The organism is Aeromonas sp. MR16 (genome assembly GCF_022549315.1).
In the GTDB taxonomy this organism is placed as follows: Bacteria; Pseudomonadota; Gammaproteobacteria; order Enterobacterales; family Aeromonadaceae; genus Aeromonas; species Aeromonas aquatica.
The window spans coordinates 1-113,361 of sequence record NZ_JAKZFK010000010.1; the positions used below are offsets into that span (position 1 = coordinate 1).

Here is a 113,361-nt window from a genome sequence, read left to right on the forward strand (position 1 = left end):
GCCGCTCGCCGGCAAAAGTAGCAAGCTACTTTCCCGCTGCCGCTCGACTTGCATGTGTTAGGCCTGCCGCCAGCGTTCAATCTGAGCCATGATCAAACTCTTCAATTTAAGTTTGGTTTGCGTTCATTCATTACCGGGGCAATGAACTTCAGCGGCTCAATGAATTGCTGAAATAAACTGTTCGACTTGTTATTGCTAACAAGTCGTTTTGGTCACTTCACCAGACATTGAAAATCAAAAATTAATTTTGATGGTCGATGCTGTGAGTGCCCACACAGATTGCTTGATTCAAATTGTTAAAGAGCGACGCAGCTTTTGGCTGCTGCGGGAGTGGCATTCTACTCAACCGCCTTCTCGAGTCAAGCCTTATTTTCAGAGGCTTTTCGAGGTCACCGACTGGCTTATCTGCGTTGCCGCTTGCCCTGTCGATGGAGGCGCATTATAGGGAGCTGAATCAGATTGGCAAGGGTGATTTCGCATTAAATTCGAATTCCTGGCTCAACCGTTCATTAATCACCCGAAATGATGATTAAGCCCACAACGGGAGACTCTAGTGAGAATAAGTAGTCTTGATTTACAAGATGGCGCTGTCGGCAGATCAAGGTTGCATCGAATTGGTTTCCCGATCGCTATTAGCATGGTGATCGAGATCCCGCCTTCGGGTAACATAGCGCCCCTTTGCGATTCTCACACTCTTGGGCTTTGGAGAGTTTAATGCCTTTTGCACTTGGCCAGCGTTGGATTAGTGATACAGAGACGGATCTGGGGTTGGGAACTGTCGTTGCTGTTGAAGGACGCATGGTTACCCTGTTGTTTCCGGCTACCGGTGAAAACCGCATGTATGCCAAAGAAGAGGCGCCGGTTACCCGGGTCAGCTTCAATGTGGGCGACCAGATAGCCAGTCATGAAGACTGGACCATGCTGGTTGAAGAAGTGCAGGAGAAGGATGGGCTGCTTATATATGTCGGTGTCCGCACCGATAACGAGGAGCCCGTCGTCCTCAAAGAGGTGTTCCTCAGTAACTTCATCAAGTTCAACAAGCCGCAGGATCGCCTGTTTGCCGGTCAGATCGATCGGATGTCCCGTTTCACCCTGCGCTATGAAGCCCTGATCAACCAGCATCAGCGTCGCCGCAATCCGACCCGCGGTCTGGCCGGCGGCAAGGTCAGCCTGATCCCTCATCAGCTCTATATTGCCCACGAAGTGGGTCATCGCTATGCCCCGCGCGTGCTGCTGGCCGACGAGGTGGGTCTGGGCAAGACCATAGAGGCGGGCATGATCATCCATCAGCAACTGCTCTCTGGCCGTGCCCAGCGCGTGCTCATCCTGCTGCCGGAGACCCTGCAACACCAGTGGTTGGTCGAGATGATGCGCCGCTTCAACCTGCACTTCTCCCTGTTTGACGAGGAGCGCTGCATCGAGGCCTTCGCCGACGCCGAAAATCCGTTCGAGACGGAGCAGCTGGTGATCTGCAGCCTCGACTTCCTGCGCAAGAAGCGCCGCCGCTTCGAGCAGGTGCTGGAAGCCGAGTGGGATCTGCTGGTCGTCGATGAGGCCCACCACCTGGAGTGGAGCGAAGAGGCGCCGAGTCGCGCCTACGAGATGGTGGAAGCCCTGGCCGAGCAGGTGCCGGGCGTCCTGCTGCTGACCGCCACCCCGGATCAACTCGGCCACCAGAGCCACTTTGCCCGTCTGCGCCTGCTCGATCCCGAACGTTTCTATGACTATGACGCCTTCCTCGCCGAGGAGCAGGCCTATGGCCAGGTCGCCAGCGCCGCGCAAGCCTTGTTGGCAGGCGAGCCTCTGAGCGATGAGGCCAGGCAGATCCTCGCCAGCCAGCTGGATGGACTGGACTTGAGCAATGCCGCCGCCCGTGAACAGGCGGTTCGCAAGCTGCTCGATCAGCACGGTACCGGCCGGGTGTTGTTCCGCAACAGCCGCGCCAACATCCAGGGCTTCCCGGAGCGTCACCTCAATGTCTACCCCATGCCGCTGCCGGAGCAGTACAAGACCGCCATCAAGGTGATGGGCATGATGGGCGGCAACGGTGGCGATCTGCAGACCCGCGCCCTGCGCTACCTCTATCCGGAGAAGATCTTCCAGCAGTTCGAGGGAGACAACGCCAGTTGGACCCAGTTCGATCCTCGGGTCGACTGGTTGCTTGAGCTGCTGCTCGGCGCCCGTCAGCAGAAGGTGCTGGTGATCTGCTCCGAGGCCGCGACGGCCCTCGCGCTGGAAGAGGCGCTGCGTACCCGCGAGGGTATCCGCGGCACCGTATTCCACGAAGGCATGTCGATCCTGGAGCGGGACAAGGCTTCTGCCTATTTTGCCCAACAAGAGAGCGGCGCCCAGGTGCTGATCTGCTCCGAGATCGGCTCAGAGGGTCGCAACTTCCAGTTTGCCAGCCACCTGGTGCTGTTCGATCTGCCACTCAACCCGGATCTACTGGAACAGCGTATCGGCCGTCTCGATCGTATCGGTCAGCAGAACACCGTCGAGATCCACGTCCCCTATCTGGAAGGCACCGCCCAGCGCGCGCTGCTGGACTGGTATCACGATGGCCTGGATGCCTTCGAGCAGACCTGCCCCACCGCCCGCCCGGTATTTGAAGCCGTGCGCGAGGAGCTGTTCGAGCTGCTGGCCGCCAACGAGGGTGAACAGGCGGTGCTGGACGCCTTGCTGGCCAAGACCCGTGAACTGCACGAGCCGCTCAAGTCTCGCCTGGAACAGGGCCGCGATCGCCTGCTGGAAATTCACTCCAGCGGGGGCAATGCCGCCCGCGCCCTGGTCGACAAACTGACCGCCGAGGATGACGACACCGGCATGATCTCCTTTGCCCTCAAGATGTTCGACGAGATCGGCGTCAATCAGGATGACAGAGGCGAGCATGCGTTGGTACTGACCCCAGGCGATCACATGCTGGTGCCGAGCTTCCCGGGCCTGCCCCAGGATGGCATGACGGTCACCTTCGATCGCCCCATCGCCCTGGCGCGGGACGACATGGCGCTGCTCTCCTGGGAGCACCCCATCATGCGCGGCGGCATCGATCTGATCCTGGGTTCCGAGATTGGCGCGACCTCGGTCGCCCTGCTGAAGAACAAGGCACTGCCGATCGGTTCCATCTTGCTGGAGCTGATCTTCGTCGCCGAATCTGCCGCCCATCCCCAGCTCTATCGCTTCATGCCGCCGACCCCGATCCGGCTGCTGATGGACAAGAATGGCCAGAACCTCGGCGAGAAGGTAGCGTTCGATGCCTTCAACCGCCAGCTGACCCCGGTCAATCGCCACCTTGGCAGCAAGCTGGTCACAGCGTCCCAACCGGTGATCCACGGCCTGATCGGCAAGGGCCAGGTCATCGCCGAAGAGCTGAAGGCCGGCATAGTGGACAAGGCCCGTGGCCAGATGGCGCAGGCCCTGCAGCAGGATCTCGATCGGCTGGAGGCCCTCAAGGCGGTCAATCCGAACGTGCGCGACAGCGAACTGGAATATCTGCGCAACTTGCAGGCAGAATTGCACCACCTGATCGACCAGACCCAGCTCAAACTGGATGCCATCCGCTTTATCGTGGTTACCCATAACTGACAAGGTAGAGAAGGTGCATAACCGGATCGACAGCGACCCGATCCGGCTCAGGCCGGATGCCATGCACTTTATTTACCGTGGTCATCATAACTAAGTCACTGATGGGGCCTGCCCCTTGGATTAAAGATGCAAGACGCTACATTTGAATACTCACCGCCGCAGGAACCCTGGCTCGATATCCTGTTCAAGGACAAGGACATCATGGTGGTCAACAAGCCCACCGGCCTGCTCAGCGTCCCCGGGCGCGGGCCCGAAAATGAAGACAGCGTCCTGTATCGCGTCAAGCAGCAGCACCCCAAGGCGGCGGCGGCTCACCGCCTCGACATGTCCACCACGGGCGTTATCGTCATCCCCCTCACCCCGAACTCTCATCGGGAACTGAGTCGGCAATTTCGTGAACGGGAAACCGAGAAGCACTATCTCGCCTGGGTGTGGGGCGAGCCAGAAGCCGATTCCGGTCAGGTCGATCTGCCGCTTTGCGTGGACTGGCCCAACCGGCCGAAACAGAAGGTGGATTTCGAGGAGGGCCGCCATGCCCTGACCCTGTGGGATAAGCTGAAGGTGGAGAACGGCAATAGCCTGATCAAGCTGACCCCCATCACAGGGCGCTCGCACCAGTTGCGGGTCCACATGCTGGAGCTGGGTCACCCCATCCTGGGGGATAACCTCTATGCCCATCCCGAAGCTCTGGCGGCGGCTCCGCATCTTTATCTGCATGCGGCCATGCTGACCATCACTCATCCCCGTAGTGGCGAGCGAATGAGCTTCGAGGCGCCGGCCCCCTTCCCGCTCTAAGCCAGATGGCTGGCTTAGGACTTTGTCTAGTCCTGAAATAGGTTTACACATTTTCGTCTAGCTTCACGTGACTCAGAACCCCCGATGTACCGCATCGGGGGTTCTGTATTTCAACGCATGATGCGGTCGCTCCAGGTTGTAAATATCCACCGCCTCACGCACCATCTCCCGCGCTTGCGCCAGGTCCTGCGGGCTTTGCAACAGCAACTCTCCTTTCAATATCCCGTTCACCCGCTCCGCCAACGCATTCTGGTAACAGTCATATCCGTCTGTCATCGAGCACCGGACCCCGTGCCGTTCATGCAATGACTGATACAACCCCGAGCAATACTGCACGCCGCGGTCCGAGTGATGGATAAGCTCCCCGCCGCCACATCGTTGCTTCAGTGCTTTCTTAAACGCCATCGCCACCGACTCGGCGTGCATCCCTTCGTGCACGTGATGACCCACTATCTTGCGTGAGTAGGCATCCGTCACCAGGCTCAGGTACAGCGGCCCGCTCCTGGCTGGCAGATAGGTGATGTCGGCGACCCAGACTTGCTCCGGGGCCACCGGCGTGACCTGCTCCGGCCCTGCCTTGAGCAAGTTGGGATGACGGTAGAAGCGGTGAAAACTGTGGGTGGTCTTGTGATACGCCCGTCTGGGCTGCACCAGCAAGCGGTGCTCGGCCAATATCTGAAACAGCCTGTCCCGCCCGACCTTGAGCCAGCCATCATCCTGACCCTGAAGCAGATAATGCAGCTTGCGGGTGCCGACCCGTGGCTGGCGTAACCGTATCTGACGCACGAAGCGCACCACCTGCAGCCCCTGTGCATGGCGCAGGTCTGCAACCCGATTGCGCTTGTAGTAAGCCTGACGGCTTATTCCCAGAAACAGGCAAGCCCTGACGATGGTCAGCCTCTCGACTTGCCGCTGCGAGAGGACTTGCCGGGTCGCTTTTTTACGATGGAGACGCCGTAGTCGTTCTTCAGCACATCGACGACGGCCTCAAAGAACTGGGCCTTCTGGCTCATCAGCGCCAGCTGCTGTTCGAGCTCCTTGATACGCTGTTCGGGCGTCTGGTTGTCGGGGTCAGGCATGGTGATGCTCCTGTCGGCGCGCACAGAAGCCCCCAGGCTCCAATCCTGCCGACCATGTTTACGCAACCATACCAGAACGGTCGAGTGGCCCTGAATGCCATATCGGGCCTGAGCCTGTTTGTAGGTGAGCTCGCCTTTTTCAATCTGCTCGACCAGCGCCAGTTTAAAAGTCAGCGAGTAATCGCGCTGTGTCCGTTTCACACCTTGTCCCATCGGGTTCTCCATTTATTGGGGGGAAAGGTGTAAACCATATTCAGGACGGGACACCTGAATAAAAAAAGCCCCCATCGATGGATGGGGGCTTTTTCGTTAGAGTCAAACGTGAATGTTGATGTTGCTTCCCAAGGCTCCAGTCGCCGATGTAACTGGCGCCTGAGCTGGTTGGGCGGCAGTCTGCAGCAACTTCAGCGCGGTTTCGCCGTCCTGAAGCTGCTGCTTTTTCGCCAGACTGGCCGTCATCAAGGCAGAACCATATGACATAGATGCAGAGCTAGAAATATCCATTGTGTACCTCCTGCCTAAGCTCTATCGGCCACGACACGCCAGACATGAGTGATATCGCTCAGAGCAAATAGGCCTTGTCCGGGACACGTTGCGTCAGCCAGCGTTCTTCCATCTCCAGCAGGGTCTGATAGACCTTAGCCGCCTGCTCGGGACGACTGAACAGATAGCCTTGTCCGTAGAGATGGATGTCGGTCAGCGAGCGCAGCACATCGAGCTGGCCCTGGGTCTCAATGCCCTCGCACACCAGCTTCTTGCCCAACATGGTTCCCATGCGACAGATGTTGGCAACCAACTCGGCCGCCTCAATGGAGATATCAATTCCCTGTATGAAGGATCTGTCGATCTTCACTTTGCTCACCGGCAGCTTCTGCAGATAGCTCAGAGAAGAGTAGCCAGTCCCGAAATCATCCAACGCCAGCTGGACCCCTTGTTGGTTAAGATCCTGCATCAGCTGCAGCGAGTTCTTCACCTCGCGCATGGAGGTATCCTCGGTCACCTCCAGCACCAGACTGGCGGCGGGAATGTGGTGATCCATCAGGGCTTTGGCCACCAGTTTCAGCAAGTTGCGCTGATACATGCCGGGGGAGATGTTGACGCACATCTGCAGATCAACCAGCCCCAAGTGTTGCCACTTATGGAGCTGCTCACAGGCGGTATTCAGGATCCAGCTGCCAAGCTTCTCCGCCAGCTGGAACTCCTCCGCGACCTGAATTACTTCGTTTGGCGGAATGAAGCCCAGTTCGGGATGACGCCAGCGCAGCAGTGCCTCGACCGCCTCGCAGCGACCCGTCTCCAGGTTGACGATGGGCTGGTAATACAGCTCGAGCGCGTTGTGCTCCAGTGCCATCACCATGTCGGAGGCGAGATGCTTGCGCCGGACCGTCTCGTTGAGCAGGGAGTTGTCATAGATGACATAAGGTACATGGGTCTTACGACTGTGGGACAGGGCCTGCTCCGCCCGGCTGAGCAGCTCCTGGGTCTGGTTGCTGTCCATGGGGAAGAAGGCGATGCCAATGCCCACCTCCAGCCGGAACGGGTAGTTATCGATGAGGATGTCCTGCTTGAGGGAGTGCAGCACTCTCGCCACCAACTCCCTGACATGGCGCAAATCGCTCCCTTCCCGCTGCAGCATGGCGAGCTGATCGCCGCCAAGGCGGGCGACCCACTCCCCATTTTCACACAGGGCGCGCAGCCGCCTCGCCAGCTCCCGCAGCAGGAGATCCCCGGTGTTATAGCCAAACTTGCTGTTGATATCCCGAAAGTCATTGATGTCGACCAGCACCAGTCCGAACGGCGTATCGCGGCTGACGTAGGACTCCATCTTCTCCAGCAGCGCCAGTCGGTTGGCAAGCCCGGTCAGGGGATCGACGCGGGCCGTCCTGAAGTGGCGCCTGGCCTCGCGGATCAGCAAGCCACTGAGCAGGATGACGGAGATCACCAGGCCAGACACCATAAACAGCAAGGCGTTACGCAACTGGCCAAAGCGCTTGTCATTGCCCGAATAGACGTTGATGTTGTTCTGCATGACGGAGGCGAGAGAGTAGGACAAGGGTTCCTGCAGGGGGGCGAGCGTCATCATGATCTGCTGGTAATCCGGGGTGCCGGGCTTGAGATCGGCCAGCTTGGGTTCCAGTTCCCGGATATTGCTCTCGGTCAGTTTCACCAGGCGCAGCGTCTTCTGATTGTCTGCCAGACTCTTGCGCAACTGGCCACTCAGCAGGATCGGCGTCCGGCTCCAGAGGATATCGTAGCGCAGCAGCAGCGCCTCATGGTCGATACCGCCGTAATGGTAAATTTCGACAGCATTGAGAAAACGGCCCAGCTCTAGTTGGAGCTGCATCAATGCCCAGGAGACGTCGTAGGTGTACTTCTCCATCACCCGGGTCGCATTTTGTATCTGCACCAGGCAATACAGAGTGCTGCCCGTGAACAACAGAATGGATAGATAAAGAACGCCGAGTAAGGGCCAAGCCCTGGTCTTCGTTTTCAACCCATGCCCCCGCAAGCCATCATCATTACTGCTGAATATCGATTGAACTCAGTTGCCAGATCATCATGTCGGTGAATTCAGAGCGCTTGAGTTCGGGATGCTTGTCCAGTGGCAGGATAAACCAAAGCGGTCCCTTGTCACGTACCCGCATGGTCATACCGTCGTCCTGCCAGGCCAGAATAGGATCATATTGTTTGACCTTATCCCAGTTGACCCGGATCTGGAAACTGTTCAAGGCCGTCAGGGTAATACTCTTGCCTTCGGCCCCGACCGCCGTCATCAGGTCCGCCAGTTTTGGTCCCACATACTTGTGCGGCTTGTCCACCCAGGGGTTGCTCGTCACTATCTCATGCTGCGGCAAGGCCTGGAGCATGGTCAGGTCGAAGGCGACCTCGCCGTCGGCCGGTTCAGCGGGATCCACATTACCTGTCACCTTGAGGATCACTGGACCTTGCGGGATCGCCAATGTCATGGTCGGCATGACAAGAGAAAACAGTAATGGAATCAGGCCTAAATTTCGCATGCTCACCTCAGATGATTTCACTATCAATAGACTCATTCTAGTAGCGCTAAAAAAAACGGCCCGCAAATGCGAGCCGTTTGATAACTACGACAGGATTACATCATACCCATGCCGCCCATGCCACCCATATCAGGCATGGCAGGAGTGTCTTTCTTCGGCAGTTCGGTGATCATGCACTCGGTGGTGATCATCAGACCGGCGATGGACGAGGCAAACTGCAGCGCGGAACGGGTTACCTTGGTCGGATCCAGGATCCCCATGGCCAGCATGTCGCCGTACTGTTCGGTGTAAGCGTTGTAGCCGAAGTTACCTTCGCCATTCTTCACCGCATTGGCGATGACGGAGGCTTCTTCACCGGCGTTGATCACGATCTGACGCAGCGGGGCTTCCATGGCGCGCAGAGCAACCTTGATACCCACGTTCTGGTCTTCGTTGTCGCCACGCAGGTCGGCCAGTTTGGCGGCAACGCGTACCAGCGCCACACCACCACCGGCAACCACGCCTTCTTCCACGGCGGCGCGAGTGGCGTGCAGGGCATCGTCAACGCGGGCCTTCTTCTCTTTCATCTCGACTTCGGTGGCAGCGCCAACCTTGATCACCGCAACGCCGCCAGCCAGCTTGGCCACGCGCTCTTGCAGCTTCTCACGGTCGTAATCGGAAGAGGTCTCTTCGATCTGCTGACGGATCTGGGCAACACGGCTTTCGATCAGGGCAGCATCACCCACGCCATCGATGATGGTGGTGTTCTCTTTGGTGATGACGATGCGCTTGGCACGGCCCAGATCTTCCAGGGTCGCTTTCTCCAGCTCCATGCCCACTTCTTCGGAGATCACGGTACCGCCAGTCAGCACGGCGATGTCTTGCAGCATGGCCTTGCGACGGTCACCGAAGCCCGGCGCCTTGACGGCGGCGACTTTCACGATGCCACGCATGGTGTTGACCACCAGGGTCGCCAGCGCTTCGCCTTCCACGTCTTCGGCGACGATCAGCAGCGGTTTGCCAGCCTTGGCCACGCCTTCCAGCACCGGCAGCATTTCGCGGATGTTGGAAACCTTCTTGTCCACCAGCAGGATGAAGGGATCATCCAGCTCGACGGCGCCGGTTTCCGGCTTGTTGACGAAGTAAGGGGAGAGGTAGCCACGATCGAACTGCATGCCTTCAACGACCGCCAGCTCATCTTCCAGACCCTGACCGTCTTCGACGGTGATGACGCCGTCACGACCGACCTTGTCCATGGCTTCGGCGATCAGTGCACCCACTTTCTCGTCGGAGTTGGCGGAGATGGTGCCTACCTGGGCGATGGCATTGTTGTCGGCACAAGGAGTGGACAGCGCCTGCAGCTCGGCGACGGCAGCCACGACGGCCTTGTCGATACCGCGCTTCAGGTCCATCGGGTTCATGCCGGCGGCAACGGCCTTCAGGCCTTCGTTGACGATGGCTTGCGCCAGTACGGTAGCGGTAGTGGTACCGTCACCGGCGGCGTCGTTGGCCTTGGAAGCGACTTCCTTGACCATCTGGGCGCCCATGTTCTGGAACTTGTCTTCCAGCTCGATTTCGCGCGCAACGGAGACGCCATCCTTGGTGATGGTCGGGGCACCGAAGGACTTGTCCAGTACCACGTTGCGGCCTTTCGGGCCCAGGGTTACCTTGACGGCGTCGGCCAGGATGTTGACGCCTTCCAGCATTTTGATGCGGGCTTCGTTGCCAAACTTAACTTCTTTAGCTGCCATGTTATTCGGTCCTTAAATCAATTCGGGGAAAAGGGAGTGATTACTCTTCGACAATCGCCAGGATGTCGGTCTCGGACAGGATCAGCACGTCCTGGCCATCCAGCTTCTCGGTCTTCACACCGTAGCCTTCGTTGAAGATCACCTTGTCACCTACCTTGACGGCGAGGGCTTTGACATCGCCATTGTCCAGAATTCGACCAGTCCCCACGGCAAGAACTTCACCACGAGTGGACTTCTGGGCCGCAGTGCCAGTCAAGACGATGCCGCCAGCGGATTTGGCTTCAGCTTCGATGCGCTTGATGATGACGCGGTCGTGCAGTGGACGAATTTTCATCGATAACTCTCCCAAAATGAGTATCTTGTGTTGCTTGAGGAATGGCCGCAGTCGGCCAAATTTGTTATGTCCCTGATCTGGGGCAATTTGGGTAGCCCTTCAAGGGCAAATACAAAAAAAATATTTTCACGTACTATGAGTATCTTCGATGGATCTCGCCCCAATCAGGAAGGGGGATGGACGCGGCCAGCATTTAGGCCCAGAGCACATAGAGACCCTGCCTTGAGCCGACCCAATCCCATGCTGACCGAGCCCATGACGCCAGTGCTGCTGCGCATGACAGGCCCCATGATCCTCGGCATCGTTGCCATCCTCGCCTTCAACCTGGTCGATACCTTCTTCATCGGCATGCTGGGCACCCAAGCGCTCGCCGCCATCAGCTTCACCTTTCCGGTCACCTTCGTGGTCACCTCCCTCACCATGGGGCTGGGAGCGGGACTGTGCGCCCTGCTCGGTCATGCCCTGGGCCAGGGCCGTCACGACGAGGCCGCCCGCATCACCACCGACTGCCTGTTCCTCGCCGTCATCCTGGTGACCCTGCTCTCCGTGCTGGGTGCCCTGACGATAGTCCCCCTCTTCACCCTGCTTGGAGCCAGTCGCGAGCTCATTTCCCTCATCCATGACTACATGCTGATCTGGTATCTGACCGTGCCCATGCTGGTCATCCCCATGGTCGGCAATGCCGCCATCCGGACCACAGGGGATACCAAGACCCCCAGCCTGGTGATGGGGGTGGCCGGTCTGGTCAACGGGGTGCTGGATCCCCTGCTCATCTTCGGGCCCGGCCCTTTCCCCGAATGGGGCATCCGCGGCGCCGCCATCGCTACCTCGATCTCCTGGCTGATGGCCATGCTGGTCAGCCTGCACATACTGCGCAAGCGGGAGAAACTGCTTTCATGGCGCCTCTCCCCTCGCCCGCGGCTGCTGGCCCACTGGCGCGCCCTGCTGCAGGTGGCGGTGCCCGCATCGTTTACCAACATGCTCAATCCGCTGGCCAACGCCGTGCTGATGGTCATCTTCGCCGGCCTGGGTACCGAGGTGGTGGCCGCCTATGGGGCCGCGTCACGAGTAGAAGCCTTGCTGCTGATCGTGATGATGGCGCTCTCCTCGGTGCTGGCCCCCTTCGTCTCGCAGAACTGCGGTGCGGGCAGCCCGGCGCGCGCCAAGGCGGCGCTGCTGCTGTGCATGCGCTTCGCCCTGCTGTTCCAGCTCGCCGTCTATGGTCTCGTCTGGCTGCTGGCCCCCCTCGTCGCCGGCCTGTTCAGCGATCAGCCCCAGGTAGTGCGGCTGATCGTGCTCTACCTGCACCTGGTCCCCATCGGCTATGGCTTCCAGGGCATGGTGATGCTGCTGGCGTCCGCACTCAATGGCGCGCGGGCATCGACGGTCTCATTCGTCTTCAACGGGATGCGGCTGTTTGTCTTCTTGCTGCCAGGGGCCTGGCTGGGGGCGAAACTGGGGGGAGAGCAGGGGATCTATCTGGGGATACTGCTGGCGAACCTGGCGGCGGGCCTGCTGGCTTGGACCTATGCCCACCGCAGGTTCGAGAGGCTGTGCCATCAGGGTACTCCCTGATCGGCACGGCCTCCCCACGGCAACCTACTCTTTACGCTCGAATTCACCCTCTATGGTGGTGCCGCCACGCTTATCCAGCCCTGGGCCATCGGTCGGACCTGAACCAAAGGGCGGTTGCTGTGGCGGGAAGCCCCCCATCTGCATCCTGTACTGACTGCTGCCCACCAGCTTGTCGGCCAGTCTGTTGCGCAACCAAGGTTGCAACAGCAGGATGCCGAAGAAATCGGTGACGAAGCCCGGAATGATCAGCAGCAGACCGGCCAATGCCAGCATCATGCCCCCCATCACCTCACGGCCCGGCATCTCCCCTTGATGCATTTTTTGCTGGGCACTGAACAGGGTCTTGATCCCCTCGCTGCGCACCAGAGAAGAGCCCAGCACCGCGGTCAGCACCAGCAAGCCCACCGTCGGCAGGGCGCCGATCACGGAGCCCACCTCGATCATCACGGTGAGCTCCAGCAATACCAGGCCGACCAACAACAGTAACAACTTGCCCATAACAACCTCAGTGCGGTGAATAAATGAACCTGCGATCGGTGTGTCCTGCGGAGAATCGAGCGCCGTGACCCACCATCGTATCGGTTTCTTACCCATAAAATGGGGTGTCATCCCCCTTTTTCAAGTCTGCCGGGTGATGTAGCCCCGGATCCGGAGAAATATTTCCCCGCCCAACTGGGATTGAAGTGGCTGTTCTGTCACAGTTAATCGCTCGATTGCAATATCTGTTTAATGACCACAAGATCTTTGGGGCTGTCTCAAATTTAGTGATCCAGGTCTAATATCAGGTACCTCAATTGAGGTAATATCCACATCAGTTTTAAACAGGGAGCAACAGGCTCCCAACTGCCCCACTCGATCTGTGGTGCTTCAGGATGAACCGTGCGTAGGGAAGTCGCGACCACTCGGTGAGGATTATTTCCATTTATCTGATTTCTGAGGCATTACAATGAGCGACATCAAGAACGTCCGCATTGAAGAAGACCTGCTGGGCACCAAAGAAGTTTCCAACGATCTCTATTACGGCGTCCACACCCTGCGCGCGGTCGAGAACTTCAAGCTGAGCACTCAGAAGATTTCTGACGTTCCCGAATTTGTCCGTGGCATGGTGCTGACCAAGAAGGCCGCCGCACTGGCCAACGGTGAGCTCGGCACCATCCGTCCCGAAATCGCCGACAAGATCATCGAAGCCTGTGATCTGATGCTGAACACCGGCAAATGCTTCGACCAGTTCCCGGTCGACGTCTACCAGGGCGGTGCCGGTACCTCCGTCAACATGAACACCAACGAGGTGCTGGCCAACATCGCCCTCGAGCTGATGGGTCTGGAGAAGGGTCGCTACGACGTCATCAACCCGAACGATCACGTCAACAAGTGCCAGTCCACCAACGATGCCTACCCGACCGGTTTCCGCGTGGCCGTGGTCAACAGCACCGACACCACCCTGTTTGCCCTCGAAGCGCTGATCGCCTCCTTCGATGCCAAGGCCAATGAATTCAAGAACATCCTCAAGATGGGCCGGACCCAGCTGCAGGATGCCGTTCCCATGACCCTGGGTCAGGAATTCCACGCCTTCGCCGTCACCCTGCGCGAAGAGATCAAGTCCATCAAGCGTTGCCAGGAGCTGTTGCTGGAAGTGAACCTGGGGGCCACCGCCATCGGTACCGGCCTGAATACCCCGCCCGAGTACTCCGCCCTGGCCATCAAGCGCCTGGCCGAGATCACCGGTCGCGCCTATGTGCCGGCGGAAGATCTGATCGAAGCAACTTCAGATTGCGGCGCCTACGTGATGCTGCACAGCGCCATCAAGCGTCTGGCCATGAAGCTGTCCAAGATCTGTAACGATCTGCGTCTGCTCTCCTCCGGCCCGCGTACCGCCCTCAAAGAGATCAACTTGCCGGAAATGCAGGCAGGCTCCTCCATCATGCCGGCCAAGGTCAACCCGGTCATCCCGGAAGTGGTCAACCAGGCCTGCTTCAAGGTGTTCGGCAACGACATCACCGTCACCTTCGCCTCCGAAGCGGGTCAGCTGCAGCTGAACGTGATGGAGCCGGTGATTGGTCAGGCCATGTTCGAATCCCTGAGCCTGATGGAAAAAGCCTGTATCTCCCTGCGCGAGAAGTGCGTGGACGGGATCACCGCCAACCCGGAAATCTGCATGAATCACGTGCTGAACTCCATCGGCATCGTGACCTACCTGAACCCCTTCATCGGCCACCACGAGGGTGACATCGTCGGCAAGATCTGCGCCCAGACCGGCAAGAACGTCCGCGAAGTCGTGCTGGATCGCGGCCTGCTGACCGCCGAGCAGCTGGACGAAATTCTCTCCATCGAGAACCTGATGAACCCGCAATACAAGGCCAAGCGTTACACTCGCGAAGCCACCGTATAAGCGTATCGATGGGCCGGGATCACTCCCGGCCCATAGAGCCAGTTCCCGATCGGCCTCCTCTCAGCCCTATCGGGAACTGGCTTTCTGCCACATAAAACCTAAAAAAACTGGAAAATGGAGTGTTCGCTATGATTGGAATCGAGTTACTTGTCGTGCTCGCCGCTATCTATCTGGGGGCCCGAATTGGTAGCATCGGCATCGGCTTTGCCGGTGGTCTGGGGGTACTGGTACTGACCTGGGGTCTGGGCATGCCCATCCCGAGTGATCAGTTGGTGACCTATCTGCCATGGGACGTGATCATGATCATCGCGTCCGTCATCTGTGCCATCGCCTGTATGCAACTGGCTGGCGGGATGGACTACCTGGTCTCCCTGGCCGAGAAGGCGCTGCGCAAGAATCCCAAGCACATCACCTTCGCCGCCCCGGTCGTCACCTACCTGATGACCATGCTGGCCGGTACCGGTCACACCGCCTTCTCCACCCTGCCGGTGATCGCCGAAGTGGCCAAGGAACAGGGCATTCGCCCCTCCCGCCCACTCTCCATCGCGGTCGTCGCCTCCCAGATCGCCATCACCGCCTCCCCCATCTCGGCGGCCGTGGTTGCCTTCTCCGGCATGCTTGAGCCACTCGGTGTAGACTACCTGACCCTGCTGGCCATCTGCATCCCGTCCAGCTTCCTCGCCTGTATTCTGGGTGCCTTCGTGGCCAACATGCTGGGCAAACCCCTGGACCAGGACGAAGTCTACCTGGAGCGCAAGGCCAAGGGCCTGATCAAGCTGCGCGGTACCAGCAAGGTTGAGCTCAAGCCTTATGCCAAGCTCTCCGTCGGCATCTTCATCGCCGCCATCGTTGCCGTCATGGCGTATGCCACCGCCATCTCCGGCAACGTGGGCCTGATTTCCAGCCCGCCGATCCCCCGTGACGGTGCCATCATGGGCATCATGCTCTCCGCCGCCACCCTGATGGTGCTGTTCTGCAAACTGGATGCCGCCCAGATCACCAACATGCCGACCTTCAAGTCCGGTATGTCCGCCTGTATCTGTGTACTGGGTGTGGCCTGGCTGGGCAACGTCTTCGTGAAGGGCAACATGGTCGAGATCCAGGCCTTCGCCGGCGATTTGCTGAGCCAATACAGCTGGCTGCTGGCCGTGGTGCTGTTCTTCTCCTCCATGCTGCTCTACTCCCAGGGCGCCACCACCAAGGCGCTGATGCCTGCCGCCCTGGCACTGGGTGTCAGCCCGCTGGCCGCCATCGCCTCCTTCGCCGCGGTGAGCGCCCTGTTCGTGCTGCCGACCTACCCGACCCTGCTGGCGGCGGTCGAGATGGACGACACCGGTTCCACCCGTATCGGCAAAGCGGTGTTCAACCACCCCTTCTTCATCCCGGGTGTCGCCACCATCGCCATGGCAGTGGCGCTGGGCTTCTTCTTCGGTGGCCTTATCCTCTGATAGCGAGCAGCTCCTTGCCAAACGGCCCTTCGGGGCCGTTTTTTTATGCCTGCTGACACAGGAGCCGACACTGACGCCAATAAAAAAGCCGCTCCGGGGAGCGGCTTTGATCATCCAAGGCAGGCTATCAACTGGTGGTCTGCCGGGTGCCGAAGTAGTCGGCGAGGAAGTCATCGAACGACAGGCTGTCACCGCGCTCCCGCTCCCGCTGCTTGGCCAGGGACTCGCGCGCCTCGCCAGCGAAGTAGGCCTGATCCCAATACTGCAGCTCGCCGCTCAGCATCTCCTCCCGGTAACGGCTCGCCAGCTCGTCACCGAAGCAGCCGTTGTCCTGGCCGCTCTCCAGCAACTGCTTGAGCAGGCGGGCGGAATAGGTCAGCTCCGGATTGAGCAGCTTCTCGCGGTGCATGGCCAGCGTCTCGCGGTAGCGGTTGCGGCCACAACAACGATCCAGCAGATCGGCGACCTGATCCAGCTCGTCGAACAGCTTGAGGCCGAACTCCTTGAGGCCGACGGAGTTACCCTGCTCGTCTTCCAACTCGAGGCTGGGACGACGCCCCTCCAGCACCACCTTGTTCTGGTTGCGACGGTTGCGCGCGATCTCTTCGGCGGTCAGCACGGGGGACGGGCGCAGCAGGCACCAGACCAGGAACAGGTCGAAGAAGCGGATCTGATCCACGTCTATGCCGAAGGGGGTGAAGGGATTCACATCCACGGTGCGCAGCTCGATGTATTCGATGCCGCGCTGCTCCAGCGCATCCGACGGCTTCTCGCCGCTGCGCGGGGTGCGCTTGGGACGGATCGGCGCATACAGCTCGTTCTCCAGCTGCAGCACGTTGTCGTTGAGCTGGCGGTATTCGCCGTTCACCTTGACCCCTATCTTGGCGAACTCGGGATCATGGGTGCTGATGGCGCGGCGCAGGCTGGCCACATAGGCAGGCAAGTTGTCGTGGCTGATATTGAGCCGGCTCTGGGAACTGCTGGTATAGCCGAGATCGGACAGGCGCAGCGCGGTGGCATAGGGCAGGTAGAGGGTACCCTTGCCGGTCTTCTGGAACGGCAACGCGCTCTTGCGCCCCTTCAGGAAGGAGTCGCAGATGGCCGGCGAGGCGCCGAACAGATAGGGCACCAGCCAGCCGAAGCGGTAGACGTTGCGAATAAGCCCCATGTACTTCTCTGAGATGAAGCGCTGGCTGCAGCAGCCCTCGCCCACCAGATCCTGCCACTCGCACCAGAAGCTGTCCGGCATGGAGAAGTTGAAGTGCACCCCGGCGATCACCTGCATCAAGCTGCCGTAGCGGTTCTTCAGCCCCTGCCGGTACAGGGTCTTCATCTTGCCGATATTGGAGCTGCCGTACTGGGCCAGCCGGATGCTCTCCTCGTCGCCGATGAAGCAGGGCATGGAGAGCGGCCAGATCCGCTCGTCACCGAGGTGATGAATGGTGTGGCGATGGATGTCGCCGAGCTGTTCTATCAGGCTCTCGATGGAGTCGGTGGCCGGGGTGATGAACTCCAGCAGGCTCTCCGAGTAGTCGGTGGTGATGTTGGCATGGGTCAGCGCCGACCCCAGACCCCTCGGGTGATCGGTCTGGGAGAGGGAGCCTTCGGGGGTAATGCGCAGACATTCACGCTCTATCCCGCGCCGGATCCCCTTGAGGGCGGTCACCCGTTCCGGGGTTCCCAGGGCGGTCAACAACTCGGTGAGCGACAAGCTAGTAGTAGTCATATTCACGGCTCATGATGGGCCGCCCCAGGAGGGCGGCGCTTATTTTTTGCAGTGTCACTCAGGGCAACTGCAGTGGATAGATGGGAAGATGAAGCTCCGCCAGCGGTTTTTCAAGCTTTTGCTTGTCACCTACCACCACAATCACCATCTCGGCCGGATCCAGCCAGCGGGCCGCGCTGGCCTTTAACGTCTCAGGCGACACCGTTTTGATCAGCTCGCCTTGCGCCTGCACATAGTCCGGCTTCAGGTCATACATGATCATCTGCAGCAGGAAGCCAGCCTTCTGGGCCAGGGTCTCGTAGGAGAGCGCATCCTGCTGGGAAACGGCGCTGCGCATGTAGGCCAGCTCCACCGGCGTCGGGCCGCTCGCCCGGTAACCGTCCATCTCTTTCAGGAACTGACGGATGGCGTCCACGGTCGCGTCGGTGCGCACGTTGGCACCGGTGGCGAAGACGCCGGCCTCGCGGTTGGCCTGGAAGCCGGAGCTGGCACCATAGGTGTAACCCTTGTCTTCCCGCAGGTTGAGATTGATCCGGCTGTTGAAGTTGCCCCCCAGATTGAAGTTCATCAGGTTCGCGGTGAAGTAATCCCCGGTGGTATCGAACGCCATGGCACGGCGGCCGATGCGGATCACCGACTGGGGCGCCCCCGGTTTGTCCACCAGATAGATGCCGGGTTTGGCTTGCTCCCCCTTGGGCTTGAGATCACCCAGGGGGGGGGTTGCCCCCTTCCACTCGGTCAGGAAACCGAGTTCGGACTCGACCTGTTGCTGGGTCACGTCACCGGTCACCACCACCTTGGCGTTGGTCGGGTTGTAATAGTCCTGATAGAAGCGCTTCACGTCCGCCAGGGTCAGCTTCTCCACGTCGGTCAGCACCCCATTGGTCGGTTGGCCAAGCCGGCTCTGCTTGCCGTAGACCAGCTCCCGGAACGCCTGACCCGCCAGCCACTCGGGCTGCTGCTCGCTCTGCTTCATGCCCTGCAGCATCTGCGCCTTGAGTCGCTCGAAGTCCGCCTCCCGCATCCCGGGTCGCATCAAGACCTCGCGCACCAGCGCCATCGTCTGGGGCAACTTGTCGGTCAGACTGCTGATGGTGATAAGGTTGTTGTACTGGGCGGTCGAGACGCTGATGCTGGCCCCGAGCTTTTGCAGCTCGTCGCTGAGTTCGGCCTCGCTCATGCGCACCGTGCCCTGCTCCAGCATGGCGGCGGTGAGGCTCGCCAGCCCCAGTTCGCCCTTGCCCTCGGCCCGGATGCCGCCCGGCAGGGCGATCATGATGGAGACAGCCGGGATCTCGTCGCTCTGGGTGCCGATGATCTCGATCCCCTTGTCCAGCTTGCCGTGCCAGATGGCCGGCACCTTGACGCTGACCGCCGCCCCCACCTTGGGCTGTACGCTCCGGTCTAAATTGTCTTTCACCGGCCGCAGGGCCAGCGGTTCCCCGTGCTGGCTGTAATCCGGCAGCACCCGCTTGGCCGGGGTGAAGTTGGGCTCACCGGCCTGCCACTGGGTCTTGCCCTTGGGCACCACGCTCAGCACCACGGCGGGCTTGCCCGCGATGAACTTGTCATAGGCGGCCTTGACGTCTGACGCCTTGACCTGGCTGATGGCATCCAGATTCTTGAACACATAGTTGGGATCCTGAGCCAGCACCTGGCCCATGGCGAGCTGGCTCACCTTGCCCTCGATGCTGTCCAGCCCCCAGATGGCGGCGGCGCGGTAGCTGCTGATGGCTTTTTCCAGATCCGCAGGCTTGATGCCCCGGTTGGCAAAGTCGCCAATCACCTTGTCCACCTCCTCCTTGAGGGTCTTGAGGCTGCCGTCCTGGGCCGGATTCGGGTAGGCGTAGACCGCCAGGGTGCAGGCCAGCTCCTCACAGGAGTGGGACGCGCCGACCTCGATGGCCTTGCCGGTCTTCACCAGGGACTGATAGAGCATGGAGCTGGCGGAGCCACCGAGCACGTCGGCGAAGATATCCAGTGCCGGCTCCTGCGGGTCACCGAGGGCCACCGTCGGGTAACTGATGTAGAGCAGCGGCAGGTGTACCTTGTCTTCCAGGGTGACGTAGCGGGTCTTGGGCAGGCTCACCGGCTCGGGGGTCGGCTCGGCCACGTCGGGCCCGCGAGGAATGGAGCCGAAGTATTGCTCAATCCAGGCCAGCGCCTGTTGGGTGTCAAAATCCCCACCCAGGGTCAGGGTCGCGTTGTTCGGCCCGTACCAGCGCAGGAAGAACTGTTTGAGATCATCCACTCCGACCCGGTCCAGATCCTCCACATAGCCGATGGGCTGCCAGGAGTAAGGGTGAGTGCGCGGGTAGAGCGCCTCCCCCGCCTTCTCGCCCACCAGGCCATAGGGCTGGTTGTCGATGCGCTGGGCCCGCTCGTTCTTGACAGTGGCGCGCTGGATCTCGAACTTCTTCTGGCTCACCGCATCGAGCAGGAAGCCCATGCGATCCGCCTCCAGCCAGAGCACTTTTTCCAGCTGGTTGGCCGGCACGGTTTCGTAATAGTTGGTCCTGTCCTTGTTGGTGGTGCCGTTCATCTCGCCGCCGGCCTCGTTGATGATCCGCATGTGCTCCTGATCGCCGACGTGCTTGGAGCCCTGGAACATCATGTGCTCGAAGAAGTGGGCGAAGCCGGACTTGCCCACGGTCTCGCGAGACGAGCCCACGTGATAGGTCACGTCGAGGTGCACCAGGGGATCGGACTTGTCGGGGGCCAGGATCACGGTCAGGCCGTTGTCCAGCTTGTACATCTGGTAGGGGATGCCGAGCTTGCCTTCCTGCTTGATCTGTTCCGATACCAGGGTCGGAGCCGCCAGCACCGGCAGGGCAACCCCAAGGAGAATGCTTAATGGAATGAATTTGTTCACGGTTACCTCGTGAGTAAAGAGATACAGCTAGAAGATCTGCCTGGCCAGCAGAAACACCAGGGCATAACGAAGCAATTTGCCAAGCCCGATCAGAATGAGAGAGCGCCAGAACGAGAGGCGCAGCCAGCCGGCCAGCAGACAGAGACCATCACCTATCACCGGTGCCCAGGCGAGTAGCAGGCACCAGTGACCATGCAGTTTGAGCCAACCGAGAGCCTTTTGTTCCCCACGGCCTTTAAAATCTTCCGGCTTTTTCTTGTAAGTGGCAAGCCAGCCGAGCCACCAGGTGGTCATGGAGCCGAGCGTATTGCCGAGGGTCGCCCACAGCAGCAGGCTGGCCATGTTCCACTGTCCCTGGTTTGCCATGACCCCCAGCAGCACTTCCGAGCTGCCGGGCAACAGGGTCGCCGAGGTGAAGGCGCTGAGAAACAGCCAGCCCAACCCGGTTTCCAGCGTCTCCATCATCCAGGATAACGCCCGGCTGCGGGCATTCGCAGCACCAGCTTGCCGCGGACGTGGCCGCTCTCGAGGGCCTGATGGGCCAGGGCCCCCTCCGCCAGCTCGTACTCACCGGCCAGGGTGATGTGGACATCGCCCTGGCGCAGCAGCATCAGCATCTGGGCCAGCTGTTTGCCGTCCGGGTGAACCAGCATACCGCTCACGGCGATCCCCGACGCGGCGCCGGCGTCCTTGATGCTCTGCGCCGTGATGGTCGGCACCGTTACCAGATGGCCAGCCGGCTTGACGCAGGCGAGCGCCGCCTTGCCGCTCTCGCCCCCCATCAGATCCAGCACCAGATCCACCTGGCCGACTTGGGCAACCCAATCGGCGTCGTGGTAGTCCACCATGGCGGTGGCCCCGATACCGTGTAAGAAACCGTGGTTCTCCTTGCTGGCCGTCACCACCACCTCGGCACCATAGGCGCTGGCAAACTGCACCGCCAGATGACCCACGCCGCCGGCAGCAGCCAGGATCAGCACCCGCTGCCCCGCCTTGAGGCCGCCGTGCTCGAACAATCCCTGCCAGGCGGTGAGCCCGGCCAGCGGCAGGGCGGCGCCCTGCTTGAGGCTGACCCCATCGAGTTTGGCCAGCTCACGCTCGCTCACCACTATGCTCTCGGCATAGCCGCCCCCCGCCAGCGGGAAGCCCAGCATGCCGCACACGGGATCCCCTTCCTTCAGGCTTGCGACGCCCGGGCCCACCTTGTCGACCACCCCCGCCACGTCATAACCCGGCGTCCAGGGCAGCTTGTCCTTGTTCTGGGCCGCCGCCCAGCCGAGTCCGGCCCGAGTCTTGGCATCGATGGGATTGACGCCGGCAAAACAGATGCGCACCCGCACCTCCCCCTCGGCGGGCACCTTGTCGAGGGAGGGGTTGAGCTTAAGTACCGAGGGGGCGCCGAATGCGGTAATCTGTAACTGCGTCATTGCACAATCCATCCTGTTGATTGATCAAGGATCCACAGAATAACAGCGAGGACCACATGGCTCGAATGTTTCTTATTCCTCTGTTGCTGACCCTGGGATGGTGGGCGTTTCTGCTCTACTTCCGCATCCCGCTCAAGCAGGGGGCCAGGGGGTTCTACTGGATCATTGGCTTGGGGGGGGGACTGGCTGCCTTCCTCAGCCTGATGATGATACTGACCCACTAGCCTCTGTCCCCATCAGTTGCAACAAGGCCACCCTGAGGTGGCCTTGTGGTCAGTTTGTCTGAAGATGGTAATGGCGGTTGCTGCCCTGCCCCAGCACCCCTTCTGCCAGCAGATGCTGGAACACCCTGTCCACCTCCTCCAACGGCAGGGCCAGCGCCTCGGCCACCTTGCGCTTGCTGCACTTGAGCTCACCGCTCTCCAGCACGGCACGCACCCGGGCCACCAGTGCGGGGGCGGGGGCCGGCTTGCTCACCACCAGCGGCTCGGCTGACACAGCCACCGCCTCGACATGCGCCTGCTGGCGTTGCCACTGGCGGCGGAAGCGGTTCTCTCCCCCGATCAGGCTGACGAAGTAGGCACCGAACGCATCGAGCAGGATGGAGAGGAAGCAGACAAGCAGAAACTGCACCTGGCTGATGCTCATGCCCACTCCGTCCGCCAGGCTGCTCATCAGCCCCAGCATGGAGGATTGCTCGTTGAGCGGCTTGGCATCCCGCTCCTGGCGCAGCTCGTCCTGCTTCAACCTGAGCTGGGTGTTGGCCTGCTGCAGACCGCTGACGCCGCTGGAGATGCGCGCCATCTCGATGTATTTGCGAGCCGCCTCCTCGTTGAGCTGGATCTGCCGCTCTATGCTGGCGATCTGCTCGTCGAAGCGCGCCAGCTCCCGCTCATGGCGGGCCTGCTGGCTCAAGATGGTGTTGGTGGCGCTGTTGATGCCGCCGATACTGCCGCCGATGGAGATGGCCGCCAGCACGCTGTAGAACAGCAGGGACCAGAAGGCACCGCCGAGATCGCGGCGCGCCTTGCACTCGCCGTATTCATACCAGACGTAGAACTTGCCCAGCTCGAAGATGATGGCGAGCCCACCAAACAACCACTTCATCAGTGGATTGTCGTCGATGGAGAGAAACAGCAGCAGGGAGAAGACGATGGAGGCCAGTATGGCCAACCCGGTAAAACTGTAAACCGTGGTCAGTGCGAACCACCCCTTGGGGTAGCGCAGTGCGGCGGTGTCCTGTGTAGTCATGATGAAGAGACGATGTGGTGCAGAGGAAATTTGGCTGCCGATTATAGTCATCGGACTCGTGGAGAGAAGGCTATTCGGGTGAATTCCTTCATATCCTGCTCTGGATGGGTAGAACGCGACCGAATTGGGCAAATAGCCGCCCAGCGAGAGGGTCACCGCAGGATGAGCAGGGAAGCATCCGCCCCCGGTGCCGCCGCGCTTGGGCGCAAGAGCATTACACTCACCAATATGCTCCCCTGGTATCGAGGCCATCATGCACCAAGTCACCCCTCTCCTGCTCTCCCTGCTCCTGGCCCATGGCGTGGCTGTTGCGGCCCCGCCCTCCAAACACGGCGACGACATCCGGCTCTCGACCGACAGAGACCAGATCAAGCTGGATTGGGACGACAAGGAATATGGCTGGTGGCAAGACAACTGCCTGAATGTCAGCACCCGCAGCAGCCGCATCAAACTCAACTGTGACAACATGGATGGCAAGTATCGCGATCACTACAACCGCAGCATCCACAGCGGCAACAACCCGGGCAAGGGCCACGACAAGAACGGCTGGGACGACGACAAGGTCAAATACAAGGAGAAAGGCAACGGCAACGGCAAAAACAAGGGGTGAACCGGGACCAAGCTGATACGTGCCTCGCCCTGTATAAAGGCTAATCGATTGAATTCCTTTATATCCTTGCCTGAAGCGAGCCAGAAGCCAGCCCAATCAAGCACGTTGACCTCCGTTTCATGACCAAACCGGGGGGTCTTGCGCAAGAATGGTTCCGTTTCCGTTAAGCTTGGCGACGATAGACTGCCCGTCCTCCTGCTGTTAAGAGGCCATCATGCGCAACACCGTTTCCCACCTGCTCTCCCGACTGCTCAACAGCGGTGCGGCATTCGAGGCACCCCATGCCCGCCGCGATACCGCCGCACCCCGCCAGGACGCACCTCCTCAGGGGAATCGAGGCACTCCGACATTGCAGCATAAAGAACCAAATTACATCAAATCAACAAAAGAAGTGAACGGTAATAATTAACATAGCAGCTTATTTGACTGCCTTCTCTACCAGTAATTCTCCGCACTGATATTGCCGGGAGCCCGCCGCAGGTTCTTGGCTAATCCCGTCTCCTGCAAGGTCTGTTGCGTCTCCTTCACCATGGCTGGATTGCCGCAGATCATCACCTGACTGTGCTCGGCCGCAAACTCGAGTCCGACCCGCGCCTGCAGCCGACCATCGGCAATCGCCGCCGGGATCCGGCCAGCCATGGCCCCCGGCCACTCTTCGCGGCTGACGAAGGGGACATACCGAAAGCGAGGCCCATGCTGCTCAACCAGGCTGGTGATGAGGGCCTGATAGGTGAGCTCTTCTCCCTTGCGCACCCCGTGTACCAGCACCAGATTCTCAAACCGCTCGAACGCCTCACCGTCCGCCAGCATGGCGAGGAAAGGGCCGATGGCGGTGCCAGTGGAGAGCAGCCAGAGATCCCGCCCGGCGGGGAGCTCGTCCAGGGTCAGAAAACCGGCAGCCAGGGACTGGACCTGCAGGCTGTCCCCCACTCGCAAGGCCGCGAGGGAGGGCGTCAGCTGACCATCCGGGATCTCCACCAGATAGAATTCGTGATAGGGGGCATTGGGAGGATTGACGAAGGAGTAGGCCCGTTGCACCCGTTGCTCACCCCGTTGCAGGGCCAGCTTGGTAAATTGCCCCGCCTTGTAGGGCGCAAGCTCCGCCGCCACACGCAGAGAAAACAGGGTGGGTGTCCATTCGATGCGCTCGATGACACGGCCTTCGACCCAGGCTGCCATAAGGATCTCCTCCAAAAGAACAGAACCTCACTCTACCCCTTGATCCCCTCTTGATTCAAAAAGAAAAAAACCCGCGCATGTGCGCGGGTTTTTCTGCAAAGCGAAACGCTATTACAGAGCAACAACCTGGATCTGTACGGTTGCTTTGACGTCAGCGTGCAGCTGAACAACAACGTCGTACTCGCCGGTGTTACGCAGAACGTTGCCCATGCGGACCTCGCTCTTGGCAACGGCGACGCCGGCAGCAGTGATGGCGTCAGCCACGTCACGGGTACCGATGGAACCGAACAGCTTGCCTTCGTCGCCAGATTTGGAGGCGATGACAACGGCAGCCAGTTCACCCAGCTTGGCAGCGCGCTCTTCAGCGGCAGCTTTACCGGCAGCCAGTTTGGCTTCCAGTTCAGCACGGCGAGCATCGAAAGTCTCGATGTTGGCCTTGGTAGCCATAACGGCTTTGCCTTGCGGGATCAGATAGTTACGGGCGTAGCCAGCTTTAACAGCGACTTGGTCACCCAGACCGCCCAGTTTGGCGATTTTGTCGAGCAGAATAACTTGCATTACCTTTCCTCTAAGAAAGTTGAGTTAGGCCTAAGTGCCGGACCGATTCTTACTTGTTGTGCAGATCGGTGTACGGCAGCAGAGCCAGGTAACGAGCACGCTTGATGGCGCGTGCCAGCTGACGCTGATACTTGGCGCGGGTACCGGTGATACGGCTCGGTACGATCTTGCCAGATTCAGTGACGTAGTTTTTCAGAGTAACGATATCTTTGTAGTCGATCTCGGTAACGTTCTCGGCGGTGAAGCGGCAGAACTTACGACGACGGAAATAACGTGCCATGGCCTTTATCCTCTATTCAGTGATCCAGAATTACTCTTCGGAAGAAGCTTCAACAGCATCTTCGCGGCGCTCGTCGTCACGACGTGGGAAGCGCTCTTCCTTGGCCTTGGCCATCGGAGAAACTTCAGTCACGGCGTGCTTGGTGCGCATGATCATGTTGCGGATAACGGCATCGTTGAAGCGGAAGTTGGTTTCCAGTTCATCGATAACGGCTTGCTCGGCTTCCACGTTCATCAGAACGTAGTGAGCCTTGTGCAGCTTGTCGATCGGGTAAGCCAGTTGACGACGGCCCCAATCTTCCAAGCGATGAATAGTACCACCAGCGGTGGTGATAGCGCCGGTGTAACGCTCGATCATGCCAGGTACTTGCTCGCTCTGGTCCGGGTGAACCATGAAGACGATTTCGTAATGACGCATTAATTAGCTCCTTACGGATTAATTCAGCCTCCGCCCAGGTGCAGCCAGACCTCGGAGGCAAGGAACATAGTGGTGTTTAGACACTGCTTTCTAGGGCGGCGTATTGTACGAAATCGCCTCTCTCACTGCAACCGGCATGGGCAGTTGTTTTTATCTATGGCCGCGATACAAAACTTCAATTGATAACAATTATCATTTATATCTATTCTGTCTTCATATCCTTATGGAGGATGACAGTATGCAACCTGCACTGAGCACGGCCATCCCGGCCCGCAAATTCAAGCTGACCCTGCTGGGGCCCGCCTTCATCGCCGCCATCGGCTATATCGATCCGGGCAACTTCGCCACCAATCTCCAGGCGGGTTCCACCTTCGGCTATCAGCTGCTGTGGGTGGTGGTGTGGGCCAACCTGATGGCCATGCTGGTGCAGACCCTCTCCGCCAAGCTCGGCATCGTCACCGGCAAGAACCTGGCGGAACACATTCGGGACAAATTGCCCAGACCCGCCGTCTGGGCCTACTGGGTGCAGGCGGAGATCATCGCCATGGCCACCGATCTCGCCGAGTTCATCGGCGCGGCCGTGGGTTTCAAGCTGCTGCTCGGTGTCACCCTGCTGGAAGGGGCCTGCATCACCGCCGTGGTCACCTGGGGCATTCTCATGCTGCAATCCCGCGGTCAGAAGCCGCTGGAGTTCGTGGTGGGCGGCCTGCTGCTGTTTGTAGCCGCGGCCTATATCGTCGAGCTGGTATTCTCCCGCCCTCACCTGCCGAGCCTGCTGGAGGGTGCCCTCTTCCCCGGCCTGCCCAACAGCGATGCGGTCTATCTCGCCGCCGGCGTGCTGGGGGCGACCGTCATGCCCCACGTCATCTACCTGCACTCGGCGCTGACCCAGCACACCCAGGATCAAGGCACGGTCACCCAGCGCCTGCACACCACCAAGGTGGATGTGGCCATCGCCATGACCATCGCCGGTTTCGTCAACCTGGCCATGATGGCCATGGCCGCAGCCGCCTTCCACGGCACGGGCAATCAACCGGTAGCCGAACTGGAAACCGCCTACCAGACGCTGACGCCCTTGCTCGGGCCGGCGGCGGCCACCCTGTTTGGTCTCTCCCTGGTGGCGTCCGGCATCTCCTCCACCGTGGTGGGCACCCTCGCCGGCCAGGTGGTGATGCAGGGCTTCGTACGCTTCACCATTCCACTCTGGCTGCGCCGGGCCATCACTATGGCGCCCGCCTTCGTGGTGATCGCCATGGGGCTCAACACCACCGAGATCCTGGTGCTGAGCCAGGTGATCCTGAGCTTCGGCATCGCCCTTGCGCTCATTCCATTGCTGATCCTGACCGGCGATCGCACCCTGATGGGCCAGCATCGCAACCATCCCGTCACCCAGGCGCTGGGGCGGCTCATCGTCACCCTGGTGATCGGCCTCAATGCTTATCTGCTGGTCTCCATGATCTAGCGCTCACAACCCGCTATGTGGGCCGACTCATTAACCCAGGTTAATGAGTCGGCCCGCACTTTGGCGTATGCTGCGGCTCTCTCTTCTTCTTCGATTTACGGGAGCCATCCATGGAACATACCCGAGCCAGCTTCATGCTGGGCCATCATCACGAACAGGCCAAGGTGGCCTATTGCCTGGTCGGTGAGCCGACCCTGCTGGTCACCGAAATCACGCCCTTCCATCCCCAGAGCCACCTCTGGCCCGATCAACCGGGAGATGTGGGCACAGTCTTATGGGATGGTGGTGAGGCCGTTGTGGGCCCCTGCCGCATGGGCGCCATCAGCCCGAATGGAGAGCTGTTCGTCGATCAGGCGATCCCGGTCAAGCGGGGTGCCGAAGGCTGGGCCTTCGTGGTGGTACACCCGCTGTCAGGCAGGCATGAGCTGGCGGTCGGCAACGTGGTCGAACTGCGGGTGGATGCCGAGGCTCGCCATGCCCTGAGCCTGGGCCACAGCGGCTGTCATTTGGTGGCATTGGCGCTCAACCGGGTGCTCATCCCTTACTGGCGCAAGGAGGTGAGCGAGCGCGATGCCCTCGGTCAACCGGATTTCGACCGTCTCGCCATCCAGACCTCCCGCGTCGAACCCATGGGCTCCCGGGAGCAGTACCGGATCGGCAAGAGCCTGCGCAAGAAGGGGGTCAACGGTGAGGCCCTGCTGGCTGAACTCGCGCAGATAGAGGAGCTCATCAACGAGCAGCTGGCGCAGTGGCTGGCAACCGGCGGCGAGATCCGCCGTACGCGAGCAGGTGAGGCCATCATCGACTCCCGCTACTGGCACTGCGTGCTGGAGGGACAGGAGCTGAGCATCCCCTGCGGCGGCACCCATGTCGGCAACCTGGCCGAGCTGGGCCGAGTCTCGGTGCAACTGAGCCCCGCCGAGGAGGGCTTCACCCTGATCACCCGCATCGCCCCTTAAGCAAAATGCCGGGTCGCCCATGTCTCGACTCGGCCCCCCCTCCTATCAGGCGAGCCTGATCAACAGTATGCCGCACAGGATCACCAGCGCGGCTCCCAGCCTGACCCGCCCCAACTTCTCCCCCAGCCAGAGCCAGGAGAGCAGCACGGCAAACAGCACGCTGCTCTCGCGCAGGGCCGCCACCAACCCGATGGGAGCCTGGGTCATGGCCCAGATGACGATGCCGTAGGCAAGCAGCGACAGCAGGCCACCAAGCGCCCCCGTGTGCCAATCCCCCCGGCTCAGGCTGCGCAAGGAGGAGCGGCTCTGCCAGCGCATCAGCAGCGGCATCAACAGCGCCGTCAGGAAGAACAACCAGAGGGTGTAGCGTATGGGTGCACCGGCCGAGCGAGCCCCCATGCCGTCGGACAGGGTGTAGGCGGCGGTAAAGAGCGCCGTGATCAGCACGGCCGTCAGGGCGGCGGGGGCCAGCCTGATGCCACCGCGCCAGGCCATCAGCAGGACGCCGCTTACCAGCACCAGGGCCCCCACGACCGCCAGCCATCCGGGCCATTCCCCCAGCAGCAGTGCCCCGAGCAACAAGGTCAGCAGCGGTGCACTGCCACGGGCCAGGGGATAGATCTGGCCAAACTCCCCCAGCCGATAGGCTCGACCGAGAAACAGGCAGTAGCCGCTGTGCAGCAGAATGGAGAGCGCCAACCAGGGGTATTCGGCGGGATCCGGCAGCCCCACCAGCGGCAGGAAGGGGAGAGAGAACAGACCGGAGCAGAGGGCGACCAGCAGCACGCTGACCCGGCCCGCGGCCTGGCGCTTGGCCAGTGCATTCCAGAGGGCATGTAGCAAGGCGGCCAACAAGATGGCCGCGAAGATGGTGGGGGTCACGACGGGGTTCCAGTCAACATGGGCGCATCATCATACCCGTTTGTATCGCAGTAATCTGGGCGCCACCTCATGGTCGCTCCATCATCTCGCGGCAACACCCCAGCTCAACCCTGTCGTTTGCGCATGCCCATGTGGGGAATGTCGTCTTCTATGTATCCTTCCCCCTCCGGCTCGAAGCCGTGCCAGCCATAGAAGCCTTGCAGATGGGCCTGGGCACCGAGCCAGATGCTGTGTGCCGGCCAGCGGGCCTCGCAGCCTCTGACGGCTTCGCTCAACAGCCGATGACCCAGGCCATCGCCACGAGAGCGGGGCGAGGTCACCACCCGACCGATGGTACTGCCCTGCTCGTCGCCGATGCCGGGCGCCATGATGCGGGCGTAGGCGGCCAAATAATCGCCGTCGTAGCCGAGCAGGTGCAGCACGCCATCACGGCGATCCAGCCCGTCCAGATCCTGGAAGGGGCAGGTCTGCTCCACCACGAACACCTCGGCGCGCAGGGCAAGCAGCTCATACAATTCGTCCGTGGAGAGTTCACTCCAGGCCTTGAGACTCCAGTTCACGGGTCACTCCTTATGTCATGTCGGCCCGCCAGCATAGGGGCTCAAGCCCCGCCCGGCATTAACCTTGGTTAAGACTCTTCAGTCGTTTGCGAATGCGGCTCAGGCTGATGGGGGTAATGCCCAGGTAGGCGGCAATCTGGTGATCCGGCACCCTGGCGTCCAGCGCCGGGAAATTGTCCAGGAAGTGCTGATAGCGGGCCTGAGGGCCCTCGGTCAGCAGCAACAGCTCCTTCTCTTCCTTGATCCGCAGTTGCACCGCCAGCAGGTGCTGATACCAGGCGGGCCAGCAGTTGAGCTGGCGCAGATCCGCCAGGGCGAACAGCTGCAGCCGGCAGGGCTCCAGCGCCTCCACGCTGTAGCGGGCGGGCTCGCCACTGAGCAGGTGGTGGAAGTCGATGAACTCATCCCCCTCCCAGTAAAACTCCTTGATGTACTCGCGCCCGTCCGCCAGCACCACCTTGGCCCGCAGCAGGCCTTGCTCCACCCTGATCAGCAGATCGGGGCTGTCACCGGCGTGCCAGAGGCAAGACTTGGGGGCGAGCGTCAAGGAGCGGGCAAAAAAGAGGAGGCGCTCGGCCTCCTGCTCATTCATGACCCTATCCAGACTGAACTGGGGTCTGTCCATCGCCGCAGGCTCAGGCGCGACGCTGGCGCACGGCTTCGAACAGACAGACGCCGGTCGCCACCGAGACGTTGAGGCTGGACACTGCCCCGGCCATGGGGATGCTCACCAGCTCGTCGCAGTGCTCGCGGGTGAGGCGGCGCATGCCCTTGCCCTCGGCGCCCATCACCAGCGCCATGGGGCCGGTCAGCTTGGCCTGGAAGACATCGTGATCCGCCTCGCCGGCGGTGCCGACGATCCAGACCCCGCGCTCCTGCAGCTCGCGCAGGCTGCGGGCCAGGTTGGTGACCTGGATAAGCGGTATCACCTCGGCGGCGCCACAGGCAACCTTGCGCACCACGGAGGTCAGGCCGCTGGCCTTGTCCCGCGGCACTATGACCGCATGGACCCCCGCCGCATCGGCGCTGCGCAGGCAGGCACCGAGGTTGTGCGGATCGGTTACCCCATCCAGCACCAGCAAGAAGGGCTCGGCCTTCTGCTCGGCCAGGCCATCCAACAGGCTGGCCAGATCGTGCTCGGCCAGCTTGGGCGCCTCTATCACCTTGGCCATGATGCCCTGGTGATTGTTGCCTTCCGCTTTGTCATCCAGCGTCTTGCGGTTCACGCTCTGCACCTTGAGGCCGAGGGATTCCAACTCGTCCAGCAAGGGTTGCAGCCGGTCGTCCTCGCGGCCCTTCAGGGCCCACACCTCGATGAAGCGTTCCGGGGTGCGCTCCAGCAATGCGGAGACGGCGTGAATGCCGTAGATCAGTTCAGTACTCATTTAGTGCTCTTGGCCTTGTCGCGAGCCTTCTTGCTCGGTCGTCTGTTGCTGGGTTTGGCACGGCCACCCTTGTCGGATTTGCCACCGTCCTTGCTCTCGGTGCGTCTCTCACCACGAGGAGCGCCCTTGGCAGGCTTGCGTCCCGTCCCTTTGGCATTCTTGCCATTGGCGGGAAGCGGCTCTTCCACCATCACGAAGTCGATCTTGCGATCGTCCAGGTTCACGCCCATCACCTTGACGCGCACCTTGTCACCCAGACGGTAGCGACGGCGGGAGTTCTCGCCGATCAGCTGCATGTGCAGGGGATCAAACTGGTAGTAGTCGTTGGTGAGGGTGCTGACGTGTACCAGGCCGTCGATGTGGATCTCGGCGAGGCGCACGAAGAAACCGAAGCCGGTGACGCTGGCGATGACGCCGTCGAACTCGTCACCCACGTGATCCAGCATGTACTCGCACTTGAGCCAGTCGGCCACGTCACGGGTGGCATCGTCGGCACGGCGTTCGGTCATGGAGCAGTGCTCGCCCATGGGATCCACTTCTTCCAGCTGGTAGTGATAACCACCGCTCGGAGTCCACTTGTGGCGCAGATTACCCTGCTGTTCCTTGGCCGTCTGGTATTTGATGGCGCGGTGCAGGATCAGATCCGGATAACGGCGGATCGGCGAGGTGAAGTGGGCGTAGGACTTCAGGGCCAGACCGAAGTGACCTATGTTGTCGGCCTGATAGACGGCCTGACGCATGGAGCGCAGCAACATGGTGGAGAGCAGCTCGGCATCCGGGCGCCCCTCGAACTGGGCGGCCAGTTCGGCGAAGTCCTTCGGCTCGGGTTCGAGTCCGCCCTTGAGCTCCAGGCCCAGTTCGGCCAGGAAGTCGCGGAAACCGGTCAGGCGCTCCTCACCCGGGCGATCGTGCACCCGGAACAGGGCAGAGGCCTCGTTCTTCTCGATGTAGCGGGCGGCCGCCACGTTCGCCTGGATCATGCACTCTTCGATGATCTTGTGGGCGTCGTTGCGCACCAGCGGCACGATGCGATCGATCTTGCGCTGGGCATTGAAGATGAAGCGGGTCTCTTCGCTCTCGAACTCCACGGCACCGCGTTGGTGACGGCTGTGCTTGAGCGCCTTGTAGAGGTTGTTGAGCTCCTCGATGTGGCCCACCAGCGGCTCGTACTGCTGGCGCAGCTTGGGATCGCCCTCCAGGATCGCCGCGACCTTGTTGTAGGTCATGCGGGCGTGGGAGTTCATCACCGCCTCGTAGAACTTGTAACCGGACATGCGGCCGGTGGCGGAGATGGTCATCTCGCACACCATGCACAGACGGTCAACCTGCGGGTTCAGGGAACACAAGCCGTTGGAGAGCACCTCCGGCAGCATGGGCACCACGAACTCGGGGAAGTAGACGGAGTTGCCGCGCTGATAGGCTTCCGCGTCCAGCGCGGTGCCGGGCTTCACGTAGGCGGACACATCCGCGATGGCGACCCACAGCCGCCAGCCGCCGCCGCGCTTGGCTTCACAGAAGACGGCGTCATCGAAGTCACGGGCGTCTTCCCCGTCGATGGTCACCAGCGGCAGGGCACGCAGGTCGATACGACCCTCTTTGGCCGTCGAAGGCACCTGTTCGCCCAGACCCGCGACCTCCTTGGTCACCTCTTCCGGCCAGGTATGCGGGATGCCATGGGTACGCAGGGCGATCTCGATCTCCATGCCCGGCGCCATGTTCTCACCCAGCACGTCCAGCACGGTACCGACCGAGCTGGTGCGACCGTTGGAGCGCTGGTTGATGCGCACCACCACCACCTGGCTCTGGCGGGCACCCTTGTTCTCCCCTTCCGGGATGATGATATCCTGGCCGATCCGGCTGTCATCCGGCACCACGAAGCCGACGCCGTTCTCGACGAAGTAACGACCGACTATGTCAGCCTCACGGGGTTTGAGCAGACGCACCAGCCGCGCTTCCTGGCGACCCTTGCGATCGACTTCGGTCGGCTGCACCAGCGCATAGTCGCCGTGCATCAGGCGTTGCATCTCGCGGTTGTTCAGGAACAGATCCGATCCACCGCTCTCGGGGCGCAGAAAACCGAAGCCATCCTTATGACCGAGCACATAGCCTTTGACCAGATTCAGGCGATCCGGCAGGGCATAACATTGGTTGCGAGTGAAGACCAACTGCCCATCACGCTCCATGGCGCGCAGGCGACGGCGCAAGGCTTCCAACGGCTCTTCGTCGGTCAGCTTGAGGACCGTGGCCAGCTCTTCACGGGACATGGGTTTCTCATGGCCTCGAATGAGCTCCAGCAGCATCTCGCGACTGGCGATGGGGTTTTCGTATTTTTCGGCCTCGCGTTGGAGGAAAGGATCTTTTTGAGACATAAGCAGGCCTTTGGGTAGGTAATAACGAAGACATTATATCGAAGGGGGGAGCTATTGGCATCCATCGACTGCCTTTTGGCCAATCTCTCTGTCATACTGGGCGCAGTTTGCAGGTATGTGAGACTCGGAACTCATGAGCAAGGACTCGTTCGCCCAATCTGCCGCCTATTTGAAACAGGCGGTTCCCCTGATGATCAAGTATCAAATTCCCACCACCCCGAACAATTACCACCTCTGGTACAGCTACGTCTCCGGCGACATGCCCGAGCTGAACGGCGCCATCGATCAGGCGGTCAAGTTGCAGGGTACCTGCTCTCTCACGACCTGTGAGCGGCTCTATCACCGGCACCTCGCCAGTCAGGATGAGCAGCAGATGGAGGCCATGAAGCTCAACCTGGCCGCCATGGCCAACGAGCTCGGTCACTCCATGCAGGATGCGCTGGTCGACACCGGCCAGTTCCAGGCGATGCTCGACAAGAGCTTCGACCGACTCAGCCTCATCGACGACGAGGGGCTGAGCCTGGATGACACCATGACCATACTGCGCGAGCTGGTGCGTGAGTCGCGGGACGTGCGCATGTCCACCATGCACTTTCGCAATCAGCTCAGCAGCGCCGAGAAGGAGATCAAGGAGCTGAAGGAGGCGCTGAGCGAAACCCGCAAGCTGGCCACCGAGGACGCTCTCACCGGCCTGCTGAACCGGCGCGCCTTCGATCTGGAGATGGACAGCCTGATCCGCAGCAAGCAGCCCTTCTCGCTGATCCTGGTGGACATCGACCGCTTCAAGAGCTTCAACGACGAATATGGCCACCTGCTGGGGGATCAAGTGCTGCGCATCTTCGGCAAGCGCCTGCGAGAAGCCAGCAAGGAGGGCATCACCGCCTATCGACTGGGGGGTGAAGAGTTTGCCCTGCTGGCGCCACGCCGCTCCCTGGCGTTGACCCGGCAGATGGCGGAGAGCCTGCGCCGGGCCATCGAGAAGATGTCGATCCTGGATCGCAAGTCAGGCCGCCGCATCGATCACATCACCGCCTCGTTCGGGGTCGGCGAATACAGTGGGCAGGAGGCGGCCGATACCCTGGTCGAGCGCACCGACAAGCTGCTCTACAAGGCCAAGGAGCTGGGCCGCAACCGGGTGATGCCGCTCCCGTCCTGACATCCATGCAGCAAAAAGGCCGGTCAATGACCGGCCTTTTTCATTCTGGCGATGCGTTTAGAGGCTCTTGAGCTTCTCTTCCGGCAAGGCCAGCTCGTCGTTGTGGTTGACCCCGATGCCGCGCTCCAGCACGTGACGTGCGATGGCGTGCGCCTCCTCCAGGGAGTGCATGCTGTAGGTGCCGCACTGATATTCGTTCAGCTCGGGGATCTTGGCCTGATCCTGCACGGTCAGCACATCGCTCATGGCAGCCTGCCAGGCGGCGCCGACACGGGCCTCGTCCGGCGCGCCGATCAGGCTCATGTAGAAGCCGGTACGGCAACCCATGGGGGAGATGTCGATGATCTCGACCCCGTTACCGTTCAAGTGATCCCGCATAAAGCCGGCGAACAGGTGCTCGAGGGTGTGAATGCCGCGCTCGGAGAGGATCTCCTGATTCGGCACGCAGAAACGCAGATCGAACACCGTGATGGTGTCCTTGTTCGGGGTCTGCATGGTCTTGGCCACGCGCACCGCAGGGGCTTCCATGCGGGTGTGGTCGACGGTAAAACTGTCCAATAACGGCATTTCTGACTCCTGATTGGTTACGAGAACCAGCCCCCGCTGGGGAGCCGATCCTTGCATTGTCGATACTGGGCGCCGTAGCGCTGGGCGCGGGCCTCCACCTTGTGGGAGACCTTCATCAGCCACCCCTTGGCGCGGTAGCTGCCACGCCGGTAACCGCCCCAGCCTTCGTGATAGTTGAGATACTGACCATAGGCATCCCACTTGGAGGTGCCGTTCAGCCGCTGGGCCTTGCTAGTGTACCAGCCCATAAAGTCGATGGCGTCGGCAAAGTCGTCGCGATCGCTCCAGCCGTTGCCGCTCTCCCGCTGGTAATCATCCCAGGTCTCATCCTTCACCTGGGCATAGCCATAGGCCGAGCTGGCGCGCCCGGTCGGGATGAAGAGGAAATAGTCCATCGGCGGCCGGGCATCGTGTACGAAGGAAGACTCCTGGTACATCATGGCCATCACCACGTGTACCGGCGTGCCCCAACGCTCGTTCATCCGCAACGCCGCCTTGTGCCACTCCGGCTTTTCCGTGAATATCTGGCACAGATTTTCCGGCTGGGCCGGCGGCCTGGTACTACAGGCGGTCAGACCCATCAGCAGGCCTGCCGCCACCATTAAACGTGTCCACATCAGCAAAATGCCATCTTCGTTCTCTTCTTCGTTACCAGGCTAATCCACCATATCAAATGGCGTCTTCGTTCTCTTCGCCGGTACGGATACGAATGACCCGCTCCACCTCGCAGACAAAAATCTTGCCATCACCGATCTTGCCGGTGCGGGCGGTGTTTTGGATCGCTTCTAGGCAGGCATCGAGATCCTCGTCCTGCACCACCAGCTCGACCTTTACCTTCGGCAGGAAATCCACCATGTATTCGGCGCCACGATAGAGCTCGGTATGCCCCTTCTGGCGGCCGAAGCCCTTGACTTCGGAGACTGTCATGCCGTTGATGCCAATCTCGGCCAGGGCCTCGCGCACATCGTCCAGCTTGAACGGTTTGATGATGGCTTCAATCTTCTTCATGGTGACTCCTTACCAGTTCTGTTTGCCAAACCCGGATGTGATGGGGTAACGGCGATCCTTACCAAAGTTGCGGGCCGTGATACGGGGCCCGACGGCGGCCTGACGGCGTTTGTATTCGTTGAGATCCACCAGCCGGATCACCTTGCGCACCACCATCTCCTCGAATCCTTCCGCCACCAGATCGGCGACCGAGGCATCCTCTTCCACATAGCGTTTGAGGATGGCATCCAGAATGTCATAGGGAGGGAGGCTGTCCTGATCCACCTGATCCGGCGCAAGTTCTGCCGAAGGGGGGCGGTCGATGACCCGCTGCGGGATCACATAATCGACGCTGTTGCGATATTCACACAGCTTGAAGACCAGGGTCTTGGGCACATCTTTGAGCACATCGAAGCCACCCGCCATGTCACCATACAGGGTGGCATAGCCCACGGCCATCTCGCTCTTGTTGCCGGTGGTCAGCACTATACGGCGGCGCTTGTTGGAGAGCGCCATCAAGAGCACACCACGACAGCGGGCCTGCAGGTTCTCTTCCGTGGTATCGCGGGCGGTGCCGGCAAACAGCGGCGCCAGCTGGGTCATGAAGCCTTCGAACATGGGTTCGATGGAGATGATGTCGAACTCGACACCCATCCGCTCGGCTTGCTCCTTGGCATCTTCCACGCTCATCTGAGCGGTATAGCGGAACGGCATCATCACCGCCTGCACCTTGTCCGCACCGATGGCATCGGCGGCGATGGCCAGGGTCAGGGCAGAGTCGATACCGCCGGAGAGACCCAGTACGGCACCCTGGAAGCCGTTCTTGGTGATGTAGTCGCGCACCGCCAGCACCAACGCCTGATAAATCTCGGCCAACGGCGCGAGGGAAGCGGCGGGCTCTTTCAGTTTCACCGGCTGAGCGTTTTCGAAGCGCACCAGCGCCAACTCTTCGGCGAAGGGGGCCAGCTTGTGGGTCAGCTCGCCCTGGCCGTTGAACACCTTGGAGCAGCCGTCGAAGATCAGCTCATCCTGACCACACACCTGATTGAGGTAGACCAGCGGTAAACCGGTCTGGGCGCAGCGCTCGGTCATCAGCTCATGACGGACCCAGGGCTTCTCCCGATCGTAGGGGGAGGCGTTGATGGTCAGCAGTAGCTCGGCGCCGGCCTCTTTAGTCGCCAATGCCGGACCCGGTTGCCACAGGTCTTCGCAGATAAGCAGCCCGAGCTGGTGACCACGGAAAGGCACGACGCAAGTCTCGGAACCCACGCTGAAGTAGCGCTTCTCGTCGAACACCCCGTAGTTGGGCAGATCCTGCTTGAAATAACGCGCGACCAGCTGGCCCCGCTCATAGAGGGATGCCGCGTTGTAGAGCGCCTCACCCTCACGCCAGGGATGCCCCACCAGGATGGCGCAATTGCCCTGCCAAGCCGTGATACGGGACAGCGCAGCCTCGACCCGGATCATCAGATCGGGGCGCAGCAGCAGGTCTTCCGGCGGATAACCGGTCAGCGCCAACTCGGAGCACACCAGCAGGTCGGCACCTTGCAGCTCTGCCTGGGCGGCCGCTGCCAGCACCTTGTCACAGTTATCTTCGATGGCGCCTACCGTCAGATTTAACTGGGCAAGCATCAGAGAGAGGGCTTTTGCCATGGCGATGCATCTTAAACTCGAAAATGATGGGGAATGATAAAGAAAAGGCGCTGGCTGTGCCAGCTCAACACTTGGGCTTTGCGCTGGAGTTCTGGCAGCCAAGAGATAAGATGTAACTAATCGAGGGAGACATTGCCATGGTCAAGGATGTGAAAGGATTCACCCTGCTTGAGCTGATGATTGCCGTCAGTCTGGGGGTCATCTTGCTCGGGATAGGGGCGCCGGCCATGTCGAGCCTGCTCAATGAGAACACGCTGCAGTTTGAATCCCGCACAGTCCTGAAGCACTTGCGCTTTGCTCGCAGTCAGGCTGTCGACAACCAGCAATCCGTTACCGCCTGCCTGGCCAATGCCAGCGATAACTGTGTTACGGCCAGTCCAACCCAGATCTTGATATTCGTCGATAACGATGGCAACAACGTCCTCAATAATGGGGAGCAGTTTCTGGCAAGAAGCCCGACATTCCCCAGATCACTGACCGCCTCCAACAACAGGATTTCCACTACCTTCAGCCCGGATGGCACCAGTTTGGTCACCAATGCCACCCTCAGCCTCTGCAGCCCAGGCAACGCCCAAATTAACTTGGTCATTGCCCCTTCGGGACGCACTACCCAGTCGACTCAAGCAAATATCTGCCCTTGAATGTCCCTGCTCACTACGCTCACTACCGTAGCTGGCTGGCATCTTGCTGCTGTCCCTCCTTTGACTGAAATTTGTTCTCTAGAGGTTGGCATTCCAGCAGCTTGAGTACCGGTTGCACAGCACCATTGATTTCGTATCCGCGCTGCTTGAACTTCTCCTGTACTGCCTTCTGGCTGCTATCTGTCACTGTGCCATGCAGTACGACTTTCTGCCCGTTAACCAGTTCCACATAGCACTTCATGTCATCCGCCAGCACAGGGCCTGATAATAAAAGACTGAGGCCCAACATCATCTTCAGCGATTTCATTGCACCTCTCCTTCATACAGGTAGATTTTCTTCGGCGACATATCCATCTCGGCTTCTTCCGCCCCCTGAGCACATTCACCACCACCGGTACAGCGCTCGGGTTCACCACTACCGTCGTCCTTGAGAATGACTTCTTCCCCTGCTCCGCCACCTATGATGCGTATTTTCGCATCATCACCCGCATGCACGACCAGGTCATCCGCCACCTTGTTTTGTACTTCGACATAGCGCTCTGGCGTTTCATTACCATCCAAATCGACCACGTAGCGGAAGGAACTGCCATAGTGCATATCCACCATGTATTGGCGCGCCGCCCCAATGGACTGAATGGTGCACTGCTGGAACGATTGCACCTGAGGCAGGAAGGAGGTGAAGTAGAGTTTGCCTTGTAGTACCACGCCAGCCCCCAGCGACTTCTCACCCTCTTCGTTCAACCAGTTGACCCAGCCTTTTGCACTGGTAATGCCAGCCTTGGTTGCCAGAATAGCGGCGCTGGTCGTCTGAGCAGCCAAGGGATCATTGGTCACATCGTAGAGCTCTGAAATCTGGATAGCCGATCTAGCGGGCGAAGTTGACGTACGGGGCATGACATCATAGTCACGCAACATGAAGTAACCGTTATGGACGGTTGACTCAGATGAAGGGCGATTTCGATCACCACTGCCTATCAGCACAGCATCAAAGGGACGATCCTGATAGGAATACGTTGTATTTCCCCCGACGACCGTTGCCGTCACTTGCTTGTTAATCGTGCGCACTACTATGGGTTGGGTAAAGAAACGACGGTCCTCTGCCTGGGTCGCATCCGATCCAAGACTGGCAAACTTGAATACCTTCCAGTCGGATTTAGTGGCAGAAGGAAGGTCCATCCGCCATATATTTCCTCCCGTATCCCCTACATAGATACGATCCGTCTTGTCATCACCATCACTATCCAAGGTTGCCACCGAACCTGGCATACTATCAACCATACCGGTTACCTGCAGGTTGGTACTCGAGGTAGCGGCAGGGGTTGCGCTGAACAGGAGTGCTCCCGTCGCAGCGTTCACGATGTATATCCCCCGACCCATGCTGTCATTCGCCCCCAGTCCCAGAGCGTTCTTGTTCGGATCATAACCACCGGTAAAAATCAGAACCGGATCTGTTACCCCTGGTACGAACGCGATCTCAGGCACTGACCATGTCAATCCCAACTCACTGAAGCCCGTCGTCTGCGAATTCAAACGCCATTTCAAGGTCGGGGTATTCGGACTCGATATATCGAAGGCATAGTAGGCCTTTCCCCCGCTTCTCAAGCCGGTAAATACCCAGACGAAGTCGCTTTCGGAAGCTTTCAATATACCGTTACGATTGGCGTCCTTGATGAGCGCCACGGGAGAGGAGTCAACACCATAAACATGCTCTGCTGACTCGGCGTTGGCACGCAGTGCCTCCTGATTGGCCAAAAACTCGTAGGGAATGGCAGCCCAGCTTTCATCGACGGTGTTACCCATGTCCTTGAACATATGCAGGAATCCGGCATTGGTGCCAAACACTATCCGCAAGTCGGGAGCATCTGTCATATTGCCGGACTGAGGACCATAGTTCAGCACCAGCGGGCGGGAGTGAAGAGGATCCCCCATAATATGAGAGCGGATCGTGGTCGAAGTATCGAAGTCTTCATCGTCGACATCCAACCCCTTGGTCCAGTCGATCAGTTTGTCGAGTTCGGCTGAATCGCTGGCTTTCATCCAGGTCATCAATGCCGCCTCTGTACCCGCCTGAGAAACCAAGTTCGCCTTGGTCAGGGTATCGAGCCGACTCTGACCATTGTTGATGACAAAAAGGTTGCGGTTACTCTTTGCCGCCAGCATATCCTGCGCACCGCCTTCCGCCACCTTGCTGCCATCTCTGGTCGATGACCAGAAAGTCTGGGCGCTGTCGAGTATGGTCCCATCAAATTTGATGGCTGGCAGATTGCGGCTATCAACAACATATCCCTTGGAGGAAAACATCAATTTCTTCAGATTGCCCCGCCACCTCGGACCGTCATCCGGTTCAAACATGGCATAGTAAATATTGTTGAGGCTCCGCGTGCGGTCGAAGTTATTACTGGCAATCGCCGGAGAAACCAGAGAGGTATTTATCCTGAGAATAGCGAGCAAAGAAGATTTTAATGCGTCTGTTAATGCTGACGCATTAGTGGCCGGATAATATACGCCGCCGCCACGACGGGCCGTTTCGGCCAGCAAGTTACCGGCGCCACTGATTGCCTCATCCCCAAAACCTACAGTAAAGGTGGTAACTGTTTGGGTTCCGGGGGAAACTGAATTAACATCCTTATGTTTCATATAGCCAGCCAGTGCGGCCAGATAGCTGGTTGGCTTGGTTCTGCCAGATCCATAGGCTACTGTCGTACCGTAAGCGGCCTTTTCATCAGTCGACAGTGTATTAATCAGTCCCTGTACAAAGGTATCTGACGCAGAGTCCTGAGTCGGCTCGCCATCGGTAATATAGATGACATAGCCATTATTTGAGCAATTATCATAGGGAGCCTGATAGGTACCACTCGGGCTCTCGGCTGTTGTATCTCTCGGGCTGCCTTGCAAACCATAAACAACGGCTTTGTTGCCGAAGAACTGGTATGCTTCCCGCAATGTCTCACAGAGTGGCGTATTAGTACTGGCCGTTAATCCTTCGACTCTGTCCAATAGATCTTGCTCCCCTGTTTTACCATTGCTCAATGTAATTTCACTGCCAAGGATATCCCTGATAATACGCCCGCCATTGTTATTCGTATCATCATTTCGGTTGAATATAGCCAAACCAAAATCTACTCCAGGGGTGGAGGAGATCAAGCCTTTTACTGCATCCTTGGCAATACGAAGCCGAGACTGTACTGAATAGCCGGTTGGACCATAATACCAACGAACATAATTAGCTGAATAAAGAGTCACAGCCGTATTACTTGCATTGACCGCATCTTTCGTAGCAGCGGTATAAAACCATGCTCCTTGGTTATTACTGGTTTTGTCCACTGGGTATCCTGTACCTACGGACCATGAACCTGTATAAGGGTTAGCAGAATTACTCGCTGTCACATCTTGTTTGCAATCAACAAGAGCTATGTTACTTTCTTGGTACCCACTTAGAGAATACCAAGCTCCACGTCCCCTTCCAGGAGGGGTACCATTATTAACTTCATAACTCCATACTTGAGACTGAAAATATCCAATATTTGACAATGGTGTTTTTGAGGTAGCGCAGGCGTTCAACTTATCGGGAAAACGTTTGGTACTGTTGATGGCAGGGATGCTACCGTCTGTGGAAAAATAAATATATTTTTTACTATTTCCAGAGTCAGGATCATTACTCAATGCAGGATAGACGGTGGCAGGATTATAGACCTCTTTAATCTGTTCCATTGTATCAGCCATACTGCCTGAATTATCAAAAATCAGCAAAACCTTGGGTCTAAAATCCCCAGCTTTGTTGAAGTCATAAATAAAAAGCTCGGTATCATCGGCTCTTGTTGCATTGGCGACCAGTATCAGGCTGGACCAGCACAAGACAATTCCAATTTGTCGTAACCACATATCCTTCGCTCCTATTTGGTGAGCAGTGGTTGTTCCACGCCTGCAACCCAGTTCAACTGACTCGCATATTTTCCATAATTCAAATTCGTCTGCAGCTCAACATATTTACATTTAGGAATAACATTGTTGCTGCTGGCTTCGACCTTACGTTTGCAAACGGTTTCAGTGCGGCTAATGAGGGTAACGCCAGTAGTACCGCTTGCCGCACTAGTACCGGTATCTGAACTAATATTCGCAATCCTTGTCGAAATATCGTTGCGTTGTAAAGCAGCTTCAATAATCCCTTCTAGTCGATGTTCTGCCTGCCGGAAGCTGGCGGCTGAACCCGCCATTTTCAGATCCTGTCCCGATGACTGCATCACCACCACCGCGATAAGAGTCAGAGGAACCAGAATAATCAGAGCCACGATCAGGGCCACACCCCGTTGGTTGTTCATGAGCCCCCTCCCATCACCGCCGGGTTGCGCAGTGATATGCTGGTTTCTAGTAATAACCGACGGAATCCATCACCATTAGCCGGTATCGATCTGTCACCGACCTGATAGACATTGTTATTCACATAGCTGTTCGATGGTTGCAGAGAACGCACAAGGATAAAAATCCGTACAGCCACTACTCTCCCTTCTCTCCACTCATTATCTGTTACATTTTGACTAGCCAAATAGCTATCAATAACACCATCTTGAACCAAGCTGTTATCCACTCCCAATAAAATCTGCAAGCTTTCTATTCCAGAAGCGATAGCTAGAGAGCAATCATTAGGGGCGCTACAATTAGATAATGAATCATCATTATTTGTAACTCCATCAGATACAGTAAGGTATCTTTTTCTCAAAGTAGGAATATTGCCACCTGACACATAGTAAATAAAATGCTGGTACTCCCAGAGGTGACTGGCTGTAATAGCACTTCCAATCGTATCTCCACTCTTAAACAACTCTGCGGAGTCAGTTGTTGTTGCTAAATAAAATCTATTTGAACCAGATATTTTACTAGTGGCATCGGCGGCCCTTGCCGTAGCGGTCCCCGTAGGCTTTGGACTAATATCAAAAGAAAGCCCTATAAGCCTTTTAATACTAATAATGTTTGTCCTAGCAACACGGCTAGCAATTGGAATACATGCAAATGCCCCCCCTGTTATTGCTTTAGTATCATTTACCCACCCAACCCAAAGCGGACGCACAGCCAAACTAGAGCTTGTTGGTAAACTACCTTGCCCTCGCTCATCCAAGCAGTCCTTTGAACTTGTCAATGAGGCTCCAGTATTAATTTTTACCCCGCCTGAAGCAGTGATTAGGGGAGACCCCGTATAATCCCCCCAGAAGCCGGCCCATTTCAGATCCTGAGTCAGGAGGCGCATGGCGATGCGGCCGTTCTCCTGCAACTCGCTCTGATCGAACGCATCCTCTGTGGTCGCACGGGATGCCACAAAGACACTAAGACCACCGCCGACCAGAAAGACACCGATCAACATGGCGATCAGCCACTCGATCAGGGTAAAGCCATGGGCTTTCATAATGTGGTCGTCAGTACAAACTGACGCCTCTGACGATCTGTTACCGTACTCAGTCCACAGCTGTTTTGCACTGCAGCTGCTGCGCTTGCCCCATCAAACAGGGACTGACGGCCACGCCAGAAAATCCCCACCGTCAGGCTGTTATTAACCCCCCGGATCACGCAGCCGGTGGGGGCTTGCAGGGAGGATACCGAGCCGGAGACAGCGGTCCCCAGCAGGGAGCGTTGCCAATAGTAGAGATCGAGCGCTTGTCGATCGCTGCGACTGCAACCCGACATGGTGCCATCGACGTTGGCGCAGTTCGGCATACTCAATATCGCGTTACCGGATACGACGGTCGTTCCTTGGGCAGACCAGCTGTCTTTGTTGATCCGGGCACGCTCCACCAGATCGTTGGCCAGCCAGCTGGCAATGGTGCGCTGGCGTGCCTCATAACCAGCAAACTTGGCCGTCGCCTGCATAGCCACCAGGCCAAGCAGACCAAAGGAGAGCACCACCGCCGCGATCATTACTTCCAGCAGGCTGAATCCAGTTTGATTAAAACGGCGATTCAGTTTCATTGGTTAATCCCAGCAGGCGTTGTTGGTGGTATTGCCAAGCCGGGTGGCACTGCGGGTTCCGTTCTGATCGATGGAGAAAATAATGCAATCGCTATCAGAACCTTGTGCTCCTGAGGCCGTTGCAAACATGGTAAATGTATTGCCGGCAGCCGAGATCACCAGATGATAAAAACCAGAATCTGAGTTATCGGAGATATTCAGCGCAGCACTAGATGCAGCATATTGGTTGAAGTCCATAAAAAAGGTTTCTTGTCTGTTGGCAGCATCCAACAGCATTTTTTTGGCTTCAACACGGTGGCTGGTCAGCAGATAGCGTTGATAGGAGGGATAGGCAATAGCACCAAGAATCGCCACAATTGCGACGACAATCATCAATTCAATAAGAGAAAAGCCTCGATAGAGCCCAATCATATCCCATCCTTGGTGACTGGTGGTCTTGACAGTCTAATGCCGGATAGGTCGCAACAACAAATCCGGCATCAGAAACATCGCACTTTATTCTTAGGCCATCCTGGCCACATTTAAATAATTCTAAGCTCGGGCGGTACCTCGAACACGACGTTTTCTTCACGCCCCGGGTGCTCTGTCACTATCTTGCCGCCCAGCTCACGCAGGCGGGCGATGACGTTCTGTACCAGGATGTCGGGGGCAGAAGCGCCTGCCGTCACGCCAATGCGCAGAACCCCTTCCAACCACTGCGGCTCTATCATGGAGGCGTCGTCGATAAGGTAAGCACGCGCTCCCACCTTCTCGGCCAGCTCCCGCAGGCGATTGGAGTTGGAGGAGTTGCGCGAACCGACCACCAGCATGGCATCCACCAGTCCCGCCATCTCCCGTACCGCATCCTGACGGTTCTGGGTGGCGTAGCAGATGTCGTCCTTGCGCGGCCCCTGGATCCTGGGGAAGTGCTTGCGCAGGGCATCGATGACGTCCGAGGTTTCATCCACGCTCAGGGTAGTCTGGGTGACGAAGCAGAGGTCGTCCGGGTTCTTCACACTGAGCTTGGCCACGTCCTCGGGCGTCTCCACCAGATACATCCCCCCCTCGCGGTTCTCGTACTGACCCATGGTGCCGATCACCTCGGGGTGGCCGGCGTGGCCGATGAGCACGGCCTCGGATCCCTTGCGGCTGGCACGGTGGACTTCCATATGCACCTTGGTCACCAGCGGGCAGGTGGCATCGAACACCTTGAGGGCGCGGGACTTGGCCATCTCACGCACCGACTTGGCGACGCCGTGAGCGGAGAAGATAACGATGCTGTCGTCCGGCACCTCGTCCAACTCCTCGACGAACACGGCGCCCGCTTCTTTGAGCTTGTTCACCACATAGCGGTTGTGCACTACTTCGTGGCGCACATAGATGGGGGCACCAAACTTCTCCAACGCGCTCTCGACGATGCTGATGGCACGATCGACACCAGCACAAAAGCCGCGTGGATTGGCGAGTAGAATATCCATCAGATCACCTCGCTCATATTAATGACACGATCGATGCCAACACGACAGAAGCCACGGGGGTAAGCCTGCAGGATATCCATCAGTGCACCTTCTCCTCGTCATCGACGGCCAAGATCTCCACCTCGAAGGTGACGGTATGACCGGCCAGCGGGTGATTGAAATCGACCGTCACCGACATCCCTTCCACCGCCCGGATGATGCCGGGCAGCTCGCTGCCATTGGGCTGATCGAAGACCATGATGGTGCCGACCTTGGGTTCCACATCGGCGCCGAACTTGGCGCGATCCAGATGGTAGATGTTGTCCGGATTGGAGAGGCCGAAGGCCTGCTCCGGGCTCAAGGTGAAACTCTTGGCTTCACCCTGCTGCAGGCCCAGCAAGCACTGTTCGAAGCTGTCGGTCAGGCTACCATCCCCCATCCGCAGGCGGGCCGGCTTGCCGTGCAGCGCCGTGCTGTCGGCAACCGAACCATCTTCCAGCTTGATGGAAAAGTGAAACAGCACGCTGCTGTCAGCGCCGATGATCTGGCTCATGCCGTCTCTTCCTTCTTTTTCTCACTGCGAAAGCCTTCCAGCACTATCATGGCGGCGCCGATGAAGATGAAGCTGTCGGCCAGGTTGAACGCCGGCCAATGGGCGCGCTGCCAGTAGAAGTCGAGGAAGTCGACCACGTGACCAAGCACCAGCCGATCGAACACGTTACCAAGGGCCCCGCCGATGATCAGGGAGTAGGCGATGCCACTCCAGCGCTGGGTGACAGACTGCTTGCGCAACCAGTGAATCAGCAGGCCACAGATGGCAAACGCCAGCACCGCGAAGAACCAGCGCTGCCAGCCCCCCTGATCGGCCAGGAAGCTGAATGCCGCCCCCTTGTTGTAGACGTGCACCAGGTTGAAGAAGGGGGTGATCTCCACCCCCGGGTAGCCAAACGGCAGCAGCTTGACCACGGCGAGCTTGCTCCCCTGATCCAGCACGAAGGTCAGCACCGCCAGCCACAGCCAACGCAGGCCCGTTTTGTTATGAATAGCGTTATGAGTCATGTTCATCAGGCAAATTGACGCGTTTCGCCGTCACCCTCGACGTTGGTGACGCAGCGGCCACAGATCTCTTCGTGACCCTTGATGGTGCCCACGTCTTCCACATGGTGCCAGCAACGATCGCACTTGGCGGCGGCAGACTGAGCCACGCTCAGCCACAGATCGTCGCGCTCGGTGGCGACGGCGCCTTCCGGCGCCGCATCAGCGACCACCACCTTGGCCTTGGAGGTGAGCAGCACGAAGCGCAGCTCATCGGCCAGGGCGTTCAGGCGGGTCGCCAGTGCCGGTTTGGCGAACAGGGTCAGCTCGGCCTGCAGGGAGCCGCCGATGCGCTTCTCACCACGGGCCGCTTCCAGCGCCTTGTTGACCTCACCCCGCACGGTCAGGATCTCGGCCCAGAAGGCATCGCCCATCTGCTCGCCGGCATCCAGCCCGAACAGGCCGTCATACCACTCCTCGGTGAACACGAACTCGCCGCGCTCGCCCGGCAGCAGTGCCCAGATCTCGTCGGCGGTGAAGCTCATGATGGGTGCCATCCAGCGCACCATGGCCTCGACGATGTGATAGAGCGCGGTCTGGCAGGAACGACGGGCCAGGCTGTCGGCCTTGGCGGTGTACTGACGGTCCTTGATCACGTCCAGGTAGAAGGAGCCCATCTCGATGGAGCAGAACTGCATCAGCTTCTGGGTCACACCGTGGAAGTTGTACTCGTCGAACGCGGTCACGATCTCGGCCTGTACCGCCTTGGCACGACCCACGGCCCAACGATCCACCACCACCATGTCGGCCGGAGCCACCATGTCGGTCGCCGGATTGAAGCCGTTCAGGTTCGCCAGCAGGAAGCGGGCGGTGTTGCGGATGCGACGATAGGCATCGGCGGAGCGCTTGAGGATCTCGTCGGAGACTGTCATCTCACCGGTGTAGTCGGTGCTGGCAACCCACAGCCGCAGGATGTCGGCGCCGAGCTTGTTCATCACGTCCTGCGGGCTGACCACGTTGCCGATGGACTTGGACATCTTGCGGCCCTGACCATCCACGGTGAAACCGTGGGTCAGCACCTGGTTGTAGGGGGCCTTGTTCTTCATGGCCACGCCGATCATCAGGGAGGACATGAACCAGCCACGGTGCTGGTCGGAGCCTTCCAGATACATGTCGGCCGACTTGCCGTTGAACTCGGGGCGGGCATCCACTACTGAGGAGTGGGTCGAACCTGAGTCGAACCAGACGTCCAGGGTATCGGGCACCTTGTCGTACAAGTCGGCGTCGCTGCCAAGCAGCTCGGCCTTGTCCAGATCCCACCAGGCCTGGATGCCAGACTGCTCGACCCGCTTGGCGACTTCGTGCATCAGGCGCACGGATTCCGGGTGCAACTGCTGGGTCTCCTTGTGAACGAACAGGGAGATGGGCACACCCCAGGTGCGCTGACGGGAGATGCACCAGTCAGGGCGGTTCTCGACCATGGCCTGGATACGGTTCTTGCCCCAGGCCGGCACCCAGCCGCTCTGGCCATGCTGGGCGATGCCATCGGTCTCGATGCGCTCGATCTCGGCAAGAGCCTGCTTGCGAAGCCCCTTCTGCTCCATGCTGATGAACCACTGCGGGGTGGCACGGAAGATGATCGGAGTCTTGTGACGCCAGCAATGCGGATAGGAGTGGTTGAACACCTTGTGGTGCAGCAGGGCGCCACGCTCGGTCAACACCTCGACGACGGAAGCATTGGCCTTGAACACGTGCTGACCGGCGAACAGTTCCGTATCCGGCAGGTAAACGCCGTTGCTGCCCACCGGGTTAGCCACTTCCAGGCCGTATTTCTGGCCGACAACGAAGTCTTCCTGGCCGTGGCCAGGGGCGGTGTGTACCGCGCCGGTACCGGCATCCAGGGTGACGTGCTCACCCAGGACGATGGGCACATCGAAGCTGTAGAAGGGGTGGTTGAAGCGCAGCAGATCGAGTGCCGCACCCTTGGCATAGCCCAGGTTGTGGAACTGATCGAAGCCGGCGCGGTCCATCACGTCCTTGACCAGATCGGCGGCCAGGATCAGGCGCTCGGGATGATCCCCGTCGACCTGCACCAGGGCGTAGTCCAGATCCGCGTGCAGGGCGACGGCACGGTTGGCCGGCAGGGTCCAGGGCGTGGTGGTCCAGATCACCACGGAGAGCGGGCCGCGGCCGGTGTGGCCCTCGGCGCAATCAAACTTGGCGGCAACCGCAGCCTCGTCGACGGCCTTGAAGCGCACGTCGATGGAGGGGGAGTTCTTGTCGTAGTACTCCACCTCGGCCTCGGCCAGGGCGGAGCCACAGTCAGTACACCAGTGCACCGGCTTGGAGCCCTTGTGCAGGTGGCCATTCTCGACGATCTTGGCCATGGAGCGAATGATGTTCGCCTCTGTGCCAAAGTCCATGGTCAGGTAAGGCTTGTCCCAGTCACCCAGCACCCCAAGACGGATGAAGTCGGTCTTCTGCGCTTCGATCTGGGTCTTGGCATATTTGCGGCACTCGGCGCGGAACTCGGCGGCAGAGACCTTCACACCAGGCTTGCCGACGAGCCCCTCGACCTTAAGCTCGATGGGCAGACCATGGCAATCCCAGCCCGGTACATAGGGGGAATCGAAACCGGAGAGGCCCTTGGACTTGATGATGATGTCTTTGAGGATCTTGTTGACCGAGTGACCGATGTGAATGCTGCCGTTCGCGTAGGGAGGGCCGTCATGCAGAATGAACGAAGGCTTGCCCGCTTTGGCGCGGCGAATAGCGCCGTAAAGATCCTGATCGTACCAACGCTTCAGCATGTTGGGTTCGCGCTTGGCCAGATCGCCACGCATCGGAAACTCGGTTTCCGGCAGATTCAGGGTGTGTTTATAGTCGCTCATCAGTCCTGGGTTCCCTTCTTTGCTAAAAGAGTGCTGGGTAAATTGAATGGTGGCAGCCCGAACCAGGCTCGGGCCGCCAGAGCATCTCGTTCGATCTGCTCTTTCAAGGCGGTGAAAGAGGCAAATTTCTGCTCTTCGCGCAGCTTGTGGCGAAGCAGCACCTTGACCTGCTGACCATATAGATCACCAGAAAAATCAAATAAATGTACTTCCAATCTGGCTTGTGTGCCGCTCAAGGTCGGCCGTACGCCCACGTTGGCAACGCCGGGGAAGGTCTTGCCGGAACATAACACTTCCACCGCGAACACGCCACCGACCGGGATCACCTGCCGCTTGAGGGCCAGATTGGCAGTGGGAAAACCTATGGTACGGCCCAGCTTGTCGCCGTGGGCGACCCGACCGCTGATGGCGTAGGGGCGGCCAAGCATCAGCTCCACCTCCGCCATCCGGCCCGCCTTCAGGGCCTCGCGCACCAAGGTGCTGCTGATCCGCTGACGTTCGATCTGGAAGCTTTGAGTGCTGATTACCTCGAAACCGTAGCGGCGTCCCGCCGCTTCCAGCAGGTGGAAGTCCCCTTCCCGGCCGCGGCCGAAGCGAAAATCATCCCCCACCACCAGATAGTGCACGCCGAGTTTTTCCACCAACAGCTGCTCGATGAAGGCGTTGGCCGTCTGCTCGGCGAAACGATGGGTGAAGTGCACGCACAGCATGCGATCGATCCGCATCCCCCTGAGCGCCTCGTACTTCTCACGCCAGCGGCTGAGGCGAGCAGGGGCATCAGCCCCGGCAAACAGCTCAAGGGGCTGGGGTTCGAACAGCATGACGCAGGCGGGCAGGCCCAGCTCGGTGGCTTTTTCCTGCAGCCGAGCCAGCACAGCGTGGTGTCCCTGATGAACCCCATCGAAGTTACCTATGGTCAATACACAGCCCCGATGACGGGGCTTGATATTGTGAATTCCGCGAATAAGCTCCATCAGTGCCTTGTGCGTTGCTGCCGGGAAATCGGCGGATTATATATCAGGCGGCAGGCAGGGTCAGCCCTCCCCACCCGATTTCAGGTATCTTGCTCAAATGCCGACGCCAGCGATCCCGCACGAAACAGCAGGATCAGTCCTGCTGCTGACCCGATTTCAGGTGACTCGGCCGAATGCCAAGCACCAGCAGGACTATCCCGTACAGGGCCCCGCCGAGGCAGAGCAGCAGAGTCAGCTCCAGGCTGGCCTTGCCCATGCTCCAAGCCCCCCATTGGGCGAGATCCGGCGAGAGGTACGCAAGCAGGCCCCCCATCAGCAGGGTCGCCGCCAGCAACTTGAGGCAAAACACCCCGGTCTCGCGGGACGGCCGGTAGACCTTCTGCTCATAGAGTCCCTTGAACAGCAGGGCCGCGTTCAGGGTGCCGGAGCAGGCGGTGGCGAGCGCCAGCCCCACATAGCCGAGCGGATAGATGAAGATGAGGTTGCACACCATGTTGGCCACCATGGCCATCACCCCGATCCGCACCGGGGTTCGGGTGTCCTGGCGGGCGTAGTAACCGGGGGCCAGCACCTTGATCAACATCAGGGAGAGCAGGCCCGTGGTGGAGGCCAGCAGGCTGGCGCTGGACATGCTGACCTCGTGCAGGCCGAACTCCCCGCGCATGAACAGCACCCGCAGGATGGGCTCGCGCAACACGGCGATCCCCACCATGGCGGGCAGGCCCAGCAGCATCACCATCCGCACCCCCCAGTCCATGGTGCGGGAGAAGTCGGCGGGATCCGCATCCACGTGCTTCTTCGCCAGTGCCGGCAGGATCACCGTGCTGATGGCGACCGCAAACAGGCCTAGCGGGAACTCCAGCAGCCGATCCGAGTAATAGAGGTAGCTGATAGCACCGGTCGCCAGGAAAGAGGCGAGCATGGTGTTGATCAGCAAGTTGATCTGGCTGACCGAAACGCCAAACAGCGCCGGGATCATCAGTGTGCGGATCTTGACGACCCCGGGGTGATGCCAACCCCACTTGGGCCACACCAGCATGTTCATCTGGCGCAGGAAAGGATACTGGAACAGGAACTGCACCAGCCCCCCGAGGAAGACCCCGATCGCCAGCGCGATTTCGGGATTGTCCATCAAGGGCGCTATCCACCAGGCGGCCGCAATCATGGTGAGGTTGAGGAACACCGGAGTAAAGGAAGAGACGGCGAAGCGGCCGTAGGTGTTGAGGATGGCCCCCGCCATGGCGGTAAAGGTAATGAACCAGAGATAGGGGAAGGTGATCTTGAGCATCAGGCTGGCCAGCTCGAACTTCTCGGCCGCCGGGCCGCCATGCAGCCAGTCCCAGAACCAGCCCCAGCCAAACAGGGCGGTCAATACCCCCGAGCCCAGTACCCCGAGCAGGGTGACGACGGTGACTATGCCACCCAGGGTCCCCGCCACCGCAGCCAGCAATTCACGCACCTCATCCTCATTACCCTTCTTCTTGTACTCCGTCATCACCGGCACAAAAGCCTGGTTGAAGGCCCCTTCGGCGAACAGGCGACGCAGGAAGTTGGGAATGCGGTTGGCGAAGAAGAAGACGTCTGCGGCCATCCCGGCGCCGAGCAAGTTGGCGATGACCACATCGCGAACCAAGCCCATCACACGGGACGCCAGCGTCATTGCGGACACTATCATGCCGGATTTGATCAATTTCTTACTCAAGACGAAGCCTCTGGAACTGTCAGAATGGAAAGAATGCTGGTAGAATCGGCCGACAGTTTAACCGCCTCCCAACTGACACACCACCGGGGGGCGGTGTTTATTTGCACAAATCATTTGACAATATGTGGTTGGGAGGGCATATTTCCGGGCCTTTTCAATACACTCGCTAAGACAGTTTTAGGAGTTTTACCTTGGCTAATATCAAATCTGCTAAGAAGCGCGCGATTCAGTCAGAGAAACGTCGTCAACACAACGCCAGCCGTCGTTCCATGACCCGTACCTATCTGAAGAAAGTAATTGCTGCCATCGCTTCTGGCGACAAGGCTGCTGCCACTGCCGCTTTCGCTGTTGCCCAGCCGATCATGGATCGTATGGCTACCAAAGGCCTGATCCACAAGAACAAAGCTGCTCGTCACAAGAGCCGCCTGTCTGCCCAGATCAAAGCTATGGCTTAAGCAGCTTCGGCTGTATAAAGCTCAAAAAACCGGCCCTAGGGCCGGTTTTTTATTTCTCTGCGCTGCAGTAAAGCCTGTGCAGCAGCCCTATCATTTCGCGCACCTCATGGCTGCGCAGCGAATAGTAGACCGTCTGGGCCTCCTTTCGCGTCGTCACCAGCTCATCGCGCCGCAGCACCGCCAAATGTTGTGACAGGGCCGATTGGCTCAACCTGAGCACCTCGTTAATTTCCCCCACCGAGAGCTCCCGCTCCAGCAACTGACACAGAATGAACAAGCGCCGTTCATTGGCCAGCGCCTTGAGCAGAGTCACCGCGCGCCCGGCATTCGCCTCCATCTCTTCCAGCTGCATCTCATTCCCTCTCCTGCAAGGCAGGCATAATACCCCCTTGCCCCTTCCATTTAAAACGACAGGGGCGCCGGCTGGATAGCGGTAAAATCCTCCTGCCCGGCAAACAAGAAGGAGAAATCGCTCTCGCACACCCGTTTCACCGCAGGATGTTGGATCATGCGCTCGGCAAAGATGACGTAATACTCTTCCATCAGATCCTGGGTTTCCCCCAGCAGCATGACTCCCTCTCCCTCCAGGATCTCCTCCCGATAGATGGTCGGCGCCATGAAGATGCCCTGATTGAAGAAGCCGAATGCCTTCATCAGCGCCGCATCGTCGAACTCCCCCAGGATGCTGGGAGAGATACCCTGCTGCTCGAACCAGTGGGTCAGCTGGCGGCCCATGGCGGTGCGGCGGCCGGGAATGAGCAGCTTGCGCTCCTCCAGACAGGCGGGGAACGGCAGCGAAGGCAGGGGCGCTTTGCAGAAGAAGCTGACACCGCAGCCACCGAGCCGCTTGGAGAGTAGGCCCGCATGCTGGCTGGAATCCACCGGGCAGTCGGAGAGGATCATGTCGAGCTTGTGCTCGCTCAGTTGCTCCAGCAGCAGCTCGTGGGTCGATTCGAAGCAGCGCAGGTGGATGGAACCGTCGTTGGGGATGACCGAGAGCAATACCCGGCTGGCGAGGCGTTTGGAGAGCGCATCGGCGATGCCGACGTCGAACAGGATCTGGCTCTCCTTGCGGTAGTTGACGATATCCAGCATCTCGTAGGAGAGGCTGAACATCTTGTCGGCATAGCGGAATACCAACTGGCCGAGCTCGGTGGCCTCGAGGGAACGCCCCTTGCGCATCAGCAACTTGCCACCGAGCCGCTGCTCCAGCAGCTTGATCTGGCCGGTGACCGTCTGCGGAGTCAAGAAGAGGGCTTCCGCCGCTTGCGTGACGGAGCCCTTCTTCTGCGTCATCCAAAAGTAATAGAGATGATTGTAATTAAGGTGTGACATCCGATGGGGTTCCCGCGCCAGGCGGGCTCCGGTAGCAGCTGAGTTCAACCGCCAGAATGTCATACATGTCGCTGATCGAGTCAACCTTGTTCGCATCGAACTGCGCCTGCAGGCTGAGCTTGAGTGCAGCCGGCTCCGGCATCCGCTCCCCGCAATAGCGCTTGTTGGACTTCTTGACCCGCTCCCCGGCCCGGCTGCTCAGGGCCCGCTCGGCAAAGGTCTCACCGAACCTGGCCTTGGCTTGCTGCTCCCCCAGCATCAGGGCGCCGTCGACCACCCCGTTGAGATAAGCCGAGCAGCCGGCCGAGGCCGCATCCTGCTGGCAATCCGTCAGGCTGCCCGCCCAGAGCGCCGGGCTCGCCAGCATGATCAACCATCCCAGTCCTCTCATAACCCCTCCGTGCTCTGATCCGCCTCCCGGTTGGGCAGCGACATCCGCAGGGCGAGATAACCGACCACGGCCGCCAGGCTGGATCCCACCAGGATCCCGAGGCGTGAGTAACTGCCGTAATCCAATCCGCCATGCTCGAACGCCAGCGATGCGATGAACATCGACATGGTAAAGCCGATGCCGCACAGGATGCTGACCGCAAATATCTGCTTGAAGTTGACCCCGCTCGGCAGTTGGGCGATACCCAGCTTCACCGCCAGCCAGCTGATGGTGAATACCCCGAGCGGCTTGCCGATGAAGAGCCCCAGCATGATGCCGAGCGGCACCGGGCTCAGCAGGGCCGACAGACCGATCCCGTCCAGCGACACCCCGGCGTTGGCAAAGGCAAACAGCGGCAGGATCAGGTAGGCGCACCAGGGATGCAGCACATGCTCCAGATGCTTGAGCGGCGACGCATAGCGCTTGCCGTTAAGCGGGATCATGAAGCCCAGCACCACGCCCGCAAGGGTCGCATGGACACCGGATTTGAGCACCGCCACCCAGAGCACCAGGCCGACCAGCATGTAGAGGCCGATCCTGTCCTCGCCACGGCGATTCATCCACAGCAGGGTCAGGATCGCCAGGATGCCGACCGCCAGTGCCGTCAGCGACAGCTGCTGGGTATAGAAGAGGGCGATGATGATGATGACCCCGAGGTCATCCATGATGGCCAGCGCCAGCAGGAACACCTTCAGGCTCACCGGTACCCGCTTGCCCAGCAGCGCCATCACCCCGAGGGCGAAGGCGATGTCGGTCGCGGCCGGAATGGCCCAACCAGCGCGGGCGACGTCGTCCGAGTAGTTGAAGAAGGCGTAGATCAGCGCCGGTGCCAGCATGCCGCCCACCGCGGCAATGGCCGGGAAGGTCGCCTGCACCCGGGACGAGAGCGCCCCCTCCAGCATCTCACGCTTGACCTCCAGCCCGACTAGCAGGAAGAAGATCGCCATGAAGCCATCGTTGATCCAGAGCAGCAACGGCTTGTCGATGTCGAGGGCGGCGATGCGCACCTGCACGGGCGTATCCAGGAAGGCCCGATAGTGATCAGCCAGGGCCGAGTTGGCCAAGCCAATGGCCAACAAGGCCGCCAGGATCAGAATAATTCCGGAGGCTGACTCCAGCTTGAGAAATCTCTTGATTACGTCGCTCATGATCTGACTACCCATAAAATTGCATTTTTTTCAGTCTAGAGCGGGAGTGAGTTAATGAAAAATCGTTTCTAACTGCCATTAACAACGAGAAAACCGAAAGCAAAAATAAAGCCATCTGCTATAAGCATGTTTTCACATGCCTTTTCCCAGCCATCTCTTCATTCATGAAAATGCATAAATATTTTATTTGGTGCGTAAAAAAGGCGCCCTGAGGCGCCTTTCGAACAGATGCATTCGAACCCTGTCTCGATGTCGGATGGCGCTCCCACTCAGGGAATAGCTCGCCACCGACGCGAAAGCCCGGATCAGATGGCGACGGGCGCCTTGATGCCGGGATGGGGATCGTAGCCCTGGATCTCGAAGTCCTCGAAGCGGTAGTCGAAGATGGAGTCAGGCTTGCGCTTGATCACCAACTGCGGCAAGGGGCGCGGCTCGCGGGAGAGCTGCAGCGCGGTCTGCTCCATGTGGTTCGAATAGAGATGCACGTCGCCGCCGGTCCAGACGAAGTCACCCACCGCCAGATCACACTGCTGGGCCACCATGTGGGTCAGCAGTGCGTAGCTCGCGATGTTGAACGGCAGGCCGAGGAATTTTATGCAACATAAAAACTGCACAAAACACCATCTACACTGAACCTGACACCACAAAACCAATTGTGCAAAAGAAAAATTGCACACTTCGGGAGCTATGATCTCCATTTCAGGGGGGCCATTGTGCAAAATCAGCTGGCACTGTTCCCAAGAGAATGAAGGATAGAAGTGACGCACCAATACAGCGACTTGAAAACTACATGACCTGCAAATGCTGGACATCTGGGGTCATGTAGTTGAAATCGACTTATATATAGAAGGGATGACATTAACGGACTGACGCGGAACTCCCCAACGCCCTCATCACCTCCTCCACGGCTGCCAACCGTCCTCGTAAGCACCGAAACTCCTGACTGGTGTGCCTGAGCACATTCTCAATGGTCGTCTCTAGCTCGGGGAAGTCTGCCCGTAGCTCACTGTATTCGGCGAACGTAGCTTGGTACTCCTGGATCTCAAATCGATAAGCACGTGCCTTGGCCTCTAGATCATCCAGTCCCTTTCGCACCTCATCCCTCACTTCCACTACTGGCATTTGCTCGACCTGAGTAACTGGAACCTCTGGGCCTAGTAGATCTTCCCGAAAGGTAACCTCATCAAACATCGGTGTTTTAACGTAATTTGGGCGCAACCATTTATTGCCAACATCTCGCCTATTCAGGAGACCCATACCGACCAACTTGTTCAAGTGGCGGTATATGAGGCCGTAGCGTTTCTGTTGTGATAGGCGTTCAATCTTGTCACCAAATACAGCGATTACGCACTCCTGTGCAGTGAAATCGTTCAGCTGCAATCGAATGAGTGCTGTGTAGAGTGCGGTTGGCAGCCACACAGTCTGGGAGCCCATAAGTAATCCTCAGTCTCGAACGACAATCATTAGTAGGGATCTAAATTCGATTGCGGATTATAGTCCGTGGTCGTAAGCCAGACAACCAGAGATAGTGCTCGCCTGAGAGAGGCGAAGCATGCAAGATCTAGCAAAAAAATTTGGCATTTTAGTTCGTGGAAAAAGGCTTCAAGCGGGTGTGTCCCAAGACTCGCTTGCGTTACTGGCAGATATTGATAGAAGTTACCTTGGTCGCATTGAGCGAGGAGAAGTGAATGTCACACTTGAGAAAGTCTATCGCCTTTCCGAGGTATTAGGTTGTGACATAGAAGATTTACTGCCCTAAATAAATATCACTGAAAACATACCGCAGTGCTGTTGATTTTCAGCTCGCGCACGACTACAACGGACAAGCAGTTAAGCCAACTTGTACTACGAGCCATAAGGCGAAATAGTGGTTTCAACCTCTTGGTTTCGGCCTCTTTCATCATCCCATATCAGCTTGATTGTTACTGCAAATGGAGCCCCCATTGCGGTAGCAACAATAAGATCAAAGTTGCCACCCGCCTGTATGACCTCAAGAGGAAGCGCATCATCCATGATAGAGAATTCTCTCACAACAGGACACTCTAATCTTACATTTTTAGCTGGTGATTTTCCTTTATTATAGATCTTTAAACGATGCCCCTTGCCGATCTTAACAACACGAGCATTAAGGTCTGCACTGATAGCATCAATAGCGTCCTCTTGTTCTTTACGCAGTAGCAACTTGTTCAAATGATTGGCTGTGTTAGCAAATTCATTCTGACGTCGATTAAACTCCAATGTTTTATATGCAGAATACACAGAGAGTAGTAATGCCAGCAGCGAAACAATATCAGTTAGAGTCATCGTTTGAACCCTTTGAACATTTTCTTTAAGTCTTTTTCCACATCGGAAATAAATTCTTTTTGAAGATCTTCGACCATAGCATCTATTGACGTAGAATTCTGTTCCATCAATGATTCTTTATCGAAACTATTATTGCAGTCGGAACAAATTAATAATTGTTCCGAGACAATTTCAAACTGATCGTTACCACATATAGGGCAGAGCAGTATCGCGTTTATAGTATATTCATTTTTCATTTTAACTCTCTTAAACCATACAACTCATGAATTGAAACGGCTAAGTATCAGAAACTAAACTAAGCGACATATACACCTATTTTTTTCTCAGGCATATGTAATTGACCATCTTTATAGATTGAAATATACATGTAATGTAATCCAAGATAAGCTGTCGGCTCAAGGTGAACTGCGAAATAGTTATTGTTTTGTTGATACATTGCATCAATGAATGTTTCATGGTTTCCTCTGTTCTCAGGCTCTGCTATCTTTGCATCTAAACCATTATTCTCAACCCTGTATTTAACCTGATAACTAGAATCGCTCATACCTTTGAAAGTCACTTTGAACCTAACGCTTCTTTTCTTGGGTATGATCCTCGCACAAGAATAGTATGCGTCCTGTGAAGGTGAACCACTACTATCGGTAACTGTCATGTCTACTGAAAAGTCAGCTGGATAATATGGGATCATATTTAAACCAGTGTCTTTCAATGGTAACAATTTGAAATAACTATCATTATTTAACTCGAACTGACTATAATTAATTTGATTACCTGTAGCATCCCTATAGTTTGGCTTTACATACCGACATACGGTATCACCTTCCTTCTTTAAGTCTAAATAGTGCTCAGGAATATCAATTAAACACTTTAAACTATCGCCTATCATTATTTTGTTTTTTGAAGCAGATTGTTGCAGCTTAGCAGCGACATCAACATAGAAGGATGTTGCCGTTACTTCTGATGCCCCTTGATATCCATACATCCCCCATAGAACATTTTCATCGCTTCCATAGTCAATGCCAATACGTATACTAACGGGGTCTATATCTTGCTGCTCAAGATCAGGGGATACAACTTCCTCAATAAACTTCACAAGACATACTGCGCAATTAATAGCATTTACCGCCGAATTTTCTGGTCTTTGTTCTGTTCTAAAAAATGCAAGAACCGCATCCCCCATGATGCGATGAACATGGCCATCAAAGGCCAGAATTGTTTCTATAGCACATTTTATAATGTCATTCTTTATCGAAAAAACCTTTTCTGGTGGATAAATAAGACCTAGTTTGGTTGAATTTTTAATATCTATGAATAAAGTGGTAACATAACCCTTCTTTGTCTTTCTATTATCTACTAGGTAATCAAAATCTGGGTGTCCACCGATCTTGTTATTATTAACACCCTCTTTACCAAAGCAACGTCTCAATTGCCTCTGAATGTCATAATCGTTCTCAACCGAAATTTCACTTTTAGCAACCACACCAGCTGATTTAAGGAGATCATGAGAGTCCATGGCAAATGACTCCGTGCCTACTGACTCAACTCCAGAAAAGCTCGTCATTCTGTTATACGCTTCATTTATTTTGCTATGAGAGAATGATTTCTCATAAATGTTTTTAATTATGCTAGACATATGCCCCCCGAAATATTGAAGATCCACACAAGCATAATCAATGTAATTGGGAAAAGATTATACTTTGAAAACTTACCCGCCCTTTCAATAGATGCCATTTTCACACTTGTTATTACAGCCATCTCATGAACTTGAATTGATAAATCTTTAATATAGTCCTGATAGGAAATGCTCTCCATTTTACGTGAGTATGTGTCGGCATTAAATTTCCCACTTACAGAACCAAAAAAAATCACTGATGGCTCAGAACCAGCGGATGTACTTCCACTTGATAAATTAGGCCAAATAGATTTAAAAACATAATAAAGACTCGTAATACAAAGAAATAGAGACGTAATACATAGCAAAACCATCAAGCTTTTATAATCGTGTTGACTTTTCATGATGGCATCGAACTTTGATAGAATGCTAAATGCAATTGCGGCGTTGAACGATGTCAACAAACCACATTTAAAATTTACAGTTGCAATATAGGCATCATACCTTTTTAAGGTATCCCACATCCCAGAAATGATGACCTTTTTAGCATCATCAACTTTCACATCATCAATATCTTGATCTGGCTTTTTGAACCACACCGATTATATCCTTCTTAATGCAACCGACATTGACCGCTATAAAGTTAAAATTATCGATTTTTGTTAGCCTGAGCCAAGATACTTCCGGCCAGAGTTTTTGTGTTTTCGTTGTACTTACTGCTTTGCAGCACCATTAAAGCCGGAGGCTCCATATGAGCACCAGTTTGCTTTCCTACCTTAACCTGGGATAAAGCAGAAGCAGCAAGAGAACGTGCTGTCACAGAGGAGGTAGCATCATTAAGCACTTGTGCAGCAAGTGTTGCGACCTTATCAGAGGTAGTTTTGTTGCTCGAAGCCATCACTATATCCTGTATCTTTTCCATGAACAAAACACTACATATGGTGCTGTCTGTACATACAGCAAAAAGATACCTGATCCGAATGAGGCGATCAAGGAAAACGATTGACACATCAGTAAGATTGTTTTTTAACCAAAAGGAGACTCATTCTCACCTGATTAACAACAGTTCGCCTAGCACGTTGCTTTCAGCAAATACCTCGTGAATTTCGATTGCCATGTTGCTGGTAAAGAGTCCATTTCTTCACTATTTATCGAACTTCGCACATACAGAATCCATGCCTCACAGACACCAGAGGTGTTGGCTTGCGGTTCTGTCCAGAACGCTCAGATCGCATCAAGAGGGGCAACTAAGTCTAAGCAGGTCGTGAAGCTATGTGGATTGGGTCGGTCGAGAAAGGGCGTTCGCAGGTGTTCTTTAGCTATTTTCGCAACCTGGCAACGCTCTGCCCATCTACATGCCTTTCTTTAAAAACACAATCAGAAGAAAAGGATCGATTATTGGTTCCAAGAAACATCGAAAACTATCTGTCAAACATAAAAAGAAGCCCATGCATCACAAGCATGGGCTTACTCAGCATCAGATAAGAAACTCTTCTAGAGCTCTGCCGCTGGCCACAGCTTCTGCTATCGCTTTAGGCATTCTGCCCTGACCAGTCCAGCTCTTCTCCTGACCATTCTCGGTGTATTTATATTTTGCAGGACGAGGCGCTCGCTTGGACTTTGCAGCCCCTTCGGTCTTAACGGTGGCGGAGGAGCCAACTAGCTCACTTGGGTCAATCCCTGCATCTCGCAACATCTCAGTGAACTGAGCCAGCTTCTGATGACGTTCCGCAGACTCTTGTCTGATTTTGGTTTCGTGTTGCTCCCGCTCAGCAAACACTTCTTCGAATTTTTCTTTAACTTCGACCAGCTGCTCAAATGACAACTCACGCAGAACAGCGCGAAGGCTGCGGATATTAAGCAGGGTTTTCAAAAAATCATTCATTTACGACCTCATGTATCACTTTATTAAATCGAATGGATTATCACTCAATATCGCCAACAGCTCCATTGGTTTTTACATCAATCTAGATTAAATAAGCCATTGAGATAATACATAAGTGAGCCACATTCATTGCCCTCTATTCCAGTTTTGGCGCTACTTCCTCGCGTCGTCACGAATAATACTCTTTACTTCAACAACGGCAGCGCCAACGGGGACGCTGATCGAGCTCGATAGCTCGCCATTGTGAGTTCTGGTGATCTCGGTATCCCCTTTGTACCAACACCATTCATAGCCAGTTTTTGTGTCAGCAGCCTCTAAGATCCCGCAGCGATAGTCAAAATTGATGGCCATACGAAATGTTTCTCAAACTAATGCCAAATTGTGGAATTCAGTTTTCATCTATTACCGATCAGTCAAGGTCTTGAGTTAAGCGCGTCAGCTCTCTAAGTGGGTTTTCAACACCAATTTTATCCGTAAGAACGATGATCTGCTTTCCAATATCAAAAGCCGGGGCTGCAACAGCCCGCCCAGTAAGCTCCAGCGATTGAATGACAGAGTTTGCCTTCTTTAACGTTTTAAAAGCCTTTGCGGTTTCAGGACTCAGGCCCCACCACATACCCGTCATATCTGGGCTTAATGCGTACTTAATCAAGAATTCGTCCTTATATGGATCATGAAGAAGCCAACCCAACATTTTTGCGTGAGCAGGTAGCCCCCACGTTTGTTTCAGTTCATGTACGGATAGCTCTTTGTTCATGACCTAACCTTCTTATTCAGGACTGGCTTGTGAGATCTAACATAGTCAATACACCATAAGTTGGGTCTCATAAAGGCCTCAGGTGAAATTTTATCCAGAAGTTCACGAAAAGTGTTATCACTCTTCTGTCCATTCCCCCCTAGACAACCGCCCTTCTGGCTTGACCACATGCGACTCCGAAAGCAGTTTACCTAGCGTGTATAGCTGGGTGCCTCCTGGAGGATCTTCGAAATGCCTAGATAGCCTTCTGGCTGTGCCCAAACAGCTCCCCAGCATCCTCTTGAGACAGGCTTAGGCCGCTCGTGATGATAATTTCGCTAGCAACATACTCTGATGGTATTGGTGTGGACGTTACCAGGTATAATAGCCATCTATTATTTATTGGCTGACGTCTCGAAACAGAGATACTAGTGAATGCCCTTGGCCTTTGCATTTCAATTGTTCTCTGTCTCATACGCTATGAGTTCTTCGCACAATCAACCAGGTAAGTCAATTTGATAGCGTGAACTCCGACCTCGACTTGGCAATTTTACTAATAATCCTTTTGTAACCATTTCTGAGAGGTGACGAGTTGCTGTTGATTTACTTACGCTAGTCAATTTTTGATATTGACTAGCGCATATGCTTTTGTTGGAACCTTGAGCGCAACCATCCAGTAGGTGATCCAGCAACATTCTTTGTTCAGGTAATAACGGGGTAGCATGATGTTGTAGCCAAAAAACGTTTTTGGCCGAATCAGCTTGCACTTGAGAGATAGCACGCTGCAAGTCCGCTTCCAGTGTCTCAAGAAACCAGACTAACCAAGGTGTGATATCTAAACCTCCTCTTTGAGTCTGCTCCAGAAGCTGATAATACCTGTCGCGCTGCTCAAATATGGTGACCGACATGGCGTATAGGCGGATGGTGTGCAGGTCTGCCTGGGCTAACGCCAAATCTGTCAGTGCTCGTGCTATTCGGCCATTTCCATCATCAAGTGGATGCAGCGTCACGAACCACAGATGACTAATTGCAGCCCTAAGCAGTGGATCAAGCATGGGGTTCCATCGACTCTCGTTAAACCACTCAATAAACTGCTGTAATTCCTGCTCCAAGCCTACTCGGGGAGGTGCCTCAAAATGCACCACGAGCTGGTCAAATCGGCCTGAAACGACCTGCATCGGTCCATCCTCACGCAATTGACCATCACTGATGTCACTACCTCTAGAAACTGATGCTGGGAATAACAACCGATGCCACTGTAAAAGCCGCTCAAGCGAGAGTTTTGTTTGAGGATCACCAATAGCGTCCATCAACATGGCTGCTAGTCCATCTGTCCTTTCTGATGTTGAGAGATGCTCGACCTCAACGACCCCGAGCCGCACTGCCACAGACGCTCGAACGGACTGCGCATTCAGTGCTTCACCTTCGATGGCTGATGAAGCCATGATGTTGGCCACCAGAGTATCTAGCTCTTGAATCGGGGCTATCGCGCAACTCCCCAGCAGCAGGCCAAGCAGACGATGAAGTGAGCGTAGGCGTGGTTGAAGAACCTCGTCCTGCCAATGAAATGTTGGCCAGCCTGCTTGTTGCCAAATCCAACCCATCGTCTGAACACCCCCATGAAATGAGGCGATTATGCACTTTATTTGGCTCACTTGATGAGCCAATTACTACACATGATGCTCATTGATAGGGACTACCGGAGATGAACCGATCATAAACGTCATTTTGAAAAGTCTGCTGTTATGCTAGGAGCAGCTTTATGGAAATTGCAGAGCAGGGAACACTTATCGATGCCTCACGCCGTTCATCACCCTCGCACTCGGGTAACCGCTGTCAGCTCTGTCATTACCTCTCTGGGCATCCCTCACAGCCCGCTGGAGGCACACCTGTGGATTGTGGCTGGTGTTGAACCTAGCATCGTCCCGAAGCTTGCTGGGTTGATTGGGGAAAGTGCTCGGGCTGTTTGTGACCTGGTTGGCATTAGCCAAAGCACGATCACTCGGAAGATCGCAACCTGTTCCCCTCTATCCACCGAGCAGGGTGCCAGAGTTTACGGTGTTGTACTGGCTCTTGATGCAGCTCTCTCACTGCATGAGGGAGATATAGTGAAATGCATTTCGTGGTTAAACAGACCAGCTAGGGGACTGGGAGGTGAGAAACCTGTCAATGTATTGAGTACAGCGATGGGAGTTCAGGCTGTTATTGATCTCGCAGGACAAATCGAACATGGGGTATATTAAACGAGCCCCCTCAGTCAATGTGGTTAAAAACCGCACTTACCTGTGCGAAAAACTATCAAAATAATCTTTCTTTCATTTTAGCCACTTGAAAAAAGTGAAAAAGTGTCCACCTATTAATTATGAGAACAAAAATTTTTTCTCAACATTCCGCTGCATTGCAGCGAATAGATCCAGTTTATTCTTTGCCTCTTCTCCCTTCTTTTTTGGCTGTAAATCATCCTATCTCATAGGAAATCAGAACAAGTTATTTAGGATGTTGGTTCTCTTTCATTAGTTCAGAAAATAAAGCCTTCACATAAATAAACTATGGTCATATTCGCACCTACGGTGCGGAATACAATAAACGCGCTTTATCGAAAAATGACGATTCTATGGCTACTTACGGTTCAGACCGTTAATCGTTGGCAGAACAACTAATTGAGAGACTGAAAACAACCAATACATCTCTGCTTTTGACTTTGATAGTCAGTCATCCGGGGGTGGGATAACCCACCCCCGGAGACTTTCAGAACCAGCTTTGCACCGCCTCTCTGGCCGGGATCCCACCGGCATGTACTACCTTGTCATCGATGACGACTGCTGGCGTAGACATCACTTTGTACTTCATGATCTCGGGCAATGACTCAACTTTCTCAAGCTGAATTGACACACCAAGCTCATCCACCACCTGCTGGATAAGTTGGACGGTGTTCTTGCAGTTGGCGCAGCCCATACCCAGCACTTTTACATGTTTCATCTCATACTCCTCATCAAGAAATTAACGGCGATACGAAGTTAAACACCCACCCAACCAACGTGAAGGAAACCAGTAGCACCAACAGCAAGGTGCCCAGTAACTGCCACTTCATCACCTGTTTGAGCAGAATAAATTCAGGAAAACTGGCCGCCACTGTGCTCATACAAAATGCCAGTGTCGTCCCAATCGGCAGCCCATTGACAATCAAGCTCTCCATCACCGGGATCACCGCGGTGGCATTGGAGTAGAGGGGAATGCCGATGAGAACCGCCACAGGCACTGACCACCATTGGCCTGCACCAAGATGTGAGGCAATCCAGCCATCAGGCACAAAGCCATGAAGCACGGCACCAAGCCCCACACCCACAATGACCCAAAGCCATACCCGTTTGAAGATGGTGAGGGTTTCATCTTTAGCAAAGGCATGGCGTTTGGCCAGCGAGAGACTAGGAGTATCTGCGTGCTGTTGGGCAATATTGTCTTGCTGATGCTGCCCCTGTTTGAGGGCCTCAGCGGCAAAATCAGCCAGCCAGCGTTCGGCCTTTATCTTATCCAGAAATGCCCCACCCAACATGCCAACCGCCATACCAACTACCACGTAAATCAAGGTGAACTTCCAGCCCAGCAGACTGACCAGCAATAGGACGGCCACTTCGTTGATAAGCGGTGAGGTTATGAGAAATGCCATGGTGATCCCGAGCGGGATACCGGCTGAGGTGAAGCCGAGAAACACTGGGATACTTGAACAGGAACAGAAGGGGGTGATCGCACCAAAGCCGGAGCCCAGGAGATAGCCCAAACCTCTGTGCTTGCCCGCCAGATAGTCCCTCACTCGCTCGACATTCAGGGAGGCCCGCAGCATGGCCACGATGTAGATCATGACCAGCAGCAGCGCAAAGATCTTGCTCACATCCTCCACGAAGAAATGCAGCGCATCCCCCAGCTTAGTTTGCGGGCTCAGGCCCAATTGCTCGTACACCAGCCAGCTGGCTAGGTCGGTGAAAATCTGAAACATAATGGCTCCATCAACATCGGTGTTATCCAGAAGACGCTTCATCTCACCAAAGGATGCTCATATTTTTTATCTTTTGCAGAATGGTGGATAGTTAGGCATACACACTTTACATGTGCGTGAATGCGCACATATACTCAGAATATGAACACAATACAGAATCAAAATCAGGCTATTGATGCCGCTATTTCCTCTCTGGATGGGGCCTTCTTCAAAGCCCTATGCGAGCCGCCACGGGTCGCCGTGTTAAAGCGCGTCATGCAATTGGGTCGGGCAGATGTCACCGCAATTGCCGCTGACTTGCCCCAGGAACGCTCTGTGGTTTCCCGTCATCTACAGGTACTGCTTGAGGCCGGGATCGTTCGTGCCTCCAAGGTTGGACGACAAGTATTCTACGAAGTGGATGGCCCAGCCATTATTCAGCGCCTGGAAGACATACTCCGTCACACCAAGAACATTACTGCACTGTGCTGCCCTGGCAGATCAGTTTGATTTTTCTTTACCTTAATACGTGTATGGATGCGCACATATGAACTTAATGGATCAGCAATATGATGTCGTTGTCATCGGAGCAGGCCAGGCAGGTTTGGCATGTGGTTGGCACCTAAAGCAGCAAGGGCTTAACTTCATACTCCTTGATGAGCAAAAGCGGCCTGGTGGGCACTGGCGCCACTACTACGACAGCCTTGAGCTGTTCTCGCCAGCAATCTATTCCTCGCTACCCGGTATGTCGTTCCCCGGCACACCGGGTCACTATCCAAGTCGTGATGAGGTGGTAGGTTACCTTGAGCAGTATGCCGACCAGTTCCAGCTACCTATCCATCAAGGGGTTCAGGTCAAGCTAGTCGAGCGAGCAGAGGCGGGTTTCCAGGTAATCACCGCCGATGGTCAACGCTTACTGGCGAACGCAGTTATTGTGGCATCTGGGGCTTTTAGCCGTCCCTACCTGCCCGACATTCCCGGACTTAACGAATTTAAAGGCTCTCAGCTTCACAGTGCTGACTATCGCAATCCCATGCCTTTTCGCAGCCAACGTGTCGTCGTTATTGGTGCAGCGAACTCCGCAGTCCAGATCGCTTACGACTTGGCCAGCGTAGCCACCGTTACACTGGCTACACGAGAAGCCATTCGGTTTGCGCCGCAGCGTATATTGGGCGCAGATTTTCACACTTGGTTGAAATGGACAGGCTTGGAGAAAACTCGCTGGTTGAACGACCAGAGCACCCCGGTTCTGGACAACGGCACCTACCGCAAGGCGCTGAGAAACGGCTATTTCAAGCAGCGCCCCATGTTCACCAAGGTCACCTCAACGGGTGTCGTTTGGGCAGATGGACGACATGAAGCCGTTGATACTCTGCTGTTTGCCACTGGTTTTCGCCCCAATCTCCCCTTTCTCGAAGGCCTGCCCGTGATGGACGTAACCGGCAAGGTGATGCAGCGTGATGGAAGGGCCAGCCATGTACCCGGTTTGTACTTCGTAGGCCTGCCCAAACAGCGCAACTTCGCCTCGGCAACCCTCCGGGGGGTTGGGCCCGATACCGGGCACTTGCTCCCTCACCTGCTTCACCACCTGGCAGACCTGAGCGGCAGATAACAGTGGTCAGTTTTGCTTGGCCACTCCCCTCCATCTGCATAGCGGGCCTCAATCACTGAATACCAGTGAGTCAAGGACACCTTGCCCGCTATGAACGCCTCCTTCTGTCGATCCGGCTGATTTGCTACGAAGCAGGTATCCAGCAAAGCTCGGCTCGGCGCAACCAGGATTGCCATCTATCTGAATGGTGAACATGCCAAGTTCACTGATCAAATCCGTCACCCGATGCAGCTCTCCTTTGCGTACTATCCAGGCAGGTATCGGTCTAGGAACAGGATGTAATCGGCCCATCAGTGACCAAGCCTGATATTGCCGGGGCTCCAGTGTTTCTAATTTTGCCAGGATGTCTGCCCCAAACAGACAATGCCCACCCCCTTCACCCTGATTTTTAAGCACCCAACTATCGGCGGGCGCAGCTTCTATAAAGTGTGCGCTGTCAGGGGTAACAGGGTGCATCTCCCCCAGAACACCTTTCACTGTGTCAGCCTCTTGCAGGGTCAAGCCAAATGCAGCGAATCCCTCTTCTCCCAAACGCGACAGCAGCATTTGTACTCGCTTGCTGGTCGCCAATTGCTGGGCGACCGTGGCATTGACGGCGACTCTATGTCGCTCAATCACCACACGGGTCGCCATCAGCGCCTGGCAACATCTCTGCTCTTTGAGGTCTGTCGCCTCATAATCTGAATATTGGTATCCGGCCCGCAGGTAGACGGTATCGAGGGGGCCGACACCATTGAGGGTCAATCTGTTGTTGGCGCCCGTGCTCAGTCGATTATGCAGTTCACGAAAGGTTCTGCGCTGGGTCTCAATCCCTCTGCGCTGGAGTGCCAGCTCAAGCAGGTGTTGATCAAACACATTGTTTTCATGCTCCTGCACAATCATCAGAAACCTTGCCGGGCCGGGGTCGCCAAACTCACGCTTGATCTTGAAGGTGGCCTCGGCAATACCTGCTGACAATCCTTCAATGGCATGATTACTGACAAGTTCACCCATTGCCTGATGCGGCTCTTGCATGTACGCAGCAGGCCATTGCCGTTGCAGATAGTGGTGCAGTTCATGTATTCGCTGACCAAATGGCCCCATACCAGCGGCGATGCCATTGAACTCGACCAGCTTGTGGCCATCTCGTTTGTCGTCCATAAAGTCGCTGCGCATGATGAGCAATGGCAGCCGGGGTAGCTTGGTGGCTGATGAGTGTATCTGTTGATGCATGCTGAGCAGGGCTGAAAAGAAGGGATCGCCCGCCGTAATGGGATGAATGGCATCATATAAAAAGCCATGATCCTCTGAGACGGCATAAATCACTTTGCTTAAGGTCTGTGCCGCACTTTTCAAATGCAGGTAGTCCCGTTGGCTGATTGGTGTCGGCGCCAGGGTAAATGGGGTATGCACGGCAGAATACAGCGACTCTTTAAAGGCGACACCGTGGGTTAATGCCCACTCGACTGCATCATCTTTGGCTTTCTGGATGTCAAAAGAACTCATCATACGATCCTGATTATTGACTCACGAACCTCAAGGCCTGGTTGCCCAGCCCTCATATCGCACAGCGATCTTCATATCCTCATCAGACGAGCGCAGCACGTCACGAGGAAGACGCGCAAGCAGCGAAAAGGATGCACTTCAATTTTCTGAACCACGTCAACCTGACCCAGGCATTGTCATATTCTCGTCATACTCCCCAGCGATGATTAATAAGAATTAATCAACCAACATGGATAGATGAACATGAAGAAAATCGTCGCTTCCGCCGCCCTGCTGGGCTTTAGTCTGCTTAGCACCGCCGCCTTTGCGAGCGAATTCAACCTGCCCGGTTTTGTGACCGAAGTGGAAGATGGGCGGCTATGGGTCTTTAAAGAAGGTTCGCCAGAGCTGGAAGAGTTCAAGCAACATGGCGAACCGGCAAAACAGTTCAGCAATATCGGGGCAGGCCCCAATGGCATGACCATTAAAGCAGCCAACCAAGAAACCTTGGATGAGTACCTGGCCGAAGCCAAGAAAAAATAAAGAAAAGGCCAAGGTGAACACCTTGGCCTTTTTGCTGAACATGGGTCATGGCTTACTTCGCAGCCGGAGTGAAGCAACACACCCGACCCGTCTCATCCAGCCTGACCTGACAGTCCAGAGAAAGCTGCTGACGCAAGCGTTGCCTGGCTCGCAATAAACGCGACTTGGTGGCGGTGAGGGTCAAGCCGTATTGGGCGGCATAATCCGCCTGCTTCATCCCCTCCAAATCGCAGTGTCCGAGAATATCCCGGTCAGCCTGGGCCAGCTTCTCCAGCACTCTGGGCAAACAGCCAGCAAGCGAATCCACTGCATCAAGCTCACTCTGCTGCATGACCAGCTCGTCATGTAGTTGAAACATCGGGCGTTGTCGCCGGCTTCTATCAATCACCAGATGTCTGGCGACTTCAAACAGCCAAGCTCTGGCATTCTCAATGGCGCAGAACTTGCCCTGCTGGCGGATTGCTCGCAAGAAGGTCTCTTGTAGCAGATCATCTGCATCCATCGGGCTGCCAGATTGCTTGAGCAGCCACCCATAGATCTCATGTTCGTGCTGCTGCCATGCGGTCATCAAGCAAGGTGGTGCGCCGGTTGGTTGGGTCACTTGATGCGTTTTCCTTGGGCATCCACCACCTGCTCCCCATCCTCCTTGGTGAAGGCCCCTTGCTGTGGGTTCAGCAGGATATCCAACACCACCTCTGACGGACGGCACAGCTTGGTGCCAAGCGGGGTCACCACTATGGGACGGTTGATCAGGATGGGATGAGCCAGCATGGCATCGATCAGCTGGTCGTCGCTGAATCTCTCCTCGGCCAGTCCAAGCGCCTCAAAAGGCGGCACATTTTTGCGCAACAGGTCGCGCACCGATATCCCCATGGCGGCAATAAGCGCGACCAGGATCTCGCGGCTCGGCGGCGTCTCCAGATAGTGGATGACGGTCGGCTCAACCCCTGAGTTGCGGATAAGTGCCAGCGTATTGCGAGAGGTGCCACAGGCCGGGTTGTGGTAAATGGTGATCTTGGGGTCACTCATGCTTGCGCCTCCGCTTTGCCATAGTTGCGCTTCATGCGCAGGGCCACGTTGACCAGGGCGATCAGCACGGGCACTTCAACCAGCGGGCCTATCACACCGGCGAAGGCCTGATCCGAGTTCAGGCCGAATACCGCGATGGAGACCGCGATGGCCAGCTCGAAGTTGTTGCCGGTCGCAGTAAAGGCGATGGAGGCGTTCTTGTCATAGGGAATACCCAGCTTCTTGCCCACCAGGAAGCTGGTAAAGAACATCAGCACGAAATAGACCACCAGCGGGATAGCAACGCGAACCACATCCATGGGCAGCTCAACTATCATCTCCCCCTTGAGGCTGAACATCAGCACGATTGTGGCCAGCAAGGCGATCAGGGTAATGGGGGAGATGGCCGGGATGAAGCGCTCGGTGTACCACTTTTCTCCTTTAGCCTTGACCAGATAGTGACGGCTCAAAAAGCCTGCCAGGAAGGGGATGCCGAGATAGATGAGCACGCTTTCGGCGATATCCAGCATGGTGATATCCACTGCGAAACCCTGCAAACCGAACAGCGGCGGCAGCACGGTAATGAACAGCCAGGCCATGAAGCTATAGGTGAGGATCTGGAAACCGCTGTTGAGGGCCACCAGACCCGCGCCGTATTCCTTGTTGCCGCCACCGAGGTCGTTCCATACCAACACCATGGCGATACAACGAGCCAGGCCAATCAAGATAAGACCAACCATGTAGTCGGGGTAATCATGCAAGAATGTCAGGGCGATCACGAACATCAGGATGGGGCCAACCAACCAGTTCATTACCAATGAGAGGGTAATCGCCTGACGGTCGCGTGTCATGGCGCCCATGGTGCCGTAGTTCACCTTGGCGAGCGGCGGATACATCATCAGGATGAGGCCTATGGCCAGCGGGATATTGGTGGTGCCGACCGACATCGCCTCGTTCCACTGAGCCACCTGGGGGAACAGGTAACCAATTCCCACCCCGATGGCCATGGCGACGAAGATCCAGAGGGTGAGATTGCGGTCGAGAAAACTCATTTTTTTGCTGACGGGCAGATCGCAGCAGGCTGTTGTACTCATCACGAGACTCCATGAGGGTTGGATGAAGTGGAAGGCTGATGGCGTGGCAAACCAATGGAGATAAACGCCGCCAGCAGGATAAAGAGGGTGGAGATCCAGAGGCAGGCCTCGAGACCATAGAGCTGGAACACCAGCCCGGAGAGAAGGGTGCCGAGCAGGCGCCCCAGGGCATTGGCCATGTAGTAGAAACCCACATCCAGCGATACCCCATCTGCACCGGCATAGCTGACGATGAGGTAGCTGTGCAGGGAGGAGTTGATGGCAAACAGAGCGCCAAACACCATCAAGCCGCCCACCAGGCTGATGGCCGGATGCACCTCATAGTGGAGCGCCAGGGCAATCAGGGCCGGGGTCAGTGCCAACACTAGCGCCCAACGCATCGCAGCCTTGCCATCGGGTACACGTCCCTCTCGCTTGCCGGTAAAGCGGGGCGCCTGGGTCTGAACCACGCCATAAGCAATGATCCAGAGCGCCAGGAATCCCCCCACATACCAGTGATCCCAGCCAAAGCTGGAGGCGAGGTAGACAGGCAACGCCACCACAAACCAGACATCACGGGCACCAAACAGGAACAGACGGGCCGCCGACAGGTAATTGATGGCGCGGCTCTTGGAGAAGATTTCGCTGAACTTGGGCTTGTTCTTGGCTTTGCCGAGATCCCGTTTCAGGGTCAGCATGCTGACGCACCACACCAGCGCCAACGCCAGGGCCATGACCAGCACGGCCCCCTGAAACCCGAGCAGGGTCAACAGGGCGCCACCGAGGAAAAAGCCCATCCCTTTCAGGGCATTCTTCGAGCCGGTGAGGAGTGCCACCCACTTGTAGAGCTGACCCTGCGCCTCTCCCGGCACCAGCAACTTGATGGAGCTTTTGGCGCTCATCTTGTTGAGGTCTTTGGCTATCCCCGAAAGCGCCTGCGCCCCCATCACCCAGGGCACCGTCAGCCAGAGCGGTGGCACCAGCAACATGCCCAGTGCCAGCACCTGGAGGGCGAGGCCGATGTTCATGGTGCGGTTGAGCCCGAGGCGAGCCCCGAGCCAGCCCCCCACCAGATTGGTCACCACCCCGAAGATCTCGTAGAAGAGAAACAGGGAGGCGATGGCCAAGGGGCTGTAACCGAGCCCATGGAAATAGAGCACCACCAGCATGCGCAGGGCGCCATCGGTCAGGGTAAAGGCCCAGTAGTTGCCGGTCACCAGCAGATATTGGCGAGCCTCGGGGGAGAGTCGGGTCAGTGCCATGGCCGGGTTATCCTTGCGCCTTGTCCATCTGACCGACCATGCGCATCAGCTCGGCGGTGCGGTTGGCATAGCCCCACTCGTTGTCATACCAGGCGTAAATCTTCACCTGGGTGTCATTGATCACCATGGTGGAGAGCGCATCTATGGTGCAGGAGCGCGGATCCGTCTTGTAATCCACCGACACCAGGGGGCGCTCCTCATAGCCCATGATCCCCTCGAGCTCGTTCATCGCTGCCGCCTTGAGCAGGCCATTGACCTCGGCTTCGGTAGTGGGGCGGTTCACCTCGAACACGCAGTCGGTGAGGGAGGCGTTGGCCAGCGGCACCCGCACCGCATGACCGTTCAGCTTGCCCTTGAGCTCGGGGAAGATGTGGGTGATGGCGGTGGCGGAGCCCGTGGTGGTGGGGATCAGGCTCAGGCCGCAGGCCCGAGCACGGCGCAGATCCGCATGGGGGGCATCCAGAATGGTCTGGGTGTTGGTGATGTCGTGGATGGTGGTCATGGAGCCGTGCCTGATGCCGAGCTGCTCGTGGATCACCTTCACCACGGGCGCCAGGCAGTTGGTGGTGCAGGAGGCCGCCGTCACTATGGGGTGCTGCGCCTTGTCGTAGAGTTGGTGGTTGACCCCCATCACTACGTTGAGGACACCCTCTTCCTTGACCGGAGCTGTCACCACAACACGCTTCACCCCTTGCTCCAGATAAGCATTGAGCAGGGCCTTGGTTTTCATCTTGCCGGAAGCCTCGATCACCACATCACAGTCAGACCAGTCAGTCTGACCGATCTCTTTGTTGCGAGTGCAGAGGATACGATGGTTACCGATCACCATCTCGTCCCCATCGCTGCTGGCTTCATGATGCCAGCGGCCATGGACGGAATCGAAGGTGATGAGGTGTGCCAGCGAGGCGGCATCGCCAGCCGGGTCATTGATGCGCACAAACTCCACATCCGCCCAGTCGAAGGCGGCGCGAAATGAGAGACGGCCCATGCGGCCAAAACCGTTGATACCCACTTTGATAGTCATGCTGTTTTCCTTAACCGGCGAATGAGTAGTGGGTATTGAGGTAGTCAACGTGTGGTGTCAGGGTTAGCGCCTTGGGGCGCAGCCCTTGCACCAGCGACTTGACCTGTGTGGGGGCGTAGCCCGCCTCCAGCAGCAAGATGGCTGCCATCAGCCCGGTACGCCCCGAGCCACCACGGCAATGAATGGCCAGGGTCTGACCAGAGGCCAGGCGAGCCAGCAGCGCCGTCTTGTGGTTGGCAAAGGCAGCGGCAAAGGGCGCCTCGGGGGCGCAATCGTCCTCCACCGGCAGCTGGAACCAGGCCAGCCCCAGTGCATTGCACTCGGCGGGTAAGCTATCGGCCTTGAACTCGCTAAGCTCGGCATCGGGCATCATGGTGACTACCGCATCGGCCCCGGCGGCTTGCAGGGTCTTGAGGGAGGCTTGCAGGGAAGCCTCCTTGGTGCCAGGGCAGGGGGTGAAGATAAGGCGGGCGCCATTATCCAGGTTCAGGATGTCAAACGGGTGCATGATAAACAGCGGCTCCATGTCTCATTGAGAACGTTAGGTGGGTGAAGATAGGTTGATGGTACGCATCGCTTGTTGCAGCGAGATGCGATCCAGTTTGTTCAGTGGCAGGCTCAGAAAGATCCGCAGCCGGTTGCCGATTTCGTGATAAACCTTGTTGAACGCCGCCCATTGCGCCGCATCACTCTCTGTCACGGCAGCCGGGTCACTAAAGCCCCAATGGCCGGTGATGGGCTGCCCCGGCCATGCCGGGCACTGCTCTCCTGCCGCCTGGTCACATACCGTCAGGATAAAATCCATCTTGGGGGCATCTGGGCGGGCAAATTCTTCCCAGCCCTTACTGCGCAGGGTGCTGGTGTCTAGATTGTGTTGCGCCAGCAATTCAAGGGTCAGCGGGTGTATCTCCCCTTTCGGGGAGACGCCAGCACTAAACGCCTTGAAGTTGTCCTGACCGAGCCGGTTGAGCAGCGCCTCAGCCATGATGCTGCGGGCCGAATTGCCGGTGCAAAGGAAGAGCACATTGAACGGACGTTGCATCTCACATCTCCTTGTGGATGGGGTGACATAAATCTTGCAGCGCTTTCACTCCCACCGGTTCGACAGCTTGCAAGGGCACCACGGCATAACGCTTGGCATGCTTCTCCTTGACCGCTTCGATATGGGGCTGCTGGCGATACGCTCGCTGGGCCAGCAGCGGTGAGGTGACGCTGGCCGGGGCCAACATGTGATTGACAACCCAGGCCCATGGCTCGATACCGGCGCGGCGCAGGTCGGCTTGCAAGTTGGCCGCCTCCTGTACCGGGGTGGGCTCGGGCAGAGTGACGATCATCACCTTGGTCTGTTTCGGGTCTTGCAACTGCATCATGGGGGTGGTGAAGTGCATCCCTTTGCCACCCATCTGACGGGCGATCTCTCGGTGATAGGCACCAGTCGCATCGAGCAGCAACAGGGTATGGCCAGTGGGCGCCGTATCCATCACCACGAAGCGCTTGCCCGCCTCGCGAATGATCCTTGAGAAGGCCTGAAACACGGCGATCTCTTCGGTACAGGGGGAGCGTAAATCTTCCTCCAGCAGGGCGCGGCCCTGGGCATCCAGACTGGCCCCCTTGGTGGCCAGCACCTGGGCACGGTAACGCTCGGTCTCGGCGTGGGGATCGATGCGACTGACCTCCAGGCTGGGCAGTGCCCCAGCCAGGGTCTCTCCCAGATGGGCTGCGGGATCTGAGGTGGTCAGGTGAACCGGCAGGCCCCGGCTGGCGAGCTCTACCGCCACTGCCGCAGCCAGGGTCGTTTTACCCACACCGCCCTTGCCCATCAGCATGATGAGCCCGTGGCCATCGCTGGCCAATTCATCGACCAGTTGCTTCAATCCGGGGTGTGGTTCAGTGGTTGCGCTCTCAACCTCATCAGTCCCAGTGACAGGCGCTGCCCCCAGTAACTGGCGCAGGCTCTCCACCCCAACCAAATTGGTCGCCAACAGCGGCACTCTGTCTTGTGGCAAACTTGCCAGCAGCGCTGGCATATCAGCCATAGCCTGTTGTTCACGTTGCCATACGGCAGTTGCCAAGGGGTCATCAACCAGCTCGCTTTGCGGGAAGATGCCATTGATAACCAGCTGCTGATTGGCAAGACCGATGGTCGCCAGTTCGTCATGGGTACGCGCCACTTCCCGCAAGGTAGATGCTTGCGCCCGGGCGACCAGAATCAGCCGCGTTTTTCCGGCATCAGAGAGAGCTGCAACGGCCTCAGCATATTGACTGCGCTGTTTTTCCAGTCCAGCCAATGGCCCCAGACAGGAAGCATCGCCCTTGCCTTGCTCCAAAAACTCGCTCCATGCCCCTGGCAATTGCAATAGACGGATAGTGTGGCCGGTCGGTGCCGTATCGAACACGATGTGGTCGTATTCCCCCACCAGGCTGCTGTCGGTCAAGAGAGCAGTGAACTCGTCAAAGGCGGCGATCTCTGTGGTGCAGGCACCGGAGAGCTGTTCTTCAATACTGCGTACCACGCTTTCGGGCAGCTTGCCGCGCACCGGGCCAACGATACGTTCGCGATAGGCTTGCGCGGCGGCTTGCGGATCAATCTCCAGTGCTGATAACCCATCGACTTGCGGGATCCTGGTGATCTGGTTCCCTATCTGGGTGTCGAACACTTGGCCTACGTTTGAAGCCGGATCTGTGCTGACCAGCAGTACCCGTTTGCCACTGTCACACAAGGCAACCGCACTGGCACAGGCCAGCGATGTTTTACCCACTCCACCTTTACCGGTGAAGAAGAGAAATGGGGGCGCATCATTGAGAAACGAGTAGTTCAGAAACGGGGACATGAGAGACTCCTATCAGGAAGAACGAGGCAATAAAGCAAACAGAGATCTTTCCAACCACACGATGGTGCTTAGCAGCAACCACTGCTACCGGAGCAGCATCCACTCTTGACGATCCCTTTGATGGCACCGGCTTTATTGGACTCAGCTTCTGGCTGTTCAACGTCGGCACCATCGCTTTCTGGTGCTTTCGGCAACTCCAGTCCTGCATAGCGGATCAGTTCAGCGCGGCTGGGATAGCGACCGGTGAGTACCACCTGACCATCAACCAGCGTCACCGGTAATCCTTCTTCCCCACTCAGTTCCAGGAAGGAAGCTACTGCCGGGGTTTCAGCGAAGACCAGGGGCTGTTGTGCCAGGTTGAATCGGTATAGAGAGCCGCCCTGTTGCTTGAGCCACTCGGCATCACCAGCAAAGATCACCAGATTTTGGTCAACATCTGCGCCACATACACCGCTGGAACAGCACAGGGCCGGGTCGAATACCTGTATCAGTCTCATGATTTCTTCCTCACTTAATCTCGGTGGCAATCGCATTCAGAGCTGCTTTTAGCCCCTCGCGATCATTGGAAAAACGGGATACATCCTGTGACAAGAGGGCTTCGATACGCTTTCTCAGCGTCGAGTATGCAAAGTGAAAGGCGAGCGCTATCTGCTCCTCGCTGCCAGCCACATGGGCGGGGTCATCTACGCCCCAGTGGGCTCGCAATACAGGCCCCAAATAGACAGGACAGGTTTCATTGGCCGCGTTACCACACACGCTGATCACAACATCGGGCGTCACGGGCAGCTCATGCCAGGATTTGCTGTGCAATCCGCTGATGTCGATACCTTCACGGGTCAATAACGCCAGTGAACGGGGATGCACCTCACCGGTTGGTTGACTACCGGCACTCATGGCATGCCAACCGGTTGGAGCCAGGTGGTTAAAGGTCGCCTCTGCCAGAATGGAACGGCAAGAGTTGCCTGTGCATAGGAACAAGATATTCATGATGAGCAACTTTCCTTGTTGGTGCAGGTATGAACGGGGGGGAGCACCTCAGGGGTACAATTGGCCGCGCTGCGCATATCCGAGCACTGCTCTGGATTGCCATAGCAGCACTCTTCGGTGAGGTAACCGATCAAGTCGAGCATCAGGGGAATATTGGCGCGGTAACGCAAGAAACGGCCCTCTTGCTCCACCGAGACAAGGCCTGCATACAGCATGGCTTTCAGATGGAATGAAAGAGTGTTCGGGGCGACATCCAGTTCACTGGCAAGCTGGCCAGCGACCATACCCTCCAGTCCTGCCTTGACCAGCAGACGCCATACATCGAGGCGGATACCGGATGCGAGAGACTCGAAGACTTTAGTGGCTGTATCTTTATTCATTTGAACCTCTTCATTCATTTCATGAGTACAACTATACAAGAATAATTGAAATGATCAACCCACCCAAACCTTGCTGTTGATTTATTTAGGTACAGTTACTGTTTACACAACACTCTTCACGGAAAAACGCAATGATCTCTTCCAGCACTTCGTATTGAGAGACGCACAGCAGGGTACGGCTCTCCCGGTTCTGCGTGACCAGGCCAACCGAGACCAGCGCGGCAATGTGGTGGCTTAGGGTCGATGCGGGAATGGCGAGCTGTTTTTGCAAGTCTCCAACAGGCAGGCCTTGCTCTCCCGCTTTGACCAAATGCTTGAAAATGAACAAACGAGTCGGGTGACCCAGCTCTTTCAATGCCTTAGCAACCTCTTCCAATTGCATAGATCACTCCTCTCGATGACGCATATTTCGATAATACCAGAAATATCTTGACCACCTCAATGATTCCATTATTTTAGAAATATAGTAAACCAAAGAGGACATGAAGATGAATGACTGGTTAACCATGCTGACAGATGCATCTCAGATGTTTTTGTTCCTGGCTTTCGAGCTTTCTGTGCTGTTTCTGGTGATCAGTGCTGGGGTCAGCTTGATCCGCCAGAAGATCCCCGATGCCAAAATCCAAGCCATGCTGGGAGCACGAAAAGGCAGAGGCTATTTGATTTCTGCCGTACTGGGGGCATTGACCCCATTTTGCAGTTGCTCAACCATCCCCATGCTGCGCGGACTCTTGTCTGCCAAAGCTGGTTTTGGGCCAACCCTGACTTTCCTGTTTGTCTCGCCGCTGCTCAACCCGATCATCGTCGGCCTGATGTGGGCCACCTTCGGCTGGAAGGTGACGATGTTGTATGCCGTGATTGCAGCGGGAGTTTCTGTACTGGCGAGTATGCTGCTGGACATGCTGGGGTTTGAGCGTCATGTCATTGACCCCAAAGAGGCCAAGCAAAGCAGCTGTGGCACCGGTTGTGGCACTACGACACAAGAACCTGCAAGTGTGAGTGCAACAGCTTGCTGCTCAAGCAATGCTATCAAGTCCGTCAAACCGCTAAAGGCCCAGGCATCTTGCTGTACTGCGCAACCCGATGAGGCCGCGCCAACTGTCTCTTGCTGCGCAGATGGCACTGCGGCACTGACCCAGGCCCCAGTCATTCCCACTGCCTTCGCCAAAGCGCGTATCGATGCCTGGCAACAATTCAAAGAAGTGCTGCCTTACTTGTTGCTGGGGGTGCTGATAGGGTCATTTATCTATGGTTTCATCCCCGCCGAGTGGATAGCGGCCCACGCCGGGGTAGACAACCCGCTGGCGATCCCATTCAGCGCAGTTGTGGGTATTCCACTCTATATCCGGGCAGAAGCCGTTATCCCTCTGGCATCGGTATTGCTGGGCAAAGGAATGGGTATGGGGGCGGTGATGGCACTGATTATCGGTAGTGCGGGGGCCAGCCTGACCGAGGTGATCCTGCTCAAGTCGATGTTCAGAACACCTATGATTGTGGCGTTCCTGACCGTAATACTGGGGATGGCCGTCATGATGGGCTACCTGACCCAACTGCTGTTTGCATAAATGACAAAGGGCCCTCTGAAACAGAAGGCCCTTTTTTACACGGGAAAATTACTTGGCTATTGATGAGCGGGTGTTGATGAACAACCCCATCAGCTGGAACAACAACGCAGCCATTGAAATCCCCAAGACCAGAATACCGATCTCGGCCAGGTTAGGAACATAGTGTTGTACAGCACCAAACCAAGTCGATTTTGGCCCAAGAGACACTAACTGTCCGCTGGTCACAAAGGCAACCTCAGCCAGGAAAGACCAGAGCAAGGTCACCAGCATGGCCACTTTCACATTCATGAATGACAGCGCCAAGGCAATGATAAAACCGAGTGGCAGCCAGCCCTGTACCCACATACCGTTTCCCACTCCGCTGTTTCTGATGCTGTAAACCCAGAGTACAGAGAGCAGGATAATCTGGGCTATCACTGCTAGCCGCCAAATACCCCATAAGCGTGGATTGAATGCGCGGGTTACTTGCAGCAAGCCGATAATGGAGACCCCGCTGACCATGGCGCAGACAAGGGTAAACAGCGCTGACTGTGCCCCTGAAAAAGCCGCTCTAGCAACGACAGTACCAAATACCGATCCCAATGTGAGGGAGGCCAGACAAGCAATGATCAAGGTGCTCCAAGCCAGTACACTGCCTTTTGCAAGGTGTATACCCTTCCATTCAGCCAAGAACTTGAACAACAACAACACCAGCTCAATGGAATAGAGTGTTCCCATCCACCAGATCGGGGACATCACATTCGGGGACAAGACCAACCAGATAATGCTAAAGGGTGACCCCATCTCCGTCGCCAGTGCGGTGAAGGCTCCCAGCAACAGGGCTATGGCGGTGAGCAGCAACTGCCTCTTGTTCTGTTTCAGCCAGTCATCATCCAATATCTCAGCCAACGCGAGCAAGATGGATGCCCCCGTGCTCATCAATGCCAGAAAAATGTAGGTGATCAGCGGCAGCGTCCAGATCATGCTGTCGTTGGTTTTGAATGAAGAGTGGAAAAACCACTCTTCAATAGCGAAAAAACCACCGAAAAGACAGCCAGCCACCGCCAGTAACAGGGTAATCCTGGATGTATTAGTCATAGCGCCTCCCTATACCCGGCGGGTTGGTGTGTATTGTCTGATATAGAAAACCTTGGCCTGAGTGCCTAACTCAGCTCTCAACGGTTTGCCATCAAATTGGCGGATCAGGACAGATACCTCACTGTTAGGGTCATCCAAATCGCCCACAACCCGAGCATGTGACGGACAGGCATCGACACAAGCAGGATTGAGCCCCACTTTCAAACGGTGGTCACAGAAGGTGCATTTCTCCACCTTGCCGCGATGCCGCAATACTGGATAGGTGTTGCCACGCTCGGGGTTACTGTTGGGACATCCCTCACCTCCAGATGCTTCCAGCATGGTCTTGGGGGTGTAGGTGCCAGCAGGCAACACCCCATCTAGCCGCTGCCACTCTTCGTGGGGATTATTCCAGTTGAAGCTGATGACACCGTATGGGCAATTCACCATGCAGGCCTTGCAGCCAATACACTTGTCGGGGTCGTGGAGTGTCAGTCCCCCTTCGCCCTTATGCATGGCTTTGGTGGGGCAACCGTTGACGCAGGGCGCATTGTCACAGTGGTTGCACATGGTGGAGATGTACTCAAATCTCACATCAGGGAAGACCCCTTGGGACTTGATGATCTTGTCGCACCAGTTTATATCGGGTGTGGTGTTGTTTTCCGCTTTGCAAGCGAAGACACAGCCACTGCAACCAACACATTTCTGTTGGTCAATTACCATTCCATAACGCATTGACTTGTCTCCTTACCTACACCTTCTCAACCCGGACACCAATCGCCCCGTAATATGCAGCAGACCCCGACAAATGCTCGTGAGCTGGCGGTAGGATGTCGTTGTTATTGCCACCTCGTGGCAGCTTGCCAAATTCCAATGCGGCAGTTCGTCCATAGGCCCAGTGCCCTTGACCAAAGGCCTTGGCAACCGTGCCTGGCCGGACACCCTCAAACAATGTCGCTTCACAGGTAATGCTGCCCTGTACGGTGGTGAGTTTGACGAGATCTCCCTCGCTCAACCCCAATGACTTGGCATCAAGCGGGTTGATCTTCACCACGTCTTTATTTTTCTTCTCCCCTGGATCCAAATCCCGGTTGCGCTGATACCAGGTGGTATTTGCCGAACGGCCTTCCCGGTTCAGGCGCGACTTGTGATCGACAAACAACATGGGATAGGTCTCGACATCGCCGAATCGGAATGGCGGCTCGTAGTGGGGAACATAGGCAAGTTCACCTTCGGCGGTGTAGTGACACGCATTCATCACGTCATTGACTGACTTGCCATGCTTACTGGCATGAGCTTCCAGTGCGACTTTTAGGGTTTCGCTGTAGAACTCGAACTTGTGAGTTGCTGTTTTCATCTTGCTCCAGCGAGATTCGAAAGAGTACGGCGATGAGTTCCAGACACCGATCTTCTTGAAGTGCTCCCAGCCGTCAAAGCGATCACCATTGGTATATTGCGCAGGATCCCACAGCGGTTGCGTCATCAACTTGGTGGCAAACAACCCCAGCTCTGCGTGATTGGCGGGGCTCTTTCCGGTTTCAGGGTCTTTGAATTGCTCCTGGAAATAGCGCAGCGGGGCATCATAGCCACGCTTGGCCAGAGCCTCTGCTAACAGCCAAGGAAGGCCAGTCTCATCCCCAATGTCATTGCCGAGCGAAGTAACTAGCGGTGTTGTGATTGAAACCTGAGAGTGGCGGTTACCCGAGGTGCTCTGAATGCCCCATCGTTCAAACATGAAATGGGGAGCGGGTAACAGCAGGTCGGAGAACCAGCTGAATTCGCTGACGTGGGTCGAAACGTGAGCCACGAAGGGGACTTTCGCCAGCGCCTTTTCCCAACGACCGGCACCGGGGGCCGAGAAGGCAAAGTTATTGAAATAGCCCAGTAATACCTTGGGAAGGTAGGGGTCTTCTTCCAGAATGCTGTCTGCCACCACGTTGGTCATGACACCGGCACCACTCTCCCCTTTTTTCAATGCGGGCCATTCCAAGCGACCCACTCTGTCGATCTTCTCCTTCTTGAGGCCATGCTTGGCGATCTCATCCGCATACTCTTTGCCAGACGCAAAATCAGTCAGGAAGGTCTTGTTGTATTGCAGGACTCCACCTTTGCTATCAACGGCGCCGAGCAAGCCATTCAATGCGTGGCAGGCAAGCCCAATGTAAGCACCGCGTTGTTGCATCTGGATGCCTCTGGAGCGCCAAATCTGGACTCTGGGAGCCGCATCCCCAAGCTTGTGCGCCAACCGCCGAATCTTCTCAACGGGGATACCGCATATGGGGGCTGCCCACTCGGGAGTCCGATCTTTAAGTTCCAGATTCCACCATTGCACCAGACCATGGGTATGACGCTCGGCGAAGAGCTCTGCGCTCACCGGCTGCCCGGTGACAAAGCGTTGCTCAGGGTCGGTGAAGTCACCGACGAATGGCTTATGCCAGAGGCCTTCGGTCAAGATCATATGGGCCAGTGCCAATGCAAGGGCGCCATCTTGTCCTGGAATAACGGGCAGCCACTCATCCGCTTTGGCAGCAGAGGATGAATAACGAGGGTCTACAATGGCAACCTGAGCCTTGTCCAGCATGTCTCCCCAGGCAGAGCTGTAGTATGAGACCTGACGATTGGCGCTGAGCGGATCGACACCGAAGGAAAGGATATAGCGGGTGTCTTGGATGTCGTATTGGCGATATCCCCAGTCCCCTTCGGTAAAGAAACTGGAGAACTTGTCGGCTTCTGCGCAGAGGGAGCTATGGGTGATCGCGTTGGGTGATCCCAGCACTGCGGTAAAGTTCTTGATCAAGACATCGCTCAATTCCGAGTAACGGCCCCGCAATGCAACATAGCGATGGGTTTCATCATTGGCCCTTAACTCCATCAACTTGTCAGCGATGAGGTTGATCGCCTCTGGCCAAGAGATGGGCTTGAAGCCAGGGTCTATGCCCCGACCTTTCTGGGGGTTGGTACGTAGTAGCGGAGTCTTGAGCCTGTCGGCATCATAGAGTTCTTGCAGGGCGAGGTATTGTCTTGGGCAGCTGGATTTACCATGCACCTTGGAGTGCTCATTGCCCCTGATATGCAGTGCTCTGCCATCGAGCATATAAACCTGCTTGGCACAAAATGAGGTGCAGCCATTACAGGTTGACGGCAGCCATTCCCCCTCACCGGGTCGATACACCATGCCAGCCTTGGCCATCGCCATGGTAATGGCATTGGGAGTGAAAATTGACGAGGCAGCTAAAGCGCTGGCACCGAGTAAAAAGCCTCGTCTGGAAATTAAAAATTCATGTTTGTGAGCCGACATAGCATCAACCATCCATTGTGTCCCTAGATGATTAGCTTTGCAGGCATTCAAGAAATACGCATTTGACCAATATCAAGCAATGTTAACAATCCTTTATTCGTTGTTTAATTCTTGCTGCGTATCAAATAAATCCAGTTAGGGCTGTGATCTACATCACCTTCAATACTAACGAAGAGGCACTGGGATCACAAAAGTAAGTAAATAAGAACCATTTCTAGTTATATGGCTGACTTGATGTCAACGCTCTCTGTATGGAGATGGTATTTACCTGACAGGTGCCCACAAAAGGGAGTGTTGATTCGGCTTCAAACCGGATAATAAAACCATATCCCTACCGTGTTATCTGGAATCACCATATGTTCACCCAGTAGACTCTGCCTACTCGTGCTCACCAAAAAGCTTAATAACGTCAGCAACACACTAATCGGTTACAGCCGTCAAATCATAACTATGGGGCCAATGGCTAGCTCGACAGGTTACTTGGTTGCAAAGGGGTATCGATTACCCCCTCCCTGGCTAACTTATGGCGCTTTAGGGAGGGGAAGGAGCGGACTGGTAATCAGGGAAGGGAGATGAATACGGCACGTTGAAAAGGGTCTGACCTTGATACTAAAGGAAGGGCGCACGAAAGTAGCGTAAATAAGACACTGGTTTGAGGCTGGTGTCAGAGGATAACTAGCTCTGTACATATAAACTTACTCATCGTTACTTGGCGCTCTACTGAAAAGCATAAAAAAACAGCCCGTATATTGCAGGCTGTCCTTTAATTAATATTGGTATAGAAGCCCTGTTATATTGCTACAGGAGCCTTAATATGAGGATGCGGGTCATACCCAACAATCTCAAAGTCCTCAAACTTATAGTCGTATATTGAATCGGGTTTACGCAGAATTTTCAGCTCCGGCAACCCTCTCGGCTCACGAGACAGCTGTTCTTTAATCTGCTCAAAATGATTCGAGTAAGCATGAACATCACCGAAAGAGATAATTATTTCATGTGGTGTAAGATCACACTGCTGTGCCAGCATATGTGTTAATAAAGCGAGCGAGCTTTGGTTATAAGCATAGCCCAAAAATATGTCACTGCTGCGTAAAAACAATTGTGCTGACAACTTTCCATCTGCTACATAGAATTGATATAGCAGGTGGCAAGGAGGTAAAGCCATTTTACCATTACGCACGTTATCTTGCGGGCTTACTGATTCGTCTGGCAGATACTCAACATTCCAGCCATGGAATAGGATCCGCCTGCTATTGGGATTGTTTTTGAGGGCATTAACAACATAATCGATTTGGTTAATTGCACCACCATCTTTAGTCGGCCAAGCAGTCCACTGATTGCCATAAATTGGCCCCAGATCACCAGTTTCTGTTGCCCATTCATCCCAAATCTTTACGCCATTCTCATTTAGCCAACGAGTATTGGTGTCGCCACTTAAGAACCAAATTAACTCATTGGCAATGCTCTTAAAATGGAGCTTTTTGGTTGTCAGCAGAGGGAAACCATCAGCGAGGTTATGTCGAATTTGACGCCCAAATACTGATTTTACACCTGTGCCAGTCCGGTCACCTTTAACCGTCCCGCTATCCATAATATCTTGCAAAAGCTCCAAATATGCTTTCATTTTTCATTCACCATATTTAATAAGTCTGTAATTCTTGCAATTTCAGCATTGGCTTTTTCAAGCTCGACTTGCAACTTGTCAACTTGATCCATATAGAAATTCCTTGATTTCGACATGGTAACAAACTGAACAGTCATAGACTCATATAACGACTTGAAATCGTTAGATTTGCCATACCAATACTGAATTTCTTTTAAACACTTGCTAATATTTTCCTTGAGTTCAACCGTTGGGTCAACCTCTATGACATTGTTTCTTTTTTCCTCAAGATCAGCCTTCCTGGCAGCTTTGATAGCAGCCACTCGCTCAAGAGGCCAGACCCGATTACGGATTGTGTTTCTGTGAACTGATGCAAGGATTGCAAGGGATGATATTGAACACTTTATAGAGCGGTCGTTCTGCATCTTGATTAGCGCTTCATTGATGCTCTCAGTTACATCATTGAACTCTTTATTATTCCTCTCATCATAGGCGGTCATTTAAACACCCCGAGATATTCCAGAACACCTTTAGCTTCATTAGCAGCTTCCACAGCCTGGCGATAATTAGTCTCTGATTCACCAAGACTCACTACTTTCATATTCTGCTCATAAACCTCACGCCACTTGGGGATATGTGCTTTTGTAATCACAGCTTGATGACAGCGATTAGGGTTACAGCGCAGGCTACCAATGCATGGGAGGCTTTGATCAAACTCTTCTACACGACCGCCATAGCACATACCAGTTCCTACATTGATAACTGCCATTCCCTGTTGGGCCATAGCCTCAAAGACCTCATCATTTGAATAACCAGCAGCTTGATAGCCTTCAAAAAGCTTCCTTAATCGTTTCTTATGAGCCTCTGCATTCACACCAGCAAACGTACCATTGGGGTCATACATTTCTTTTACGAGATGCACTTCTGCCTGGTGCCGAAGGTTGTTCTTTTCTGCTTTAATACCAGATAACATATCTCCAATATCACCATAGCACATTGTATCACTAGAAAACCCCTTATTAGAGGCGGCACCAACTGACTGAACAAGATTACCAAAATGCTTCAATTGATGAGAAATGAATGGGAGCCCTAATTCCACTTTATACATTTGATATGCCAAAGTGTGTCTCATCATATATGGGAAGAAATCAATGGCATTTAGTTCATCGCTGGTTAGAATTTCAGAAAAATAATTCTTAATTACTATGCACACACCTTTCTTGAGTGTTTTTGGTTCCTGACTAAATTTGAGTGTTTCACTTTTACTATAAATAAATGGATTATTTCTAATTCTAGTCAATACAACTAGAGCTGCCATTGCATCTTCTACAGCAGGAATTGCAACCCAAAGGTCATCAAACAGCCTTCGTGAAGTTGAACGATGTTTAAGCACAGTAGAACAAATGCATGGAATATCAAAGGAACTTGTGAGTGGTTTATCTACACGAATTTCTGTAAACTCACTTGGACGCATACCAGTGAACTGGGCAATAATGTAAATTGCTGCATCATGTACAAGCTTAGTGTAATTAAATATGTCTTCTGTGCCCCGCTCTGGACGCTGTAAATCTGCGGCCCTGACATCACCAACCAGCTCCGTATTGAGCTTGCCTCTAACAAGAGCTATGTCTGGATTTTTTTTGTAAAGACGCACACCAATATAATACTCAACATCTGAATCACTTATATCCATTACTGATGATGGCAAGTCATTTCGAAATAATTCAAGCTTTTTTTTAGCAGTTTTATCTTTTATTGGCAATCCCATCTTATGGAGGAAGTCGCTGATCAAGCAGCTTGATATAGTCACAACTTTATCAAATATTTCGTCAGGGATTATCTTTTCCCTATCATCTTCTTTTTTCTCAATTTGTGTAATAGATAGATGTTCGATTTTAGGTAAGAATGGGGGGTAAGAGTAAAGAGCATTTACAATTCGGTCGTGTGAAAACCACTCAAAAACCTGTTCAATGTGGTAGACTGTTGACTCTGCTTTTTGATAGCCAACACTGAACATTTTATAGTCTTGGTAGGTAATATCAATTAAAGAGCTATACTTCTCTCTACAGAATGCACTGCCATATTCTTCACCTGCCTTATTATAAAAGTAATCCATAAAATCTAACCATGACTTTACCATTGGTGTTATCGATTGCATGGATAGAGGTTTGCCTTTACTTTTTCGTGAATTTCGAGACAACTTTGGAAGCAATCTAATAAATATGATAGCAACTTTCATCTCTACCATTATAGATTCAGGGATATTTTCATATGCTGAGAAGCTAATTATCAGCCTACTTCTATCCATCGTTTTTGCAATTTTAACGTCTGCTGTATAGTCCCAAACCTTATCTTTAAACAAGGATTTTGATGTCACAGGAAAATTTAGCAAATTAAGAATGTTTATATTGTCATTTTTACTAGCTTCATTTTTATTGTCTGTGTATATTTGAGCAAGTAGTTGCTGCAAGTTACTTTTGAAAAAAACATTATCAACATGCTCAATATTCATAGAGATACACCATCGATCAAGATTGTAGATTCAATATTCAATGATAGCCGTTTAGCAACCTCTAATTCTTTAGCTGGAAATTCAGACCGCTCTCCTAATATAGATTCAAGTATATCTATATTATCCTGAATGACTCTTCCATGAGGCGTCAGCATCAACCTTGTATTACGGGCAACCTGAGTATAATCTCGATACAATGCGAATAAATCAGGAAGATGAGACCTTGTAATAATTACATTATTACAAGATAGGCATTTATTAAAGTTTGCACAAGCACTTCCACTCTTGTAGCTATTTAGGGACTTAATGAAATCGGGCGGATCAAATATATTTTTGCATCCACCTAATGGGGTTTTGTAAATCACTTCTTGTAAATTTTTTACGCTAACATTATCACCATTAGGTCTGTTTTTTAATTCGTAGCTGTTTTCATATATTTTGGTAAGTGCCGCATAAATTTTACTCCGAGACTGTTTATTAAAATCCATTCGGTCTAAATAAGCGAGAGTAACACCAATATTAGCATGTCCCATGATCATTTGTATTTCACGAAGGGGCACACCATTATCAATCAGCTCAGAAATAAATGAGGAACGAAAGCGAGTAGCGATGACCTCTACCTCCTCTCCATTTTCATTTATCAAATCATTGGAAAAATCCTTTAAACAATTCCACATCTGCCCCATTGTTGGAACTATAGGAGCATGCCACTCAGCATCATTGAATTTATTTCTAGCTGTGCTGTTACAAATAAAAAGTTTGTTCTTAACGTCATCACCAGCATTAACTCTAACGTGTTTAGTTATTGCTATAATTGTCTCAAAAATGTCTTTTACAACTTTAGCTTGCCCTATGGACAACCAAGTGATATCACAATTGAATATATCAAGGTGATATTCTTTGGCCCCCGTACTACGTTCTTTCCAATATCTAAGACACGGGCGGTTTGTTGCATCATGTGAAACCACAAAATCATCTATTTCGAGATCTATAATTGATGACGGATTCATCCCTGTGACTTGGAGCAGCTTAAGATAGAGAGGGATAAGCGCCTTCGCAGTTACTATACGCCCAGGTACATTCCATAGACCCCATAAATCACTAATGTTCCCATCATATATATTACGATTCTTTAGGCAAGTAAGTGCTCGTTTAAAAATACTTCTCGGATCAGCACCATGTGTATCCTTATAGCCATCAAAATAAAATGGTATTGAGTCACACTCATGATCGAACCAACTTTTTAATGATTCTAAAGTAATATTATCACTGACAATAATACTCCTTTTTCCGCTAGCATTGATAAAATCATGACACTTGACTGATTTCACATATGGTGTAAGCCAAGAGTTTTTTAACTCTACAATCTGTCTATCCAATTTCACTTGGATTAAATTACGTTCTTCTGGAGTATATGGCGTATAAGCCATTGCTTTATTTGAAGATGAGCCAATATCAAAGCCAGATGCATATATGAAAGACCGCCCTTTAAACTCTTCAAAGGCTACGAGCCGCTGCAAAGTCAAGTTTAAACAGCTGATGTATGTGTTTGCTTGTGCAGGAGATAGCGTCTTTCCAAGTAAAATATCTTCAATATACGATTTATAACGTAATGATATATAATCATTGACGCATTCAGCCAGTGATGATGCATGATTTATATTATTCGCTTCCAGATACTTAACAAAACTAGAATAAGTTGCCAAATAATTATTTATGGATGACTTTGCCGTTACTCGTTTAGAGGCCAAAGCAAAAAGAGCCATCAGCGGGTTCGTGTTCGCTATGTGACTTAAGGAATAGATACTCTCTGTAAATCCTTCATATTTTCTAGCAAAATTGAATATAGCCCAAGCACTTTCATCCTTAACAACCTTTTTCCTTTGCTTGGCTTTATCTGTATATGAGACGAATGATTCTTTATCAAAAAAGCCCTCAATGCTCATTTTTTCAAGAATCCAATCTAAAAAATCACTATATGCATTAGCTATTTCAGGATGCATATTAAGCTTTACTGCTAATGCTTTTGAACCATTTATTCTAAACTGTCTGGCTAGACTAGAACGTTCGAATGCAGAAACTGATATCCTGCCATTAATTATAGGAACTTGCTGTATCACATCAATATTCGATGATATGTATCGCCTTGCTTGTTCTAATCGTATTAAGAAATTACAAGCCAGCCCACTAAAACCATCTTTAATCACGCCAAGCTTTTCATACTCTTCATATATAGGTTTAAAATAACCCAAGGAATCCAATTTCCGGATATTTGTCGAATGGATTCCTGTTAACTTAGATAGCACAGTATCTGATAGGTTAAGAATGCTTCCTTTATTAACAAAGGAGACATTCAAAAGATAATCAACATCTGACGTAGCTCTTAATACCACAGGTTGTAAATGTGCGACTTGCTCGTCTAAGCTCATCCTTTTTTTTACATTCGTCTCAACTGATGAATTCATTTCTTATCTGCCAGTTTTATTTTTAATTTTGTCATATCCACAAGCAACTGCATTTTTTCAATGCGAGATTGTATTTCCCCATCCTTGTTAACAATAGAGTCATAAATATCATGTGGGATATTGGTATAACGCTCTGTGGTTTTAATAGATGTATGACCTAGAGATTTCTGGACGAATACAAGGCGATCTAAGAAGTCATGACCACGACCAGTATCCTGTAGAGTCAGATAGGCAAAGCTATGACGGAAAAGATGCGCATGGGCCTTTTTGGATAATGTTCCATTTTTTTCTGCACGTTTAGATATGCGAGTAATGAGAGCGGCGATGGACGCCTTAGTAAATGGGCGACCTTCCGTGTTAAAGAAAATTGGAGCAGTGTTTTGATCTGCGTATAGACGCTGGTATCGCTTGTATAAGGGGCTTGAGTGATAGGCTTTCAGGCGATCAAGTGTTGGTTTGGTGATGACTGTGTGACGCTCCTTAAGAGAGTCCTGCCGACCCTTCGAGCCATGTATGAGTAATGCTGCATAGCCTGCTTCTACAGCAGGTTTGTCAATGCCATCAGTGATGTAAGAGCCACTCACAAAGTTTTGGGCCTCTTGTACATCGCCATACGTCACGCGGGGGAGTTCACTGATCCGTACACCAGAATCCAGAAGGAATTGCAGGAGGGTGCGTTCACGCTCGTATGGCGTACAGAACATGAGGTTCTGTACATCACGTACAGATACGGCCTGGACTTGCTTGTTGTTGGGCTTACTAGTGATGGGGTCACTGGGGAAGGGGTTGTTTTCTATAGGATTCTTATGAAGCTTCTTGTCTGTGAAGTAGTCATAAAACGCCCTAATCGTCATCTCTCGATTGGTGACTGTCGATGCCTCCAATTTAAGATCATCAATTTGGTAACGAACCCAGCTTTCAAGTAATGAGAGATGGACATTAAGTAACTTTTCATCTAACGACCACTCATCACTCATGTGGTCATCAATGTACTCAAGGAAGTACCTCATGTTACGGGAGTATGTAACAACGGTTTGCTCGGAGATGCGGTGGTTATTGGCTTCGTGAGACAACCACTTACTTGGATACTCAACCACTTTGAACTGCTTGTCCAAGAACAAAACGCCATCAGTCTTCTGACCAACCCCAATCTCTATTGAGTCGATCTGCGAGCTAACTATCGGTTCATCCTTGTGTATGACCACATGCATAACACTGCTCCTAACATCGCTAGGAGCAGTCTAGACCTTCATTGTGCAAACAGCCAATGTTGACAATAAAATGTCTTTGTATTGACTCTTATCTATGCTGCTAGTTCGTACTGTGCAGAATTTGCTGTGTTGTCTAAAAGGAAGACGTCACAGCTGCGCTGGTAGAGCTGGCAGGAGAGCTTGCCATCCGCCACGTAGAACTGGAAAAAGGCGTGGCAAGGGGCCAGCGCCATCTTGTCCAGCTCACCCACGTTCCAGGCCGAGACGATGATGCGGCGTGAATCCGGGTTGTGCTTGACGTCCTCCACAGCCCGCTGGATCTGGTCGATGACGGCGCCATCGGCCGCCGGCCAGGAGCGCCACTGGGCACCGTAGACCGGGCCCAGATCGCCGTGCTCGTCGGCCCACTCATCCCAGATGCTGACGCCGTGTTCCTTCAGGTAGGCGGTATTGGTGTCGCCATTGAGGAACCAGAGCAGCTCGTGAATGATAGAGCGCAGGTGACACTTCTTGGTGGTGACCAGAGGGAAACCCTCGGCCAGGTTGAAGCGCATCTGATGGCCGAACAGAGATACGGTCCCGGTGCCGGTACGGTCGGACTTGACGGTGCCCTCATCCAGGATCTTCTGCATCAGATCGAGATAAGCCCTCATGACTTTGCCTCCTTCGCCACATTACCGAACAGCTGTGGCCGCTTGTAGGCGACCCAGATCATGATGGCACCGATGATGATCATCGGGGTAGAGAGGATCTGGCCCATGCTGATCTCCTGGAAGTAGAGACCGAGCTGGCTGTCCGGCTGGCGCACAAACTCCACCAGGAAGCGGAACAGGCCGTAGAACAGCAGGAACATGCCCGAGATGGCGCCTCGTGGCGGATTTTTACGCCAGAACAGGTTGAGGATGATGAACAGCACTACCCCTTCCAGGGCGAACTGATAGAGCTGGGAGGGATGGCGCGGCTCCGGGCCGGCTTCCGGGAAGATGATGGCCCAGGGCACGTCGGTCACCCGGCCCCACAACTCGCCATTCATGAAGTTGCCGATGCGACCCACCCCCAGCCCGAACGGGATCAGGGGTGCCACGAAGTCGGCCACGGTAAAGAAGTGGCGCTTGGTCTTGTGGGCAAACCAGCACATGGCCGTGATGACCCCGATCAAGCCACCGTGGAACGACATGCCGCCGGTCCAGATCTTGAACAGATAGAGGGGGTCTGCCAGGAAGAGATCGAAGTTATAGAACAGCACATAGCCAATGCGGCCGCCCAGGATCACCCCGAGGAAGCCGTAGAACAGCAGATCCGACACCTCTTCACGGGTCCAGCCGCTGTTCGGCGCATCGGCACGACGCCCCGCAAGCCACATGGCGAAGGCGAAACCAAACAGGTACATGAGACCATACCAGCGTACCGATAGTGGTCCCAAACTGAATGCTACGGGATCAATCTGCGAGAAAACCCAATATCCATCGTGCTGCATGTGCGGCCCCAATCATAAGAAAAGCCGCATTCTCCGATCATTCGTCAGCAGGAACAAGACTGAATATCAATCTGGCAGCTTGGCCTTGTGGCCGGCCCGCAGCAAACCGCCGAGGCCGTGCTCCTCCAGATAGCGAGCAAACAGGCCGCGCAGCACATGAGGGTTGTCGTGCTTGAGGCCATCGGCCAGTATCTTGGTCAATTCGCCGAGATGGGATTGGCGCAGCACGTATTTGATGCGGGAAATGTTGTGGGTATTCATGCTGAAGCGGCGATAGCCCATGGCCAGCAGCAACAGCACACCCACCGGATCCCCGGCCAGCTCGCCGCACACCGAGACCGGCTTCTGGTAGCGATGGGAGGCATCGACCAGCAGTTGCAGGGCGCGGATCACCGCCGGATGGAAGGCGTCGTAGATGTTGGCGACCCGGGCGTTGTTGCGATCCACCGCCAGCAAATACTGGGTCAGATCGTTGCTGCCCACCGACCAGAAATCGATGAGGGGGGCCATCTCCGGCAGGATATAGAGGGCGGAGGGCACCTCTATCATCACCCCGAGGCTGGGGTAACGGATCAATGCATTGCGGCTGGCCGCCTCTTCCGATACTTCCCGCCAGGCCTGATCCAGCAAGCGGCGGGAGGCTCGGATCTCGCCCACGCTGCTGATCATCGGCAGCATGATGGCCAGGTTGTCCAATCCCTCGCTCGCCCTCAGCATGGCCTTGAGCTGCACCAGGAAGAGCTCAGGGTGATCCAGGGTGAGCCGGATCCCCCGCCAGCCAAGGAAAGGATTTTCTTCGACGATGGGGAAATAAGGCAGTTGTTTATCCCCCCCCACATCCAGGGTGCGCATGCACACCGGCCGATCGCGATAGGTCTCCAGGATGCCTCGGTAGCGGGCAGTCTGCTCCCATTCTGAGGGGAAGCTGTCTTGCAGCATGAAGGGGATCTCGGTGCGATAGAGCCCGACCCCGTCCGCCAAATGGTTGAGGGATATCTCGGTGTCGGCACTGAGGCCGGCGTTCAGCAACAGCGACACCGGCGTGCCGTCGGCCGTCTCGGAGGGCAGGTTGTCGACGCTGCGCACCAGGGTATCGAGTTCCCGCTCCTCATTGAGCAGCTGCCGATACTCGGTCAGGATCACCTGATTGGGTTCGATGAAAAGATCGCCGCTGTAGCCATCGACCACCAGGGTGCGGCCACCGATATCGCCGAGCGGCAGATCCACCCCCATGATGGCGGCCACCCCCATGGCCCGTGCCAGGATGGCGGCATGGGAGTTGGTGCCGCCCTTGAGGGACACCACCCCGCTCAGAAACTCCCGCGGGATCTCGGCCAGTATGGTCGCAGTCACCTCATCGGCGACCAGTACCACGGGCTCCCCTACGGTGAGTTGTTCGGGCTCATCCTGCACCAGGCGGCTGATGAGCCGCTGGGCGATGTCCTTCACATCGGCGGAACGCTCCCGCAGGTAGGGATCCTTCATCCCCTTGAACTGCTCGATCAGGCGATCGCTGATGAGCTTGACCGCAGAGATCGCGGTCCAGTGCTCCTTGCTGACCTTGTTGCGGATCGGCTTGATGTAACCGGGATCGTTGAGCAGGTGCAGATAGATGTCGAAGATGGCGACCGAGTCCTGGCTGTAGCTCTCGCGAAAACGCAGCGCCAGGCTCTCCAGATCGTGGCGCACCTCTTCTACCGCGAGCTCGAGGCGCGCCAGCTGCTTGCCATGCTCTTCGTCTTTGCGCGGGGTGATGCTATTGAGCGCCTTGCGCGGACGCCACACCCAGGCCTTGGCGATGGCGATGCCGCTGGCGCCGGCAATGCCGCGCAGGGGCTTGCTCCAGTCAGTCTTCTGTAACCAGCCCTTGGCCTGGGCCTGGGCGATGCGGGCCGCCAGCTGCGCCGCCAGCGTGACCATGAAGGACTCTTCCCCCTCATCGAACAGCCGACTCTCTTTCTGTTGCACCACCAGGATGCCCACCACCTGGCGTTGATGCATGATGGGGGCGCCGAGGAAGGAGCGAAATGCCTCTTCGGCCACGTCGGGCAGGAACTTGAAGCTGGGGTGGGAAGGCGCATCGGCCAGGTTGATCAACTCTTCGCGCTGACCCACCAGACCGACGATGCCCTGCTCGAACGGCAGCGTGGCCTTGCCCACCGCCGACTCGGCCAGGCCATCGGTGGCCGCCAGTCGATAACGCCGCAGTTCGGGTTCGGCGACGTAAACGGAGCAGCAGTCGACCGTCATGGCGAGCCGGGTCTGGCTCACCAATGCCTGCAAGGCCTGCTCGAGGGTATTGGCCTCGGCCATGCTCTCGACGATGCGTCTGAGTTCCGTCAGCAACTAGTTGTGCTCCTTAGCGCGAGCGGTTACGCCGCCCATCCTTCCGATTAGCCTGCCCCGCCTGCACCAACACAGGCACCGGCATGGCCAGTGGGGCAAACTCCTTCATCACCCGGCGGTAGACTTCCCGCTTGAAGGAGACGACCTGACGAACCGGGTACCAGAAGCTGACCCAACGCCAATCATCGAATTCCGGGTGACCATGACAACCGAACTGGATCCTGGACTCTTTGCCCGGATCGAGTTGTAACAAAAACCATTTCTGCTTTTGGCCAATACAGACCGGTGAACTGTCCCAGCGAACGAGTCGTTTGGGTAAGCGGTACTTCAGCCAGTTGCGACTGATCGCCAAGATGGTCACGTCTTCGGGCTTGAGGCCTATCTCCTCGTATAGCTCACGATACATGGCCTGTTCCGGCGACTCACCATCATCAACCCCCCCCTGCGGAAACTGCCAGGAGTGCTGCCCATAGCGCTTAGCCCACAATACTTGTCCGTCACGGTTACAGATCACGATGCCGACATTGGGACGAAATCCGTCACCATCTATCACGTGATCACCTTATAAAGGCTGAATCTATAAAGAGATTGTTCCACATTCACCCCGTGGCGGCAAACAGGGACTGCAGTCAGCCACTCATGAATAACTTGCCATTTCAAGCTAAGTTATAAACAAACGTTAGGATCAGCCGCCATGAGTTGCCCACCCAGACTGTGCATAAGCCTGTGATCAAACGGGTATATACAGTAGTTTCATACCGGGGTACCAAATCATTCCTTATCATACCGCATTCGCCATTAAACAAAATATCCATTTAAATACATGTAGTTAATATTTAAATGCTGGATCAAGATCCATGTCTTTTGCCACCGAGGATCCTCCCCCCGGATTGTGAACAAGTTCGACTGCTCAAAGATCCATCACGGCTGATTTATCCACAAGCTTGGCGCATTATCTGCACCGATATGGCGGGAAAAATCGGTGCACTCTCACATTTTTTTCCGATGAAGGGGCCACTATGATCACTTTATGCCAGTTATCCAAGATTTCTGTGGATAACTATGTGCAACAGCCAGGTCAAACCCTTGGACAACTCGTTTCAACGAGGATCCTCCGCTCCCAACGGCTGGCATAAAAAGTCAAATTCCTTTAAAATCATCACCATAGATGATTATTGGCAATCACCTCTCCCCTGTGCACAGTTGGCCAGTGATCGGTTATAAAAACAGCGATCCTCAACGAAAATCAGACTTGCTAGACTCATTCATCTCACAGGAGCCCTTCATGCCCATCAGTCCCCAGTCAGAGCAAGAATTATTGGCACGTGCCTATGCCATGGCGGGGCTTCCCCTGGCCCAGCTGGCTGCCATCGCCGGGATCCCGGTGCCACGGGATCTGCGGCGGGACAAGGGCTGGATCGGCCAGTTGATCGAATGGCAGCTGGGCGCCAGCGCGGGCAGCAGGCCGGAGCAGGACTTCCCGGAATTGGGGATAGAGCTCAAGACGATCCCGGTGGATCCTCAGGGCAAGCCGCTGGAGACCACCTTCGTCTGCGTCGCGCCGCTGATCGGCGTCAGCGGCCAGCGCTGGGAAGAGTCGAACGTGTGCAACAAGCTCTCCCGGGTACTCTGGATCCCGGTGGAGGGCAGCCGCGAGATCCCGATCGGCGAGCGCCGGGTCGGCATGCCGCTGCTGTGGAGCCCAAGCGAGGAAGAAGATCGGTTGCTGCGTCAGGACTGGGAAGAGTTGATGGACATGATAGTGCTGGGGGAAGTGGAGCAGATCAGCGCCCGCCATGGCCAGGTGATGCAGCTAAGGCCCAAGGCGGCGAACAGCAAGGCCCTGACCCGCGCCATCGGCCGCAACGGCCAGCCGATCCAGACCCTGCCACGGGGCTTTTATCTCAAGATTGATTTCACCCATCGGCTGTTGCAACGCCACTTCGCCCTGCCCGTTTGATCTTCGCTATCAACATTCTTGTCATAAGGTGGTATAAAAATAACCAATGCCATTTTCTTCGCAGTCAGTGACAAGGAGGCCATATGCCGATAAACAAGCAGTTTCTCAAGTCGCGTCCCGAGGTCAAGGTGACCTTTGCAGTGGAAAAAGAGGCCGCAGGTGAGGCCGAACAGATCTTGCTACTGGGGGAGTTCAGCCAGTGGCAACCCATCGAACTCAAACGAATGAAGAACGGGGAGTTCAAGGCGACCCTCAATCTGCCCACCGATGGCCCCAGCCATTTTGAGTACTGTTACCAGTTGGTGCAGCCGGGGGGAGAGACCCATTACGACAACGACTGGGCGGCGGATGACTATGTGCCAGGCCCCTTCGGACGGGACAACTCGGTGGTGCGGGTCAGTCAGTAGGCGACGACCAGAACACTGGCGCGTCTGGCCGGCACCCGAATTGCGGACACAAAAAAGGCTCGCCATTGGCGAGCCTTTTCACTACCTGTCGAGCTTTTCGCCGACATATCGACACCAATTCGAATCGAATTAGTTGAGCTTCTCTTTGATACGAGCAGCTTTGCCGGACAGGTTGCGCAGGTAGTACAGTTTGGCGCGGCGAACATCACCACGACGCTTCAGTTCTACACTGTGGATCAGCGGAGAGTGAGTCTGGAATACGCGCTCAACACCTTCGCCGTTGGAGATCTTGCGAACGGTGAAAGCAGAGTGCAGACCGCGGTTACGCTTGGCAATGACGATGCCTTCGAAAGCCTGCAGACGCTCTTTACCACCTTCTTTAACACGAACTTGAACACGTACGGTGTCGCCCTGGGCAAATGCCGGGATGTCGGTACGCAGTTGCTCTTGTTCAAGCTGCTGAATAATCTTGCTCATTGTCTTTCCTTACCTAGGATAAACTGAAAACTCTACTTAGACGCAGTCACGCACTTCGCGGACATATTCGGCAAGAAGTGATTCTTGCTCGTCAGTCAGAGCTAGGTTGTTAATAAGTTCCGGCCTTCTCTGCCAGGTTCGTCCGAGCGATTGCTTGAGCCGCCAGCGCCGAATCACTTCGTGATTGCCGCTTGTCAGCGCCTCCGGCACCGCCAATCCATCCAACAACTCCGGCCGAGTGTAGTGGGGATGATCCAGCAGACCATCCGTGAAGGAGTCCTGCTCGGCACTGGCCTGATCACCCAGGACCCCTGGGACCAGACGCGAAACCGCATCGATCAGGGTCATGGCAGGCAACTCGCCACCACTTAACACGTAATCCCCGATAGACCACTCTTCGTCGACTTCGGTTTGTATCACGCGTTCATCGATACCTTCGTATCGACCGGCGACCAGAATCAATCTCTGATTCGTCGCCAACTCGGTCACGCCCGCTTGAGTCAGCTTGCGTCCCTGAGGAGAGAGATAGATGACTTTCGCCCCGTCTCCCGCCGCTTGCTTGGCTGCATGAATCGCATCACGCAGCGGCTGCACCATCATCAGCATTCCGGGCCCACCACCATAAGGACGATCATCGACCGTACGGTGTTTGTCGTGGGTGAAATCCCGAGGGTTCCAGCACTCAATCTGCAGCAGGCCACTCTTGACGGCCCGACCCGTTACCCCGTGCTCGGTAATGGCTCGGAACATTTCCGGGAAGAGGCTAATGACCCCAATCCACATAAGAAACCTCCGGCACCCGTGTTAGCGCGGGAAACTAGAAACCAGGATCCCAATCAACTTCGATTGTTCGAGCAGTCAGATCAATGTTCTTGATCACCTGCTCTTCCAGAAACGGAATCAACCGTTCCTTAGCACCAAAGGCATCTTTTACATTGGCCTCAACCACCAACACATCGTTGGAGCCGGTTTCCATCAATTCGGTCACCTTGCCCAGGTCGTACCCCTTGGTAGTCGATACCGAGCAACCAATCAGGTCACGCCAGTAGAACTCACCTTCGGGCAACGCAGGCAACAGATCGGCGGGTACGCCAATCTCGACATTGGTCAATGCCAGGGCATCCTCGCGCACATCGATACCATCGAGCTTGCAGATCAGACCCTTGTTGTGACGCTTCCAGGCCGAAACCTGAATCTCACGCCATACCCCGTTCTGATTGATCAGCCAGGGGTTGTAATCGAAAATCGCTTCGGCAACATCGGTGAAGGAGTTCACTTTAAGCCAGCCCTTGATGCCGTATACGGTACCCAGAGTGCCCAGAACTATAGGTTTTTCCACCTTAACTCCCTACCGTTTGACTGATTAAGCAGCTTTGGCAGCGTCTTTGATCAGCTTGGCAACGCGGTCAGAAACAGCGGCACCAGTAGCAACCCAATGCTCGATACGAGCCAGGTCCAGCTTCAGCTTTTCAGCGTTGCCGGTAGCAACCGGGTTGAAGAAACCAACACGTTCGATGAAACGACCGTCACGGGCGCAACGGCTGTCAGTAACTACTACCTGGTAAAACGGACGCTTTTTCGCGCCACCACGTTGTAAACGAATGGTTACCATATCGTCCTCATTAACATCTAATGAACAAGGCCCGCAAACACGCGGACCCTAGCTTAAAATAAGCCGCGTAATTCTACTTGGATTCGTAATAATTGCAACCAAACCAGCCATTTTTTGCGCAGGATGCATCATGAAAAAGGCCCACATCTTGTGGGCCCTTGCGCTGGTTGAATCACTCGGGATCAGAACGGGCCACGACCACCGCCACCGAATCCGGGTGGCAGCATGTTCTTCATCTGACCCATCATCTTGCGCATGCCACCCTTGCCGGACATCTTCTTCATCATGCGCTGCATCTCGGTGAACTGCTTGAGCAGCTTGTTCACGTCCTGCACCTGCATGCCGGAACCCGCTGCGATGCGGCGCTTGCGGGAGCCCTTGATGAGATCTGGATGAGCACGTTCCTTGGGCGTCATGGAGCTGATGATGGCCTCCATGCGCACGGTGAGCTTGTCGTCCATCTGATCCTTGACGTTATCCGGCAGGCCGGACATGCCGGGCAACTTGTCGAGCATGCCCATCATGCCGCCCATGTTGCGCATCTGCGCCAGTTGCTCGCGGAAGTCTTCCAGATCGAAGCCCTTGCCACTCTTGACCTTGTTGGCCAGCTTGGCGGCCTTCTCTTTATCGACGGTACGCTCCACCTCCTCAATGAGCGACAGCACGTCCCCCATGCCGAGGATGCGGGAAGCGAGACGGTCCGGGTGGAAGGGCTCCAGCGCGTCTGTCTTCTCGCCCATACCAATGAACTTGACCGGCTTGCCGGTGATGTGGCGCACGGACAGGGCGGCACCGCCGCGGGCGTCGCCGTCCGCCTTGGTGAGGATCACGCCGGTGAGCGGCAGCGCCTCGTTGAACGCCTTGGCGGTATTGGCCGCATCCTGGCCCGTCATGGCATCGACCACGAACAGGGTCTCGACCGGCTTGATGGTGGCGTGCAGATCCTGGATCTCCGCCATCATCTCGCCATCGACGTGCAAGCGACCGGCGGTATCGACGATCACCACGTCATAGAATTTCTTGCGCGCCTGATCGATGGCGGCGGTGGCGATCGCCACCGGCTTCTGGGTCACGTCGCTCGGGAAGAAGTCGACCCCGATGTCGCCGGCCAGGGTCTCCAACTGCTTGATCGCCGCGGGACGATAAACGTCCGCACTGACCACCAGCACCTTCTTCTTGCTGCGCTCTTTGAGCAACTTGGCCAGCTTGGCCACTGTCGTTGTCTTACCGGCACCCTGCAGACCGGCCATCAGGATGATGGCCGGTGGCTGGGCGGCCAGGTTGAGCTGCTCGTTCGCCTCGCCCATGACAGAGACCAGCTCGCCATGCACTATCTTGATGAATGCTTGGCCGGGGCTCAACGACTTGGCCACTTCCTGACCAACGGCCCGTTCCTTGACCCGCGCCACGAAGTCACGCACGACCGGCAGGGCGACGTCCGCCTCGAGCAGCGCCATGCGCACTTCACGCAAGGTATCCTTGATGTTCTCTTCGGTCAGTCGGCCACGGCCGCTGACATTGCGCAGGGTGCGCGAGAGTCGTTCAGTCAAATTCTCAAACATGACGCATTCCGGTTCTTGGCGTAACAAATGGGGTGCATTATACCCCAGTCAGCACTATGAGGACGATGATTCGCCGCACAGCGGCCACCTGCCATCAGCATGGTCAGGCGTAATAGATGAGGCGCATTATACCTCAGTCAACGCCAGAGGACGATTATTCACCGCACGGGGCGGTCACCTGCTACTTATATATGGGCAGTTAGTCCCTGGCACAACTGGCGAGCATATCTTGTGCAAGGTATACTGCCCCTCTTTACTCATAAAGCTTGTTTAACAACGACCTGGTTATGATCGTGATCTCTGTTCTGGCCCTGGCGTTTTACCTGCTGGCCATCATCGCCTCGCTGCATCTGCTGCTCAGTGCCAAGCCCGTCGGGCAAGTGTCGCTGTTTGCCTGCATCGGTCTGGCCCTGACGGCCCACGGTATCGCTGTGGGCAGCGAAGTGCTGGCCACTCAGTCCGGCCAGAATCTCAGCATGCTGAACGTCGCCTCTCTGGTCGCCCTCATCATCAGCTGCTTCATGACCTGCGTGACCCGCCGCTTCAACGGCTGGATCCTGCTGCCCGTGGTCTACAGTTTCTCGGCCTTGCTGCTCGCGGCGAGCGCCCTCATCCCCGGCCGCTACATCACTCACCTGGAGGCCCACCCCCAGTTGCTGCTGCACATCGGGCTCGCCCTGATGGCCTACTCGGTGCTGATGATCGCCTGCCTGTTCGCGCTGCAGCTCGCCTACCTGGACAGGCAGCTTAAATCCAGAAAAATTAGTAATTTGCCAGCCATGCCTCCGCTGATGACGGTGGAGAAGCGGCTGTTCCAGCTGATCTCGGCCGGCCTGTTCCTGCTGACGCTGTCCATCGCCTCCGGCATGTTCTTCCTCGAAGACATGTTTGCTCAGGGCAAGTCCCACAAGGCGGTCCTGTCGATCCTCGCCTGGTGTGTCTACGTGTTGCTGCTATGGGGCCATCACAGCCGCGGCTGGCGTGGCCGCAAGGTCATCACCCTGAGCCTCGTCGGCAGCGTCATCCTGACCCTGGCCTATTTTGGCAGCCGTTTCGTCAAGGAAGTCTTGCTGAGCTAACGGCCCGTCCATCGCCTCACCATCCAACAGGAGCCTTTTTTGGACAGTATCTCGACGAGCACATTGCTGATTGTCCTCGTTATCTTGATCCTCTTGTCAGCCTTCTTCTCCAGCTCCGAAACCGGCCTGATGTCCCTCAACCGATACAAGTTGCGGCATCTGGCCCAGACCAAACACAAGGCAGCCCGCCGGGTAGAAAAACTGCTGGCCAGGCCGGACCGTCTGCTCGGCCTCATCCTCATCGGCAACAACCTGGTCAACATCCTGGCGTCCGCCATCGCCACCGTCGTCTGCATCCGGTTGTTCGGGGATCTCGGCATCGCAATCGCCACCGTAGGCCTGACCCTGGTGGTTCTGGTCTTCGGCGAAGTCACCCCCAAGACCCTGGCCGCCATGTTCCCCGAGAAGATTGCCTATCCGGCCTCCTGGATCCTCAAGGGATTGATGGTCCCCCTCTCCCCCTTCGTCTGGCTCATCAACGGCATCACCACCGTGCTGCTCCGGCTGATGGGGCTGAACCACGCCAAGAATGACTCGCTCAACGCGGAAGAGCTGCGCACCATCGTCAACGAGGCGGGCAGCCTGATCCCCCAGCGCCATCAGGAGATGCTGATCGGTATCCTGGATCTGGACAAGATGACGGTGGAGAACATCATGGTGCCGCGCAGCGAGATCTTCGCCATCGACATCAACGATGACTGGAAGACGATACTGCGTCAGCTGGCTCACTGCGCCCATACCAAGATCCTGCTTTATCGCGACAACATCGATGATGTTGTAGGCTTCTTGCACGCACGGGATGCGCTCAGGCTGGTCGCCAAGGATCAATTCAACAAGTCCAGCCTGCTGCGGGAGGTCGATCCCATCTACTTCATTCCCGAGGGAACACCGCTCAACGTGCAACTGGCCAAGTTCCAACGCAACAAGGAGCGGATCGGGCTGATTGTCGATGAATATGGGGATATTCAAGGGCTGATCACCCTGGATGACATACTCGAGGAGATAGTCGGGGACTTCACCACCTCCATGACGCCGACCCCGAGCGACGAGATCCACCCCCAGCCTGACGGCTCCTTCCTGGTGGAAGGCTCCGCCAGCATCCGCGAGCTGAACAAGGAGATGAACTGGCATCTGCCCGTCGAGGGTCCGCGTACCCTCAACGGGGTGATCCTGGAATACCTGGAGGAGATCCCCCAACCGAACATCAGCGTCAGGCTGGCGGGCTATCCCATCGAGATCATTGAAGTTGAGAACAACATGGTGAAAATGGCGCGGATCATGCCGCATCTCTACCGCAACGAATCGGGTTACGAGGATTGAAAAAAGGCTGCCGATGGCAGCCTTTTTCGTCTCACTCGTTTTCTTCGTCCGGCTCCGGCTCAAGCACCAGGGTCGGGATCAGCTCGCCGAACACCTGTTGCAACTCGGCGCGGTTGGCCAGCAAGTCTTGCAGCGTATAGCTGTCCATCACCGCCAGGAAGGCATTCATCGCCTCTTTCAAGGCACTCTTCAGCAGACAGACCGAGACGATATGACAGACCGGCGAGTTGCAGTCTATCCCGTCCAGATTGCCTTCCAGTGCCCGGATCACCTGACCGATATTGACCGTCTCCGGCGCACAGGCCATGCGGATCCCGCCGTTCTTGCCGCGCTGGGACTGCAGATAGCCCAGCTTCACCAGCTGGTTCACCACCTTCACCATGTGATTGCGGGACACGTCGTACAGGGCGGACACCTTGGCCACGCTCGACAGTTCGCCTTCCGGCAGGGTCGCCAGATAGAGCAGGGCTCTCAATCCAAAATCGGTATAGCTAGTTAGTCTCATAGTGCCTGTGGCGCATAGCGCAAGAAATTGATGATTGATCCAGATCAATTAAACATTTAGGATGCAACTTATTAAGTGGCATTTTATATGTTCAATTAAAAAGGACCTCCTATGTTAGACCAAGGCACCATCGCCGTCATCAAAAGCACCATCCCTTTGCTCGAATCGGCGGGGCCGGCCCTCACCCAGCACTTCTATCAACGCATGTTCAGCCACAATCCCGAGCTGAAGGATGTGTTCAACCTGGCCCATCAACGCAGCGGTGGCCAGCCGCTGGCGTTGTTCAACGCCGTGGCCGCCTACGCCAAGAACATCGACAACCTAGGTGCCCTGGCCGGCGCGGTGGAACGCATCGCCCACAAGCACACGGGTTTCCTTATCCAGCCGGAACAATATCACATTGTAGGTAGTCATCTCTTGGCCACGCTCAAAGAATTGGGTGGTAGTGCGGTAACCGACGAGGTGCTGGATGCCTGGGGCAAGGCCTATGGGGTGCTGGCTGGCATCTTCATCGGCCGGGAGAGCGAGATCTATCAGGAGCGAGCCGCGCAGGCCGGTGGCTGGCAGGGTGCCCGCCTCTTCATCATCAAGGAGAAGCGCAAAGAGAGCGAACTCATCACCTCCTTCGTGCTGGCCCCTGTCGATGGCAAGCCCGTGCTCGCCTTCAAACCGGGCCAATACCTCAGCATCCAGCTCAACCACCCGACGCTGGAGTACCAGGAGATCCGTCAATACTCCCTCTCCGATGCCCCCAACGGCCGCGACTATCGCATCAGCGTCAAGCGCGAGCCCCAGGGTCAGGTCTCCAACCTGCTGCACGACCAGCTGCAGGCGGGTGACGAGGTGGCGCTGATGCCGCCGACCGGTGACTTCTTCCTGCAGGCCGACGCCAGCAGTCCAGTCGTGTTGCTCAGTGCCGGCGTGGGCCTCACCCCCATGCTAAGTATGCTGAACCAGCGGCTGGCCGAGCCGCAGGCTGCCGACATCCGCTGGCTGCACGCCTGCGAACAGGGCGCCGTCCATGCCTTCAAGGAGGAAATCCAGGCCAAGAGCCGGCAACACGCCCACCTGCAGAGTCGAGTCTGGTATCGCACCCCTGCCGAGCAGGATGTGGAAGGGGAAGATTATGATTTCAGCGGCACCATGGCGCTGGAGCAGGTCACCGACCTCATTCCGGCCCATGCCCACTACTACTTCTGCGGCCCCCTCCCGTTCATGAAGGCGATCAAGGCCCAGCTGCTCACGCTGGGTGTGCCTGCCGAGCGGATGCACTACGAGGTCTTTGGTCCCCATCAGGATCTATAAGACGCCCGCATCCTGACACGGCGAGATGCAACAAGGCCCACGAACGCAGGTTCGTGGGCCTTGTCATATCCGGCATCACATCAGACAGAGATCAGCGCATCGCCTTGGCGCGGGCGATCGCATTGGCGGGCATGCGATTGCCGAGCCGGCTCAGCAGGCTGGCGGCCTTCTGATGGGTGGCCTTGTCCCCGATGACGGCGCCGTGCAGCCAGTGGTAGGCCTCCTCGTAATCCAGCGGACTGCCCATGCCCTGCAGTAGCATCTCGACCCATTCGATCTGTGCCCGCTGGAAGCCCAGGCTGGCCGCCTCTCGCATCAGGGTCTCGGCTCGCGCCAGATCCTTTTGCACCAGTGTTCCCTTCCAGTAATAGCGCCCCAACTGTTCAAGCGCGGGGGCTAGCCCCTGATTGGCCGCCTCCCACATATATTGCACGCCCATCTGGGCGTCGGGCTTGATGCAGACCCCCCAGGCCAGCATGTCACCCCACAGGAACTGGTAGGCGGGGATCTTCATCACGGAGGCGCGCGCCTCTATGTCCTGGGTCAGCTGGCATCTGTCCTGCTTCACCCGGGTCAGATGGCGGCCCTGTTCAATCCAGTTGAGCAGTTCATCCTGCCGATAGAGCTGTACCGCCTGCAGGCCCGTGCTCAGCGGCTCGGGCAAGGGAGCGGATGCCGGTGCCGGTGCTGATGTTGGGGCAGCCGCAGGAGCGGCCACTGTCGGGGCTGGCGCTGATGGCGCCATGGCAGCAGACACCGCAGGCGCCTGAGTTGGCGAGGCAGTCGAGACCGTCTCGGCCCCCTGCAAGGGGAGGCTGCATAAACAGATAAGGCCGACGAGGGTACTGGGTTTCATCATGAAGATCTCCTGCTGCTCTCGGTTATCGGCAGCAAGCGCCATCTCCTTAGTTCCTCTCACTCGGTGATCGGGCAGTCCCCATCATGACAAAGGGGAGCCGAAGCTCCCCTTATCGCTGACGATGCGGCTTATTTGACGAAGTCGACGCCCAGCTGGATGTCGGCCTTCAGGGTGGCCAGCATGCTGTTCATGGACTCTTGCTCGAAGGCGCTCAGCTTGCCGTAGTCCAGTACGGACTCGACGCCGTTCTTGCCAAGCAGGATGGGCTGGGCGAAGAAGGTGGCGTGCTCGCCGTTGCCTTCCACATAGGCACATTCGATGACGTTGGCTTCGCCCTGCAGACCCTTGATCAGGGACAGACCGAAGCGGCAGGCCGCCTGACCCATGGACAGGGTGGCAGAACCGCCACCGGCCTTGGCTTCCACCACTTCGGTACCGGCATTCTGGATGCGCTTGGTCATGGCAGCCGCTTCTTCGGCGGTGAAGCTGGCCCCTTCGATCTGGGACAGCAGTGGCAGAATGGTCACGCCACTGTGGCCACCGATCACGTTGACACGGATCTTGTCGATGTTCAGGCCCTTGGCCTCGGACACGAAGGTCTCGCCGCGGATGACGTCCAGAGTGGTCACGCCGAACAGGCGACGCTTGTCATAGACACCGGCTTTCTTCAGCACTTCGGCGGCGATGGCGACCGTGGTGTTGACCGGGTTGGTGATGATGCCGATCAGCGCCTTCGGGCAGCTGGCCGCGCACTTCTCCACCAGATTCTTGACGATACCGGCGTTGATGTTGAACAGGTCGGAACGATCCATGCCGGGCTTGCGGGCCACACCGGCGGAGATCAGCACGACATCGGCGCCGACCAGAGCAGGGCTCGGATCTTCACCGCAGAAACCTTTTACTTTCACGTCAGTCGGGATATGGCTCAGATCCGCCGCCACGCCCGGGGTGACCGGGGCAATGTCATACAGGCTCAGTTCGGAACCAGCAGGCAGGCGATTTTTCAACAGCAGAGCGAGGGCTTGGCCGATGCCACCGGCGGCACCCAGAACGGCAACTTTCATGATCAACTCCATGTTTCAGCGTAGGTTTAAGGTTGTTTCTAGTTGGATTAAAGCTGTTTCTTATTGTGGGCCTCACCTTAAAGGATCCCCTGCGAAAAAACAATCTGATAACAGTTGTAATCACAGGTTCTGTGAGCCAGGAAACAAGCGGTGATGAAAATGGAGAGGAATCTGCGATAAATGGGAGGAAAGGCACAGATTTCCTGTGCCTCTCTCACCATTAAGAGGTAATTACGGCTGTTTCAAGACTGAAATGCCAGAGCTCGTCTTTCACACCAACGGAAACCAATTGTTAACAATCCATTCATGGTCAGGTAGAGCGCACCGGCCACGGTGAACACCGCCAGGGTGTCATAGGTCTGGGCGTTGAGACGCTGGGCCAGCCCCATAACATCCATGATGGTGATGGTGCTGGCAAGCGAGCTGCCCTTGAGCACCAGGATCACCTCGTTGGAGTAGGCGGGCACCAGCCGGCGAGCGGCGTGACGCGCCTTCATCCACAGGGTCTGTCCGGCCGAGAAGCCGAGCGAGCGACAAGCCTCCACCTCGCCGGCCGGGATGGCGTCGAGCGCCCCCTTGAACAGCCGGGTGGAATAAGCCGCGGTGTTGAAGCCCAGGGCCAGCACGGCGCAGAACCAGGGCTGCTTGAGCAGCGGCCAGAGCGGGCCGGCCTTGAGCCACTCGAACTGACCGGGGCCGTAGTAGATGAGGAAGATCTGGATGAGCAGGGGCGTGCCGGTGAAGATCAGCACCCACAGCTGCACCAGCTGGGTCGCCACCGGAATGCGCCGCTCCAGCACCCAGGTCATGCCAATCGCCAGCAGCACGCCGAGCAACAAACTGAATGCCGTCAGCTGCAGGGTGATCGCCAGACCACCCAGCAGGGTCATGAGATAGTCCTGCATGGTCAGCCTCCGTAATGGCGGATATAAAAGGATGCCTGCTTGGGCCCGAATTCACTCAGCTGACTGACGACGATCGGTTGCAGGGTGGTCACTAATCCCCCCAGCAGGGTCATGAGATAGTCCTGCATGGTTAGCCTCCGTAATGGCGGATATAAAAGGATGCCTGCTTGGGCCCGAATTCACTCAGCTGACTGACGACGATCGGTTGCAGGGTGGTCACTAATCCCCCCAGCAGGGTCAAGAGATAGTCCTGCATGGTCAGCCTCCGTAACGACGGGTATAACGGGCAGCCTGCTTGAGGCCGAACTCACTCACCAGGCTGATGCCTAAGTAAATGAGGGCCGCAGCGGCATACCAGGTGAAGGGTTCATAGGTGCTGGCCGATGCCATCTGCGCCTGACGCATCATCTCGTTCACCCCGATAAGGGAGACCAGGGCCGTGTCTTTGAGCAGCACCAGCCACTGGTTACCGAGCCCGGGCAAGGCGTGGCGCCAGGCCTGGGGCAGCACGATACGAAAGAAGATGTGGCCCCTGCCGAGGCCGAGCGCCAGCGCCGCCAGCCGCTGCCCCGAGGGCACCGCATTGAGCGCGGCCCGCAGGGTCTGGGTGGCGTAGCTGGCAAACAGCAGGGAGAGCGCCAATACGCCGCAGGCGAAGGGACTGAACTCCACATACTCGCCGGTGATGAGGAACAGCACCTGGGTCGAGCCGAAGTAGATGAACAGCACCACCAGCAGCTCGGGCAGGCCACGGATAAGCGTGGTCAGGGTGGCCACCGGCCACACCAACCAACTGCGCTTGCTGAGCTCGGCGGCGCTGAATGCCAGCGCCAACGCCATGCCCCCGACCAGTGATGCCAAGGCCAGCCCCAGGGTCATCCAGGCTGCGTCCAACAACAGGCTCAACATGGTTTATTTCTGCGCGAAGTATTTGTCATAGATCTTCTGATAGGTGCCGTTGGCCTTGATCTCGGCCAGCCCCTTGTTCAGTTGACCCAGCAGCTCCTGGTTGTCCTTGGCCACCGCGATGCCAAAGCCAGTACCGAAGTACTTGGCGTCGGTCACGGGGGCGCCGATCACGCCGTAATCCTTGTGCTGCTTGAGCCAGTCGGCGGCGACGGCGGTGTCGGCGAAGACGCCGTCGGTACGACCGTTCATCATGTCGAGGAAGGCGCTCTGGTAGCTGGCGTAAGGCACGGTCAGCAGGCCCTTGCTGATCCAGTTATCCACCAGGTAGGACTGATGGGAGGAGCCGTTCTGCACGCCGACCGTCTTGTCGACCATCTCTTCCGGGCCCTTGAAGCTGCCCTTCTTGGCCACGAATACGGCGGAGTTTTCGTAATAGATGTCGGAGAAGTCGACCTGGGCGGCCCGCTCCGGGGTCACGTCCATGGCGGCGATGGCGGCATCGTAGCGACGGAATTTGAGGCTGGGGATCAGGCTGTCGAAGGCCTGGTTGTGGAAGCTGCACTCCAGCTTGGCCTGGGCGCAGATGGCGCGGGCCAGGTCGATGTCGAAGCCCTGGAACTCGTTCTTGTCATCCAGGTATTCAAACGGCGCGTAGGTCGCCTCGGTGGCGAACTTGATCTCCTTGGCCAGCACAGAAGTGCTCAGCAGGCCCATGGCGGCGATCAACAGCAGACTCTTTTTCATGACAGCTTCCTTATCGACTCAGTATCAATGCATCAAGAATTCGGCAAACCGGCTGGTTTGCGGGGCCTGGAAGATGGCGGCGCTACCGGACTCGATGATCCGCCCCTTCTCCAGATAGATCACCTGACTGGCCACCTTGCGGGCGAACTCCACCTCGTGGGTCACCACCACCTGGGTGATGCCGGTCTGGCTCAGGGTGCGGATGATCTCCGCCACCTCTTTGGTAATTTCAGGATCGAGCGCCGCGGTGGGCTCATCAAACAGCAGCACCTGCGGATCCATCATCAGGGTACGGGCGATGGCCACCCGTTGCTGCTGACCGCCGGACAGGCGCGCCGGCCAGGCGTCGCGCTTGTCGGCCAGTTGCAGCTGGGCGAGCAGATAGGCTCCCTTGTCGATGGCGGCCTCGCGGCTCATGCCGAGCACCTTGACCGGCGCCTCGATGAGGTTCTCCATCACGGTGAGATGGGGCCAGAGGTTGTACTGCTGGAACACCATGCCCACCTTGCGGCGCAGGGCCTGTGCCTGACGGTTGAATTCCGCCGTCGACAGGGAGGACGGGAAAGAAAATTCATTGTCGCCGATGCGCAATACACCGGCATCCGGGGTATCCAGCAGGTTCATCATGCGCAGCAGCGAACTCTTGCCTGCACCGCTTGGGCCCAGTAATACCAAGGTCTCGCCGGGAGCGGTCTTGAAGCTGACCTGTTGCAGTACCTGCACCTTGTGCCAGGATTTTTCGATGCCGATTAATTCAATACCCATACAGCCCAATTGAATAAGTTTTCAAAATTTCGTCCTGATTCTAGCGCTAGGTTGGGTGGATGCAAGCTATATTTGAATCAATATGCAGAACAAGCGCCGCTTCCTTGCCAAAACCGGCATATGAATGCAAAATAGCAGCGCTGTTCGTATCTGCCGCCTGAGCGTGACAGGCGGCCACACCCCTCATTCGTGAGTCCAAGATGAAACATAACGACAAGCAAGAAAAACTGGCAAAGGCCTTTAAAGCCCTGCTGAAAGAGGAGCGCTTCGGCTCCCAGGCAGAGATAGTCACTGCCTTGCAAGAGATGGGCTTCGAGAACATCAACCAATCCAAGGTCTCGCGCATGCTGAGCCGCTTCGGCGCCGTTCGCACCCGCAATGCCAAGATGGAAATGGTCTACTGCCTGCCGGTGGAACTGGGTGTGCCCACCACCTCCAGCCCGCTCAAGAACCTGGTGCTGGATGTCGACCACAACGGTGCCCTGGTGGTGATCCACACCAGCCCGGGTGCGGCCCAGCTGATCGCCCGCCTGCTCGACTCCCTCGGCAAGGCCGAAGGGATCCTCGGCACCATCGCCGGTGATGACACCATCTTCATCACCCCGACCAGCGACACCGACATCGAAGAACTCTACCTCTCGGCGCTCGAGCTGTTCGAACAGACTCCTTGATCAGGCAGGCCTTCCCGGCCCTGTGACCTGAACGAAAAATCCCGGCCTAGGCCGGGATTTTTGTTATCTGTGCGGCCTGCATGCCGCCTGACGGGTACGCGGGCGCTGCTGCCACTGCCACTGCCACTGCCACAGATGAGCCGACAGGGTCAGAGATCCATATCAGACCGCTTGCTTAGGCTCATTTCTACAGCGTATTCGTGCTGTTATTTCCCCTGGGATAGCAGGAAATCTTGCGAGGGGGCGAAGAGAGCCACACCAGTCACTGCCTTGGTGAAGCGCAGCAGATGATCGTAGTGGCTGCCCTCCCCCTTGTACATGCTGGCCAGCATGGCGTTGAAGTGCTGGGGGGTGCGGCAGCAGGAGATGAAGTAGAGCCCCTGCTCCTGCATGGTGCCCCAGGGCATGCTCTGGCGCAGGATCTCCATGGATTCTCCCTTCGGGGTCTTGAGGTTGACCCGCTTGATGTGGGAGGTCAGCGGCTTGTCGGCAGACTCGTATTCGATGTTGTCGACCTTGGTGCGGCCTATGATGTCTTCCTGCTCCTTCAGCGCCAGCTTCTGCCAGTCGGTCAGGGCATGGACCCAACGCTGCACATGGATGTAGGAGCCGCCGGCGAACTCGCCGCCTTCCAGCAGCGCTACCTCGGCCCTGTGCTCATCCTGCGGGTTCTCGGTGCCATCGACGAAACCGGTGAGATCCCGGCAGTCCAGGTTGCGGAAGCCGCGCACCTCTT

General features: G+C 56.0%; 117 protein-coding genes, 1 rRNA gene and 1 pseudogene (1 of these 119 only partly in view). 25 read left to right on the forward strand and 94 right to left on the reverse strand.

The window, feature by feature from the left end; translation table 11 throughout:
- Positions 1–108: ribosomal RNA gene (locus MM194_RS09430) — 16S ribosomal RNA — on the reverse strand; the annotation flags it as partial.
- Between the two features lie 606 nt (positions 109–714).
- Here MM194_RS09430 and rapA point away from each other — a divergent pair.
- Positions 715–3,582, forward strand: a complete 2,868-nt coding sequence (rapA, locus tag MM194_RS09435; protein WP_241343432.1) for an RNA polymerase-associated protein RapA — start codon at positions 715–717, stop codon at positions 3,580–3,582.
- Positions 3,583–3,708: 126 nt separating this feature from the next.
- A complete protein-coding gene (gene rluA, locus MM194_RS09440) occupies positions 3,709–4,377 on the forward strand; it encodes a bifunctional tRNA pseudouridine(32) synthase/23S rRNA pseudouridine(746) synthase RluA (RefSeq protein WP_033132062.1) in 669 nt (222 codons plus the stop codon).
- Between the two features lie 72 nt (positions 4,378–4,449).
- Here rluA and MM194_RS09445 read toward each other — a convergent pair.
- From MM194_RS09445 to MM194_RS09470, 6 genes are all read right to left on the reverse strand, one after another.
- Positions 4,450–5,669 (reverse strand): IS3 family transposase gene (locus tag MM194_RS09445; protein ID WP_241343433.1). Its coding sequence is split into 2 segments (ribosomal slippage): positions 4,450–5,321 and positions 5,321–5,669, totalling 1,221 coding nucleotides; the frame shifts between segments, so codons are not numbered across the junction.
- 102 nt (positions 5,670–5,771) lie between these two features.
- Positions 5,772–5,960: a hypothetical protein gene (locus MM194_RS09450; protein ID WP_033132215.1), complete on the reverse strand. Its 189-nt coding sequence runs from the start codon at positions 5,958–5,960 to the stop codon at positions 5,772–5,774.
- 58 nt (positions 5,961–6,018) lie between these two features.
- Positions 6,019–7,950 carry a bifunctional diguanylate cyclase/phosphodiesterase gene (locus MM194_RS09455; protein ID WP_241343434.1) on the reverse strand — a complete coding sequence of 644 codons (1,932 nt, stop codon included), beginning with the start codon at positions 7,948–7,950 and terminating at the stop codon, positions 6,019–6,021.
- Between the two features lie 25 nt (positions 7,951–7,975).
- The gene (locus tag MM194_RS09460) at positions 7,976–8,473 is read right to left on the reverse strand and encodes a molybdopterin-binding oxidoreductase (RefSeq protein WP_033132213.1); all 498 of its coding nucleotides are present in this window, start codon (positions 8,471–8,473) and stop codon (positions 7,976–7,978) included.
- 95 nt (positions 8,474–8,568) lie between these two features.
- Entirely contained in the window at positions 8,569–10,203 is a 1,635-nt protein-coding gene (gene groL / locus MM194_RS09465; protein WP_241343435.1) for a chaperonin GroEL, read from the reverse strand.
- A 40-nt stretch (positions 10,204–10,243) separates the two neighbouring features.
- Entirely contained in the window at positions 10,244–10,537 is a 294-nt protein-coding gene (locus MM194_RS09470) for a co-chaperone GroES (RefSeq protein WP_005309514.1), read from the reverse strand.
- 240 nt (positions 10,538–10,777) lie between these two features.
- On the opposite strand from MM194_RS09470, the gene MM194_RS09475 reads away from it, so the two are divergent.
- Entirely contained in the window at positions 10,778–12,112 is a 1,335-nt protein-coding gene (locus MM194_RS09475; protein ID WP_241343504.1) for an MATE family efflux transporter, read from the forward strand.
- Positions 12,113–12,136: 24 nt separating this feature from the next.
- Here MM194_RS09475 and MM194_RS09480 read toward each other — a convergent pair whose 3' ends face one another.
- Positions 12,137–12,610 (reverse strand): FxsA family protein, encoded by a 474-nt coding sequence (locus MM194_RS09480; protein ID WP_241343436.1) that lies wholly within the window; start codon positions 12,608–12,610, stop codon positions 12,137–12,139.
- A 448-nt stretch (positions 12,611–13,058) separates the two neighbouring features.
- On the opposite strand from MM194_RS09480, the gene aspA reads away from it, so the two are divergent.
- Together aspA and MM194_RS09490 are read left to right on the forward strand one after the other, a co-directional pair.
- Entirely contained in the window at positions 13,059–14,501 is a 1,443-nt protein-coding gene (aspA, locus tag MM194_RS09485; protein WP_033131853.1) for an aspartate ammonia-lyase, read from the forward strand.
- Between the two features lie 128 nt (positions 14,502–14,629).
- Positions 14,630–15,949 carry an anaerobic C4-dicarboxylate transporter gene (locus MM194_RS09490; RefSeq protein WP_033131854.1) on the forward strand — a complete coding sequence of 440 codons (1,320 nt, stop codon included), beginning with the start codon at positions 14,630–14,632 and terminating at the stop codon, positions 15,947–15,949.
- Between the two features lie 127 nt (positions 15,950–16,076).
- On the opposite strand, the gene gshA is transcribed toward MM194_RS09490, so the two are convergent.
- The 4 genes from gshA to MM194_RS09510 are packed head-to-tail and all read right to left on the reverse strand — an operon-like array spanning position 16,077 to position 21,974.
- Positions 16,077–17,675, reverse strand: coding sequence for a glutamate--cysteine ligase (gene gshA / locus MM194_RS09495; RefSeq protein WP_033131855.1), 1,599 nt, complete (start codon positions 17,673–17,675; stop codon positions 16,077–16,079).
- Between the two features lie 58 nt (positions 17,676–17,733).
- On the reverse strand, positions 17,734–20,547 hold the full coding sequence (locus MM194_RS09500) for a pitrilysin family protein (protein ID WP_241343437.1): 2,814 nt from the start codon (positions 20,545–20,547) through the stop codon (positions 17,734–17,736).
- Positions 20,548–20,574: 27 nt separating this feature from the next.
- Positions 20,575–21,012, reverse strand: coding sequence for a VTT domain-containing protein (locus MM194_RS09505; protein ID WP_241343438.1), 438 nt, complete (start codon positions 21,010–21,012; stop codon positions 20,575–20,577).
- Complete coding sequence (locus MM194_RS09510; protein WP_241343439.1) at positions 21,009–21,974, reverse strand: NADP-dependent oxidoreductase; 966 nt, start codon at positions 21,972–21,974, stop codon at positions 21,009–21,011. Before MM194_RS09510 ends, MM194_RS09505 begins: the two co-directional genes overlap by 4 nt.
- Before the next feature lie 56 nt (positions 21,975–22,030).
- Here MM194_RS09510 and MM194_RS09515 point away from each other — a divergent pair, with 56 nt between their 5' ends.
- Positions 22,031–22,198, forward strand: coding sequence for a hypothetical protein (locus MM194_RS09515; protein ID WP_193354282.1), 168 nt, complete (start codon positions 22,031–22,033; stop codon positions 22,196–22,198).
- Positions 22,199–22,247: 49 nt separating this feature from the next.
- Here the strand turns inward: MM194_RS09515 and MM194_RS09520 are convergent, their stop codons facing one another.
- The gene (locus tag MM194_RS09520; RefSeq protein WP_241343440.1) at positions 22,248–23,225 is read right to left on the reverse strand and encodes a Preprotein translocase subunit SecY; all 978 of its coding nucleotides are present in this window, start codon (positions 23,223–23,225) and stop codon (positions 22,248–22,250) included.
- Positions 23,226–23,478: 253 nt separating this feature from the next.
- Between MM194_RS09520 and MM194_RS09525 the strand changes: the two genes are divergently transcribed.
- Together MM194_RS09525 and MM194_RS09530 are read left to right on the forward strand one after the other, a co-directional pair.
- Positions 23,479–23,835 (forward strand): hypothetical protein, encoded by a 357-nt coding sequence (locus MM194_RS09525; protein ID WP_033131859.1) that lies wholly within the window; start codon positions 23,479–23,481, stop codon positions 23,833–23,835.
- A gap of 214 nt (positions 23,836–24,049) precedes the next feature.
- Entirely contained in the window at positions 24,050–24,244 is a 195-nt protein-coding gene (locus MM194_RS09530; protein ID WP_241343441.1) for a hypothetical protein, read from the forward strand.
- Between the two features lie 26 nt (positions 24,245–24,270).
- On the opposite strand, the gene MM194_RS09535 is transcribed toward MM194_RS09530, so the two are convergent.
- The 4 genes from MM194_RS09535 to rpsF form a co-directional block, all read right to left on the reverse strand.
- Positions 24,271–25,014 carry a ferredoxin--NADP reductase gene (locus MM194_RS09535; RefSeq protein WP_241343442.1) on the reverse strand — a complete coding sequence of 248 codons (744 nt, stop codon included), beginning with the start codon at positions 25,012–25,014 and terminating at the stop codon, positions 24,271–24,273.
- Positions 25,015–25,125: 111 nt separating this feature from the next.
- Complete coding sequence (gene rplI, locus MM194_RS09540) at positions 25,126–25,572, reverse strand: 50S ribosomal protein L9 (RefSeq protein ID WP_033131861.1); 447 nt, start codon at positions 25,570–25,572, stop codon at positions 25,126–25,128.
- 49 nt (positions 25,573–25,621) lie between these two features.
- The gene (gene rpsR / locus MM194_RS09545; RefSeq protein WP_005313392.1) at positions 25,622–25,852 is read right to left on the reverse strand and encodes a 30S ribosomal protein S18; all 231 of its coding nucleotides are present in this window, start codon (positions 25,850–25,852) and stop codon (positions 25,622–25,624) included.
- Positions 25,853–25,882: 30 nt separating this feature from the next.
- Positions 25,883–26,269, reverse strand: coding sequence for a 30S ribosomal protein S6 (rpsF, locus tag MM194_RS09550; protein ID WP_033131862.1), 387 nt, complete (start codon positions 26,267–26,269; stop codon positions 25,883–25,885).
- Between the two features lie 238 nt (positions 26,270–26,507).
- On the opposite strand from rpsF, the gene MM194_RS09555 reads away from it, so the two are divergent.
- On the forward strand, positions 26,508–27,731 hold the full coding sequence (locus MM194_RS09555) for an Nramp family divalent metal transporter (RefSeq protein WP_033131863.1): 1,224 nt from the start codon (positions 26,508–26,510) through the stop codon (positions 27,729–27,731).
- A gap of 110 nt (positions 27,732–27,841) precedes the next feature.
- Positions 27,842–28,690: a hypothetical protein gene (locus tag MM194_RS09560; protein ID WP_241343443.1), complete on the forward strand. Its 849-nt coding sequence runs from the start codon at positions 27,842–27,844 to the stop codon at positions 28,688–28,690.
- A gap of 45 nt (positions 28,691–28,735) precedes the next feature.
- Here the strand turns inward: MM194_RS09560 and MM194_RS09565 are convergent, their stop codons facing one another.
- From MM194_RS09565 to rnr, 5 genes are all read right to left on the reverse strand, one after another.
- Positions 28,736–29,572 carry a DMT family transporter gene (locus MM194_RS09565; RefSeq protein WP_033131865.1) on the reverse strand — a complete coding sequence of 279 codons (837 nt, stop codon included), beginning with the start codon at positions 29,570–29,572 and terminating at the stop codon, positions 28,736–28,738.
- Between the two features lie 104 nt (positions 29,573–29,676).
- Complete coding sequence (locus tag MM194_RS09570) at positions 29,677–30,132, reverse strand: GNAT family N-acetyltransferase (RefSeq protein ID WP_241343444.1); 456 nt, start codon at positions 30,130–30,132, stop codon at positions 29,677–29,679.
- 58 nt (positions 30,133–30,190) lie between these two features.
- A complete protein-coding gene (locus tag MM194_RS09575) occupies positions 30,191–30,757 on the reverse strand; it encodes a Crp/Fnr family transcriptional regulator (protein ID WP_033131867.1) in 567 nt (188 codons plus the stop codon).
- Between the two features lie 10 nt (positions 30,758–30,767).
- Positions 30,768–31,517 (reverse strand): 23S rRNA (guanosine(2251)-2'-O)-methyltransferase RlmB, encoded by a 750-nt coding sequence (rlmB, locus tag MM194_RS09580; protein ID WP_241343445.1) that lies wholly within the window; start codon positions 31,515–31,517, stop codon positions 30,768–30,770.
- Positions 31,514–33,886 (reverse strand): ribonuclease R, encoded by a 2,373-nt coding sequence (rnr, locus tag MM194_RS09585; RefSeq protein ID WP_241343446.1) that lies wholly within the window; start codon positions 33,884–33,886, stop codon positions 31,514–31,516. Before rnr ends, rlmB begins: the two co-directional genes overlap by 4 nt.
- A 133-nt stretch (positions 33,887–34,019) precedes the next feature.
- Here rnr and MM194_RS09590 point away from each other — a divergent pair, with 133 nt between their 5' ends.
- Entirely contained in the window at positions 34,020–35,042 is a 1,023-nt protein-coding gene (locus tag MM194_RS09590) for a GGDEF domain-containing protein (RefSeq protein WP_033131870.1), read from the forward strand.
- A gap of 57 nt (positions 35,043–35,099) precedes the next feature.
- On the opposite strand, the gene luxS is transcribed toward MM194_RS09590, so the two are convergent.
- From luxS to MM194_RS09610, 4 genes are read right to left on the reverse strand one after another with little or no spacing between them, the layout of a single operon-like run.
- Entirely contained in the window at positions 35,100–35,609 is a 510-nt protein-coding gene (gene luxS, locus MM194_RS09595; RefSeq protein WP_005340462.1) for an S-ribosylhomocysteine lyase, read from the reverse strand.
- Between the two features lie 17 nt (positions 35,610–35,626).
- Entirely contained in the window at positions 35,627–36,226 is a 600-nt protein-coding gene (locus tag MM194_RS09600) for a hypothetical protein (RefSeq protein WP_241343447.1), read from the reverse strand.
- Positions 36,227–36,278: 52 nt separating this feature from the next.
- Positions 36,279–36,617 (reverse strand): nitrogen regulatory protein P-II, encoded by a 339-nt coding sequence (gene glnB, locus MM194_RS09605; RefSeq protein WP_005308848.1) that lies wholly within the window; start codon positions 36,615–36,617, stop codon positions 36,279–36,281.
- A gap of 9 nt (positions 36,618–36,626) precedes the next feature.
- Positions 36,627–38,249 (reverse strand): NAD+ synthase, encoded by a 1,623-nt coding sequence (locus MM194_RS09610; RefSeq protein WP_241343448.1) that lies wholly within the window; start codon positions 38,247–38,249, stop codon positions 36,627–36,629.
- Positions 38,250–38,386: 137 nt separating this feature from the next.
- Here MM194_RS09610 and MM194_RS09615 point away from each other — a divergent pair, with 137 nt between their 5' ends.
- The gene (locus MM194_RS09615) at positions 38,387–38,890 is read left to right on the forward strand and encodes a GspH/FimT family pseudopilin (RefSeq protein WP_033130092.1); all 504 of its coding nucleotides are present in this window, start codon (positions 38,387–38,389) and stop codon (positions 38,888–38,890) included.
- Positions 38,891–38,912: 22 nt separating this feature from the next.
- Here MM194_RS09615 and MM194_RS09620 read toward each other — a convergent pair whose 3' ends face one another.
- The 12 genes from MM194_RS09620 to murJ all read right to left on the reverse strand — a co-directional run bounded on the left by MM194_RS09620 (position 38,913) and on the right by murJ (position 52,886).
- Positions 38,913–39,197, reverse strand: coding sequence for a TapY2 family type IVa secretion system protein (locus MM194_RS09620; RefSeq protein ID WP_241343449.1), 285 nt, complete (start codon positions 39,195–39,197; stop codon positions 38,913–38,915).
- Entirely contained in the window at positions 39,194–42,772 is a 3,579-nt protein-coding gene (locus MM194_RS09625) for a PilC/PilY family type IV pilus protein (RefSeq protein ID WP_241343450.1), read from the reverse strand. Before MM194_RS09625 ends, MM194_RS09620 begins: the two co-directional genes overlap by 4 nt.
- A gap of 11 nt (positions 42,773–42,783) precedes the next feature.
- A complete protein-coding gene (gene tppD, locus MM194_RS09630) occupies positions 42,784–43,209 on the reverse strand; it encodes a type IVa pilus pseudopilin TppD (protein ID WP_241343451.1) in 426 nt (141 codons plus the stop codon).
- Positions 43,206–44,288, reverse strand: a complete 1,083-nt coding sequence (locus MM194_RS09635; RefSeq protein ID WP_241343452.1) for a PilW family protein — start codon at positions 44,286–44,288, stop codon at positions 43,206–43,208. Before MM194_RS09635 ends, tppD begins: the two co-directional genes overlap by 4 nt.
- Positions 44,285–44,848 carry a type IV pilus modification protein PilV gene (gene pilV, locus MM194_RS09640; protein ID WP_033129179.1) on the reverse strand — a complete coding sequence of 188 codons (564 nt, stop codon included), beginning with the start codon at positions 44,846–44,848 and terminating at the stop codon, positions 44,285–44,287. The genes MM194_RS09635 and pilV overlap by 4 nt, the downstream gene beginning before the upstream one ends.
- 3 nt (positions 44,849–44,851) lie before the next feature.
- Positions 44,852–45,259 carry a type IVa pilus pseudopilin TppA gene (gene tppA / locus MM194_RS09645; RefSeq protein WP_033129180.1) on the reverse strand — a complete coding sequence of 136 codons (408 nt, stop codon included), beginning with the start codon at positions 45,257–45,259 and terminating at the stop codon, positions 44,852–44,854.
- Positions 45,260–45,369: 110 nt separating this feature from the next.
- Entirely contained in the window at positions 45,370–46,305 is a 936-nt protein-coding gene (ispH, locus tag MM194_RS09650; RefSeq protein ID WP_033129181.1) for a 4-hydroxy-3-methylbut-2-enyl diphosphate reductase, read from the reverse strand.
- Between the two features lie 79 nt (positions 46,306–46,384).
- Entirely contained in the window at positions 46,385–46,837 is a 453-nt protein-coding gene (gene fkpB, locus MM194_RS09655) for an FKBP-type peptidyl-prolyl cis-trans isomerase (RefSeq protein WP_033129182.1), read from the reverse strand.
- Positions 46,834–47,349 carry a signal peptidase II gene (gene lspA / locus MM194_RS09660; protein WP_033129183.1) on the reverse strand — a complete coding sequence of 172 codons (516 nt, stop codon included), beginning with the start codon at positions 47,347–47,349 and terminating at the stop codon, positions 46,834–46,836. Before lspA ends, fkpB begins: the two co-directional genes overlap by 4 nt.
- On the reverse strand, positions 47,349–50,210 hold the full coding sequence (gene ileS, locus MM194_RS09665) for an isoleucine--tRNA ligase (RefSeq protein WP_241343453.1): 2,862 nt from the start codon (positions 50,208–50,210) through the stop codon (positions 47,349–47,351). The genes lspA and ileS overlap by 1 nt, the downstream gene beginning before the upstream one ends.
- Positions 50,210–51,184, reverse strand: coding sequence for a bifunctional riboflavin kinase/FAD synthetase (gene ribF / locus MM194_RS09670; protein WP_033129185.1), 975 nt, complete (start codon positions 51,182–51,184; stop codon positions 50,210–50,212). The genes ileS and ribF overlap by 1 nt, the downstream gene beginning before the upstream one ends.
- A 133-nt stretch (positions 51,185–51,317) precedes the next feature.
- Positions 51,318–52,886 (reverse strand): murein biosynthesis integral membrane protein MurJ, encoded by a 1,569-nt coding sequence (gene murJ / locus MM194_RS09675; RefSeq protein WP_241343454.1) that lies wholly within the window; start codon positions 52,884–52,886, stop codon positions 51,318–51,320.
- 191 nt (positions 52,887–53,077) lie between these two features.
- On the opposite strand from murJ, the gene rpsT reads away from it, so the two are divergent.
- Positions 53,078–53,341, forward strand: coding sequence for a 30S ribosomal protein S20 (gene rpsT, locus MM194_RS09680; RefSeq protein WP_033129187.1), 264 nt, complete (start codon positions 53,078–53,080; stop codon positions 53,339–53,341).
- A gap of 49 nt (positions 53,342–53,390) precedes the next feature.
- Here rpsT and MM194_RS09685 read toward each other — a convergent pair whose 3' ends face one another.
- From MM194_RS09685 to MM194_RS09710, 6 genes and pseudogenes are all read right to left on the reverse strand, one after another.
- Positions 53,391–53,693, reverse strand: coding sequence for a metalloregulator ArsR/SmtB family transcription factor (locus MM194_RS09685; RefSeq protein WP_033129188.1), 303 nt, complete (start codon positions 53,691–53,693; stop codon positions 53,391–53,393).
- Positions 53,694–53,743: 50 nt separating this feature from the next.
- A complete protein-coding gene (nhaR, locus tag MM194_RS09690; protein WP_033129189.1) occupies positions 53,744–54,676 on the reverse strand; it encodes a transcriptional activator NhaR in 933 nt (310 codons plus the stop codon).
- Positions 54,663–55,043 carry a hypothetical protein gene (locus tag MM194_RS09695; protein WP_241343505.1) on the reverse strand — a complete coding sequence of 127 codons (381 nt, stop codon included), beginning with the start codon at positions 55,041–55,043 and terminating at the stop codon, positions 54,663–54,665. Before MM194_RS09695 ends, nhaR begins: the two co-directional genes overlap by 14 nt.
- 20 nt (positions 55,044–55,063) lie before the next feature.
- The gene (gene nhaA / locus MM194_RS09700; RefSeq protein WP_033129242.1) at positions 55,064–56,254 is read right to left on the reverse strand and encodes a Na+/H+ antiporter NhaA; all 1,191 of its coding nucleotides are present in this window, start codon (positions 56,252–56,254) and stop codon (positions 55,064–55,066) included.
- A gap of 305 nt (positions 56,255–56,559) precedes the next feature.
- Positions 56,560–56,844 (reverse strand): annotated as a pseudogene (gene thyA / locus MM194_RS09705) (thymidylate synthase); the annotation flags it as partial.
- A gap of 268 nt (positions 56,845–57,112) precedes the next feature.
- Positions 57,113–57,688, reverse strand: coding sequence for a hypothetical protein (locus MM194_RS09710; RefSeq protein WP_241343455.1), 576 nt, complete (start codon positions 57,686–57,688; stop codon positions 57,113–57,115).
- A gap of 118 nt (positions 57,689–57,806) precedes the next feature.
- Here MM194_RS09710 and MM194_RS09715 point away from each other — a divergent pair, with 118 nt between their 5' ends.
- Entirely contained in the window at positions 57,807–58,013 is a 207-nt protein-coding gene (locus tag MM194_RS09715; RefSeq protein WP_098984637.1) for a helix-turn-helix transcriptional regulator, read from the forward strand.
- 86 nt (positions 58,014–58,099) lie between these two features.
- Here MM194_RS09715 and MM194_RS09720 read toward each other — a convergent pair whose 3' ends face one another.
- The 8 genes from MM194_RS09720 to MM194_RS09755 all read right to left on the reverse strand — a co-directional run bounded on the left by MM194_RS09720 (position 58,100) and on the right by MM194_RS09755 (position 64,395).
- Entirely contained in the window at positions 58,100–58,558 is a 459-nt protein-coding gene (locus MM194_RS09720; protein ID WP_241343456.1) for a hypothetical protein, read from the reverse strand.
- A complete protein-coding gene (locus tag MM194_RS09725; RefSeq protein ID WP_241343457.1) occupies positions 58,555–58,794 on the reverse strand; it encodes a hypothetical protein in 240 nt (79 codons plus the stop codon). The genes MM194_RS09720 and MM194_RS09725 overlap by 4 nt, the downstream gene beginning before the upstream one ends.
- 59 nt (positions 58,795–58,853) lie before the next feature.
- On the reverse strand, positions 58,854–60,191 hold the full coding sequence (locus tag MM194_RS09730; RefSeq protein ID WP_241343458.1) for an adenylate/guanylate cyclase domain-containing protein: 1,338 nt from the start codon (positions 60,189–60,191) through the stop codon (positions 58,854–58,856).
- On the reverse strand, positions 60,179–60,769 hold the full coding sequence (locus tag MM194_RS22030; RefSeq protein WP_241343459.1) for a Pycsar system effector family protein: 591 nt from the start codon (positions 60,767–60,769) through the stop codon (positions 60,179–60,181). Before MM194_RS22030 ends, MM194_RS09730 begins: the two co-directional genes overlap by 13 nt.
- Before the next feature lie 50 nt (positions 60,770–60,819).
- Positions 60,820–61,068 carry a hypothetical protein gene (locus MM194_RS09740; RefSeq protein ID WP_241343460.1) on the reverse strand — a complete coding sequence of 83 codons (249 nt, stop codon included), beginning with the start codon at positions 61,066–61,068 and terminating at the stop codon, positions 60,820–60,822.
- Between the two features lie 579 nt (positions 61,069–61,647).
- Entirely contained in the window at positions 61,648–62,055 is a 408-nt protein-coding gene (locus MM194_RS09745; protein WP_098984642.1) for an H-NS family nucleoid-associated regulatory protein, read from the reverse strand.
- Positions 62,056–62,464: 409 nt separating this feature from the next.
- A complete protein-coding gene (locus MM194_RS09750) occupies positions 62,465–62,812 on the reverse strand; it encodes a hypothetical protein (RefSeq protein ID WP_241343461.1) in 348 nt (115 codons plus the stop codon).
- A gap of 476 nt (positions 62,813–63,288) precedes the next feature.
- The gene (locus tag MM194_RS09755) at positions 63,289–64,395 is read right to left on the reverse strand and encodes a Fic family protein (RefSeq protein WP_241343462.1); all 1,107 of its coding nucleotides are present in this window, start codon (positions 64,393–64,395) and stop codon (positions 63,289–63,291) included.
- Positions 64,396–64,584: 189 nt separating this feature from the next.
- On the opposite strand from MM194_RS09755, the gene MM194_RS09760 reads away from it, so the two are divergent.
- Positions 64,585–65,034, forward strand: a complete 450-nt coding sequence (locus tag MM194_RS09760; RefSeq protein ID WP_241343463.1) for an antitoxin Xre/MbcA/ParS toxin-binding domain-containing protein — start codon at positions 64,585–64,587, stop codon at positions 65,032–65,034.
- Positions 65,035–65,539: 505 nt separating this feature from the next.
- Here the strand turns inward: MM194_RS09760 and MM194_RS09765 are convergent.
- Complete coding sequence (locus tag MM194_RS09765) at positions 65,540–65,770, reverse strand: thioredoxin family protein (protein WP_052816441.1); 231 nt, start codon at positions 65,768–65,770, stop codon at positions 65,540–65,542.
- Positions 65,771–65,783: 13 nt separating this feature from the next.
- Positions 65,784–66,827 (reverse strand): permease, encoded by a 1,044-nt coding sequence (locus MM194_RS09770; protein ID WP_241343464.1) that lies wholly within the window; start codon positions 66,825–66,827, stop codon positions 65,784–65,786.
- 213 nt (positions 66,828–67,040) lie between these two features.
- On the opposite strand from MM194_RS09770, the gene MM194_RS09775 reads away from it, so the two are divergent.
- Positions 67,041–67,274, forward strand: a complete 234-nt coding sequence (locus MM194_RS09775; RefSeq protein WP_236729508.1) for a helix-turn-helix domain-containing protein — start codon at positions 67,041–67,043, stop codon at positions 67,272–67,274.
- Positions 67,275–67,311: 37 nt separating this feature from the next.
- A complete protein-coding gene (locus MM194_RS09780; protein ID WP_241343465.1) occupies positions 67,312–68,376 on the forward strand; it encodes an FAD-dependent oxidoreductase in 1,065 nt (354 codons plus the stop codon).
- Positions 68,377–68,424: 48 nt separating this feature from the next.
- Here the strand turns inward: MM194_RS09780 and MM194_RS09785 are convergent, their stop codons facing one another.
- Positions 68,425–69,861, reverse strand: a complete 1,437-nt coding sequence (locus MM194_RS09785; RefSeq protein ID WP_241343466.1) for a glutathione synthetase — start codon at positions 69,859–69,861, stop codon at positions 68,425–68,427.
- Between the two features lie 243 nt (positions 69,862–70,104).
- Between MM194_RS09785 and MM194_RS09790 the strand changes: the two genes are divergently transcribed.
- Entirely contained in the window at positions 70,105–70,383 is a 279-nt protein-coding gene (locus MM194_RS09790) for a hypothetical protein (protein ID WP_052816438.1), read from the forward strand.
- Between the two features lie 52 nt (positions 70,384–70,435).
- Here the strand turns inward: MM194_RS09790 and MM194_RS09795 are convergent, their stop codons facing one another.
- The 12 genes from MM194_RS09795 to MM194_RS09850 form a co-directional block, all read right to left on the reverse strand.
- Positions 70,436–70,984 (reverse strand): sigma-70 family RNA polymerase sigma factor, encoded by a 549-nt coding sequence (locus MM194_RS09795; RefSeq protein WP_232471765.1) that lies wholly within the window; start codon positions 70,982–70,984, stop codon positions 70,436–70,438.
- A complete protein-coding gene (arsC, locus tag MM194_RS09800; RefSeq protein ID WP_241343467.1) occupies positions 70,981–71,412 on the reverse strand; it encodes a glutaredoxin-dependent arsenate reductase in 432 nt (143 codons plus the stop codon). Before arsC ends, MM194_RS09795 begins: the two co-directional genes overlap by 4 nt.
- A complete protein-coding gene (gene arsB, locus MM194_RS09805; protein WP_241324509.1) occupies positions 71,409–72,485 on the reverse strand; it encodes an ACR3 family arsenite efflux transporter in 1,077 nt (358 codons plus the stop codon). Before arsB ends, arsC begins: the two co-directional genes overlap by 4 nt.
- Entirely contained in the window at positions 72,485–73,726 is a 1,242-nt protein-coding gene (arsJ, locus tag MM194_RS09810; RefSeq protein ID WP_241343468.1) for an organoarsenical effux MFS transporter ArsJ, read from the reverse strand. The genes arsB and arsJ overlap by 1 nt, the downstream gene beginning before the upstream one ends.
- Before the next feature lie 7 nt (positions 73,727–73,733).
- Positions 73,734–74,750 (reverse strand): ArsJ-associated glyceraldehyde-3-phosphate dehydrogenase, encoded by a 1,017-nt coding sequence (locus MM194_RS09815; protein WP_241343469.1) that lies wholly within the window; start codon positions 74,748–74,750, stop codon positions 73,734–73,736.
- A gap of 10 nt (positions 74,751–74,760) precedes the next feature.
- Complete coding sequence (locus MM194_RS09820; protein ID WP_241343470.1) at positions 74,761–75,258, reverse strand: tyrosine-protein phosphatase; 498 nt, start codon at positions 75,256–75,258, stop codon at positions 74,761–74,763.
- A gap of 33 nt (positions 75,259–75,291) precedes the next feature.
- The gene (locus MM194_RS09825) at positions 75,292–75,792 is read right to left on the reverse strand and encodes an arsenate reductase ArsC (RefSeq protein WP_052816432.1); all 501 of its coding nucleotides are present in this window, start codon (positions 75,790–75,792) and stop codon (positions 75,292–75,294) included.
- A 1-nt stretch (position 75,793) separates the two neighbouring features.
- Positions 75,794–77,581 carry an arsenical pump-driving ATPase gene (gene arsA / locus MM194_RS09830; RefSeq protein WP_241343471.1) on the reverse strand — a complete coding sequence of 596 codons (1,788 nt, stop codon included), beginning with the start codon at positions 77,579–77,581 and terminating at the stop codon, positions 75,794–75,796.
- A 68-nt stretch (positions 77,582–77,649) separates the two neighbouring features.
- Positions 77,650–78,078 (reverse strand): arsenite efflux transporter metallochaperone ArsD, encoded by a 429-nt coding sequence (gene arsD / locus MM194_RS09835; protein ID WP_241343472.1) that lies wholly within the window; start codon positions 78,076–78,078, stop codon positions 77,650–77,652.
- Between the two features lie 10 nt (positions 78,079–78,088).
- Complete coding sequence (locus MM194_RS09840; protein ID WP_241343473.1) at positions 78,089–78,568, reverse strand: arsenate reductase ArsC; 480 nt, start codon at positions 78,566–78,568, stop codon at positions 78,089–78,091.
- Complete coding sequence (locus MM194_RS09845; RefSeq protein ID WP_052816428.1) at positions 78,565–78,948, reverse strand: helix-turn-helix transcriptional regulator; 384 nt, start codon at positions 78,946–78,948, stop codon at positions 78,565–78,567. The genes MM194_RS09840 and MM194_RS09845 overlap by 4 nt, the downstream gene beginning before the upstream one ends.
- An 85-nt stretch (positions 78,949–79,033) precedes the next feature.
- Entirely contained in the window at positions 79,034–79,330 is a 297-nt protein-coding gene (locus MM194_RS09850; protein WP_241278950.1) for a metalloregulator ArsR/SmtB family transcription factor, read from the reverse strand.
- A 106-nt stretch (positions 79,331–79,436) separates the two neighbouring features.
- Between MM194_RS09850 and MM194_RS09855 the strand changes: the two genes are divergently transcribed.
- Positions 79,437–80,513, forward strand: coding sequence for a permease (locus MM194_RS09855; protein ID WP_163154522.1), 1,077 nt, complete (start codon positions 79,437–79,439; stop codon positions 80,511–80,513).
- 48 nt (positions 80,514–80,561) lie between these two features.
- On the opposite strand, the gene MM194_RS09860 is transcribed toward MM194_RS09855, so the two are convergent.
- From MM194_RS09860 to rppH, 12 genes are all read right to left on the reverse strand, one after another.
- A complete protein-coding gene (locus MM194_RS09860) occupies positions 80,562–81,590 on the reverse strand; it encodes a hypothetical protein (RefSeq protein WP_241343474.1) in 1,029 nt (342 codons plus the stop codon).
- Between the two features lie 9 nt (positions 81,591–81,599).
- Complete coding sequence (locus MM194_RS09865; protein WP_241343475.1) at positions 81,600–82,304, reverse strand: 4Fe-4S dicluster domain-containing protein; 705 nt, start codon at positions 82,302–82,304, stop codon at positions 81,600–81,602.
- Between the two features lie 16 nt (positions 82,305–82,320).
- A complete protein-coding gene (locus MM194_RS09870) occupies positions 82,321–84,879 on the reverse strand; it encodes a molybdopterin-dependent oxidoreductase (protein WP_241343476.1) in 2,559 nt (852 codons plus the stop codon).
- Between the two features lie 778 nt (positions 84,880–85,657).
- Positions 85,658–86,491, reverse strand: coding sequence for a thymidylate synthase (locus MM194_RS09875; RefSeq protein ID WP_042650619.1), 834 nt, complete (start codon positions 86,489–86,491; stop codon positions 85,658–85,660).
- Positions 86,488–86,970, reverse strand: a complete 483-nt coding sequence (locus MM194_RS09880; protein WP_241343477.1) for a hypothetical protein — start codon at positions 86,968–86,970, stop codon at positions 86,488–86,490. The genes MM194_RS09875 and MM194_RS09880 overlap by 4 nt, the downstream gene beginning before the upstream one ends.
- Positions 86,967–88,982: a hypothetical protein gene (locus tag MM194_RS09885; protein WP_241343478.1), complete on the reverse strand. Its 2,016-nt coding sequence runs from the start codon at positions 88,980–88,982 to the stop codon at positions 86,967–86,969. Before MM194_RS09885 ends, MM194_RS09880 begins: the two co-directional genes overlap by 4 nt.
- Positions 88,979–91,447 carry a site-specific integrase gene (locus MM194_RS09890; RefSeq protein ID WP_241343479.1) on the reverse strand — a complete coding sequence of 823 codons (2,469 nt, stop codon included), beginning with the start codon at positions 91,445–91,447 and terminating at the stop codon, positions 88,979–88,981. The genes MM194_RS09885 and MM194_RS09890 overlap by 4 nt, the downstream gene beginning before the upstream one ends.
- Positions 91,444–92,658 (reverse strand): tyrosine-type recombinase/integrase, encoded by a 1,215-nt coding sequence (locus MM194_RS09895; protein ID WP_241343480.1) that lies wholly within the window; start codon positions 92,656–92,658, stop codon positions 91,444–91,446. Before MM194_RS09895 ends, MM194_RS09890 begins: the two co-directional genes overlap by 4 nt.
- A 92-nt stretch (positions 92,659–92,750) precedes the next feature.
- Positions 92,751–93,311, reverse strand: a complete 561-nt coding sequence (thyA, locus tag MM194_RS09900; RefSeq protein WP_277605089.1) for a thymidylate synthase — start codon at positions 93,309–93,311, stop codon at positions 92,751–92,753.
- Positions 93,308–94,135 carry a prolipoprotein diacylglyceryl transferase gene (lgt, locus tag MM194_RS09905; protein ID WP_033129192.1) on the reverse strand — a complete coding sequence of 276 codons (828 nt, stop codon included), beginning with the start codon at positions 94,133–94,135 and terminating at the stop codon, positions 93,308–93,310. The genes thyA (MM194_RS09900) and lgt overlap by 4 nt, the downstream gene beginning before the upstream one ends.
- Positions 94,136–94,201: 66 nt before the next feature.
- The gene (gene ptsP, locus MM194_RS09910; protein WP_033129193.1) at positions 94,202–96,481 is read right to left on the reverse strand and encodes a phosphoenolpyruvate--protein phosphotransferase; all 2,280 of its coding nucleotides are present in this window, start codon (positions 96,479–96,481) and stop codon (positions 94,202–94,204) included.
- A 13-nt stretch (positions 96,482–96,494) separates the two neighbouring features.
- Positions 96,495–97,034, reverse strand: a complete 540-nt coding sequence (gene rppH / locus MM194_RS09915; RefSeq protein ID WP_033129194.1) for an RNA pyrophosphohydrolase — start codon at positions 97,032–97,034, stop codon at positions 96,495–96,497.
- 732 nt (positions 97,035–97,766) lie between these two features.
- Here rppH and mutH point away from each other — a divergent pair.
- Complete coding sequence (gene mutH / locus MM194_RS09920) at positions 97,767–98,441, forward strand: DNA mismatch repair endonuclease MutH (protein WP_241343481.1); 675 nt, start codon at positions 97,767–97,769, stop codon at positions 98,439–98,441.
- 83 nt (positions 98,442–98,524) lie between these two features.
- Positions 98,525–98,848: an isoamylase early set domain-containing protein gene (locus MM194_RS09925; protein WP_241343482.1), complete on the forward strand. Its 324-nt coding sequence runs from the start codon at positions 98,525–98,527 to the stop codon at positions 98,846–98,848.
- Between the two features lie 129 nt (positions 98,849–98,977).
- On the opposite strand, the gene rplS is transcribed toward MM194_RS09925, so the two are convergent.
- The 5 genes from rplS to ffh all read right to left on the reverse strand — a co-directional run bounded on the left by rplS (position 98,978) and on the right by ffh (position 102,499).
- Positions 98,978–99,325: a 50S ribosomal protein L19 gene (rplS, locus tag MM194_RS09930; protein WP_005313505.1), complete on the reverse strand. Its 348-nt coding sequence runs from the start codon at positions 99,323–99,325 to the stop codon at positions 98,978–98,980.
- Positions 99,326–99,361: 36 nt separating this feature from the next.
- Positions 99,362–100,108 (reverse strand): tRNA (guanosine(37)-N1)-methyltransferase TrmD, encoded by a 747-nt coding sequence (trmD, locus tag MM194_RS09935; RefSeq protein WP_033129197.1) that lies wholly within the window; start codon positions 100,106–100,108, stop codon positions 99,362–99,364.
- A gap of 34 nt (positions 100,109–100,142) precedes the next feature.
- Positions 100,143–100,664, reverse strand: coding sequence for a ribosome maturation factor RimM (gene rimM, locus MM194_RS09940; protein ID WP_033129198.1), 522 nt, complete (start codon positions 100,662–100,664; stop codon positions 100,143–100,145).
- 24 nt (positions 100,665–100,688) lie between these two features.
- The gene (gene rpsP, locus MM194_RS09945) at positions 100,689–100,937 is read right to left on the reverse strand and encodes a 30S ribosomal protein S16 (protein WP_033129199.1); all 249 of its coding nucleotides are present in this window, start codon (positions 100,935–100,937) and stop codon (positions 100,689–100,691) included.
- Positions 100,938–101,119: 182 nt separating this feature from the next.
- Entirely contained in the window at positions 101,120–102,499 is a 1,380-nt protein-coding gene (ffh, locus tag MM194_RS09950; RefSeq protein WP_033129200.1) for a signal recognition particle protein, read from the reverse strand.
- Positions 102,500–102,786: 287 nt separating this feature from the next.
- On the opposite strand from ffh, the gene ccsA reads away from it, so the two are divergent.
- Together ccsA and MM194_RS09960 are read left to right on the forward strand one after the other, a co-directional pair.
- Complete coding sequence (gene ccsA, locus MM194_RS09955; protein WP_241343483.1) at positions 102,787–103,578, forward strand: cytochrome c biogenesis protein CcsA; 792 nt, start codon at positions 102,787–102,789, stop codon at positions 103,576–103,578.
- Between the two features lie 39 nt (positions 103,579–103,617).
- Positions 103,618–104,898, forward strand: coding sequence for a CNNM domain-containing protein (locus tag MM194_RS09960; RefSeq protein ID WP_241343484.1), 1,281 nt, complete (start codon positions 103,618–103,620; stop codon positions 104,896–104,898).
- A gap of 31 nt (positions 104,899–104,929) precedes the next feature.
- Here MM194_RS09960 and MM194_RS09965 read toward each other — a convergent pair whose 3' ends face one another.
- The gene (locus tag MM194_RS09965) at positions 104,930–105,403 is read right to left on the reverse strand and encodes an Rrf2 family transcriptional regulator (protein ID WP_241343485.1); all 474 of its coding nucleotides are present in this window, start codon (positions 105,401–105,403) and stop codon (positions 104,930–104,932) included.
- Positions 105,404–105,514: 111 nt separating this feature from the next.
- On the opposite strand from MM194_RS09965, the gene hmpA reads away from it, so the two are divergent.
- Positions 105,515–106,708, forward strand: coding sequence for an NO-inducible flavohemoprotein (gene hmpA, locus MM194_RS09970; RefSeq protein WP_241343486.1), 1,194 nt, complete (start codon positions 105,515–105,517; stop codon positions 106,706–106,708).
- A 91-nt stretch (positions 106,709–106,799) separates the two neighbouring features.
- Here the strand turns inward: hmpA and MM194_RS09975 are convergent, their stop codons facing one another.
- From MM194_RS09975 to MM194_RS10000, 8 genes are all read right to left on the reverse strand, one after another.
- A complete protein-coding gene (locus tag MM194_RS09975; RefSeq protein WP_310597425.1) occupies positions 106,800–107,348 on the reverse strand; it encodes a flagellar protein MotX in 549 nt (182 codons plus the stop codon).
- Positions 107,349–107,695: 347 nt separating this feature from the next.
- Positions 107,696–108,631 carry a malate dehydrogenase gene (mdh, locus tag MM194_RS09980; RefSeq protein ID WP_033129205.1) on the reverse strand — a complete coding sequence of 312 codons (936 nt, stop codon included), beginning with the start codon at positions 108,629–108,631 and terminating at the stop codon, positions 107,696–107,698.
- 242 nt (positions 108,632–108,873) lie between these two features.
- Entirely contained in the window at positions 108,874–109,536 is a 663-nt protein-coding gene (artM, locus tag MM194_RS09985; RefSeq protein ID WP_033129206.1) for an arginine ABC transporter permease ArtM, read from the reverse strand.
- A 2-nt stretch (positions 109,537–109,538) separates the two neighbouring features.
- Positions 109,539–109,664: a hypothetical protein gene (locus tag MM194_RS21940; protein ID WP_277605090.1), complete on the reverse strand. Its 126-nt coding sequence runs from the start codon at positions 109,662–109,664 to the stop codon at positions 109,539–109,541.
- A 2-nt stretch (positions 109,665–109,666) separates the two neighbouring features.
- On the reverse strand, positions 109,667–109,792 hold the full coding sequence (locus tag MM194_RS21945) for a hypothetical protein (RefSeq protein WP_277605091.1): 126 nt from the start codon (positions 109,790–109,792) through the stop codon (positions 109,667–109,669).
- A 2-nt stretch (positions 109,793–109,794) separates the two neighbouring features.
- Positions 109,795–110,445 (reverse strand): arginine ABC transporter permease ArtQ, encoded by a 651-nt coding sequence (gene artQ, locus MM194_RS09990; RefSeq protein WP_042643299.1) that lies wholly within the window; start codon positions 110,443–110,445, stop codon positions 109,795–109,797.
- A gap of 3 nt (positions 110,446–110,448) precedes the next feature.
- Positions 110,449–111,189, reverse strand: a complete 741-nt coding sequence (locus MM194_RS09995; protein ID WP_033129208.1) for a transporter substrate-binding domain-containing protein — start codon at positions 111,187–111,189, stop codon at positions 110,449–110,451.
- Positions 111,190–111,213: 24 nt separating this feature from the next.
- Positions 111,214–111,954 (reverse strand): ATP-binding cassette domain-containing protein, encoded by a 741-nt coding sequence (locus tag MM194_RS10000; protein ID WP_033129209.1) that lies wholly within the window; start codon positions 111,952–111,954, stop codon positions 111,214–111,216.
- Positions 111,955–112,154: 200 nt separating this feature from the next.
- Here MM194_RS10000 and argR point away from each other — a divergent pair, with 200 nt between their 5' ends.
- Positions 112,155–112,625, forward strand: a complete 471-nt coding sequence (argR, locus tag MM194_RS10005) for a transcriptional regulator ArgR (RefSeq protein ID WP_005308670.1) — start codon at positions 112,155–112,157, stop codon at positions 112,623–112,625.
- 206 nt (positions 112,626–112,831) lie between these two features.
- Here argR and MM194_RS10010 read toward each other — a convergent pair whose 3' ends face one another.
- Positions 112,832–113,361: the 3' portion of a Dyp-type peroxidase gene (locus MM194_RS10010; protein WP_241343488.1), read on the reverse strand. It continues 376 nt past the right edge of the window; the window shows 530 of its 906 coding nt (coding positions 377–906); its start codon lies off the right edge, out of view; the stop codon is at positions 112,832–112,834.

What these genes read in the sequence shown, in the direction of transcription:
- MM194_RS09820 (WP_241343470.1), bottom strand. Translation starts at nt 75,258, where the DNA reads ATGCACCCGTTTGACATCCTGAACCTGGATAATGGCGCCCGCCTTATC.
- rlmB (WP_241343445.1), bottom strand. Translation starts at nt 31,517, where the DNA reads ATGAGTACTGAACTGATCTACGGCATTCACGCCGTCTCCGCATTGCTG.
- rapA (WP_241343432.1), top strand. Translation starts at nt 715, where the DNA reads ATGCCTTTTGCACTTGGCCAGCGTTGGATTAGTGATACAGAGACGGAT.
- MM194_RS10000 (WP_033129209.1), bottom strand. Translation starts at nt 111,954, where the DNA reads ATGGGTATTGAATTAATCGGCATCGAAAAATCCTGGCACAAGGTGCAG.
- MM194_RS09530 (WP_241343441.1), top strand. Translation starts at nt 24,050, where the DNA reads ATGCGCAACACCGTTTCCCACCTGCTCTCCCGACTGCTCAACAGCGGT.
- MM194_RS21945 (WP_277605091.1), bottom strand. Translation starts at nt 109,792, where the DNA reads ATGCAGGACTATCTCTTGACCCTGCTGGGGGGATTAGTGACCACCCTG.
- MM194_RS09575 (WP_033131867.1), bottom strand. Translation starts at nt 30,757, where the DNA reads ATGGACAGACCCCAGTTCAGTCTGGATAGGGTCATGAATGAGCAGGAG.
- MM194_RS09825 (WP_052816432.1), bottom strand. Translation starts at nt 75,792, where the DNA reads ATGCAACGTCCGTTCAATGTGCTCTTCCTTTGCACCGGCAATTCGGCC.
- arsA (WP_241343471.1), bottom strand. Translation starts at nt 77,581, where the DNA reads ATGTCCCCGTTTCTGAACTACTCGTTTCTCAATGATGCGCCCCCATTT.
- MM194_RS09780 (WP_241343465.1), top strand. Translation starts at nt 67,312, where the DNA reads ATGAACTTAATGGATCAGCAATATGATGTCGTTGTCATCGGAGCAGGC.
- MM194_RS09885 (WP_241343478.1), bottom strand. Translation starts at nt 88,982, where the DNA reads ATGAATATTGAGCATGTTGATAATGTTTTTTTCAAAAGTAACTTGCAG.
- MM194_RS09615 (WP_033130092.1), top strand. Translation starts at nt 38,387, where the DNA reads ATGGTCAAGGATGTGAAAGGATTCACCCTGCTTGAGCTGATGATTGCC.
- nhaA (WP_033129242.1), bottom strand. Translation starts at nt 56,254, where the DNA reads ATGAGCGACGTAATCAAGAGATTTCTCAAGCTGGAGTCAGCCTCCGGA.
- MM194_RS09755 (WP_241343462.1), bottom strand. Translation starts at nt 64,395, where the DNA reads ATGGGTTGGATTTGGCAACAAGCAGGCTGGCCAACATTTCATTGGCAG.
- MM194_RS09725 (WP_241343457.1), bottom strand. Translation starts at nt 58,794, where the DNA reads ATGAAAAATGAATATACTATAAACGCGATACTGCTCTGCCCTATATGT.
- trmD (WP_033129197.1), bottom strand. Translation starts at nt 100,108, where the DNA reads ATGTGGATTGGGGTCATTAGCCTCTTCCCGGAAATGTTCCGAGCCATT.
- MM194_RS09730 (WP_241343458.1), bottom strand. Translation starts at nt 60,191, where the DNA reads ATGTCTAGCATAATTAAAAACATTTATGAGAAATCATTCTCTCATAGC.
- tppD (WP_241343451.1), bottom strand. Translation starts at nt 43,209, where the DNA reads ATGAACAACCAACGGGGTGTGGCCCTGATCGTGGCTCTGATTATTCTG.
- rpsR (WP_005313392.1), bottom strand. Translation starts at nt 25,852, where the DNA reads ATGGCACGTTATTTCCGTCGTCGTAAGTTCTGCCGCTTCACCGCCGAG.
- MM194_RS09510 (WP_241343439.1), bottom strand. Translation starts at nt 21,974, where the DNA reads ATGACGCAGTTACAGATTACCGCATTCGGCGCCCCCTCGGTACTTAAG.
- MM194_RS09855 (WP_163154522.1), top strand. Translation starts at nt 79,437, where the DNA reads ATGAATGACTGGTTAACCATGCTGACAGATGCATCTCAGATGTTTTTG.
- MM194_RS09560 (WP_241343443.1), top strand. Translation starts at nt 27,842, where the DNA reads ATGGAACATACCCGAGCCAGCTTCATGCTGGGCCATCATCACGAACAG.
- MM194_RS09590 (WP_033131870.1), top strand. Translation starts at nt 34,020, where the DNA reads ATGAGCAAGGACTCGTTCGCCCAATCTGCCGCCTATTTGAAACAGGCG.
- ffh (WP_033129200.1), bottom strand. Translation starts at nt 102,499, where the DNA reads ATGTTTGAGAATTTGACTGAACGACTCTCGCGCACCCTGCGCAATGTC.
- MM194_RS09750 (WP_241343461.1), bottom strand. Translation starts at nt 62,812, where the DNA reads ATGAACAAAGAGCTATCCGTACATGAACTGAAACAAACGTGGGGGCTA.
- MM194_RS09610 (WP_241343448.1), bottom strand. Translation starts at nt 38,249, where the DNA reads ATGGCAAAAGCCCTCTCTCTGATGCTTGCCCAGTTAAATCTGACGGTA.
- MM194_RS09785 (WP_241343466.1), bottom strand. Translation starts at nt 69,861, where the DNA reads ATGAGTTCTTTTGACATCCAGAAAGCCAAAGATGATGCAGTCGAGTGG.
- MM194_RS09765 (WP_052816441.1), bottom strand. Translation starts at nt 65,770, where the DNA reads ATGAAACATGTAAAAGTGCTGGGTATGGGCTGCGCCAACTGCAAGAAC.
- MM194_RS09475 (WP_241343504.1), top strand. Translation starts at nt 10,778, where the DNA reads ATGCTGACCGAGCCCATGACGCCAGTGCTGCTGCGCATGACAGGCCCC.
- MM194_RS09895 (WP_241343480.1), bottom strand. Translation starts at nt 92,658, where the DNA reads ATGCATGTGGTCATACACAAGGATGAACCGATAGTTAGCTCGCAGATC.
- MM194_RS09620 (WP_241343449.1), bottom strand. Translation starts at nt 39,197, where the DNA reads ATGAAATCGCTGAAGATGATGTTGGGCCTCAGTCTTTTATTATCAGGC.
- MM194_RS09520 (WP_241343440.1), bottom strand. Translation starts at nt 23,225, where the DNA reads ATGACTACACAGGACACCGCCGCACTGCGCTACCCCAAGGGGTGGTTC.
- MM194_RS09600 (WP_241343447.1), bottom strand. Translation starts at nt 36,226, where the DNA reads ATGTGGACACGTTTAATGGTGGCGGCAGGCCTGCTGATGGGTCTGACC.
- MM194_RS09965 (WP_241343485.1), bottom strand. Translation starts at nt 105,403, where the DNA reads ATGAGACTAACTAGCTATACCGATTTTGGATTGAGAGCCCTGCTCTAT.
- aspA (WP_033131853.1), top strand. Translation starts at nt 13,059, where the DNA reads ATGAGCGACATCAAGAACGTCCGCATTGAAGAAGACCTGCTGGGCACC.
- MM194_RS09635 (WP_241343452.1), bottom strand. Translation starts at nt 44,288, where the DNA reads ATGAAAGCCCATGGCTTTACCCTGATCGAGTGGCTGATCGCCATGTTG.
- MM194_RS09860 (WP_241343474.1), bottom strand. Translation starts at nt 81,590, where the DNA reads ATGACTAATACATCCAGGATTACCCTGTTACTGGCGGTGGCTGGCTGT.
- MM194_RS09470 (WP_005309514.1), bottom strand. Translation starts at nt 10,537, where the DNA reads ATGAAAATTCGTCCACTGCACGACCGCGTCATCATCAAGCGCATCGAA.
- MM194_RS09720 (WP_241343456.1), bottom strand. Translation starts at nt 58,558, where the DNA reads ATGACTCTAACTGATATTGTTTCGCTGCTGGCATTACTACTCTCTGTG.
- arsJ (WP_241343468.1), bottom strand. Translation starts at nt 73,726, where the DNA reads ATGGCACTGACCCGACTCTCCCCCGAGGCTCGCCAATATCTGCTGGTG.
- MM194_RS09880 (WP_241343477.1), bottom strand. Translation starts at nt 86,970, where the DNA reads ATGACCGCCTATGATGAGAGGAATAATAAAGAGTTCAATGATGTAACT.
- hmpA (WP_241343486.1), top strand. Translation starts at nt 105,515, where the DNA reads ATGTTAGACCAAGGCACCATCGCCGTCATCAAAAGCACCATCCCTTTG.
- MM194_RS09790 (WP_052816438.1), top strand. Translation starts at nt 70,105, where the DNA reads ATGAAGAAAATCGTCGCTTCCGCCGCCCTGCTGGGCTTTAGTCTGCTT.
- MM194_RS21940 (WP_277605090.1), bottom strand. Translation starts at nt 109,664, where the DNA reads ATGCAGGACTATCTCATGACCCTGCTGGGGGGATTAGTGACCACCCTG.
- MM194_RS09995 (WP_033129208.1), bottom strand. Translation starts at nt 111,189, where the DNA reads ATGAAAAAGAGTCTGCTGTTGATCGCCGCCATGGGCCTGCTGAGCACT.
- mdh (WP_033129205.1), bottom strand. Translation starts at nt 108,631, where the DNA reads ATGAAAGTTGCCGTTCTGGGTGCCGCCGGTGGCATCGGCCAAGCCCTC.
- MM194_RS09525 (WP_033131859.1), top strand. Translation starts at nt 23,479, where the DNA reads ATGCACCAAGTCACCCCTCTCCTGCTCTCCCTGCTCCTGGCCCATGGC.
- MM194_RS09845 (WP_052816428.1), bottom strand. Translation starts at nt 78,948, where the DNA reads ATGAATAAAGATACAGCCACTAAAGTCTTCGAGTCTCTCGCATCCGGT.
- rnr (WP_241343446.1), bottom strand. Translation starts at nt 33,886, where the DNA reads ATGTCTCAAAAAGATCCTTTCCTCCAACGCGAGGCCGAAAAATACGAA.
- ileS (WP_241343453.1), bottom strand. Translation starts at nt 50,210, where the DNA reads ATGAGCGACTATAAACACACCCTGAATCTGCCGGAAACCGAGTTTCCG.
- MM194_RS09760 (WP_241343463.1), top strand. Translation starts at nt 64,585, where the DNA reads ATGCCTCACGCCGTTCATCACCCTCGCACTCGGGTAACCGCTGTCAGC.
- mutH (WP_241343481.1), top strand. Translation starts at nt 97,767, where the DNA reads ATGCCCATCAGTCCCCAGTCAGAGCAAGAATTATTGGCACGTGCCTAT.
- MM194_RS09480 (WP_241343436.1), bottom strand. Translation starts at nt 12,610, where the DNA reads ATGGGCAAGTTGTTACTGTTGTTGGTCGGCCTGGTATTGCTGGAGCTC.
- MM194_RS09685 (WP_033129188.1), bottom strand. Translation starts at nt 53,693, where the DNA reads ATGCAGCTGGAAGAGATGGAGGCGAATGCCGGGCGCGCGGTGACTCTG.
- MM194_RS09925 (WP_241343482.1), top strand. Translation starts at nt 98,525, where the DNA reads ATGCCGATAAACAAGCAGTTTCTCAAGTCGCGTCCCGAGGTCAAGGTG.
- argR (WP_005308670.1), top strand. Translation starts at nt 112,155, where the DNA reads ATGAAACATAACGACAAGCAAGAAAAACTGGCAAAGGCCTTTAAAGCC.
- arsB (WP_241324509.1), bottom strand. Translation starts at nt 72,485, where the DNA reads ATGAGTACAACAGCCTGCTGCGATCTGCCCGTCAGCAAAAAAATGAGT.
- MM194_RS09695 (WP_241343505.1), bottom strand. Translation starts at nt 55,043, where the DNA reads ATGCTGGCGAGCCCGGCGCTCTGGGCGGGCAGCCTGACGGATTGCCAG.
- arsD (WP_241343472.1), bottom strand. Translation starts at nt 78,078, where the DNA reads ATGAGACTGATACAGGTATTCGACCCGGCCCTGTGCTGTTCCAGCGGT.
- groL (WP_241343435.1), bottom strand. Translation starts at nt 10,203, where the DNA reads ATGGCAGCTAAAGAAGTTAAGTTTGGCAACGAAGCCCGCATCAAAATG.
- arsC (WP_241343467.1), bottom strand. Translation starts at nt 71,412, where the DNA reads ATGAGTGACCCCAAGATCACCATTTACCACAACCCGGCCTGTGGCACC.
- MM194_RS09515 (WP_193354282.1), top strand. Translation starts at nt 22,031, where the DNA reads ATGGCTCGAATGTTTCTTATTCCTCTGTTGCTGACCCTGGGATGGTGG.
- luxS (WP_005340462.1), bottom strand. Translation starts at nt 35,609, where the DNA reads ATGCCGTTATTGGACAGTTTTACCGTCGACCACACCCGCATGGAAGCC.
- MM194_RS09770 (WP_241343464.1), bottom strand. Translation starts at nt 66,827, where the DNA reads ATGAAGCGTCTTCTGGATAACACCGATGTTGATGGAGCCATTATGTTT.
- artQ (WP_042643299.1), bottom strand. Translation starts at nt 110,445, where the DNA reads ATGTTGAGCCTGTTGTTGGACGCAGCCTGGATGACCCTGGGGCTGGCC.
- MM194_RS09840 (WP_241343473.1), bottom strand. Translation starts at nt 78,568, where the DNA reads ATGAATATCTTGTTCCTATGCACAGGCAACTCTTGCCGTTCCATTCTG.
- ribF (WP_033129185.1), bottom strand. Translation starts at nt 51,184, where the DNA reads ATGGAGCTTATTCGCGGAATTCACAATATCAAGCCCCGTCATCGGGGC.
- MM194_RS09490 (WP_033131854.1), top strand. Translation starts at nt 14,630, where the DNA reads ATGATTGGAATCGAGTTACTTGTCGTGCTCGCCGCTATCTATCTGGGG.
- MM194_RS09870 (WP_241343476.1), bottom strand. Translation starts at nt 84,879, where the DNA reads ATGGTTGATGCTATGTCGGCTCACAAACATGAATTTTTAATTTCCAGA.
- ccsA (WP_241343483.1), top strand. Translation starts at nt 102,787, where the DNA reads ATGATCGTGATCTCTGTTCTGGCCCTGGCGTTTTACCTGCTGGCCATC.
- MM194_RS09890 (WP_241343479.1), bottom strand. Translation starts at nt 91,447, where the DNA reads ATGAATTCATCAGTTGAGACGAATGTAAAAAAAAGGATGAGCTTAGAC.
- MM194_RS09715 (WP_098984637.1), top strand. Translation starts at nt 57,807, where the DNA reads ATGCAAGATCTAGCAAAAAAATTTGGCATTTTAGTTCGTGGAAAAAGG.
- tppA (WP_033129180.1), bottom strand. Translation starts at nt 45,259, where the DNA reads ATGATTGGGCTCTATCGAGGCTTTTCTCTTATTGAATTGATGATTGTC.
- MM194_RS09625 (WP_241343450.1), bottom strand. Translation starts at nt 42,772, where the DNA reads ATGTGGTTACGACAAATTGGAATTGTCTTGTGCTGGTCCAGCCTGATA.
- MM194_RS09535 (WP_241343442.1), bottom strand. Translation starts at nt 25,014, where the DNA reads ATGGCAGCCTGGGTCGAAGGCCGTGTCATCGAGCGCATCGAATGGACA.
- artM (WP_033129206.1), bottom strand. Translation starts at nt 109,536, where the DNA reads ATGCAGGACTATCTCATGACCCTGCTGGGTGGTCTGGCGATCACCCTG.
- MM194_RS09815 (WP_241343469.1), bottom strand. Translation starts at nt 74,750, where the DNA reads ATGACTATCAAAGTGGGTATCAACGGTTTTGGCCGCATGGGCCGTCTC.
- lgt (WP_033129192.1), bottom strand. Translation starts at nt 94,135, where the DNA reads ATGCAGCACGATGGATATTGGGTTTTCTCGCAGATTGATCCCGTAGCA.
- MM194_RS09450 (WP_033132215.1), bottom strand. Translation starts at nt 5,960, where the DNA reads ATGGATATTTCTAGCTCTGCATCTATGTCATATGGTTCTGCCTTGATG.
- glnB (WP_005308848.1), bottom strand. Translation starts at nt 36,617, where the DNA reads ATGAAGAAGATTGAAGCCATCATCAAACCGTTCAAGCTGGACGATGTG.
- MM194_RS09460 (WP_033132213.1), bottom strand. Translation starts at nt 8,473, where the DNA reads ATGCGAAATTTAGGCCTGATTCCATTACTGTTTTCTCTTGTCATGCCG.
- MM194_RS09505 (WP_241343438.1), bottom strand. Translation starts at nt 21,012, where the DNA reads ATGATGGAGACGCTGGAAACCGGGTTGGGCTGGCTGTTTCTCAGCGCC.
- ispH (WP_033129181.1), bottom strand. Translation starts at nt 46,305, where the DNA reads ATGGATATTCTACTCGCCAATCCACGCGGCTTTTGTGCTGGTGTCGAT.
- MM194_RS09775 (WP_236729508.1), top strand. Translation starts at nt 67,041, where the DNA reads ATGCAATTGGGTCGGGCAGATGTCACCGCAATTGCCGCTGACTTGCCC.
- rluA (WP_033132062.1), top strand. Translation starts at nt 3,709, where the DNA reads ATGCAAGACGCTACATTTGAATACTCACCGCCGCAGGAACCCTGGCTC.
- MM194_RS09740 (WP_241343460.1), bottom strand. Translation starts at nt 61,068, where the DNA reads ATGGCTTCGAGCAACAAAACTACCTCTGATAAGGTCGCAACACTTGCT.
- gshA (WP_033131855.1), bottom strand. Translation starts at nt 17,675, where the DNA reads ATGACTACTACTAGCTTGTCGCTCACCGAGTTGTTGACCGCCCTGGGA.
- MM194_RS09850 (WP_241278950.1), bottom strand. Translation starts at nt 79,330, where the DNA reads ATGCAATTGGAAGAGGTTGCTAAGGCATTGAAAGAGCTGGGTCACCCG.
- MM194_RS09865 (WP_241343475.1), bottom strand. Translation starts at nt 82,304, where the DNA reads ATGCGTTATGGAATGGTAATTGACCAACAGAAATGTGTTGGTTGCAGT.
- MM194_RS09555 (WP_033131863.1), top strand. Translation starts at nt 26,508, where the DNA reads ATGCAACCTGCACTGAGCACGGCCATCCCGGCCCGCAAATTCAAGCTG.
- MM194_RS09710 (WP_241343455.1), bottom strand. Translation starts at nt 57,688, where the DNA reads ATGGGCTCCCAGACTGTGTGGCTGCCAACCGCACTCTACACAGCACTC.
- thyA (WP_277605089.1), bottom strand. Translation starts at nt 93,311, where the DNA reads ATGAGGGCTTATCTCGATCTGATGCAGAAGATCCTGGATGAGGGCACC.
- nhaR (WP_033129189.1), bottom strand. Translation starts at nt 54,676, where the DNA reads ATGTCACACCTTAATTACAATCATCTCTATTACTTTTGGATGACGCAG.
- pilV (WP_033129179.1), bottom strand. Translation starts at nt 44,848, where the DNA reads ATGAAACTGAATCGCCGTTTTAATCAAACTGGATTCAGCCTGCTGGAA.
- rpsP (WP_033129199.1), bottom strand. Translation starts at nt 100,937, where the DNA reads ATGGTAACCATTCGTTTACAACGTGGTGGCGCGAAAAAGCGTCCGTTT.
- MM194_RS09875 (WP_042650619.1), bottom strand. Translation starts at nt 86,491, where the DNA reads ATGAAAGCATATTTGGAGCTTTTGCAAGATATTATGGATAGCGGGACG.
- rplS (WP_005313505.1), bottom strand. Translation starts at nt 99,325, where the DNA reads ATGAGCAAGATTATTCAGCAGCTTGAACAAGAGCAACTGCGTACCGAC.
- rplI (WP_033131861.1), bottom strand. Translation starts at nt 25,572, where the DNA reads ATGCAAGTTATTCTGCTCGACAAAATCGCCAAACTGGGCGGTCTGGGT.
- rpsF (WP_033131862.1), bottom strand. Translation starts at nt 26,269, where the DNA reads ATGCGTCATTACGAAATCGTCTTCATGGTTCACCCGGACCAGAGCGAG.
- fkpB (WP_033129182.1), bottom strand. Translation starts at nt 46,837, where the DNA reads ATGAGCCAGATCATCGGCGCTGACAGCAGCGTGCTGTTTCACTTTTCC.
- lspA (WP_033129183.1), bottom strand. Translation starts at nt 47,349, where the DNA reads ATGAACATGACTCATAACGCTATTCATAACAAAACGGGCCTGCGTTGG.
- MM194_RS09745 (WP_098984642.1), bottom strand. Translation starts at nt 62,055, where the DNA reads ATGAATGATTTTTTGAAAACCCTGCTTAATATCCGCAGCCTTCGCGCT.